Genomic DNA, 97832 nt, shown 5'->3' on the forward strand with positions numbered 1-97832 from the left:
CGGGTGGGATCAATGGGTATCGGTATGTGCCTAATCCGACGGGATGGGTGGATCCGCTGGGGTTGAGTAGGTGTCCGGGTAAATGCCACCCTGCTAAAAGTGCTGACGACCCTGAAAACAGTGCAAAGACAAACGAAGAGCAACCAAAGTTACCCGCACCAGAAAATATTCAGTGGACCGCTCATGGCTACAAACACAGCCCGTCAAAGAGAACACCCTGGAAAGATATTGTAGCCGCAACAAAATCTGGACCAGCTAAGTACAAACCAGGCATTGACATCGAAAAAACAGAAAAAGACGCCTATAGAAACGGCAGCATTACTACTAACGGCAAACCTTGGAAAGTGATGGAATATCCTGATAGTATCGGAGCAAGCGAGGGAAGCCCGAGTCGCTGGATTCGCATAGAGCTAAGTGCAAACACAATTCACGGCCATCCTATTTCAGAACGTGAGTTCAGGAGATTAACTAAGTGATCTCATTAGATTTCTTACACGGCAAAATTACTTATGATGAGTTTTCATCCCTGCAAAACCTTTCCATAGAGCATCAACTCCAAAACTTAAAAGAAGATATGCTTCAGGTTGAATATCCTAGCGGGTTCCTGCTTGACGTAGGCTGGTATCCGTCTTTCGATACAGAAGGGTGCTTTCAAGTAAAAATTATTAAGGATTTTGACTGGGACTTTCCCATCCTGAGCCTGACTTCAAAATCAATTGACAGCACATGCTCACTACTTGATCTCGCGCAAAATAAAATCAATGAAGAATTAAGAAAACAAAATAACCGCTAACTATCTAACACTATGATTCGCACAAACCCGACGAAAATTCTCACAAGCACAAAACAAGAAAAATCCAGACCAAGCAAGACTAACTAACTGATACCCCAAATCTATAAAAAATCAAAAAAAACGCCCCATAAAAAATGTACTTAGTCTGCGCCCCCCCTGAAAGCTATGCTGCTTCCGCTTAAGAAATCCAAAAAAAAAAAAACACCTATTAAATAAATAATCTGTGATTGTAAGTACATACTCACTATCACCCCCATAGCCAACCCCAATTCGCCGCCCCGCCCTACCCCGCCTAAACTCTATTCAAGTTGTTTCAACGGACAGAGGATTCATCACCATGGGCAAACGTCATCCTAATCTCCCCGCCTGGCAATGGCGCCACTACCCGCAGAACCATCAGCACCCGACCAATCTGGCGCTGCATCTGATCGCGGTGCCGCTGTTTATCATCGGGTTTCTGTTGATCGTGTCCGGGGTGTTCAGCCTGAGCGTGGCCAGTTTTGCCGTAGGAGTGGTCGGTATCCTGGCGGGGTTGGCGTTGCAGCGTCATGGGCATAGCCTGGAAGCTCAGGCCAGTGAGCCGTTCAGTGATCGCAAAGATGCGGTGCAACGGTTGGTGGTCGAGCAGTTCGTGACCTTTCCGCGCTTTGTGGTAAGCGGCGGCTGGTGGCGTGCCTGGCGGCAGCGCCAGCGGCATTGAGGATCAGGCGAACACCGCCACGGTCTGGCGGCTGATGGCGATCAGTTCGCCGGTCGGGCCCCACAGTGCGGCAGCGGCATGGCCGTAGCCGTCGCGGGCGTGTTCGATCTTGACGTAGTACTGGCACCAATCAAGGGTCGTGAGCTTCGCCAGCGGCTGGATGAACTCAATGGTCCAGGTCAGGGTGCTGCCGGGCGCCGGCTTCTTGAGGTGCGGTAGCAACGCCGGGGGCCAGGCGTCGACCAATGCCAGAATATGCGCTTCGGTCAGCGGCTCCTCTTTCACATCGCCGCGCAGTCGGACCCATCCGCCCATCTCGCGGGATTTGTTGCCGGTAAACGGCAGGCCGCCAACGCTCCAGCGCATCGCCAGGTGGCGCATGAATTCAGGGGTCACGCCTTTGATGTAGGGCAACTCCTGGCAATCGTCCCAGTGTTTGAACGTCGGCGGTGGCTCGCTGGCTACGTCGATTTCCGACTCGCGGGCGCCGCCGAAACTGGCTTGCACCAGCGTGGCCACTTCACCGTTCTGCACCACGCGCCCCAGCAACTGGCTGACGGCCTTGCCTTCACGCAGTACTTCGACTTGATAACTGGCGGCGACCTCAGGCGCCACCGGGCCAACAAACGTCACCGCCAATGAGCGCAAGGGCCTATCGGTGGGAACTTGGGCGCGCAGGGCTTCGTATTGCAAAGCGGCTACCAGGCCGCCGAAAGTCGCTCGGCCTTGGCCCCAGTCGGCGGGAATCGTCACGTCCAGAGGGTGATGACGGGCAGCGTCGAGCAAATCACTGAAGTGCATGGTGACCTCAAAGCGAGAGACAGAAGGCAGATCTTAACGATCCTGCCTACGCGGTACAGCGCCTATTCCGGCCAAAAACCGGACCGGTCAAAAGCAACGCGCGCTGAGCTTGTCCAACACGCGATCCGACTGGCCCTCGGCTTTGTCCAGGGTGCGCTGCCAAACCGCTACACAGGGCTGCAGGTCTACCTGATGGTCGGCCTGGGCCAACCACTGCAAGCAATCATGCCAGTCGCCAAGCACAGCCTGGGCTTTCTTGAGACGCGGGATGGCATTGGCGGGGAGCTTGTCCAACTGCGGGTACGCCTCGGCGGCGTAGCGCACGCGTTTGATCAACAAGCGCAGGCGATGCCGATCGTGGCCAGGCTCTTTGAGCGCTGCACCGAGCTTATGCCATTGCTTGGCCAAGCGCTTTTCGATACGCGCACGCAAACCCTTGAGCAGCTTTTGGTGTCCGGACGCTCGTATGAAGCGCGGAAAAGCGTCCAGTATCTGTAACAACTGCGCAAGCTCAGGTGATTGAGCCACGTGACGATAGGCATCGGGCTGTGGCCGCAGGCGTCGATCCGCCGCCTCGTGATGACCATGCTGATGCAAATAAGTGGCGAGCACTTCTCGATCACGCAACGGCGTGGTCAATTGGCCGACCGCCCGCGCTGCGTCCTCCAACTGCTCCACGCCGGGTAAACCGCGCAACGGGCGCAGCAGGCTGCGCAGCCGGCGCACGGTAGTGCGCAGGTCATGCAGGGCCTCATCGTCGGTGACGGCAGCGAGCCGAGCCTGGCAGCTCAGTAACCCTACTTCCAGGCCAATGACCTGAGCGACTAACTGATCAACCAACGCTGACATCACTGACTCCCCTGAAAAGGTATGTTTCCTGACGGCTCAAGATGCGCGGTGCGGATCAACGGCCGGCGCGTGATTCACGAATATAGAAGCGTGCTTTTTCGGCCTTGTTGGCACAACCTTCAAACGCTTCGAATTGCTGCTGGGTTTTCGCGCCGGTCAACAGCGACAAGGCTTTGGAATAGCTCACGGTGCCGGCGAAACCTTCGGCCTTGGCCAGGTCCAGTTCTTTCCAGGCGGCATCCAATTGCGACCCGCAGCTGTCGCGGTAGGCGGTTTTCCCGGCACAACCGGCCAGGGCCAGCACGATCACAGGTACACACATCCAGGCTTTCATTGATGACACCTCAAAAGGAAGAAACAGTCGTAGGGAGTAGACGTTGCCCACGGGGAAAAGTGCCTTGTCCACCAAGGGGAAATCACGCCCGCCGATTGCCAGAGCATACCCGAGCGGCGTGACTATTCTGGAAAAATTGCGCAGGTCGGCGCCGAGCATTGAAGCGGCCCCCTCAATAGGTGCATTGTGGGCGTCTGCGTTGGAAAGGACATGGACCATGAAGAAACGTGTTGCCCTGGTGCTGGGCTCCGGCGGAGCCCGTGGCTACGCCCATATCGGCGTCATCGAGGAGATCGAGCGGCGCGGCTATGACATCGCGTGTATCGCCGGATGTTCCATGGGGGCCGTGGTGGGTGGCATCTACGCCGCCGGCAAGCTGGACGAATATCGCCGCTGGATCGAAAGCCTGGATTACCTGGATGTGCTGCGCCTGGTGGATGTGAGTTTTCGCCTGGGGGCGATCCGCGGCGAGAAGGTCTTCGGACAGATTCGCAAGATCGTCGGCGAACTGAATATCGAAGAGCTGCGCATCCCCTACACCGCCGTCGCCACCGATCTCACCAACCAGCAGGAAATCTGGTTCCAGGAAGGTTGCCTGCATCAGGCCATGCGCGCCTCGGCGGCGATTCCCAGCCTGTTCACACCGGTGATGCAAGGCAACCGCATGCTGGTGGACGGTGGCCTGCTCAACCCGTTACCGATCGTACCCGTCGTCTCGAGCCACTGCGACTTGATCATCGCCGTCAACCTCAACGCGACCAACCAGAAGCACTATCAGCTGCCGGTCATTCCTCGCCCGCCGGCGTTCAAGAGTCGTTTCAACAGCCTGGCCAAGTCACTGGGCTCGCACTTGCCCTTTCGCCGCAAACAGGCCGAGCAGTTAATGAAGCTTGAACAGGAAGCGCTGCAGGCCCAGGCAGCGGATATCAATCCGTGGCTGGAGTCGGCCGAACCCGAATCGCAGCAACCGGCCGCCGCGCCGGAAAAACCCGGTGCGCCGAAGTCGGCGACCGGATCTTTCATCATCGATAATGTCGGCCCGGCGTCGCTGCTGGACCTGATCAACCAGAGCTTCGAGGTGATGCAAACGTCGCTGGCCCAGTACAAAATCGCCGGCTATCCGCCGGATGTGCTGATCAACGTGCCCAAGCGGGTGTGCCGTTTTTTTGAGTTCTACAAGGCGCCGGAGTTGATCGCCCTTGGCCGGGAGATTGCCAGCGATACGCTGGATCGGTACGAGAGTGAACAGCCTTGAAGGCGCCGGAGTCAGGCTTGTCCTGGTGAGCACGCTTGTTGTGGTGAGCAGGCTTGCCCTGCGCTGGGCTGCGAAGCGGCCCCACTTCAGACAATGTGGTTTACCCGACAAACCAAGGCGCCTGGATTTGGGGCATACCCTCTACTCAAACGCCGGAAACGTATTTACGCCCCCAGCAACCGATACCCCACCCCGGCCTCGGTCACAATAAACCTCGGCTGCGTCGGGTCATCCGCCAATTTCTGGCGCAGATGGCCCACCACGATGCGCAGATAGTGGCTGTCTTCGGTATGGGTCGGGCCCCAGATGTCCTTGAGCAGTTGTTGCTGGGTAATCACCCGACCGGGGTGGCGCGCCAGTTGCGCCAGCACCGCGTATTCCTTGCGGGTCAGCGCCACTTCGGCGCCGTCCAGCAGCACGCGGCGATAGGCCAGATCGACGGTCAACGGGCCGAAGCACAACGCGGCTTCCTGCGCCTCACCCGCCGGGGCCTGGCGCAACAGTGCACGTATCCGCGCGAGAAATTCCTGGATGCCAAAGGGCTTGGTCACATAGTCATTGGCGCCGCCGTCGAGGGCTTCGACCTTCTGCCCTTCGCTGGCGCGTACCGACAGCACCAGCACCGGCACCGTCGACCATTCACGGAATTCGCGCAGCACTTGCTGACCATCCATATCCGGCAGCCCCAGATCCAGCACCAGCAAGTCCGGCTTGCTCAGCGCCGCCTGGGCCAGGCCTTCGTTGCCGGTACCGGCCTCGATCACTTTGTAGCCCTGGGAGGCCAGGCTGATGCGCAGGAACTTGCGGATCTGCGGTTCGTCATCAATGACCAAAATCGTCGCGGTCTGGCTCATGGTGTTCCATCAAAATCCGGGGAGAAAACAGGGTAGCTCACGGCTCACGCTCCAGGCCAGGCTGGGTGGGCAGCGGCAGGTACAGACTGATGCAGGTGCCGCGCCCGTCGATGCCGTCGCCAACGCGAATATGCCCACCGTGCGCGCCAACCATCCCCTGGCAGATCGCCAGGCCCAGGCCAGTGCCCTGCCCGCCGCGATCACCGCGCGCAGCGGTGTAGAACATATCGAAAATTTTCGTGCGCTCCTCCTCGGGAATCCCCGGCCCTTCGTCAGCCACGGCGAAAAACAGCTGGTTGTCCAAGACCCCGGCCTTCAATTGCAGGCGCCCGTGGGGCGGTGAAAAGCGCGCAGCGTTTTCCAGCACATTGACCAGCGCCTGTTCGATCAACGCCGCGTGCACATACAGCAGCGGCAACTCCGGCGGCACATCGGTGCTCACCTGCAACGGCGCCAGCACCGCGCGCAGACGGCCCAGGGCGCTGCCGACGATATCGCCCGGCGACACCCAATCACGCGCCAATTTGAGCGCGCCGTGGCCCAGGCGCGTCATATCCAACAGGTTCTGGATATAGCGGTCGAGGCGCTCGGCCTCATCGCGGGTGCCCTCAAGCAGTTCGAGACGATCTTCCAGGGGGATGGCCTCGCCCAGCGCCAACAGGCTGTCGATGCTGCCGCGCATGGACGTCAACGGCGTGCGCAAATCGTGGGACACCGAGGCGAGCAAGGCGCTGCGCAGTTGTTCGGTTTCCCCGTGCAGTCGTGCGGACTCCAGCTCCTGCGCCAATTGGGCGCGCGCCAACGCCTGGGCCAGGGGTTGACTCAAGGCCGTGAGCAGGCGACGGCGTTGGCCGCTCAACTCAAGGCCGGGTTTAGCGCTGACGCCCAGCAAACCCAGCGGCCCCTCCTCCCCCGACAGCGGCCACCACCACCAACGCCCGAACGGCAAGGTGCCGGTGCCCATGCCCGCCGGCTGGTCGTGTTGCCAGGCCCAGTCGGCGGCGGCGCGTTCAGCTTCGGTGAACGTCAGCGGGCCGCCGGTCTCCACCGTCCAGCCGCCCTGACCGTCGCGATTGACCAGGCACAAGTCCAGATCGCTCCAGCCCTCCAAGTGATGCGCGGCCGCGCTGATTACCGCCTGGCGGTCGGTGGCGGCGGTGAGTTTGCGTGACAGGTCGAGCAGTTCGCTGGTCTCTTCCTGGGTATCGCGCAAGGCTTGCAGTTGCCGGCGCTGGCGCGCGGCGAGGTTGCCGGTGAGCGCCGCCATGAGCAGGAAGAACAACAGGGTCAGCACGTCTTCTTCACGCTGGATGGCAAATGAGAAGTTCGGCGGAATAAACAGAAAGTCATAGGTCAGGAACGACAACGCCGCGCACACCAGGGACGGTCCCAGGCTGCTGCGTACCGCCACCAGCAACACCGCCGCGAGGAACACCAGCGAAATATTCGGCAGCGGCAACACACTGGACACCGCCCACGCCACGCCAGCGGCCACCAGGGTGGCGACCACCGCCAGGGCGTAATCGAACCACACCAGGCCGCGCACTTCCGGTAGACGTGGCGCAGCCGGGGTATCGTCGCTGTCGAGCACGTTGATTTCCAGGCCCCGGGCATTGCGCAGCAGCCGTGCGGCCAGGCCGCCCCCGAACACCTGGCGATGCCAACGCTTGCGCGACTGCCCCACCAGCAGCAGGCTGGCGCGACGCTCGGCGGCGTGCTGGATCAAGGTCTTGGCCACCTCGCCGGCGCGCAACAGCACCACCTCCCCGCCCAGCCGCTCGGCCAATTGCTGGGCGTTTTGCAGGCGCAGGCGCGATTGTTCGTCCCGTGCGCGACCGTTGTCGATGTGCACCAGGCTCCACGGCAGATGCCGACGCTGCGCCACGCGGCTGGCGTGGCGCACCAGGCGTTCGGCCTGGGCATCGCCATCCACGCCCACCAGCAAACGCCCGCGCACCGCTGGCGCGGCCTGGCCGAGTTGGCGGTAGCCCTGGGCCAGGTCGTCGTCGACGTGGGCCGCGGCGGTCTGCATCGCCAACTCGCGCAGCGCCATCAGATTGGTCTGGGTGAAGAATGCATCGATGGCCGCGCGCGCCTGCTCCGGCACGTAGACCTTGCCGTCGCGCAGGCGCTCGAGCAGTTCGCGGGATGGCAGGTCGATCAGCAGCAGTTCGTCGGCCTCCTGCAACACCCAGTCCGGCAGGGTTTCACGCACCTGCACGCCGGTGATGCCGCGCACCTGGTCGTTGAGGCTTTCCAGGTGCTGGACGTTAACCGTGGTGAACACGTCGATACCGGCGGCCAGCAGTTCCTGGATGTCCTGCCAGCGTTTTTCATGGAGGCTGCCGGGGGCGTTGCTGTGGGCCAGCTCGTCCACCAGCACCAGTTTGGGCCTGGCCGCGAGCAGGCCGTCGAGGTCCATTTCTTCAAGTGTCACGCCACGGTACTCGCGGCGCACCAAGGGTTGCTGCGGCAGGCCACCGAGCAAGGCTTCGGTTTCGGCGCGGCCGTGGGTTTCGACCACACCGGCGATCAATTTCACGCCCTGGCGCAGCTGGGTATGGGCGGCCTGGAGCATTGCGTAGGTCTTGCCCACACCCGGCGCGGCCCCAAGAAAGACTTTGAGCCGGCCACGGCCGTCCCGGGGCAGATCGGCTAACAGGGCGTCGGCGCGGCCGGAGTCGCTCATGCTCGTTGGTTCCTTACGGTGTTTATTGGTTGCGCTTCAGGCCGCCTTCACGGGCAAGCCCGCTCCCACATTTGAAATGCATACTCCTGTGGAAGCGGGCTTGCCCGCGAAGGCGGTTTCACTGCTTACAATTTTTCCAGGGCCATGTTCAATGCCAACACATTCACCACCGGCGGGCCCACCAGCGGGCTTTCGACGTGTTCATCCAGCAACCGCTGCAACGTGGCCACGGGCACGTTCCGCGCCGCCGCCACGCGCGCCAGTTGATAGGTAATCGCCTGCGGTGGCAAGTGTGGATCAAGTCCGCTGCCAGAGGTCGTCAGCGAGGCCAATGGCACCGGCCCCTGGCTGGGCACCAACTGTTTAGTGGCATCGTCGAAGACGCGCGCAGCCAACGCCGGGTTGCTCGGCCCGAGGTTGCTGGCGCTGCTCGACACCGTGGCAAAAGCGCCGGCGGACGGACGCGGGTGGAACCAGCGGTCACCGGTAAATTCCTGGGCGATCAGGCTGGAACCGCGCACTTTGCCGCTGGCGTCGCGCACCAGGCTGCCGTTGGCCTGGTCGGGGAATGCCAGCTGGGCCACGCCGGTGACCACCAACGGGTAAGCGATGCCGGTGATCAGAGTCATCAGAACCAACAGGCTGATGGCTGGGCGAATGATAGGGGTCATGTTCATATCCTCAATCAGTTGAGAAACCCGGTGGTGAGGGCGCCGGGGCCGCTGCCCGAGCAAGCGCCCTCACCACGCAAACAGGCTTGGAGTTACACCAGGTGCAAGGCGGTCAGCAGCATGTCGATGGCCTTGATGCCCACGAACGGCACCAGAATCCCGCCCAGCCCGTAGATCAACAGATTGCGGCGCAGCAAGGCCGCCGCACTCGCCGCCTGCACCCGTACACCGCGCAGTGCCAGCGGGATCAGCACCACGATAATCAGCGCATTGAACACAATCGCCGAGAGGATCGCGCTCTGCGGGCTCTGCAGGTGCATCACGTTGAGCACGCCCAGTTGCGGGTAGATCGAGGCAAACAACGCCGGCAGGATCGCAAAATATTTGGCCACGTCGTTGGCGATGGAAAACGTGGTCAGCGCGCCGCGGGTCACCAGCAGTTCCTTGCCGATCTGCACCACGTCCAGCAACTTGGTGGGGTCGCTGTCGAGGTCGACCATGTTGGCGGCCTCGCGGGCGGCCTGGGTGCCGTCGTTCATGGCCATGCCGACATCCGCCTGAGCCAGCGCCGGGGCGTCGTTGGCGCCGTCGCCGCACATCGCAACCAGGCGACCGTCATTCTGCTCATGGCGAATGCGCGCGAGTTTTTTCTCCGGAGTGGCTTCGGCGAGGACGTCATCCACGCCGGCTTCGGCGGCAATCGCGGCGGCGGTCAGCGGGTTGTCGCCGGTGACCATCACGGTGCGAATCCCCAGCTTGCGCAGCTCGGCGAAACGTTCACGGATACCCGGTTTGACCACGTCCTTGAGGTGAATCGCGCCGAGCAATTTGCCATCGGCACACACCAGCAAAGGCGTGCCGCCGCTCTGGGCGATCTTGTCGATCTCCCGCGACATGGCCGGTTGCAGGTCGCCGCGTTGCTGGCCGATAAACGCCAGCAGCGAATCCACCGCGCCTTTGCGGAACACGCGGCCTTGGTAGTCGACACCGGACAAGCGGGTTTCGGCGCTGAACGGCACGCCGGTCAGTTCATCCGGGGTCGGTTCAGCCTGTGGGTGCAGGGCGCGCAGGTATTCGACGATGGATTTGCCTTCCGCGGTGTCATCCGCCAGGGACGCCAGCAGCGCGCCCTCGGCCAGCTCGCGGCCGCTTACGCCAGGCGCCGCCAGCACGGCCGCGCAACGACGGTTACCGAACGTGATGGTGCCGGTCTTGTCCAGCAGCAGCACATGCACGTCCCCCGCCGCTTCCACGGCGCGGCCGGACTTGGCGATCACGTTCAGACGCACCAGACGGTCCATGCCGGCGATGCCGATGGCCGACAACAAACCGCCAATGGTCGTAGGAATCAGCGTCACCAGCAGTGCGACCAGGAACACCAGAGGCAAGCTGCCATTGGCGAAGTGGGCGAACGGCTGCAGCGTCACCACCACCAGCAGGAAGATCAGGGTCAGGCCGATCAGCAGGATGTCCAGCGCGACTTCGTTGGGAGTTTTCTGGCGTTTGGCGCCTTCCACCAGCGCGATCATGCGGTCCAGTGTGGACTCGCCGGGGTTGGCGGTGATCCGCACCAGCAGCCAGTCGGAAACCAGCCGCGTGTTGCCGGTCACAGCCGAACGGTCGCCGCCGGACTCACGGATCACCGGCGCGGATTCGCCGGTGATCGCCGCTTCATTGACCGCCGCGATGCCTTCGATAACCTCACCGTCACCGGGGATCATCTCCCCGGCGGCAACGCGCACCACATCGCCTTTACGCAAGCTGGTGGCCGGCACGACCTTGAAGCTGCCATCGGCTTCCTTGCGCCGCGCGCTGAGCCCTTCACTGCCGGCCTTGAGGCTGTCGGCGCGAGCCTTGCCACGCCCTTCGGCCAAGGCTTCGGCGAAGTTGGCGAACAGCACGGTGAACCATAGCCACACGGCGATTTGCACGGCGACGAACGTGGGCACCGCCGTGTCCGGCACGAAGCACAGTACCGTAGTGAGGATCGCCGTGAGTTCCACCACCAGCATGACCGGCGAGCGTTGCAGTTGACGCGGATCCAGCTTGACGAAGGACTGCACCAGCGCCGGGCGCCACAGCGCGGAGATGGCGGTTTTGGCCGGCTCCTGGGGTTTGACCGGGGCGGCATTTTTTACAGGTATATTCATTTTCATATCCCTTTTCTAGAAGCCCATGCTCAAGTGTTCAGCGATAGGCCCCAACGCCAGTGTCGGCAGGAAAGTCAGGCCGCCCACCAGCAGAATGGTCACGGTCAACAGGGTCACAAACAGCGGGCCGTGGGTCGGGAAGCTGTTCTGGCCAATCGGTGCGCTCTTCTTCATCGCCAGGCTGCCGGCCAGGGCCAGTACCGGGAGGATGTAACCGAAGCGGCCGATCAACATGCCCAGGCCCAGCATCAGGTTGTGGAACGGCGTGTTGGCACTCAGGCCGCCGAATGCCGAACCGTTGTTGGCGCTGGCGGAGGTGTAGGCATAGAGCAACTGGCTGAAGCCGTGGGGTCCGGGGTTGCTGATGGCGGAGGCCGGGCCCGGCAGGCTGGCGGCGATGGCACCCAGTACCAGCACGCCAACCGGCATCACCAGCAAGGTCACCACCAGCAGTTGTACTTCTTTGGCCTGCAGTTTTTTGCCCAGGTATTCCGGGGTGCGGCCGATCATCAGGCCGGCGAGGAACACCGCAATCAACACGTTGAGCAACATGCCGTACATGCCGGCACCGACGCCGCCGAAGATCACCTCGCCGACCATCATATTGACCAGCGCCACCATGCCGCTGAGGGGGCTGAGACTGTCCTGCATGCCGTTGACCGAGCCGTTGGACGCGGCGGTGGTGGTCACCGACCAAAGCACGGTGCCGGTGGTGCCGAAGCGCGCTTCCTTGCCTTCCAGCGGTGCAGTTTGCTCCACCGCCGGGTTGTTCAGGGTCGGGTTGGGCTGGTACTCGGACCACAGCGAGGTCGCGCCACCGATCAGGAACAGCGCCAGCATGCAGCCGAGGATCGCGCGGCTCTGACGCAGGTCTTTGACGTAGTGACCAAAAGTGAATACCAACGCCACCGGAATCAGGATGATCGACGCCACTTCGAACAGGTTGGCCCAGGCAGTCGGGTCTTCAAACGGATGGGCCGAGTTGACGCCGAAGAAACCACCGCCGTTGGTGCCCAGTTGCTTGATGGCAATCTGGCTGGCCGCCGGGCCCAGGGGGATCACTTGATCCACGCCCTGCATCGTTACGGCATTAACGTAATGGGCGAAGGTCTGCGGTACACCCTGCCACACCAGGAACAGCGCCAGCACCAGGCACAGCGGCAACAGGCCATACAGGGTGGCGCGAGTCATATCGACCCAGAAGTTACCCAGGGTGCGCGCGGATTTGCGGCCGATCCCACGGCAAAGCGCGACCAGCACGGCAAGGCCGGTGGCTGCGCTGACGAAGTTCTGCACGGTCAAGCCGGCCATCTGACTGAGGTAGCTCAGGGACGCCTCACCGCTGTAGGACTGCCAGTTGGTATTGGTCATGAAACTGACCGCCGTATTGAACGCAAGCGTCCATTCCTGGCCCGGCAAATTCTGCGGATTCAGTGGCAGAGAACCTTGGAACAACAGGATCGCGAACAACAGCAAAAAACCCGCGAGGTTGAACGCCAGCAGGGCCAGCATGTATTTCTGCCAGCTTTGCTCCTGCTGCGCGTCCACGCCCGACAGGCGATAACAGGCTTTTTCGACAGGCCCCAGCACGGGGCTCAGCCAGGTGCGCTGGCCTTCCATTACCTTGTAGTAGAACCGCCCCAGAAACGGCGCCGGCACCAGCACCACGGCGAAGAAGGCGATGATCAGCCAATAGTCATAACTGTGCATAGCCTGCTCCTAGTTCCGATCCGCGCGTAACAGCGCAACCAGCAGATAAATGAACAGCGCCACGGCCAATAGCAGTGACACCCCGTCCAGAACGCTCATGGAAGTCTCTCCGTTTAGCGGCGAGTGCCGCGTGTGGGGCAATTGTCGGCAGGAATGGTGTAAAGGAACGAGAGCGAGGGCGTGGGCGGGGCGTAAAGACGGAGTAAAGAGTGGGTTTATGCGGGTGCTGGGGTGGACGCTATCGGGGTTCAAGCCCCCTCCCACATTTGCCCGGGTACATCCTAGGTCAACCTGTGGGAGGGGGCTTGCCCCCGATAGCGCCGGCCCGGCCACCGCCGCACCTGACTGGTGCAACACCACAAAACTTCAAACGCCAAACCATCCCCCACACGACAGTTGCGCCGCTTTACGACACGGTTGCGCAGCATGGCATGGCCGCTGCAACACCTTGAACCATTCCAACCCGTTCAAGGAGCGCCACACGATGAACACACAACTCAAACCCACCTTGGGCACCTTGCATCTCTGGGGCATCGCCGTCGGGCTGGTGATCTCCGGGGAGTACTTCGGCTGGAGCTACGGCTGGGGTGTAGCCGGAACCCTGGGGTTCCTGGTGACCTCATTGATGGTGGCCGCGATGTACACCTGCTTCATCTTCAGCTTCACCGAGCTGACCACCGCGATTCCCCATGCCGGCGGGCCGTTTGCCTACAGCCGTCGAGCCTTCGGTGAGAAAGGCGGCCTGATCGCCGGGTTGGCCACCTTGATCGAATTCGTCTTCGCGCCACCCGCCATCGCCCTGGCCATCGGCGCCTACCTGAACGTGCAGTTCCCGGCCCTGGACCCGAAACACGCAGCCGTCGGCGCCTACATCGTGTTCATGGGTCTGAACATCCTCGGCGTGAAACTCGCCGCCACCTTCGAGTTGGTGGTGTGCGTACTCGCCGTCGCCGAACTGCTGGTGTTCATGGGCGTGGTCGCGCCGGCGTTCAGCTTCAGTAACTTTGCCCTCAACGGCTGGGCCGGCTCCGACACCTTTGGCGCCCCGGCGATTGCCGGCATGTTCGCGGCAATCCCCTTCGCCATCTGGTTCTTCCTTGCCATCGAAGGCGCGGCCATGGCCGCCGAGGAAGCGAAAGATCCCAAGCGCACCATTCCAAAAGCCTACATCAGCGGCATCCTGACCCTGGTGATCCTGGCCATGGGCGTGATGTTCTTCGCCGGTGGCGTGGGCGACTGGCGCGCCCTGTCGAACATCAACGACCCATTGCCACAAGCCATGAAAACCGTCGTGGGCGACAGCTCCGGCTGGTTGCACATGCTGGTGTGGATCGGCCTGTTCGGTCTTGTGGCGAGTTTCCACGGCATCATCCTGGGCTACTCGCGCCAGTTCTTCGCCCTGGCACGCGCCGGTTACCTGCCACCTTTCCTCACCAAGTTGTCGCGCTTTCAGACACCACACCGCGCCATCATTGCCGGCGGCGTGGTCGGTATCGCCGCCATCTACAGCGACGGCCTGATCAACCTGGGCGGCATGACCCTGACCGCGGCAATGATCACCATGGCCGTATTCGGCGCCATCGTTATGTACATCATGAGCATGCTCAGCCTGTTCAAACTGCGTAAGACCGAACCGCTGCTGGAGCGCACGTTCCGCGCACCCGGTTATCCCATCGTGCCGGGCATTGCGCTGGTACTGGCGGTGGTGTGCCTGGTGGCAATGGCCTGGTTCAATGCCTTGATCGGGCTGATCTTCCTGGGCTTTATGCTCGCCGGCTTCATCTACTTCCAACTGACCGCCCAGGACCGCGTCGATGCGCCAGCGGATGCGATGCTGACAGGGCTTTAAGGTTTCTGAGGCGGAACAGGCCTACACTGAACTACTCAGAAAGCCTGTAACTCAAAGCAGTTATTACCGTGGGAAAACTCTCCCACGGCAATCTGCCTCAAGGAGAGCGTTATGCCGTGGTATGCATGGTTGATTTTAGTGGTGGCGATCGGGTCGATCGTCGGTGGCCTGATGATGCTGCGCGACAGCGCCAACAAGGTTGAACTCACCGACGAACAACGCAAGCGCGTGGCCGAGCGAAATGCGCAGGCGGATGCCAAGGATGCGCAGGATCGCTGAACCTTGGGTTATTCCCAAGCCGCCCTGGCGATCTGCAAACCGTGCTGTCCCTTATAGGCAGCACGTTCCGGCTGGCTCCAGCCACTCAGCAACTCGTCCTCCAGCTTGTAAACCTCAACCCCCAACGGCCGACACACCGTCAGCGGGTCCTGCGCATCCGGCCCCCACATCGGCAGCGACAAATCCCCACCCGGACAGGTCGACAGCGCACACAGCAGATCGATCTCGGCAAAGAACTCCAGATAATCGCCCTTCTGCGCGGGGCAGGCTTTCATGAAATACATGTCGTCGTGATTGAGGCCCGTGCATTGGAAAATATTCAGCACATCGTGCACGTCGAACTCCGTCAGGCCGTGGGGTAAAACCGCACGGGTCAGATTCGAGTGGCAGTGGTGGTGGAAGTCTTCGCCGGTGAGCATGCGGTTCACATAGGGGTCGCAGCGCGTACCGAGCAGATCGTGCAGGCGGCCGCCGTGCTCGTCGATACCGTAGTTGGCCAGGCTGTCGTCGGTGATGGTGACCAAGGGCCTTAGAAAGGGCAGGTTCGACCATAAACGGTCGTGAGTGCTGACATGGGCTCCCTGCAACTGACGCGTACGCGCCGCCCATAAACGCTCGCGTGGGTCGTTGGCGTTCCATACGTTGAAGTCGCCGACCTGCGGGCCCACCGGCGTGGTCACACGAAACACATGCCCGGCCGGCACCTTCCACGCCCTGCCCGTGCGGATCGGCACCTCGAACTGTTCGATCAACGTGCGCCGGGTCTTTTGATCACGAATGCGCTCATAGAACGCCGTATCCACCTGCAACGCCGAACCTTTGCTGACCTGGTACGCGGCGGGATAGTCTTTGTACATGGGGCAATCCTCCATCAAGGGTGATCAAAGAGAGCGAGGGAAAGGTGTTCGGAATCGTCCAGGTAGAGGCTCATCGCCTCGCTGGCGGCTGGCTTGTCGTTATTGGTTAGTAACCTGTAAATCTCACGGTCCCGTTCCAGCCAAGGCGCCTGGAAGTCCTGTTCGTCGGGCGCGGCGCAAAACACCAGGCGCAATTGAGCGACTATCTGGGCGAAAAACTCATTGAATAATGGGCTTTGCAGCAGAGCGACGATTTGTTGGTGGAACAATAGGCTATGGGTGGCCACTGATCGCCAATCTTCGCGCTCGTGGGCCAGGGTGGTGGCGTCTATAACGTCTTGCATGCGTTCGGATTGCTCGTGGGTAAGCGCAGCACTTTGGGCAATGGCCTGCAATTCGAGCGTACGGCGCACGACAAATAAATCCCGAACCTCGTCACGCTCGAGTCGCCGGACCATTACGCCTTTGTTGCGCACGTAGCGGGTCAAGCCTTCCTGACCCAAGCGATGCAAGGCTTCGCGAATTGTGTTGCGAGAAGCATTGTAGGACTTGACTAGCTCGGCCTCGACCAAGGCCATACCCGGCAAGAGTCGGCCACCAATGATATCGGCACGTAGTTCCAGACCGATTTGGTCGGCTAGAGACAGAGTTGCTGGCATGAGTACCTCTTGATTGTTGAACAATCTTTTATATAGGGGTAACCAATTTTCATGCCAACGATACGTGTGATAAGAAAGGCCGGTCGGTGACCGGCCTGCGGGGGGCATTAATTAATCGACAACCGATCGCGATTTTTTTCCAGCAACGCCTTGCCGATACCCTTCACCTCCAGCAATTCGTCCACCGCCGTGAACGGACCATTGCTCTCGCGGTAGGCAATGATAGCCTTGGCTTTCGCGGCACCAATGCCGAACAAATCGCGACGCAGAGTTTCGGCATCAGCGGCGTTGAGGTTTACCTTGGCGGATTGCTCAACCTCGGCCATCTGTGCGGTGATAGAAGCCGGGGCCTCGGGTTTGATGGAGGGTGCCGCATTGGTGGCGATGGAAAGGGAAGCAAGAAAAGCGAAAACAAGAGAGGAAACATAAGTGTTTTGCATTGATGACGCTCCATAAAATCGTTAAGAGAAAAGCAGCTTTTCCAAAGCTGCTTTTCAAATTTAGGCGATATTTCGGACTAGTCAAAAATGCATGAGTTACAGAGTGTTAACTACGGTTCTAGGCGACGTTGCTGGTATATCCAGTCAACGATTTCGCCATCGGGAGTGTAACCACTAACGGTGTCACGAAGGAGCTGGCGGACCCGGGTGTAGTCGTCATGATCAACTGCAGAGAGCAACTCAGTCAGCTTTCCTTTGAGTATTTCCCATGGAATGTAGTCTTCATTCGCGCTCATTATCATTGGGTGTCTTGTGGGCACCACATTATCACCGATAAGTAGCTCTTCGTAGAGTTTCTCGCCGGGACGGAGGCCGGTAAATTCGATCGCAATATCACCGTGAGGATTTTTATCCGAACGAACACTCAAGCCAGACAAATGAATCATTTTTTCTGCTAACTCGACAATCTTTACAGGTTCCCCCATATCCAGAACAAATACGTCGCCCCCCATACCCATAGACCCTGCCTGTATCACCAATTGTGCGGCTTCGGGAATTGTCATGAAGTAACGAGTAATCTTTGGATGTGTAACAGTAAGCGGACCGCCAGATTTTATCTGCTTATGAAAGAGTGGAATCACGGAACCCGAGGATCCCAGAACATTTCCAAAACGAACCATCGTGAAGCGCGTTTTATTAATCTCAGAGGTATTTGAATGACTTCTAAAAAGTACGGGAGCCACTTCACGACTTAATGCTTGTAGTGTTAACTCGGAGAGACGTTTCGTACTTCCCATAATATTGGTTGGTCGTACAGCCTTGTCAGTAGAAATAAGAACAAAATTATCAACGCCTGCTTGCAAAGCAGCTTGCGCAGTGTTAAGGGTGCCGACAACGTTATTTAACACACCCTCGGCAATATTATGTTCTACCATAGGAACATGCTTGTATGCAGCGGCATGATACACAGTATTAACCTTCCAGGTTTTCATGACATCGAGCAATTTTGATTGATCGCGCACAGAACCCAGTATTGGAAGTAGCTTTACTGATAACGACTCCCTGGCTATTTGTTGTTCAAGCTCCGACAGTATGCTATATAGATTATATTCACTATGTTCAAACAACAAAAGCGCCGTTGGACGCAACAGTAATATCTGCCTGCACAATTCCGAGCCAATCGAACCACCGGCTCCAGTGACTAAAACGCTCCGTTCTTTAATGCAATGCTCCAGCAGGTCACCTTGGGCTGGCACGGAGTCACGACCAAGAAGGTCGGCAATATCTACTTCTTGGATGTCATCTACTTTTACTCGGCCGCTTGCAAGATCCATGAAACCTGGGACACTTCTGACATGTAGAGGGAAACCTTCGAGATACCCAAGTATTTCACGTCGACGACCACGATTTGAAGAGGGGATGGCCAACAGTATTTCCTGAGCGCCAGTGATATCAATCATCTTCTGTATGTGCTTAGGTTTGTATACCTGCAGCCCAGCTATAACACGATCAGTGATACTGATGTCATCATCAATGAAGGCGACAGGACGCATTAATCGTCCCATTCTTAACGCTGCGACTAGCTGATTACCAGCAGCGCCAGCACCGTAAATTGCTACTTTCGGCAGGCCATCGTCTCGGTTAGTAAAAGGCATATGCTGGGCTGCAGCAAACCAATCGCCCAAAAAGTACTGACGCATGGCCAAGCGCAAGCCGCCAATCATTATCAGACTGAGCCACCAATAATTAAAAATTATTGAGCGTGGCACTACATTCTGGTGATTGCTATACCAATAAACTACTACACCCAAAATTAACGAAGACAGACTAACCGCTTTAATTATAGCGATAAGGGCATCATTACCAAAATAACGCATGACCGCACGGTACATACCGAAACGAACAAATAAGGGAATTGCTATAATTGGCGCGCTAAGAAAAAGCCAGAAATGGGCAGTTACTGGATTGACCATTTCATCAATACCCAGCCGCACCAAAAATGCTAGCCATAGTGCAAACCACACTAGAATCACATCAGTTATTACTTGAATCAATCGTTTTTTTCTACGAGGTAGTCCTTGTAGAAAAATACGAATCTCTTCCATCCCCACGCTAAAACCCTCCGGACCCAAATCTACACCGCTGCTAAACTTAAATTATAAAAATTTAAGACTACATGCTGCTATGTTATGCAAAAATTATACAAGAGCAAAAATAATATGCACTAATTGGATTCGGTAGCGAGCATTAGTACGTCTTCCAATACATTACATGTTTTATTTATCTCCTCATCGGTAAGAGTAGGATGGACCAAAAACATCAAACTGGTCTCTCCCAGTTTCTGAGCAACGCACAGGCGCTCTACTGGACGCCAGCCCGTATTGTCAAACGCTTTCTCAAGGTATACCTCTGAGCAAGAGCCAGAATAACAAGGAACTCCGCGCGAAATAATCTCCTGAATAATACGATCTCGGTTCCAGCCCGCAGCTAGCTTCTCAGATCGTACAAAGATGTAGCACTTATAAGCCGCATGTTCGATATCCGACGGAATCGCTGGGACCCTCAATCCATCCAATTTGGAAGCCCGCTCCCAAATCTGTATGGCATTAGAAAGGCGAGCGGCGTGCCACTCAGGCATTTTTCGCAGTTGGATTCGGCCTAGTACCGCTTGGACTTCAAGCATTCTCCAATTCGTACCAAAACTCTCATGCAGCCAGTTAAAACCAGGAGAGTGTGGCCGTTCGTATACGGCCTCCCAGCTTTTGCCATGATCTTTAAAAGACCACATAGTTGACCACAAGTAACGATCATTGGTGGTAACCATACCGCCCTCACCACCAGTGGTCATAATTTTATCCTGGCAAAACGACCAAGCCCCCACATGTCCTATAGAACCAACAGCGCGACCTTTGTAACGGGCACCATGCGCCTGAGCACAATCTTCGACCACCTTCAGGTTATATTGCTCAGCCAGCTCCATGATTGGGTCCATATCACACGGCCAGCCGGCGAGGTGCACACATATAATCGCTTTTGTTTTGGGCGTAAGAACCGCACGGATCGTTTCTGCAGTAATATTTTGAGTATCCGCATCCACCTCGGCAAAAACAGGTTTAGCTCCTGAATTTACGATACTCGACACCGAGGCAAGAAACGTGCGTGGAGTAACTACGACTTCATGTCCTGGACCGACACCTAATGCTTTAAGCGCCAGATCAAGCGCTACAGTGCCGTTGGTCAGTGCAATTGCGTATTGGGTTCCTGCCCAAGCGGCAAACTCCTTTTCTAGCTCGCGACACTCCTGCCCCGTCCAATAATTGACCCTGTTGGACAAAATTACATCTTTTACCGCGTCAGCCTCCTCCTCAGAGAATGAAGGCCAAACAGAAAATGGAGTATTTAGCACTGACAAATCCGTCTATTCAAAAAATAAAAAATCCGTAAACCGGACGCCTCAAGAACTCTTCACAGGGCGGGCTGGGACGCCTACGACCACAAGGTCATCGTAAATATCTTTAACGACCGCCGACCCAGCGCCCACAGTCACCCGCATACCAATACAGACCATTTGTTTTACGCAAGAGCCTATGCCCACCCAGGAGTAGTCCCCTACGGTTACGTTCCCGGCCAGCCTGGCGCCAGGACATATGTGCACATTAGTGCCCAATACGCAGTCATGGTCAACACTGGACCCTGTATTGATAATCGCACCGGTTCCAATAATTGCACATGCGTTGACACAAGCACCAGCAAACACAACTGATCCCCTGCCAATTTCGGCGTACCTGCTCACCGTCGCACTCGGATGGACGATACTGACAATTTCCGCCCCCGCAGACTCAAGCAAGCTCAACTTTTCGCCCCTTGCCTGGTTATGGCCGATCGCAACGATGACCCCCTGAAACTCATCGAGCCGCTTTAACAAATCAGAAGTCGTGCCGCAGATCTCCCAACCGGCATTCTGCGAACGGTCCGGCCAAGAATCCTCGAAAAAGCTGATATGAGCCCATCCGCAACACTCAGCGGCATCAGCAACAACCTTGCCATGGCCGCCAGCCCCAAGGATCGCAAGCTTCTTCATCAGTTTTTTCCTGTAAATTTAGACATCGTTACTTCGCCTTCGGCCCCGATACCTTCACGTGCAATTACTTTTTTTATCGTTAAGAACAGAATCTTTATATCCAACCAAAGCGATCTGTTTTCCACATACCATACATCCAACTTAAATTTCTCCTGCCAACTCAACGAGTTGCGACCGTTAACTTGCGCCCAGCCAGTTACCCCTGGACGCACCTCATGCCGACGATTTTCCTCAGGACTGTAGAGAGGTAAATATTCTGGCAACAGAGGTCGAGGCCCCACCAAACTCATATCGCCCCTCAGTACGTTCCATAATCCAGGTAGTTCATCTAGACTACTGGCCCTTAAGAAAGAGCCGAATTTAGTCATTCGTTGAGCGTCAGGCAATGGCAAGCCATCATCACCATTGGCATCCAGCATTGTACGGAACTTGAATATTTCGAAACTGGTGCCATTGATACCTGTCCGCGTCTGGTTAAAAAGCACCGGACTGCCAAGCTTTTTCTTGACAAGTACTGCGACTAGGATTAGTGCCGGAGACAAGATCAACAGCATGAGAAAAGCAACGACTATATCAATAACTCTTTTCATCATAAAACCTGTAAAACGACGATTTATCATTTACGGCTGAGCGCCTCGTACTCATCGACCAAGCACTTGGAAACTACCGCCGTATCGAATTTCTCTTCGGCACGGTTTTGTGCGTAAGTGGCCATTTTGAGCCGAAGCGCATCGTCGTCAAGCAAAAGCGATAGTGCGCTCGCGAGGGCCTCTTCATCACGCACGGGAACGAGCAGACCAGATTTTTCGTGTACAACTGCATCGGTTAGACCGTATATCGATGTACCGACTGTAGGCGTGCCCATTGCAGCAGCTTCGATGACTACGGTGCCAAACCCTTCCCGATAGCTGGGCAAACACAGAATATCAGCCATCCGCATGTACTTTTCCGGCTCATTTGAAAAACCTAAAAACTTAACCCTTTGAGATGTTAGCGGGTTAATCGCAGACAGTGCCAACCGCCCATCTTCTTCAAGAGGCCCGACCAAAACGAGATACGTGTCCGCGTTGGTCGCGCATAGAGTATTGAAAGCGCCGACTAACTCCTTAATACCTTTATCGGCAGTTATTCTACCAACGAAGAGTATGACTTTAGATCCAAGGGGTAGACCGATAGAGGACTTAAATTCGAAAATCTCTTCGTCACTATATCGATCTCGTCGAAAACGCTTTAAATCTATTCCCGCAACTGAGCCTTCACCTAATACTGATATTTTCCTTTTTGATACAATACCATTGGCAATTAGGAATTCCATCTGACTATTGCTGTCTGCGTAGCACTTAGTATTCAAAAAACCGATCAGCTTATCGCAATTTTTAAGTAATAGACTTTTAAAACCATTCATCGTTGCCCAAGGTTGACCGGTGAACGTGTGCAACCTTACCTTGTTACCTGCCAGCTTTCCGGCAAGAGCACACAGCAGGCCTGCTTTGGGTGTCGTAGAGTGGATAATGTCAAATTGTTTTCGTCGAAAAATTAAAAACAACGCAATTAAACCGATAAAATCATTAATTAAATCAATTTTTCTGGGAATATTAACAATACTAAAGGTTATATCTTTAATATCGCGTACTTCATTGGAGTGCTCCCCATCACTGGTGATAACATGGACATCAGCACCAGCTTCCGTTAAATAATGAAGTTGCTTTCTCAAATGAGCAACGACAAAAATCGGCACTGTTGCGACTCTAGCTATTTTAAGACTTTTAACGGTCACTTATCCTCTCCCCTGACGTAGCAATGCAATTTCGCTTGGGATACAAACTCCCTTTAAGCCGAGAAACTGATATTATTTGGAAACCACCTCACCAATGTGTACAGGCACCGAACGCTTAGGTACGAAACCTAACTCTGTCTTAAGTTTTTCCGTACTATAAGTTGTTTGACTCACGAGCGAATCAATTCGTTCCTGAGTGACCGGAGCTGACATGATGAAGCGAGTAAAATAGGCCCCCATCCTTACTAGAAACTCCGGAAACCGATATTTTGGATAGGGCACGCCCATAGCATCAGCTAGACCATTGATCAACGCTTCCAATGGACAATCGTTAGAAACATTGTAGATGTTGTTTTTTGCACGCTCGTCAATACCCGCTTTAATCAACACATCTACCACATCGTCAACATGCACATACGTAGAAATTGCGCCTCGTGCACCAACGAAAAAAAACAAGCCACGTTTGATCAAACTCGCTAACTGGCGCAATGATGAATTAGGCATATCGGCTGCAAAGATGTTAGAGGGCCGGATTATACTAAAAGTAAAACTTCCTGTAGCCGCCGATTTAATGATCAATTCATCAGCTTCAGTTTTCGTGTTTTCATAAGGCCCCTTTGGATTTGAAGGTGTCGACTCATCCACAACCCTGCTTCCGCGTGCAGAACCATAGGCTCCTACGCTACTCAACTGAACCAAATGAATTTTCTTAGTAGGTTCGCGCTTTTGCCGGCTGATTGATGCGAGAATCTTTTGCATAGCACCAACGTGCAGATCGTGCATAGCTGACTCATTACGAATCTCACCTGCACAGTTGTAAATAACATCGCAACCTTGGACTAGCCTATCAAAATCCAAGTCTCCAGAGACCAAATCGCCACATATATATTCAATAGAATCATGCGAGTCGTAATTAGATCTTCTACTGAGAATACGAACATCGTGACCTGCGAGGACCAACGAAGCCAACAGCCTAGCGCCGACAAACCCACTCGCGCCAAATATTAATACCTTCACAAAGCAACCTCCAATTACTGAACGTCCACGACCTAGCTCATTCTTCCGCTATTTCTACGAGCTTTTTGTTACGAAAGATTTTGTTCCTATAGGCGCTTTTCAAATCAGCAGCATGAAGATATAACACAATCGAGAATAACGGCATCACTTGCAAACCCTTCGATGTGATAATTAGAAAAAGTGCGATAAGCGAAAGCGCAAACAACCTAATGTCTATTCTGCCAGGAAAATAGCTGTCAAATAACAAGCTTATTAGACAGTGCGAATTCAGTAATATAAAAATTAGCAGCGAACCCAAACCAGAGAAATAGAGTATTCGCAGATAGCCAATATCCGTACCCATATAAAACTCCAGCGCATCTGCACTTCCCGAAAAATATTTACCTGCACCAAACAGATATACGTCAATCGAGCTCGGAAAAATATACATATCAGCCATCCCTGCAACACTATGACTCGATAGCTGCCCGTCATCTAGATAATTTCGAAAAAGCTCCGTAGCCTCATAAAATGGACCTGACGTTACAAAGAGGCCAATGGTCAGCATAAGAAAAAATGAAACAAGCAAAATCATCTTAAAACTAATGCCCCGACGAATAACACCAAAAATAACGTACGCTACTATTGCACTTCTCGCCATAGCCATCGAAATTGGGAGCATAAATATCAGGAAGATGTTCTTAAGAACACTCGAACCAGATATCAAAATATAATAAAAAGCCGCCACGATTAACATCAGCGCGCCGTCAACATGAAAGAGACCAAAGCCAAGCGCACGTAGGCCATATACATACTGGAAAACTTCTGCTGACCTCGGGGATATAAATCCTAATAAGAAGGCATAGACCGATGCATTCAAGACCGACATCACGATTACAAAAAGTTGGAAAAGCAACCATATAAGTAAAGCTTGAGGCTTATCTTTCAACACTCTATAAACGACATATCCAAAAAAGAAGTTTAAAATAATTTTACTAGACAATACAAAATGAAAAAAAAGGTCTTGCAATGTGCCACTACCATACCAACAGGCAAATATGCCACCCAATAACCAGACCGTGAATAATCCAAAAAAAACTAGCATCAGCGAGCCTTTAATGAACATCATTCTGAAAAAACCGAGCAGAAAAAATGGTATCAATAAAATCGCCATAGGCAATTCTGTCCCATATACGCGGGGAAATCCGAGCACCAGCAATAATACCAGCATAGAGGTAGGTAACGACATTTCCCTGTTTCTCATTACGTTAGCCGCCTATCTGTTAAACTATTCATTTTCGCTAGAACAACAAAAAATTATGGAGAATTAAAATACGTCTTAAATTTTCATTATATATTAGAACGGCGACTGATCTTGTAAAACCTATAAAGCTCAACTAAATCAGCTACACGTGGAATCGCCTTTGCCTTTATCAACACTTTCAAAGCATATTTCGTGCTACTTCTTAAGTGCAGTGCATCCAATATCAAGGTCATCAGTGCACGAGCAGCAATTTCCTTCCTAAACTCGGGATACCTGTCTAAGAAATCAAGCTGGCTATTGCTTACAAACCTCCTCATTTGGTCGGTTGGCTTGCCACCGCTGGATAATCCTGCCGAATGTAAGCGGTACATTCCTAGTACATCTTCGAGAACGTAAGCATAACCCCCACCTAAAAGACGTACTGAAACATACCAATCAAATGCATCGATTGTGCATGTATCGTCCCAAAAATATCTTTCAACGCGGTACATTGTGGAGCTGTGGACGGCTACCGAACCGTACAATAATAAGTCGCGAACAAATAACTTACGTTCAATAATGGGCGACCCCACGGCAGGCCGCACATAAGTGGCGCCTACTGAGTTAAAAAATTTAGCTTGGTGCCAGACCAAGTTGCATCCTTCGTTCTGATCGAGATAGTCTGCCTGCCTTTGCAACTTCCCCGCGCACATTAGATCATCCCCATCGATGTGGGCTACATATTGACCGCGCGCACGAGCATGAACAGATGTATAGTTACTTGTAAAACCAACGTTTTTCTCATGATAAACAGGTACAATTAGATTTGGATAGTTTTCCGCAAATTCTGAAATTATTTTTTTTGTGTCATCCGTAGACGCGTCATCTCCTACAATTATTTCAAAATCAAAATCACATACTTGATCCACGATACTCTGCAAGCACGCCCCTATATATTTTTCCTGATTATAGGAAACTACGCATACCGAAACCTTATAACTAGTTACTTTAATTTCATTCATAACATTTTCATCCTCTAGCTAGGACCTTACTGGAAAATATAGATCTGCTATAGGAGGATCCTAATATTGCAGTTGCTAATACGACCAACCCGAAAAAGGTTAAATAGACAAAGCTATTACCATTGTAGTGGAAAACCTTTAGCATGACGTATTCGAATAAGGCACCAATTAATATTGCGGGAAAAATAATGGTGAGAACGTCTCTCATAATCCACTTCAGATGAATGCCTGGCTCAAGTTTATAGTGAACATAAGCAACCCATACAAATAGATAAATGGCGTTCATCGCCACCCAGACAATACCTGCACCTATGGCGCCATATTCTCTTGCCGCCAAGATTATCAGCGGAATCAAAAATAAAAGCAGTCCTAAATTGCCGAACAGGTGATATTTTAAATTACCCTTTGCATACTGGAGATAGTAAGGAAAAGCACCAATTGAAAGAATCCCGTTACCTACGCTGTACAATGAAAGTATTGGAGAAACTTCCTGTGCAAGTTTTGCATCTCCCGTCCATAGGTATACCACCGTCTCAGAACAGAAGAACATTGTGATCGCTGCTGCACCTGAGATGACACTGACTATTTGCGTGGCATCACGATAAACCTTAATCAGATCCGACCTCATATTCTCCATATGTAATTTCGCCATTCTTGGCATGATCGCCAAACTGATAGGTCCACTGATGACCATAATACCGCTAGCCATTAGCACCGCTAGAGTAAAGTGCCCATATTCGGACAACGCTAGCACGTTAGATAAAATTAACTTATCCGACTGGGTTACCAGTATCCAAACCGCAGATGTAAAAGCGATAGAAAGAGAAAATTTTAAGACTGGCTTGATCGGCTCTATAGACCAACCTATTCGCTCAGCTCCCAATATTGGAAGTAGTAAACGGCTTTTATAGAAAAGACCAACCACTTCTATGACCGACACTAATAATTGAAACCAAAAGAAAACAAAGGGTGTCGCGCCATATAACAACATAACAGGTAATACGACGACGAAACGTAGTGTTGCAATGATTACGTTAAAAGCACTCAACCATATTATCTGCTCTGAACCGGATACCACGCCGCGATACAGTCCACCAATCCAGCGAAGTGCGATTGTAATAGCCATAATCTGAAGCGCTGTTTGAATGTCATTTGCACTCAAAGCTACTGGTTTCAACCAACTGGCACTTATTTTTTCAGAGAGGAAAAAAAGTACCCCGCCACCGATGAAAGCCAAGCCGTAAAAAATACAACTAAGCACCCGAAACAATCTGCGAAACTCTACACCGCCGGAAGCGCCCGCCCTATAACGCGCTGTTTCACGGCCTATCGTTGGGGTCAACCCCATGTCCAATAGACTGAACCAAGCTTGAAGCATTGTGAAGAAACCTATCAATCCATAGGCCTCTGCCCCCATATACCGTATGTATAATGGCAGTATTAAAACACCTATCAAGGCCACGTATATTTGACTTACGTAACCTGAAATTATGTTCCCTTTCAAACTCAATTCTATTATTCCCTGACATAACTAAGCACTGGAAAATTTCGTTATTTTTATTTGAAAATTAACTGCAACTATTTTCAATCAAAGATATAACTTTCTCTTGATCATCTTCACTCATATCTGGAAATATTGGCAAGCAGAGGACTTTCAGCGAAACTCTGTTAGCAACCGGAAGATTATCCGCGCGTGAAGATTGCATACCTCGATACATAGGAAACTCACTAATAAGCGGAAAAAAGTAACGGCGAGCATAAATACCGTTATTTTTTAGCATTTCATAAAGAGCATCTCGGCTTAATGGGAATTTATCGTCTATCAAAATAGGAAAATAAGAGTAATTTGCAACTTTCTGATTACTATGACCCACAACCGTAATTCCACTAATTTTACTTAGCCTTTCACGATATTTTTCGTCTACTTTACGCCGCCCGGCGAAGATAGAATCAATATATTTTAACTGTAGAAGTCCAAAAGCAGCATTAATCTCGCTCATCTTGCCATTTATACCTGGCGCCACTACTGTAACCTCATCTACAAAACCAAAATTTTTCAGATGATCAATACGCTGTTTAGTTTTTGCATCAGGACAAATAATCGCTCCACCTTCAAACGTGTTAAAAACTTTAGTTGCATGAAAACTCAATACGCTTAGGTCGCCATGGCGCAGTACGCTTCCGCCTGCATCCGTGACACCGAAAGCATGCGCAGCATCGTAGATAACTTTAATATTATAGTTATCTGCAATTTTTTGTATTGCCTGGACATCACACGGATTTCCGTAACAATGGACTGGCATAATGGCTGTAGTCTGAGGTGTTATCGCTGCTTCGATTTTTTGAGGGTCAATATTCAAGGTGTCCGGATCAATATCTACAAATACTGGCTTTATACCGTTCCACAATAAAGAATGCGCTGTTGCGACGAAAGAGTATGGAGTCGTGATGACCTCCCCACCTATCCGCAGCGATTGCAAGGCCGTGAGCAATGCAATGGTGCCATTATTGAATAACGCGATGTGCTCAACATTCAAATACTCACACAACGCGCGCTCAAGCTGCTGATGCATCGCACCACCATTGGTGAGTATTTTATTCTGCCAAATTTGCTCCAAATAAGGCATAAATTCCGCAAGAGGCGGCAAAAATGGCTGGGTTACATAAACAGGTTTATCGCTCATCCTATATTCCTAACCAAAAATGAAGCCGCCATTCACGGCCAAAATCCAAAACATAAATACTACACTTAGTACCTATGCTTCCCCCCTCCCAGTTTCGCACCGTCCATGAGTGAGAAGCACATTTGCAGAATAATAACATGCCTGCAGTCAGTCCATTAAAAACCGCACCGACGCGCGAAATATGCCAAAACAAGGCCTTTTGCTACCACCTTTCAATTCAGCAGCTCACCAGGTAACTTTTTTGTCACACGACGAAACGCTTACAGCCGGGCGATTGCCAGGATTGCTGGCCGCCAAGGTCTACACTCGTGACGAGCCTTAGTGATTCGAAGTCCTGGCTCTAGAACGCATAGAGGCCTCGGCCATCCAGGTTGAACGCTACCCTACTCTATCTGCGCAGACCGAAACCTCAAATTTTTCGCACGCTGTCTCCGTGATCCCCGGAATAGCAAATCTGGTCTTTAGAGGTGAGAATAGCGCGCTGCCGCACAAAATACTGGCATCCAGTCAGCAACAAACCCAGTATCAAACCGACAGTCAACCCAAGCACGATAATCAATATTTTCCGGGGTTTAATAGGCGATCGCGGTTCGGAAGCCTGCTGATCAATTACAACCAGTTTAAGTGACGTCATATCTTTACCTAAGCCATTCAGCCTCGCCATTTCGGCACGTAATGGCTCTACACCGCTGAGGAACAATTCTTCATTTTTTCGATCATTGAGAATATCCACTTCACGGTTAGTCTCAAGCAGCTTCAGCTCTTTGGCTATTTCAGCCAAACGCCCTTCAGTGAAATCATCTGATTTCCGCTGTTTCATAACAAAGCGCTCAGCTTCCAATGCCTCTGTCCCCATGAAGTACAAAGGAAGCTGCTGACTATTTACTTCTGTATGCATCACATTGTAAGCAGCATTGCCGCTTTCAGAGAAAGAAGATGGCGTACTCGGTTTACGTATACCCAACGTTCTCGCTATGCTTATTGCCTCATTGAGTTGACTCAAACGATTCGTTCTTAGAATTTTCAATTGATTGCGCCGGGCATTTAACTCATCTTGTAGCTGTCCGCGCCTCAGCTGATCAGCTTCAGCTAGCTTAGCAATCCGAATTTCTTTTTCCATCTCATAATTTGAGCGAGCAACTTCATATCTGCCTTTTAATTCATTCAACCGATTATTAACTATCACTTCAAGATCAGCTGCAATCTGCCGACGCTCTATATTGATAGCGTAATCTACCAGGGTATTAAGTATAGTTACGCCATCAACATATTTAGGATAAGTTAACTCTATATTTAAATATGAGTTAAGCGTATTTCCTTTTTTTATATCTGGCCCCTGAATTCTGATGGAATCCCTATTGAACTCTTCAAAGCTTTGCTCAAGCGTACGCCCGGGCTGAACAAAAGGCTCAAATAGATTTTGGTTAGCCCGAAAAAAAGCCAAACGTGTTTCATAAGATTCTAGGGCAGCTCCAACCTTAATCAGTGCATTTTCAGGAGAAAGCTGATAGATATTTGAACGATTAAGCGCATCTAATTCATTGATAGCCGCCGGACGCAGCACGCTATTCACACGATATTCGGGCTTTGAGAAAAATGCATAACTTGCCGAGAGTAGACCGGCACTTGCAACGGCAATAAAAATTGTGGTCTTTTTTTGCCATATGAAGCGTACCAGTGCAAATAGATCGACTTCATCAGACAAGTGAGCCGAGGGGACGCGAAAACTGCTAGTCACAACAAAAACCTGCCTTCAAAGAGAAACTGCGGGCTCGTTATGCAGACAAAATTGTGTTTTTTACTCTAATTAGATGACCGCCAAAACCCAGCGTCTCTGCCAAATTTTGAGCGCACAAAATGCCCGTTATCGAGAACAGATTTCATTTTGCCATCTCGCTAACATATTACAAGGCTTGACATATCTGTAAGGCGCTTCCTATGCGCCTAGGGACAACCCTTACGAGACACGTGCGACGTTAGCGTAATAAAGATGAAACGGCGGCGCTCAATGATATGGCGAGAAAACCGGCGTAGAGGGGAGACATCATCTTCATGCTGTCTGAAATTCCAGAATGAACAGATGAAAAAAAATCCGACAGACGGTAAGAACGTTTCTATTCGCTTCCAGCGGCGCTGACCGCGCCAGCTAGGATTGAGCGCTCTGAATCGGCTTACGTCGCCGACTACGCATCATCATGCCCAACAGCGGCCCTATCAGCATGCCGACGATCAGTGCCAGCACGACGAATACTGATACGGGAAACTGCCCGCTCGTCTGGCCCAGTAACGACAGCGATACACTCTGTTGGTTTTCAAGCACGAAGGCCAAAACCACAAAAGCTACAAGCAACACCGCAACCACCAGTGCAACGCGCTTAACCCCACGCATAACCTTCTCCTACCCCAAAAACACTCAGACGCCCTCTTCCTCTTCCTCGTTCACCCGGTCGCGCAATTCCTTGCCCGGCTTGAAGTGGGGAACGAACTTTCCGTCGAGGCTGACGGATTGGCCGGTCTTTGGGTTGCGGCCTACGCGTGGTGCGCGGTAGTGCAGGGAGAAACTGCCGAAGCCGCGAATTTCGATGCGATCTCCGGTGGCAAGGCATTGGGACATTTGCTCAAGCATGGTCTTGATAGCCAGCTCCACATCCTTGGATGAGAGCAGCCCTTGATGGGTGACAATTCGTTCGATCAACTCCGACTTCGTCATATTTTTCCCTTCTTTTTCAAGCAGCTAGGAAAAGCGCTTCAAAGGTTTTAGCATGACTTGATGAATTTGAACAGCCCGTGCATAAACTTATATACGACTGAATAAACACTGACGAACAGAGCTCCTTAGGCTATTTGCAGATTACGAGCATCTTGCGTGTGACGGCTCCTGCCGGGTTCCATCCGAACAAGTAGTCGCCCTCTTCATCCGTGGCGTCGCTGGAGCGCGTGATGACCTTGTAGCCCTGCATCTTGCACTCGCGTGCAGCGCGCTTCTCGCACTTCTCCCACTTGTTGCCTAAGCCCGAGCAGTCGATCTCTACACCGCTGACGCCGCGCTTCACATAAGTTTTTGCACTGGTGCTTGCGCACCCTGCCAGCATTACCAGGGCGAGCACTACGATAAGCCTGTTCATCCGAATCCTTATTGAAACAACAGCGTTGGTGAAGTCTTTCTGAAGACTATAGTCACTTCCGACACTGAGCTGAACGCGTTGGTTCTAAGTTGTTGATTCAACAAATTTCAGGCACAAAAAAGGGCGACCGAAGTCGCCCTTTTCCTACAGCTTTTACAGAACTTAGTTCTGCTTAGCCATCGCTTCGCGCAGCAGGGAGGCCATGGTGGTCTCGCCAGTTGCAGCTGCCGGAGCTTCTTTCAGGCTCTGGATAGCTTCTTTCTCTTCAACTTCGTCTTTCGACTTGATGGAGAGTTGGATTACGCGGCTCTTGCGGTCAACGCTGATGATCTTGGCTTCTACTTCCTGGCCTTCTTTCAGTACGTTGCGCGCGTCTTCAACGCGGTCACGGCTGATTTCGGAGGCTTTCAGAGTCGCTTCGATATCGTCGGCCAGAGTGATGATGGCGCCTTTAGCGTCAACTTCTTTCACAGTGCCCTTAACGATTGCGCCTTTGTCGTTCTCTTGAACGTACTCGGAGAACGGATCGCTTTCCAGTTGCTTGATACCCAGGGAGATGCGCTCGCGCTCTGGGTCAACCGACAGGATAACGGTGTCCAGCTCGTCGCCCTTCTTGAAACGACGAACAGCTTCTTCGCCCACTTCGTTCCAGGAGATGTCGGACAGGTGAACCAGGCCGTCGATGCCGCCGTCCAGACCAATGAAGATACCGAAATCGGTGATCGACTTGATGGTGCCGGAGATTTTATCGCCCTTGTTGAACTGGCCAGAGAAATCTTCCCATGGGTTAGATTTGCACTGCTTGATGCCCAGGGAGATACGACGACGCTCTTCGTCGATGTCCAGAACCATAACTTCCACTTCGTCGCCGACTTGTACGACTTTCGAAGGGTGGATGTTCTTGTTGGTCCAGTCCATTTCGGAAACGTGTACCAGGCCTTCCACGCCTTCTTCCAGCTCAGCGAAGCAGCCGTAGTCGGTCAGGTTGGTAACACGTGCGGTCACGCGAGTGCCTTCTGGGTAACGTGCTTTGATAGCAACCCATGGATCTTCGCCCAGCTGCTTCAAGCCCAGGGAAACGCGGTTGCGCTCACGATCGTACTTCAGAACCTTGACATCGATCTCGTCGCCAACGTTGACGATTTCGGAAGGATGCTTGATACGCTTCCAAGCCATGTCGGTAATGTGCAGCAGGCCATCGACGCCACCCAGATCGACAAATGCGCCGTAATCGGTGAGGTTTTTGACGATACCTTTGACTTGTTGGCCTTCCTGCAGGGATTCCAGCAGAGCTTCACGCTCGGCGGAGTTCTCTGCTTCCAGGACGCTGCGACGGGAAACGACAACGTTGTTGCGCTTCTGGTCGAGCTTGATGACCTTGAATTCGAGTTCTTTGCCTTCCAGGTGCGTGGTGTCGCGCACTGGACGAACGTCGACCAAAGAACCTGGCAGGAACGCACGGATGCCGTTAACGTCGACAGTGAAGCCGCCTTTAACCTTACCGTTGATAACGCCCTTGACCACTTCTTCAGCTGCGAAGGCTGCTTCGAGAACAATCCAGCATTCAGCGCGCTTGGCTTTTTCACGGGACAGCTTGGTTTCACCGAAACCGTCTTCAACCGAGTCCAGAGCAACGTGAACTTCGTCACCAACATTGATTGTCAGATCACCAGCATCGTTGTAGAACTGTTCCAGCGGGATCAGAGCTTCAGACTTCAGACCAGCGTGAACGGTTACCCAGCGAGCTTGGTAATCGATATCAACGATAACACCGGTGATGATGGAGCCTGCCTGAAGGTTCAGGGTTTTTAGGCTTTCTTCAAAGAGTTCCGCAAAGCTTTCGCTCATTTTAATTCCTGTTGATAAGGGCGAAGAATACGCCCATCTCCACACCCCAGACGGTGTGGGTCAGTTTCAATTAAAAGAAGCACCACAGGACTATGACTGGTCCCCTGCAGCCTTCTTGGTCACCCGGCGATGTCGCGAATGGCGATCTCGCTCATGATGCGTTCCAGCACCTGATCGATGGACAACTCCGTGGAATCCAGCTGGATGGCATCAGCCGCCGGTTTGAGCGGGGCTACTGCGCGCTGGGTATCACGCTCATCGCGTGCACGGATCTCATCTAGCAGACTCGACAGACTAACACCATCGACTTTTCCCTTCAACTGCAAGTAGCGGCGGCGCGCCCGTTCCTCGGCGCTGGCCGTCAGGAAAATCTTCAGCGGCGCGTCGGGAAACACCACGGTGCCCATGTCGCGGCCGTCGGCCACCAGCCCCGGCGCTTCCTGGAAAGCCCGCTGACGCTGCAGCAACGCGTCACGCACCGCCGGCAGCGCGGCAACCTGGGAGGCCAAGGAGCCTACCTGTTCGTTACGCAGGTCGTCCGTCACATCATCGCCTTCGAGGATGATGCGCTGGGGGTGGCCTTCCGTCGCCCCGACGAACTGCACATCAAGGTGCGCCGCCAGCAGTTTCAGGGATTCCTCGTTGGTCAAATCGACGCCATGATTGCGCGCAGCAAATGCCAGCAGACGATACAGCGCGCCGGAATCCAACAGGCCCCAGCCGAGGCGCTTGGCCAGGATGCCGGCGATCGTGCCTTTACCCGAACCGCTTGGCCCGTCGATGGTTATCACCGGTGCTTTGATATTCACAATTGAGCCTCTTGGGCAACACGGATGCCGACTTGGGCACACAGTGTAAGAAAATTCGGAAAAGACGTAGCAACATTGGCGCAGTCATGGATACGAATCGGCGCCGCCGCCCTTAGAGCAGCCACACTGAAGGCCATCGCGATGCGGTGGTCGCCATGGGCATGAACCTCACCACCGGCCATCGGGCCACCGTCAATGATAAGCCCATCCGGGGTGGCTTCACACTTCACACCCAGCGCCGCCAGACCGTCGGCCATGACCTGGATGCGATCGGACTCCTTCACACGCAGCTCCTGGGCACCGCGCAACACAGTGCGCCCCGCAGCACACGCAGCCGCGATAAATAACACCGGAAACTCATCGATCGCCAACGGCACCAAAGCCTCGGGAATCTCGATACCTTTCAACGCCGCGGCGCGTACCCGCAGATCGGCAACCGGCTCCGCACCTACTTCGCGCAGGTTTTCCACGCGGATATCCGCGCCCATCAACCGCAGGATATCGATCACCCCAGTCCGCGTCGGATTGATACCAACGTGCTCCAGCACCAACTCCGAACCCTCGGCAATCGAAGCAGCCACCAGAAAGAACGCCGCCGAGGAGATATCCCCCGGCACTTCAATCGAGGTCGCCGCCAACGCATGGCCGGACTCGACCGACGCCGTCGCGCCCTCCACCGTCACCGGATAACCAAAACCACGCAGCATGCGTTCGGTATGATCGCGGGTCGGCGCGGGCTCAGTCACCGCAGTCCTGCCGTCGGCATACAGACCGGCCAGCAGCAGGCTGGATTTAACCTGGGCACTGGCCATCGGCAGCGTGTAGGTCAAGCCCTTCAATGGCTGGCCGCCACGGATGGTCAACGGCGGGCGACCTTGCGGGCCGGTCTCGATCAGCGCGCCCATCGCCCGCAGCGGCTCGGCCACGCGGTTCATCGGGCGCTTGGACAGCGACGCATCGCCGGTCAACACGCTGTCGAAGCGTTGCGCGGCCAGCAACCCGCAGAGCAGCCGCATGGACGTACCAGAGTTACCCAGATAAATCGGCCCGGGTGCAGGCTTCAAGCCATGCAGGCCCACACCATGGATGGTCACGCGACCATGGTGCGGCCCCTCGATCACCACCCCCATGTCGCGAAACGCCTGCAAGGTCGCCAGGGCATCTTCGCCCTCCAGGAAACCTTCGATCTCGGTTACGCCCTCGGCCAACGAGCCCAGCATGATCGACCGATGGGAGATCGACTTGTCGCCCGGCACCCGGATGCGACCGTTCAAGCGGCCACCCGGGTTGGCGAGAAACGTCAGCGCTTGGGCGTCCACAGCGGTTTCCATATAGGCCCGGCGAGCCAGGATCTTGCTGAAATGTTCACGCGCCACCCGCGCACGGGTGAACACCCCCAATAATTGACGGCCGTCCCCGGCATCCACCGCGTCGCGTAGGGCGTCGAGGTCGCTGCGGAAGGTGTCGAGCGTGCGCAACACCGCCTCGCGATTAGCCAGGAAGATGTCGTGCCACATCACCGGGTCGCTGCCGGCAATGCGCGTGAAATCGCGGAAACCACCGGCGGCATAACGAAAAATCTCAAGGTTCTCGTTGCGCTTGGCCAGCGAATCCACCAGACCAAACGCGAGCAGGTGCGGCAGATGACTGGTCGCCGCCAGCACTTCGTCGTGGCGTTCGACCTGCATATGCTCGACATCCGCCCCCAGCTCGCGCCACAAACGATCCACCATTGCCAGAGCCGCCGGATCGGTTTGCTCAAGCGGCGTGAGGATGACTTTGTGGCGGCGGAACAACTGCGCATTCGACGCCTCGACCCCGCTCTGCTCGGAGCCGGCAATCGGATGCCCAGGCACAAAGCGCGCCGGCATGCCGCCAAAGGCCAGTTGCGCCGCGCGCACCACGTTGCCCTTGGCACTGCCGACATCGGTAAGAATCGCTTGCCCAAGGTCCATCCGCGCCAGCACCGCGAGTAACTTCTCCATGGCCAGGATCGGTACGGCCAGCTGAATCACATCGGCCCCCTGGCACGCCAGCGCCAGGTCGGCTTCGCAGCGATCCACTACGCCCAGCTCAACCGCCAACTGGCGCGATTGCGGGTCCAGATCGACGCCTACCACCTCGCCGCATAGCCCGCTTTCACGCAGGCCCTTGGCGAATGAACCCCCGATCAACCCCAGGCCGACCACCACCAGGCGACCGATCATAGGCACAACAGGTTGCAATGCAGTGACATCAACCACGAGCCAGAACCTTGGCCAGCGCCTCCAGGAAGCGGCTGTTTTCAGCCGGCAGACCGATGGTGACTCGCAGGTGGTTCGGCATGCCGTAATTGGCCACCGGGCGCACGATCACGCCTTCGCGCAGCAACCCCTGGAATACCGGCGCGGCTACCTGGCCGAGGTCGACGCAAATGAAATTGCCCTTGGACGGGATCCAACCCAGGCCCAACTCACGGAAACCGTCCTGCAACTGCTGCATACCACGCTCGTTGAGGCGACGGCTTTCCTCCAGGTAGTCGGCATCCTTGACCGCCGCACAGGCCGCGGCCAGGGCCAGGCTGTTGACGTTGAACGGTTGGCGCACCCGGTTAAGCACATCGGCGACCACCGCGCTCGACAAGCCATAGCCCACCCGCAGCGACGCCAGGCCATAGGCCTTGGAAAACGTACGCGACACCAGCAGGTTCGGATACGCGGCGAGGAAATCCAGGCCATCCGGCAGGTCGCTGCCTTCGGCGTACTCGATGTAGGCCTCGTCCAGCACCACCAGCACATGCTCGGGCACGTCCTGCAGGAAGTCATTCAAGGCCTCGGCACCAAACCAGGTGCCGGTCGGGTTGTTTGGATTCGCGATGAAGACCACGCGGGTCTGCGCATCGATAGCCGCCAGCATGGCCGGCAGGTCATGCCCCCACTCCTTGGCCGCAATCACCCGCGCCTCGGCGCCGACAGCCTGGGTCACGATCGGGTAGACCGCAAATGCATGCTCGCTGAACACTGCGTTCAAGCCGGGCGCCAGGTAAGCGCGGCCGACCAACTCCAGAATGTCATTGGAGCCATTGCCCAGGGTCACCTGGTTCAGCTCCACCCGGCATTGTTCCGCCAACAGGGACTTGAGCGCGAAGCCGTTGCCATCCGGATAGCGGGTCAGCTCGGCCAGTTCTTCACGAATCGCCGCCAGTACCTTCGGGCTCGGGCCCAGGGGGTTCTCGTTACTGGCCAGCTTGACGATGCTCGCCGGGTCCAGATTCAACTCACGCGCCAGCTCGTCCACCGGCTTGCCCGGAACGTAAGGCGACAGTTGTTGCACGCCCGGCTGCGCCAGGGCGAGGAAGTTGCCACTCATGTTAACGCCTCACAAAACCGCTTTCGGGTAAGAGCCCAGCACCTTGAGTGCCACGGCTTCCTGACTGATTTTCTCGAGCACGCCCTTGACCAGCGGGTCGCGGTGATGGCCGACGAAATCGATAAAGAACACGTAGGTCCATTTACCGCTGCGCGAAGGTCGAGTCTCGATACGCGTCAGGTCGATCCCATTGTCATGGAACGGCACCAGCAGCTCATGCAGCGCGCCAGGCTTGTTGCTCATGGAAACGATGATCGAGGTCTTGTCGTCGCCGGTCGGCGGCACTTCCTGGTTACCGATCATCAAAAAGCGCGTGGAGTTGTCCGGGCGGTCCTCGATTTTTTCGGCCAGGCGCGTCAGGCCATACAGGCCCGCCGCCATGTCACCGGCGATCGCCGCCGAGTTCCACTCGCCCTTGACCCGCTTGGCCGCCTCGGCGTTGCTGGACACCGCCACACGCTCGACATTCGGGTAGTGGGCGTCCAGCCACTTGCGGCACTGAGCCAGGGACTGGGCATGGGAATAGATGCGGCTGATGCTGTCGGTCTTGGTGTTCTCGCCCACCAGCAGGTGATGGTGGATACGCAGCTCGACTTCGCCGCAGATCACCATGTCGTGCTCGAGGAAGCTGTCCAGCGTGTGGTTGACCGCGCCTTCGGTGGAATTTTCCACCGGCACCACGCCGAAATTCACCGCACCGGCCGCCACTTCACGGAACACTTCGTCGATCGCCGCCATTGGCTTGCTGATCACTGCGTGGCCGAAGTGCTTCATGGCCGCCGCCTGGGTGAAGGTGCCCTCGGGACCGAGGTAGGCCACTTTCAGCGGCTGCTCCAGGGCCAGGCACGAGGACATGATTTCACGGAACAACCGCGCCATCTCTTCGTTACCCAGCGGCCCTTTGTTGCGCTCCATCACACGCTTGAGCACCTGGGCTTCGCGCTCCGGCCGGTAGAACACCGGCACTTCGCCTTCCGCCAGGGACGCCATCTTCACCCGCGCCACTTCCTGGGCGCACCGCGCGCGCTCACTGATCAGCTCCAGGACTTTCTCGTCCAGGCTGTCAATGCGCACGCGCAGGGCCTTGAGTTCTTGTTCAGACATTAGCCGTGTTCCTTTTCGAACTCTGCCATGTAGGCCACCAGCGCGTTGATCGCGTTGATGTCGACAGCGTTGTAGATGGAGGCGCGCATGCCGCCCACCGAACGGTGACCCTTGAGGTTGAGCAGACCGCGCTCGTCCGCGCCGGCCAGGAACGGCTTGTCCAGGCGATCGTCGGCCAGGCGGAATGGCACGTTCATCCACGAGCGATCGGTTTTGTTGATCGGATTGCTGTAGAGGCCACTGGCGTCGATGAAGTCGTACAGGGTGCGCTTCTTCACTTCATTAAGCTTGCCCATGGCCGCCACGCCGCCCTGCTCCTTGAGCCACTCGAACACCAGGCCGGAGAGGTACCAGGCGAAGGCCGGCGGGGTGTTGTACATCGAGCCGTTATCGGCCGCGACCTTGTAGTTAAGCATGGTCGGGCAGACCGACCGGGCGCGGCCCAGCAGGTCTTCGCGGATAATGTTGACCAGAATGCCGCTCGGGCCGATGTTCTTCTGGGCCCCGGCGTAGATCATGCCGTAGCGCGACACGTCGATGGGACGCGAGAGAATGTCCGAGGACATGTCGCACACCAGCGGAACGTCACCCACTTGCGGTACCCAGTCGAATTCAAGGCCGCCGATGGTTTCGTTCGCGACGTAGTGCACGTACGCCGCGTCTTTCGACAGCTTCCACTCGTTCTGGCCGGGAATGGCGAAATAATCGTAAGGCTTGGCGGTGCCCGCCACATTGACGTGGCCGTAGCGCGAGGCCTCCTCAATCGCTTTCTGCCCCCAGATGCCGGTGTCGATGTAGTCCGCAGTGCCGTCTTCCGGCAGCAGGTTCAGCGGGATCTGGGCGAATTGCTGGCTGGCACCGCCTTGCAGGAACAGCACTTTGTAGTTGGATGGAATGTCGAGCAAGTCGCGCAGATCCTGCTCGGCCTTGGTGGCGATGGACACGAACTCATCGCTGCGATGGCTCATTTCCATCACGGAGAGGCCTTTTCCATGCCAGTCGAGGAGTTCACCCTGCGCGCGCTGCAGGACTGCTTCAGGAAGCGCCGCGGGACCGGCACAGAAGTTATAGGCTCTCTTGCTCACATCCAATCTCACTCTGATCTGGTGGGGCTGCAATCATGTTCGGTAACAACCTTTCTCCGGAGCGAACCCTTGTGGGAGCTGGCTTGCCTGCGATAAGGGCACCTCGGTAGCGCAGTGGTACCGCGGCGCCACCAGCGCAGGCGAGCCAGCTCCCACATTGACCGCGTCCAGCCAAAGGACGTGTTATTTCATAAGGGACAAACAACAAGGGGGCGAATCTTCATCCGCCCCCTATGTGTCCGCTTATTCCTGCGGTTCTTCTTCGTCTGCGGCAGCGTCGAGGGTTGGCTCGTCGACGGTGTCATCGCCCGTTGCGATCACCTCGCCTTCGAACTCCTCACCTTCCAGCTCTTCGCCTTCGACTTCCGATGGTTCCTGGACGCGTTCCAGGCCTACCAGTTTTTCGTCCTTGGCCAGCTTGATCAAGGTAACGCCCTGGGTATTACGGCCCAGGCTCGACACTTCGGCCACGCGGGTACGGACCAGGGTGCCCTGGTCGGAAATCAGCATGATTTCCTCGCCGTCGAGCACCTGCACCGCGCCGACCAGACGGCCGTTGCGATCGTTGCTGACCATGGCGATCACGCCCTGGCCGCCACGCTTGTACTCCGGGAACTCGCTGATGGCGGTGCGCTTGCCATAACCACGCTCGGAAGCGGTGAGGATCTGGCTGCCTTCTTCCGGGATCAGCATCGAAATCAGCTTCTGCCCTTCCGGCAGACGCATGCCGCGCACACCGCGAGCGGTACGGCCCATGGCGCGAACGTCGGATTCCTTGAAGCGAGTGACCTTGCCGCCGTCGGAGAACAGCATGACTTCACGTTCGCCATCGGTGATGGCGGCCGAGATCAGCACGTCGCCTTCGTCCAGCTCCAGGGCGATCAGGCCCACGCTGCGCTGACGGCTGAAGGATTCCAGCGGGGTCTTCTTCACAGTGCCCTTGGCGGTGGCCATGAAGATGAAGTGACCTTCGGTGTATTCCTCGACCGGCAGCATGGTGGTGATGTACTCATCACTGTCCAGCGGCAGCAGGTTGACCAATGGGCGACCACGGGCGGCACGGGAGGCCTCCGGGATCTCGTAGGTCTTGAGCCAGTACACCTTGCCCTTGCTGGAGAACAGCAGCAGCGTGGTGTGGCTGTTGGCGACCAACAGGTGAGCGATGTAGTCCTCGTCCTTCACGCCGGTAGCCGATTTACCTTTACCGCCACGACGCTGGGCCTGGTAGGCCGCCAACGGTTGGGTCTTGGCATAGCCGCCGTGGGAGATGGTCACCACGCGCTCTTCTTCCGGGATCATGTCACCCAGGGTCAGGTCGAGGCGCGCATCGAGGATCTCGGTGCGGCGCACGTCGCCGTATTCGGCGCGGATCACTTCCAGTTCTTCGCGGATCACTTCCATCAGGCGCACGGCGCTGCTGAGGATGCGGATCAACTCGCCGATCTGGTTGAGGATTTCCTGGTACTCGGCCAGCAGCTTCTCGTGTTCCAGACCGGTGAGGCGATGCAGACGCAGCTCCAGGATCGCCTGGGCCTGTTCCGGCGAGAGGAAGTACTTGCCTTCGCGCAGACCGTATTGCGGGTCCAGGGTCTCCGGACGGCAGGAATCAGCACCGGCACGTTCAACCATCGCGACAACCGCGCTGGATTCCCAGGGCGTGCTGATCAGCGCTTCCTTGGCTTCCGACGGGGTTGGCGAGGCTTTGATCAGGGCGATCACCGGGTCGATGTTCGACAGCGCAACCGCCTGGCCTTCCAGGATGTGGCCGCGCTCGCGGGCCTTGCGCAGTTCAAACACGGTACGGCGGGTGACCACTTCGCGACGGTGACGCACGAAGGCTTCCAGCAGATCCTTGAGGTTCAGGATGCGCGGGCGACCGTCGATCAGGGCCACCACGTTGATACCAAACACGCTCTGCAGCTGGGTCTGGGCGTAGAGGTTGTTGAGGATCACCTCCGGCACTTCGCCGCGACGCAGCTCGATCACGACGCGCATACCGTCCTTGTCGGACTCGTCGCGCAGCTCGGTGATGCCTTCGAGCTTCTTCTCCTTGACCAGCTCGGCGATCTTCTCGATCAGGCGCGCCTTGTTCAACTGGTATGGGAGTTCGGTAATGACGATCTGCTGGCGGCCACCGACCTTGTCGATGTCTTCGATGATCGAGCGGGCGCGCATGTAAATGCGCCCGCGACCGGTGCGGTAGGCTTCGATGATACCGGCGCGGCCGTTGATGATCGCGGCGGTCGGGAAGTCCGGGCCGGGGATGTATTGCATCAGCTCATCGACGGTCAGCTCAGGGTTGTCGATGAGGGCCAGGCAACCGTCGATGACTTCACCGAGGTTGTGCGGCGGGATGTTGGTGGCCATGCCCACGGCGATACCGCTGGAGCCGTTGACCAGCAGGTTGGGGATCTTGGTGGGCATGACGGCCGGGATCATTTCGGTGCCGTCGTAGTTCGGCACCCAGTCCACGGTTTCTTTATGCAGGTCGGCCAGCAGCTCGTGCGCCAGCTTGGTCATGCGCACTTCGGTGTATCGCATGGCCGCGGCGTTGTCGCCGTCGACCGAACCGAAGTTGCCCTGGCCGTCTACCAGCAGGTAGCGCAGGGAAAACGGCTGGGCCATACGTACGATGGTGTCGTACACCGCAGTGTCGCCGTGAGGGTGATACTTACCGATCACGTCACCGACAACACGGGCAGATTTCTTGTACGGCTTGTTCCAGTCGTTACCCAGCTCGCTCATCGCGAACAGCACACGCCGGTGCACGGGCTTCAAGCCATCGCGCGCATCAGGCAGTGCTCGACCGACAATCACGCTCATCGCGTAGTCGAGGTAGGACTGTTTCAGCTCGTCTTCGATATTGACCGGGAGGATTTCTTTGGCCAGTTCGCCCATGAGAAGCCTGATTCCTTTTTCGGGTGAAACTTCGTCACATCCATTCGGGACGAACGAAGCTCGCCGCTGCCGGCAGAGTGCTGGCAACGACTTACGACAAATCAACGAGTTATGACACGGATCTGCACGTTATAGGTCACCCCTCGGGGTGGCCTTGGAAACCGCCGGATGTTATCACAATCGCCGCCACGCACCTATCCCCTTGATGGGCATGGAGCATAGTAAGTTGACGGATGACAGGCTTGAGGGCGACGAGAGGGGCTCAGAGGTGGGGTGGTGGTGTTTTTCGAGGGCGGATCCGAGGGTTTTATTGACTTTCAGGGCCAATCGGGGGCAAGCCCCCTCCCACACTTGAAGAGTGAACACCGTCAAATGTGGGAGGGGGCTTGCCCCCGATGACCATTTCAGCCCCCACACAAACTTCAGTGCAGCCGCTTACGGCACATCAACTTGGCCAATTTCGCGGTATCCGGCCGCTCGACGATGCCTTTTTCGGTCACGATCACATCGATCAGGTCGGCTGGGGTCACGTCGAACACCGGGTTGTAGGCCCCCACATCCAGGCGCTGCCCCGCCACCTCCAGCAACTCGCCAGCATCGCGCTGCTCCAGCGCAACGTCATCGCCGGTAGCCATCATCAGGTCCAGGGTTGAACTCGGCGCCACCACCATGAAACGCACGCCGTGGTGCATGGCGCAGACCGCCAGTTGATAGGTGCCGATCTTGCCGATCACATCACCGTTGGCGGCGATGCAGTCGGCACCCACGATCACCCAGGTCACCCCTTTGGTCTTGAGGATATGCGCGCCGGCCGAGTCGGCATTCACCAGTACCGGGATGCCTTCGCCAGCCAACTCCCAGGCGCTCAGGCGCGAGCCTTGCAGCCACGGGCGCGTTTCATTGACATAAACCTGCTCGACCATGCCTTCCAGGAAGGCACCGCGGATCACTCCCAACGCCGTGCCGACCCCGCCGGTAGCCAGCGCGCCCGCGTTGCCGTGGGTCAGAATGGCCTGGGCATTGCCCTGGTGCCTGCGGATCAGTTCGACGCCCAATTGCGCCATGGTGAGGTTGGCCTCGCGGTCACTCTCGTGAATCGCGACGGCCTCGGCTTCCAGCGCAACCAGCGGATCGGCGTGCGGCTTGAGACGGTCGAGGCGCTCGCGCATGCACTTGAGGGCCCAGAACAGGTTCGACGCGGTTGGACGGGTATCGGCGAGCAGTGCGTAGTCTTCTTCCCAACCGGCCTGCCAGTCACCGCCCTCGGCGATGCGTGCCCGAGCGGCGAGCACCAGGCCATAGGCGGCGCTGATACCGATGGCTGCCGCGCCACGCACGACCATCGCGCGAATGGCCTGCGCCACTTCATCCACCGTGGCGCAGGCTATCCAACTCTCCCGGGACGGCAAGGCACGTTGGTCGAGCAGGTGCAGCGTGCCGTCGCGCCAATCGATGGCCTTCACTTTCTCCGCTGCCAACAGTCGATCGCGCATCCCTTACTCCGCACTCATGAACAAAAGCCGCCGATTATAGCGATCCGCCAGCCAGGACGCTCGGGTATACTTCGCGCTTCTTTTATAGCTGCCCAGGAAGAAGCCCGCGATGACCGCCACTGCCGCCCCGCTCGACATCTTGCTGCTGCCGACCTGGCTGGTGCCTGTGGAGCCGGCCGGCGTGGTACTCAAGGAACATGGCCTGGGGATTCGCGACGGGCGCATTGCCTTTATCGGCCCGCGGGCGGCGGCACTGAAGCTGCAGGCCACCGAGGTGCGCGAGCTGCCGGGCATGCTGCTCAGCCCCGGCTTGATCAATGCCCACGGGCACGCGGCGATGAGCCTGTTTCGCGGCCTGGCCGACGACCTGCCGCTGATGACCTGGCTGGAAAAACACATCTGGCCCGCCGAGGCCAAGTGGGTTGACGAGGCCTTCGTACGCGACGGCACCGACCTGGCGATCGCCGAACAGCTCAAAGGCGGCATCAGCTGTTTCTCCGACATGTACTTCTACCCCAAGGTCGCCAGCGACTGCGTGCACAACAGCGGCATGCGCGCACAGATCGCGATTCCGATCCTCGACTTCCCGATCCCCGGCGCCGGCAGCGCCGATGAAGCGATCCGCCAGGGCATCGAGCTGTTCGGCGACCTCAAGCACCACCCGCGCATCAAGATCACCTTCGGCCCCCATGCGCCCTACACCGTCTGCGACGCCAACCTGGAGAAAATCCGGGTCATCGCCGAAGAACTCGACGCCGCCATCCATATGCATGTCCACGAAACCGCCTTCGAGGTGCAGCAAGCCGTCGAAAAGACCGGCGAGCGACCGTTGGCACGTCTGGGTCGCCTGGGGCTGCTGGGGCCGCGCTTCCAGGCCGTTCATATGACCCAAATCAGCGAGGACGACCTGGTTTTGCTGGTAGAAAGCAATACCAGCGTGATTCATTGCCCCGAGTCGAACCTGAAACTGGCCAGTGGCTTCTGCCCGGTGGAACGTCTGTGGCAGGCTGGCGTTAATGTGGCCCTGGGCACCGACGGCGCCGCCAGCAACAACGACTTGGACTTGCTCGGCGAAACCCGCACCGCCGCGATGCTGGCCAAGGCCGTCGCCGGTTCGGCCACCGCTCTGGATGCGCATCGCGCGCTGCGCATGGCTACGCTCAATGGTGCGCGCGCCATGGGCCTGGAAAATGAGATCGGCTCGCTGGAAGTGGGCAAGGCGGCGGACATCGTCGCCTTCGATCTGTCGGGGCTGGCGCAACAACCGATCTACGATCCGGTCTCACAGCTTATATATGCCACCGGACGTGACAGCGTGAAACACCTTTGGGTCGCCGGCAAGCAGTTGCTCGACGACCGGCAATTGACCCGCATGGATGAGCAACAGTTGACCGCCACGGCCATCGCCTGGGGCCGGCGCATCAGCGGGCAGCACGAATAACGACGGTGTTGAACCCGCGCGTTCAGCACCGACCAACCGATTTATCAGATTCAGAGGATGCACCATGAGCAACGTCGATCACGCCGAAATCGCCAAATTCGAAGCCCTGGCCCACCGCTGGTGGGACCGCGAAAGCGAGTTCAAACCGCTGCACGACATCAACCCGCTGCGAGTCAACTGGATTGACGAACGCGTCAATCTGGCCGGCAAGAAGGTGCTGGACGTCGGCTGCGGCGGCGGCATCCTCAGCGAAGCCATGGCCCAGCGCGGCGCCACGGTGATGGGCATCGACATGGGCGAAGCGCCACTGGCCGTGGCCCAGCTGCACCAGTTGGAGTCCGGCGTGAGCGTTGAATACCGCCAGATCACCGCCGAAGCCCTGGCCGAGGAAATGCCCGGGCAGTTCGACGTGGTCACGTGCCTGGAGATGCTCGAACACGTGCCGGACCCGTCCTCGGTGATCCGCGCGTGCTTCCGTATGGTCAAGCCGGGCGGCCAGGTGTTTTTCTCCACCATCAACCGCAACCCCAAGGCGTACCTGTTCGCGATCATCGGCGCCGAGTACATCATGAAGCTGTTGCCGCGCGGCACCCACGACTTCAAGAAATTCATCCGCCCTTCCGAGCTGGGGGCCTGGAGCCGCCAGGCCGGGCTGACCGTCAAGGACATCATCGGCCTGACCTACAACCCGCTGACCAAGCACTACAAGCTGGCCAACGACGTCGACGTCAATTACATGATCCAGACCCTGCGCGAGGAGTAAGCCTGTGAAGCTGCGAGCGGTTCTCTTCGATATGGACGGCACCCTGCTGGACACGGCGCCGGACTTTATCGCCATCTGCCAGGCCATGCGCGCCGATCGGGGCCTGGCGCCGATCAACGACCAGCACATTCGCGACGAAATCTCCGGCGGTGCGCGGGCGATGGTCGCGGTGACGTTCTCGATGGACCCGGAGTCGCCGGGTTTCGAGGAGCTGCGCCAGGAATTCCTTGAGCGCTACCTCAAGGGCTGCGCGGTCCATAGCAAGCTGTTCGACGGTATGAGCGAGCTGCTGGCGGACATCGAGAAGGCCAACCTGATCTGGGGCGTGGTCACCAACAAGCCGGTGCGCTTTGCCGAGCCGATCATGCAGCAACTGGGCCTGGCCGAGCGTTCTGCGCTGCTGATCTGCCCGGACCATGTAAAGAACAGCAAACCGGACCCGGAGCCGCTGATCCTGGCGTGCAAGATGCTCGACCTCGACCCGGCCAGCGTGCTGTTCGTGGGCGACGACCTGCGCGATATCGAATCCGGCCGCGACGCCGGCACGCGCACGGCGGCGGTCACCTATGGCTATATCCACCCGGACGACAACCCACATCATTGGGGCGCGGATGTGGTGGTGGATCACCCACTGGAACTGCGCAAGGTGCTGGATAACGCACTATGCAGTTGCTGATGGCTCACCGATCCAGCTGACCTATGAAGCTCCCCCTCCCACAGGGTATCTCCACCGGTCTCAAGTTTTGTGCTGAAACATGTTGAATTCTGTCGAGGCTATTTATGTTTGATTACTCCGCACGTCCAGAACTGCTCAAAGGCCGGGTCATCCTGGTGACCGGCGCCGGTCGCGGGATTGGCGCGGCAGCGGCGAAAACCTATGCCGCCCACGGCGCCACCGTGCTGTTGCTGGGCAAGACCGAAGCCAACCTGGCCCAGGTGTATGACGAAATCGAAGCCGCCGGCCACCCGCAACCGGTGGTGATCCCGTTCAACCTGGAAACCGCCCTGCCCCATCAATACGATGAGTTGGCGGCGATGATCGAGAAAGAATTCGGCCACCTCGACGGCCTGCTGCACAACGCCTCGATCATCGGCCCCCGCACGCCGATCGAGCAGTTGTCCGGCGAGAACTTCATGCGTGTGATGCATGTGAACGTCAATGCGATGTTTATGCTGACCAGCACCTTGCTCCCATTGCTCAAACTGTCCCAGGATGCGTCAGTGGTGTTCACCTCCAGCAGCGTCGGGCGCAAAGGCCGCGCGTACTGGGGCGCGTATGGCGTGTCCAAGTTTGCCACTGAAGGCCTGATGCAGACCCTGGCCGACGAACTGGAGGATGTGGCGGCGGTACGCGCCAACAGCGTCAACCCAGGCGGCACCCGCACCAGCATGCGTGCCCAGGCCTATCCAGGGGAAAACCCGATGGAAAGGCCGGCACCGGAAGAGATCATGCCGGTGTACCTGTACTTGATGGGGCCGGACAGTGCCGGCGTGAATGGGCAGGCATTCGATGCCCAGTAACAACTGACACAACTGGAACAAAATGTGGGAGGGGCAAGCCCCCTCCCACACTTGTATTGCGCGGTTGCCGAATGCTTAGTTTTTCACGACTTCTTCCAGGGTGAAACGGCCCAGCGGGTTTTGCAGGAAGTTGCTCACATTCTTGCGTGAGATATTGATGTAAGGGCTGTAGTACAGGTCGATCCAGTTCACATCCTGCTTGGCCAGTTTCTGCAGTTCCACGTACATCTGCTCACGCTTGGCCGGGTCGGCTTCGATGCGGGCTGCGGCGACCAGGTCCTTGACCTTGTCGTTCTTGTAGCGGGTCATATAGTTCTGGTTGGTGTCGTGGCCCAGCACGAAGGTGGTCTTCTGGTCCGGGTCGAGGATGTCGTTGGTCCAGTACATCACCGAAATGTCGTATTCACCGTCCACCAGCATCTGCCAGCTCTGGGTCGGGTCGACCTTCTGCAGGTTGGCGGTCACGCCGACCTTGGCCAACTGGTCCTTGATAATCACCGCGATCTGCTCATCGGCTTCGTTGCCGGCATTGACCACATAGTTGAGTTTCAAGTCCTTGGCGCCGGCCTGTTCCAGCAGCTTTTTGGCGGCGGTGGGGTCATACGGGCGCTGCAGGTTATTGGGGTAGTGGTACAGCGAGCCTTTCGGGATGTAGGAATAAGCCACGGTGCCCTGGCCGTACGTGACGGTTTTGACCAGCGATTGCTTATCGATGGCCATGTCCAGCGCCTGGCGCACTTCGGGTTTGGCCAACAGGCTGTGGGCATGGTTGATCAACAAGTGATCTTCACGGGTGGACGGGTCGGCGTGGACCACCACGTTTTTGTCTTTCTTCAACTCTTCAACTCGAGAAAACGGCACGAAGATCGCGGTATCGAGTTCGTCGTTCTGCACCATGCGCATACGGGTGTTGTCGTCGGTCACCGAGACCCACTCCACACCGTCCAGGCTTACCTTTTGAGCCTGCCAGAAGTTCGGGTTCTTCTTGAGGATCACCCGATCGCCCTTGCGCCACTCTTCTACCGTAAACGCACCGGACGTCACCGGGTTTTCCGAGTAGGCGTCTTCGCCCATGGAGGTCATGGCTTTTTCGGACAGGATCGACACCGTCGGCGAAGCAAGTTGGGAGAGGAAGGCCACCGCCGGGGTCTTGAGCGTGACCACCAGGGTTTTCGGGTCGGCGGCCGTGGCCGTGTTGATCAGGCTGAACGGGTCAGCCCACAGCGAAGCCTTGTTGTCGCGGATGCGCAACAGGCTGAAAGCGGCGTCGGCGGCGGTGATCGGCGAGCCATCGGAGAATTTCGCGTCACGCAGCTTGAAGGTATAGGTCAGGCCGTCCTTGGATATCTCCCAGCTTTCAGCCAGGCCCGGTTCCATCTTGGTGCCCAGGTTGTCTACGCGCACCAGGGTGTCGTAGACGTTGGCAAACACCCAGGTATCGCGGTTCTGCGCGCTTTTGATCGGGTCGAACGTGGTGCTGTCTTCACGGCAACCGATGGTGAGTACACCGGCGGCCTGGGCGAAACCGGCGGTCAGCGACCAGGCGGTCAGCGTGGCGGCGGCGAGTAACTTCAAGTGGCGGGATTGCATGTCATAACTCCTTGTTCATGAATGGCAGAGGGTTAAAGCAAAGGCGTTTCAAGCACGCAACTGTACCGGTGCTCGTGCAGGTGGTGGGTAGGCGGCAACGCTACGGAACACATTGCCCGCGCATGCCGGCAACGCGGGTGGAAGGCACAGCCGGTCGGTAAATTCAGCGGGCTTGGCGGCTCGCCCGGCAGGGGTTCGGCCGGCAATGGCCGCTGCGGGTCGATCTGCGGGATCGCCTCGATCAAGGCTGCCGTGTACGGATGGCGCGGCGACGTGAACACCGCTTCCACCGGGCCTTCCTCGACGATCTTGCCCAGGTACATCACCGCCACGCGGTCGCACAGGCGCCGCACGATGGCCAGGTCATGGGCGATAAACAGGATCGCCAGGTTCATGCGCTGTTGCAGTTTCAGCAGCAGATTGATGATCTGGCCCTGAATCGATACATCCAGCGCCGCCACGCATTCATCGGCGACGATCAGGCGCGGCTCTACCGCCAGGGCCCGGGCAATGCCGACGCGCTGGCACTGGCCACCACTGAGGGCACTGGGTTTGCGCGTGGCCAGCTCAGGGCGCAGGCCCACCAGATCGAGCAGTTCGTTGACCCGGGCGGGAATGTGGTCCGAGCCGACTTTGCGCTGCACGCGCAAGACTTCGGCGATGGTTTCGCCGATGGTATGGCGCGGATTCAACGCGGCGTACGGGTCCTGAAAAATCATTGCCGTTTCATGGCGCAGGCGCGCGATGTCGATGGCGCTGCCTTGGGCCATGTCGACGCCATCGAACAGCACCTGCCCGGTACTGATCGGGTTCAGATGCAGAATCGCCCGCCCGAGGGTGCTTTTGCCGCTGCCGGACTCGCCCACCAACCCAAGGGTTTGGCCTGCTGCGAGGTTCAGCGATACACCGTTCACCGCCCTCACCCACTGTTTGTTCAGGCCGAACAAGCCACTGCCGGACGCGGCAAAACGTACCTCCAGGTCCTTGATCTGCAACAGGCTCATGGGCGCACTCCCAACGGATAGTGACAAGCCACCCGCGCGCCTTCAGGCAAGCGCTCGGTGCACAACGCGCCAACCTGCGGGCAACGCGGGTTGAAGCGGCAGCCGGCGGGTAATGCATCAAGCAATGGCGGCTGGCCGGGGATGGTGCGCAGCAAGGCGTGGCCGCTGCTGTGGGCCGGCTGGCAGTCGATCAGGCCGGCGGTGTACGGATGCTGCGGATGCGCCAGCACCTCGTGCTTGCTCGCATGCTCGCACAGACGCCCGGCATACATCACCGCGATGGAATCGCAGGTCTGCGCCACCACGCCAAGGTCGTGAGTGATCATGATGATCGACAGGCCGCGCTGGTCGCGCAGGTCCAGCAGCAGGCGCAGGATTTGTGCCTGCACGGTCACGTCCAGGGCGGTGGTCGGCTCGTCGGCGATCAGTACCTTGGGGTTGCAGCCCAGCGCCACGGCGATCATCGCGCGCTGGCGCATGCCGCCGGAAAACTCGTGGGGATAGTTGTCGGCGCGCGCTTGAGGGTCGGGAATGCCGACCTGGCGCAGCACCTCGACGGCCTGCAGACGCGCATCCTTTTTCGATGCGCCTTGATGCAGGCGAATGCCCTCGGCGATCTGCTCGCCGATGCGCATCAAGGGGTCCAGGTGGCTGCTGGGGTTCTGGAAAATCATCCCCAGTTGCCCGCCACGCACCGCACGCATGCCGGCGGCGTCGAGGCTGAGCAGGTCCTGGCCGGCCAGGCGCACCGCGCCACCCTGCACACGCAGGTTGGGCGATGGCAGCAGGCGAATCAGGCCACGGCAGGCCATGGTCTTGCCCGAGCCGCTTTCGCCCACCAGGCCGAGGATCTCGCCTTCGGCCAGGTCGAACGACACACGGTCCACCAGGGTCACGTCACGCCCGGCATTGTGGGCGATCACGCTCAGGTCGCGCACTTGCAACAGGCTCATGTGCGGTCTCCGAGTACTTGCGCCACGCCATCGGCCAGCAGGCTGAAGCCCATGGCCAGCGTGACGATGGCCAGGCCGGGAAAGGTGCAGATCCACCAGGCCGTGGTGATAAACGCCTGGCCCTCGGCGACCATGGTGCCCCACTCGGCGGTCGGCGGTTGCACGCCCAGGCCCAGGTAGCTCACGGCCGCGCCATTGAGCAGCACCAACACCGCATCGGACATGGAAAACACAATCGAGCCGAACATTGCATTGGGCAGCAGGTGTCGAAACAGGATGCGCCCGTGGCCGAAGCCCAGGCTCTTGGCGGCCAGGGCGAAGTCGCTTTCCTTGAGCACCAGGATCTGCGAGCGGATCAGCCGCGCATACGACACCCAGCCCACCAGCGCCATGGCGATATAGAAACTCTTCAAGCCTGGGCCGAGGATGGCCATGATCGCCAGCATCAGCACCAGAAACGGGAACGCCAGGATTACGTCGATCACGCGCATGCACACGCTGTCGAAACGCCCGCCGATATAGCCTGAGACCGCGCCGATAAACGTGCCGATGATAAACGGGAAGATTACCCCGACCACCGCCAGTTGCAGGTCGATGCGCGCCCCCCAGATCACCCTCGAAAGGATGTCTCGGCCGTAGTTATCCGTGCCGAATGGATGGGCAAGGCTGGGGGCCAGCAGGCTCAGGTCGGTGTTCTGCGCAATCGGGTCATACGGCGCGATCCACGGCGCGAACAAGGCCAGGCCGAGCCACGCCAGCAGGATCAGCAGCCCCCACGCCGCCGTGAGCCGGCCGTTGCGTAAACCGAGTCGCAGGCGCAGGCGCCAGGGCGCAACCAAGGGTCGAGTGCTCATTGCATCTTCACTCGCGGGTCGAGCGCCACCGTCACCACATCGGCGATGAAGTTGACCAGCACCGTGGCGCACGCCAACACCATCGCCACGCCCTGCACCACCATGTAGTCGCGGGTAAAGATGCCGCGCACCAGCAACTGACCAATGCCGGGGATAGCAAACAGGCTTTCGATGACCACCGTGCCGCTGATCAACCAGCCGATATTCACCGCCAGCAGGTTGACCGCCGGGACCAGGGAGTTGGGCAATACGTGCCGGCGAAACACCTCGGCTTCCGACAGCCCGCGCGCACGGGCGGCGGTGACGTGATCGGCCTGCAGTTCCATCAGCATGCTCGCGCGCAGGTTACGTACCAGTACCGCCGACAGCGCCAGGGCGATGGTCAGGCACGGCAGCACCATGTGGTGCGCCTTGTCCAGCCAGGTGCGGCCATACCCGGACACCGGGAACAGGCCCCATTGCACGCTGAGCAGCAGGATCAGCATCAAGCCCAGCCAGAACGCCGGCATGCCCAGGCCGACGGTGGTGAAGACACGGACCAGGTTATCCGCCCAGCCGCCTTTGTGGCGCGCGGCCAGTGTGGCCAGGGGCAGCGCGATCAGCAGCGCCAGCAACACGCTGCCGAGCACCAACATCAGGGTCGGCTCGATACGGGTGACGATCAGCTTCAGTGCATCGACCTTGTACAACAGCGATTGACCCAGGTCGCCCTTGAGCAGGTTTTTCAGGAAGTAGAAGTACTGCAGCCACAGCGGCTGGTCGAGACCGTATTGGGCGCGGATTTTCAACAGTGCATCGGGCGTACTGCGCGATCCCAGCAGCGCCCGCGCCGGGTCGCCGGGGATCGATCGCACCAGCACGAACGTAATCACACTGATGCCGAACAGTACCGGCAGCAGTTGCAACGGTCGGAACAGGACGAAACGGTAACGCGCCAGGTTCATGCGTCAGCCTCGGTGGCGAGCGAGAAAGTCCAGCAGCACCGGAAAATACGCCTGGGGTTCTTCATAGAACGGCATATGGCTGCTGTTGGGAAACACATGCAATTCGGCGTGCCGGGCAGCCATTTTCATGCGCATGGCGCACGCCGGCGTCAGTTCATCGTGCTGGCCGGTGGTAATCAGCATCGGCATCTTGAAATCGGCCATCTCGGCGATACGGTTCCAATCCTTGAGGTTGCCGACGTAGAGAAACTCATTGGGACCCTGCATGGTTTCGTAAGGGCCCATGTTCCAGTCGCCAAGGGAACGCTTGACCGGCTCGGGCCATTCGTCCAGGCGGCACACGTGGCGATAATTGAGCAAGGTGATCGCGGCCTGGTACTGCGGGTGGTCGAGGGTGCCCATGGCTTCGTGGCGTTGCATCATGGCCACGGTTTCGCTGCCCAGCGCGCCACGCAGGCGCTCCAGTTCCTGGGAAAGGTGCGGAATATCGCCGACGGTGTTTGCCAGGATCAGGCTTTTGAGCGCGTCGGGATAATGAATGGCGTACTCGATGCCCAGCCACCCGCCCCAGGAATGCCCTAGCAGGTGCACACGGCCCAGGCCCAGGGCTTGGCGCACGGTTTCGACTTCTTCGACATAACGGCCGATTTCCCACAGGGAAACATCGGTCGGTCTGGCTGATGCCCCCGTGCCGAGCTGGTCGAATGCGACCACTCGCAGGTTATGCTCCTTGAGCCAGCCATGGGCGTCGCGCAAATAGTCACACGGCAGGCCAGGGCCACCGTTGAGGCATAGAAGCACCTCATCGCCTTGGCCAAAGCTGTAGACCACGAGTGTGTGGCCGTCGACTTGCACGTTGTACCGCTGGTCGGGGGCAATTTCACGCCACATGCATACATTCCTTGTGTTGTATCGGCCTGGCGGGCAGCGGCCGTTTATCAGGCCAACACTACCGAGGATGCCGCGCGTCCATAACCTAGTATTTCTTATAGGTTTGGCCTGGCAGTCCTTCGCCGGGGCGTGGCATTCTACTTGCCGCAAGTCGAGATTCAAATGAAATCGGGAGCAGAACGGATGCTGGCCAAGCTTACTGCCTTCAACGACCGTCTGATGCCGGGCAGGAGCCTGGAAGAACAGATGGACAACACTTTCGTCCTCGCCCGGCAATTGGGCTTCGACGCGCTGGTGTACGACTACACCCCGGTGCCGATGGACCCCAATGGCGCCCTGATCACCCCGTCGGTGCTCGAACTGCGCAACACCCCATCGGACTGGCACGCCTTATGGTGCAGCGAAGGGTTCTACCAGATCGACCCGGTGCAGCATCTTGCGCTGGCCACGGTGTCACCGTTCGTATGGTCCTACGACGTCAAGGTCGATACCCCGCTGAAAAAAGTCATCGATCCGTGCCACGCACCGGTCTCCTCCTACCTTCACGACCAGCAGCTCACCTGCGGCGTCAGCGTGCCGATCCACCTGCCACGGGGCGGCTTCGCCTCGTTGACCGGCCTGCGCACCGGCAAGAGCCGCAGCGTGCTGCGGGACGCACACCACACGCTCGCGGATTTCAGCCTGATCACCCACGCGTTGCAGGAAGCGGCCTATCCGTTGTTCGGCAAAGAGCTGCGCAGCTACCCGCATATCCGCCTGACCAAACGCGAACGCGAGTGCCTCAAATGGGCCGCCGAAGGGCTGACTGCGGCTGAAATCGCCACCCAGTTGAGCCGTTCACTGGCTGTGGTGACCCTGCACCTGGCCTCGGCGATGCACAAACTGGGGGCCAAAAACCGCGTGCAGGCGGTGGTGCGCGCCACCCATTACCGCCTGCTGGAAGACTGATCCACCAGTAAAACCTAGCTGTTTTGCTAGTTACCTAAATTTTCCCGGCGGCTTATCGTGACCCTGATCCTTTTTTTCAAGAGCAGGGTACGAAATGGAATTCATCGAAAAAATCCGCGAAGGGTATGCGGCGTTCGGCGCCTATCAGACCTGGTACCGCGTCACCGGCGACCTGAACAGCGGCCGCACCCCGCTGGTGATTATCCACGGTGGCCCCGGCTGCACCCATGATTATGTCGACGCCTTCAAGGACGTCGCGGCCAGCGGCCATGCCGTAATCCATTACGATCAATTGGGCAACGGCCGTTCCACCCACTTGCCCGGCAAAGACCCGTCCTTCTGGACCGTCGAACTGTTCCTCGCCGAGCTGGACAACCTGCTGGACCACCTGCAGATCAGCGATAACTACGCGATCCTCGGCCAATCCTGGGGTGGCATGCTCGGCAGCGAACACGCGATCCGCCAGCCCAAGGGCCTGCGGGCGTTTATCCCGGCCAACTCGCCGACCTGCATGCGCACCTGGGTCAGCGAAGCCAATCGCTTGCGCAAGCTGCTGCCCGAAGGCGTGCATGAAACCCTGCTCAAGCACGAAGCCGCCGGTACCTACCAGGACCCGGAATACCTCGCCACTTCGCGGATTTTCTATGACCACCACGTGTGCCGGGTCAACCCGTGGCCGGAAGAGGTCGCGCGCACCTTTGCTCAGGTCGATTCAGACCCGACGGTGTATCACGCCATGAGCGGGCCTACCGAGTTCCACGTGATCGGCAGCCTGAAGGATTGGAAATCGATTGGCCGTCTGTCGAAGATCAACGTGCCGACCCTGGTGATCTCCGGCCGCCACGACGAGGCCACGCCGCTGGTGGTCAAGCCGTTCCTGGATGAGATCGCCGATGTGCGCTGGGCGCTGTTTGAGGACTCCAGCCACATGCCCCATGTGGAAGAACGCCAGGCGTGCATGGGGACCGTGGTGAAGTTTTTGGATGAGGCGTGCGCGGTGCCGCGCGCGGCACTCAAGGCCGGTTGAGTTCAGTGTGGGAGGAAGCACGCGCCCTCCCACTCCTTCAGACCTCGGAGGTCTCAGGCTTTGATGCCTGCCGTGCCGGCTCGGCCGTCACCGGGATCTCTTTGCCCTCGGCATCGAACAACTTGCCGCCCCTGAAGTAATCCCCATCACGCAGCGCCGCCACATCGTGGAAGCACAGGCTGCGTTCGGTCCCCGCGACGAACACCGACTGCTGGTCCGAGTTGCCCGCGGTGAAATGGTTGAACGCCAGGTTCAGCAGAATCGCCATGATCGCCGACGAACTGATCCCCGAATGGAAAATGGTCGCGAACCAGCTGGGGAAGTGGTCATAGAAGCTTGGCGCGGCGATGGGGATCATGCCGAAACCGATGGAGGTGGCGACGATGATCAGGTTCATATTGTTGCGGTAATCCACCTTGGACAAGGTGCGAATTCCACTGGCCGCCACCGTGCCGAACAGTACGATCCCGGCGCCGCCCAGCACCGACGTGGGCACTGCGGCAATCACCCGGCCCATGAACGGCAGCAAGCCGAGAATGACCAGGAACAGCCCGCCGGTGGCCACCACAAAGCGGCTTTTCACCCCGGTGACCGCCACCAGGCCGACGTTCTGGGCGAAGGCACTCTGGGTGAACGAACCAAAGATCGGCGCGAACATGCTCGACAGCATATCGGCGCGCAGGCCGTTGCCCAGGCGCTTGGAGTCCACCCTGGTGTCGATGATTTCACCCACGGCGAGGATATCCGCCGAGGTTTCCACCAAGGTCACCATCACCACGATACACATCGAAATAATCGCAGCGATGTGAAAGGTTGGCATGCCGAAATGAAACGGCGTGGGGAAGCCGAACATTGGCCCTTGGGTCACGCTGGAGAAGTCGGCCATGCCCAGCAGCACCGCGATCAGCGTGCCGATCACCATCGCCAGCAGGATCGATAGGCGCGAAATGGTCGCGCTGCCGATTTTGCTCAGCAGCAGCACCAGCACCAGCGTCAACGCCGCCAACCCGATATTGGGCATGCTGCCGAAATCCGCCGCGCGGCTGTTGCCGCCCATGGCCCAGCGCGCCGCGACGGGCATCAGGGTCAGGCCGATAGTGGTGATGACGATACCGGTGACCAGCGGCGGGAAGAACTTGGTGATCCGCGAGAACACCGGGGTGATCAACAGGCCGATCAATGACGCGGCCATTACCGCTCCGAGAATCGCCGGTAAACCACCGGCACCGTCGCTGCCGACAATCGCCACCATGGTGGCCACACCGGCAAACGACACGCCCTGCACCAACGGCAGCTGGCAGCCGAAAAACGGCAGGCCGAGGGTTTGCAACAAGGTCGCCAGGCCGCCCGCGAACAGCGACGCGGCGATCAACAGGCCGATATCCGCCGGCGATAACCCGGCCGCCTGGCCGACGATCAACGGTACGGCAACGATGCCGCCGTACATGGTGAGCACATGCTGCAGGCCGTAAGCCATGTTGGCCGCGACGCCAAGATTCTCATCTTCCGGCCGCTGCGGTGACGCCTTCGGGGTAGTCATGGTGAGGGGTTCTCTGTTTTTGTTGTGCGGCCACTGTATGCAATCTTTGGACTGGATGTCCATAGAGTTGTATACAATCAACCAGACAAGATACCCTCCGCCGGCGTTACAAAAACCATTCGGCCGTGATGAGCCGCAACGCCAAGGACACTAAAACAATGAAAAAGGCACTACAGGGCGCTACCGTCGCACTCACTCTGCTGGGCGGCGGGGAGGCTGTCGCGGTGGAATGGATGAACAACAGCGTAGGGTTTCGCTACGGCCAGCAGTTCACCAATCCGAACAACCCCGATGAATTCAGCAAGCGCATCTACAGCTTCACCCACGCCAGTGGCTACCGATACGGCAGCAATTTCCTCAACCTGGATGTATTCCTGTCCGACAGCCGCGACCCACGAAAGGGCACCGATCACGGGGGCAGCGAGGTGTACGCGGTGTACCGGCACCAGCTGTATGCCTCGCGGGTATTCGACAGGCCGCCGGGCACGGGTGCGGTCAAGGATTACGCCTTGACCCTGGGCTTCGACGCCAACCGAAATAACAACTTCGCCTCCGCGAAGAAACGCGCGCTGGTGCTCGGCCCGACCGTGAAATTCAATACTGTCGGCGTGTTGGACCTGAGCCTGCTGTATTACAAGGAGCGCAACCACACTGGCATTCCCGGCGCCCAGGAATCCGACCACACCTTCGACGACACCTACATGCTTAACCTGACGTGGATGCGCCCATTCGAGATCGCCAACCACGGGGCGAAATTCCAAGGGTTCATCAATTACGTCGGGGCTAAAGGCGAGGACTACCACGGCCGCGACACCGCTGCCGAAGCGCTGATGCGCACCGCGTTGATGGTGGCCGTGCGACCGGGCAAGAGCGTCAAACCGAACCTGTACCTGGGGGTAGGTTACGAGTACTGGCATAACAAATTCGGCGTCGACGGCGGCCGCGGCAGCCGCACCTCCACGCCGACCGTGAATATGGAAATCACCTTTTAATCACGGGTGCTGCTGTGAGTCGGACACACCGCATTCGCAGCCATTAGGGCCGCTGCGCAGCCCAGCGCAGGACAAGCCTGCTCACCACAGCGAAGCAGCACCCCCGCAGTTGTGGTGAGCGGGCTTGCCCCGCGCTGGGGCGCGAAGCGGCCCTGTCTCCAGACACTGCGGTGTGCCAGGCTTAAACAGTTTGCAGACTTTGGGGCAGCCGCTACGCAGGTGTTCTTTCAGTTCAGCTCTGTCATCAGCTCGGCACGATTGGTCTTCAGCCGGGCCAGCCAATATCCCAACACTGCCAGCGGCGCGGTTGCCAGCATCACGATCACGGTGATCATTAGCGGATGTTCGAGCATCGATGACACCAGCAGGCTGCTCACAAAACACAACCCCAACTGCAGGGTGTTTTGCAGCGCTGCGGCCTTGCCGGAATTTTCCGCGAAGGGCATCAGCGCGTTCGCCACCACGATGGGGTAACTGGCACCGTTGCACAGCGCCATCAGGCAGAACGGAATCAACAGGGTAGTGAGCGTCGGCACGGTCAACGTGGCGACCAGGTACAGCGCCCCCATGCTCACGCAGTAGGCAAGCAGCAGCCACGGCAGCAAGGTTTTACCCTGCAGATGCTGCAAGGCGCTGCGGCAACTGTAACCACCTATCAGGAATGCCAGGGTCGGCACCACATAGCTCAAGCCAATATCATTGGGGCTGTAACCCATACCGCCGAGAATGAACGGGGACGCTGTAAGCCAGGCAAAAAAACTGGCCGAGCACGCGGCGAAAATCATTACGTTGCCGCTGAATACCCGCGACTTGAGCAACTGCCCATACCCCAGGCGCGCCGGTGCCTGTGTCAGTCGTTTCGGCGCACTGCGCAGGAATAAGGTGGGTAACAGCAGCGCCAGCGACACAGCCAGCAACACGCCGAAGATCGCCTGCCAGCCTACGTGATTCAACACCAGCGCGCCCAACAGTGGCGCCAGGGCCGGCGACAGCGACATCAACGGCATGATGCTGGCGAACACGCGATGGGCCTTGTCGGCCGGGTAGCGATCAATCACGAGCGCCTGCCAGCTCACGGCGGCGGAACACACGCCGATCGCCTGGATAAAGCGCAGCGCCAACAGTTGCGCAGCACTGTCGACCCAAAACATGCCGGCGCAGCCCAGCACAAACAGGCTCAGGCCCGCTAGCAGAATCGGCTTGCGCCCCAGGCGGTCGGACAACGGCCCCCACACCAACTGCCCCAGCGCAAACCCGGCGAGGAAGACGCTCAAGCTGGCGCCGACCGCGCCCGCGCTGATCTGCAAGTGTTCGCCCATGGCGCCGAACGCCGGCAAGTACATGTCCATGGCGAGATAACCGAGCATGCTCAGGCCCGCCAGATACCAGGTAAAACCAAACGAATTTTTCATTGAAGCCTTGTTGACCTTGCCATCAAACTATTTGCTGACTGGCGCCCATTATGAAGCTGACAGTTTCCATGTGAAGCGATAATAATTGGCCTAATCTATCAATAATTTTGAAGGCACCGATCATGTGGTCCGAATATTCCCTGGATGTGGTAGACGCCGTGGCGCGCCACGGCAGCTTCAGCGCCGCCGCACAGGAATTGCACCGTGTGCCGTCGGCCATCAGCTATACGGTGCGTCAGCTGGAAGAATGGTTGGCGGTGCCGCTGTTCGTGCGGCGTCACCGCGACGTGGAACTGACCCCCGCCGGCCGCCTGTTTATCGACGAAGCCCGGGGCGTGATGAAGAAAATGCTCGGCACGCGACGCTTGTGCCAGCAAGTGGCCAATGGCTGGAGCGGCCAGTTGAAGGTGGCGGTGGACTCCATCGTCAAACCCCAGCGCTGCCGGCAATTGGTGCTGGATTTCTATCGACGGTTCCCCGAGGTGGAATTACTGCTGGAGTACGAGGTGTACAACGGTGTGTGGGATGCCCTGGCCGACGAGCGCACCGACATTGTGATCGGCGCCACCAGCGCGGTGCCGGTGGCCAGCCACTTTACCTTTCGCGATATGGGGTTGTTGAACTGGCTGTGCGTGGTCAGCGCGCGGCATCCGCTGGCGAGCGTTGAAGGCCTGCTCAGCGACGACCAATTGCGCCCCTTCGCCTCGCTGTGCATGACCGACACCTCGCGTAACCTGCCCAAGCGCGACACCTGGACCCTGGACAACCAACGGCGCCTGGTGGTGCCTAACTGGGCGTCAGCCATCGATTGCCTGCGCGATGGGTTGTGCGTCGGCATGGCGCCGGCACATAAGGTAGCGCCCTGGATCGAACGCGGCGAGCTGGTGGCGCTGCACCTGACCCGCCCCTTCCCCGCCAGCCCGTCCTGCGTGGCCTGGGCGCAGAACAAGCTGTCCCCGGCCATGGCGTGGTTACTCGAATACCTGGGCGACACCGAAACCCTCAACCAAGAATGGCTCAATGGCCCTGATCCAATAAGCGGCTGATGGCCCGCACGATCATCTCGACTTCCTTGCCGTCCAGGGTCAACGGCGGCAGCAGGCGGATGATTTTGCCGCGCGTCACATTGATCAGCAGCGCATGCTCCTGGGCGGCGCGCTGGGCCAGGTCGCGATACGGGCTGACCAGTTCGATGCCGATCATCAAGCCCTGCCCGCGAATCGCCAGCACCTGGGGGTGTTCCGCCAGTTCCACGCGCAGCCGCGCCAGCAAGCGTTCGCCCTGTTGCGCGGCGTTGTGCAGCAAGCCCTGCTCTTCGATGATGTCCAGCACCGTGCAGCCAACCCGGCAAGCCAGCGGGTTACCGCCAAACGTGCTGCCATGACTGCCCGGCGTGAACAGGCGCGCCACACCGGCCCGTGCCAGGCAGGCGCCGATCGGCACGCCGTTGCCGAGGCCTTTGGCCAGGGTCATGACGTCCGGCACGATGCCTTCATGCTGGAACGCGAACCACGCACCGGTGCGACCGATGCCGGTCTGGATTTCATCGAGCATCATCAGCCAGCCGTGGGCTGTGCAGTGATCGCGCAAGCCACGCAGATAGCCGGGCGGCGCCGGCAATACACCACTTTCACCCTGGATCGGCTCCAGCAACACGGCCGCAATCTGCGCGCCATGGGTGCGGGTGATCGCTTCGATGGCGGCCAGGTCACCGAACCGGACCTTGAGAAAATTCCCCGGTAAGCGCTGAAACCCGAGGCGCACCGACGGTCCGTCGCTGGCCGCCATGGTGCCCAGGGTGCGCCCGTGAAAGGCGTTCTCCATCACCACAATCAACGGTTCTTCAATGCCCTTTTTCCAGCCATGCAAGCGCGCCAGCTTGAGGGCGGTTTCGTTGGCCTCGGCGCCGGAGTTGTTGAAAAATCCGCAATCCAGGCCGGACAGCTGCGCCAGGCGCCGGGCCAGGCGTTGTTGCCAGTCAATGCTGTAGAGGTTGGAGGTGTGCAACAACAGACCGGCCTGCTCGCTGATGGCCGCCACCAGGCGCGGGTGGGAATGCCCGACATTGGTCACCGCCACACCCGCCACCGCATCGAGGTACTCGCGACCCTGCTGGTCCCACAGACGCGTGCCCAGGCCACGGGCGAAGCTCAGGGCCAAGGGTTGGTAGGTGGTCATCAGGCAGGCGGCGGTCATGGTGCGGGCTCCAAGTCATCAGGTTGATGGTCTCAGTATCGTTAGCCACCTGAGCTGGATAAACTGCGCATCTCTGCAATGACTTTAAACCAGGGCTTGATAATGGATCTGTTCCAGGCAATGTCGGTGTACGTAAAAGTGGTGGAGACCGGCAGTTTGACGGCGGCGGCCCACGCCTGCGGCCTGTCGACCACGATGGTCGGTAACCACCTGCGCGCCCTGGAACAGCGCCTGGGAGTCAGTCTGCTCAAGCGCACCACGCGCAAGCAGAGTCTCACGGAGTTCGGCGGCCAGTATTACCAACGCTGTCTGGAGGTGTTGGGGCTAGTGGCCGACTCCGAACAACTGGCCGAACAAGCCCACAGTGACGTGCCTAGAGGCACCTTGCGCATCACCGCCCCACCCGCCTTCGGCACCGAGCGCCTGGCGCCGGCGTTGAGCGAATTCTCCCAACGTTATCCGCAGATCAAGCTCTATGTGGTGCTCAGCAACCAACGCATGGACTTGGTCGACAGTGGCTTCGACGTGGCGATCCGCTTGGGCGAGTTGGAACCGTCGAGCCTGATCGCCCGGCCCATGCAGGACTACACCATCACCCTCTGCGCTTCGCCGAGCTACCTGGCGCGACGCGGCACGCCGACCAGGCCCGAAGACCTGCAACAACACGACTGCCTGGCATTCGCCTATCCGTCCACCGACGACTGGCGCAACGCCGACAAGCTCTGGCGTATGACGGGAGCGGACGGCGAAGTGGAAATCCCGGTGTCGGGATCGTTGACCATCAATAGCTCACAAGCCCTGCGCCAAGCGGCGGTGCAAGGCATGGGCATCGTGATGCTGCCCGATGCGCTGGTCCAGCCCGATCTGCACAGCGGCAAACTTGTGGCGTTGCTGACCGACTATCAATTGCCCAGCCGCCCCATGCACGTGCTGTACGGCCAGGATCGTTATCGCCTGCCCAAGTTGCGAGCGTTTGTCGATTTTGTGATGGAGAAATGGGCGCGCTAGAAGCTCACGCCCAATTCACGCAATCGTGCCGATGTCTGCTCGGCCGATACATGATGAATGTCCTGCCAACCCAGAGCGCTGGCGGCATCGGCTTGTCGGCCACGTCATCTCGTAAAAGGCCGTGATCGAGTCTCTAGGGTGGGGGTGTTGATCGATCAGGATTTGCATGGCTTCGGCCAGCGGCCGCCCCGCATCTTGTTCGGTATTCCAGGCCTGGGTGCAGATGTTATCCAGGAACCACTGCCGTTCTTGATCGTCGGCAATCAGTTTGCGGTAGAGGTGATGCGGGCTCCAATCGAAGAGAACACCGCCGAAATCAAAAACTACTGCACGAATCGTCATCAGATCCTCCGTTGGCTTGGCTTGATAGCGGGAGGAGTCTGGCAGATTTGAAGAGAGGGAAAGGCGCGCTGAAGCGCAAGAAACCTCTGAAACGCACACAAATCAAAGTGGGAGGGACTTGCCCCCGACGGCGGTAGCTCAGCTACAGCTGAGCTGTCTGACGCGACGCCATCGGGGGCAAGCCCCCTTCTACATTTTTAACCGCGCTTTAGGCTTGGATCAGACCGTTGATCTTCACCGTCGGATTTACATCAGCCTCGTAGTCCACGCCATCGACTTCAAAGCCGAACAAGCGCAGGAATTCCGCTTTGTAACCGGCAAAATCGCTGATCTCGTTGACGTTCTCGTCGGTGACCTGGTTCCACAGGGCCGCCACGGCGTCCTGAACCTTCGGCTCCAGCTCGGCCAGGTCGGCGCGCAGGCGGCCGTCGGTGTCGAGCTTCGGCTCTTTGCCGTACAGGCTGTCCTTGAACAAACCGTAGACCTGCTCGATGCACCCTTCGTGAGTGCCCTGCTCTTTCATCACTTTGAACAGCAGCGACAGGTACAGCGGCATGATCGGGATCGCCGAGCTGGCCTGGGTGACCACGGCCTTGAGCACCGACACACGGGCGTCGCCCTTCAGTGCGGCGAGGTTGTCGCGCAGGGTCAGGACTTTCTTGTCCAGGTCTTTCTTGGCTTCACCGATCGAGCCGTTCCAGTAGATGTCCTGGGTCAGCTTTTCGCCAAGGTAGGTAAAGGCGGTGGTCTTGGCGCCTTCGGCCAGTACATCGGCGTCACGCAGCGCGTCGATCCACAGCTGCCAGTCTTCGCCACCCATGACTTTCACGGTGCCGGCGATTTCTTCTTGGGTCGCCGGCTCCAAGGTGGTGTCGACCACAACCCCTTTGTCGGTGTTGATACCGCGCAGGGTCACGGCCTTGCCGATCGGCTTGAGCGTGGAGTTGTAGACTTCACCGGTCTTGGGGTCGGTACGGCGTGGCGCGGCCAGGCTGTAGACCACCAGGTCGATCTTGCCCAGGTCTTTTTTGATGGTTTCGATGGTCAGGCGCTTGATCTCGTCGGAGAACGCGTCGCCGTTGATGCTCTTGGCATACAGGCCTTTTTCGACCGCAAACTTCTCGAACGCAGCGCTGTTGTACCAGCCGGCGGAGCTCAGCTTGCCTTCTTCGCCTTCTTTCTCAAAAAACACGCCCAGGGTGTCGGCGCCGCAGCCAAACGCAGCGCTGATGCGCGCGGCCAGGCCGTAACCGGTGGAAGCGCCGAGTACCAGCACCTTCTTCGGGCCGCCTTCGATGGCGCCATGCTGGGTCACGTAATCGATCTGTTCCTTGACGTTCGCTTCACAGCCAACAGGGTGAGCGGTCACACAGATAAAGCCACGAACCCGCGGTTTGATGATCATAAAGTTTCTGCCTCTTCCAAGGTGCCGAGGGCCAGTGGTGGCCATTCAGCTTCAATCGTACCGGTCTATGACGTCCGAAAAACCGAAGCGTCACGATAGTCGTAAATCTCGCGTTTACAAAATTCGGTGCACACACCCCGGCAACCGTTAAAAACTGTGAGTGGCCTGCACACTTTTTCGCACTATTTAAACTGCCGACACGGGGTCAAACGCCTTATTATGACGTAGTTGTTTCAACATGTTTCAAACCCACCACTCGCAGCCACCGGTCCGGACCTGTCGAATGGCGTCCTTGTGGAGCTGAGTTCATGAACAAGCCTGCTGTGCGTAAAAAAGCCATCTCGCTGGCCTGGGTGCTCGCGGGCCTGCTGTTTATCGATGTATTCCCCGAGACCACGCTGGTGTTTCTGTGCCTGGTGCTGCTGTGCGGCCTTTACGATTTTTTGCGCAACGGCCTGTACGATGCGTCCACCATCAAAAAGTACTTTATCGGCAGCGGCCGCAACACCTGGCTGTTGGCGCCGTTCAATACCCTGTTCGACCTGCTGAGCTCGCGCAATCGCCACATCTATACGATGCGTGACCTGCCACCCGCCTGGCGTGAAGAGCTGCAACGGGTCATTGATGAGGCCATGGCCCACAAGGACGAAATCATCGGTTACCTCGACGAACGCATGGCCGAGAAAAAGCGAGGCATGTTGTTTTTCCAATGGTACGGGCGGCCGATCGAGACCCACCTGGACATCCCGGCCCTGCGCAAAAAACTGCCGTTCGTAAAAACCATCGGGGTGTCGGTGTTCAACGAAAACCGCTCCACGTCCTTTCACTTCGGCCCACTGCGCATGATGTTCCGCGTGCTTTACAACATGGCGCCGGCGCCCCATCACGACGGCGTGTATATCCAGGTGGGCGAGCACAAACACTACTGGCACGACGACCCGTTATTTATCTTCGATGACACGCTGATGCACGCGTCTTTCAATAAGAACGATGCCAAGCGCTACTGCCTGTTCATCGATATCGTGCGGCCGACCCCAGTGCCATCGGTGCTCAATGCCGTGATCGCCGGGTTTGCCGCGCTGGTCTTTACCCTGCGTCGGGTTTTCTACAAAAACTGGAAGCTGATCGAGTGAGTTCTGCGGCATGATGGTGTTGAGCGGTGTTTGCGCTGGGCCGTGTGCCTGAGTTAAAAAACCGTCTCGTGCGCCCCTCATCGGCGCCCACCTTTCCCAAGCCATCGCGCCTCAGCGGCTGCGGTGGCTGTGCTTTCAAGGAATCAGAATGCCCCAACGTCAAGTCATCAACGCCTCCGTCAGCCCCAAGGGCAGCCTCGAAACCCTCTCCCAACGCGAAGTGCAGCAACTGAGCGAAGCCGGCACCGGCAGCATCTATACCCTGTTCCGCCAATGCGCCCTGGCGATCCTCAACACCGGCGCGCACATCGACAACGCCAAGACCATCCTCGACGCCTACAAAGACTTTGAAGTGCGCATCCACCAACAGGACCGCGGTGTGCGCCTGGAATTGCTCAACGCGCCGGCCGACGCCTTCGTCGATGGCGAGATGATCGCCAGCACCCGCGAAATGCTGTTCAGTGCCCTGCGCGACATCGTCTACACCGAGAACGAGCTGGACAGCCAGCGCATCGACCTGAGCAACTCCCAGGGCATCACCGACTACGTGTTCCACCTGCTGCGCAACGCGCGCACGCTGCGCCCTGGTGTGGAACCGAAGATCGTGGTGTGCTGGGGCGGACACTCGATCAATACCGAAGAATACAAATACACCAAGAAAGTCGGGCATGAACTGGGCCTGCGCAGTCTGGATGTATGCACCGGCTGCGGCCCGGGGGTGATGAAAGGTCCGATGAAAGGCGCGACCATTTCCCACGCCAAGCAACGTATCACCGGCGGGCGCTACCTGGGCCTGACCGAGCCGGGCATCATCGCCGCCGAAGCGCCGAACCCGATTGTCAACGAGCTGGTGATCCTGCCGGACATCGAAAAACGCCTGGAAGCCTTTGTGCGCGTGGGCCACGGCATCATCATCTTCCCCGGCGGCGCCGGCACGGCCGAAGAGTTCCTGTACCTGCTGGGCATCCTGATGCACCCGGATAACCGCGACGTGCCGTTCCCGGTGATCCTCACCGGACCGCAGCAGGCCGCACCGTACCTGCAGCAACTGCACGCCTTTGTCGGCGCCACTTTGGGCGAAGCGGCGCAGGCGCATTATCAGATCATCATCGACGACCCGGCCGAAGTGGCCCGCCAGATGACCGCCGGCCTCAAGGCGGTGAAGCAGTTCCGCCGCGAGCGCAACGACGCCTTCCACTTCAACTGGTTGCTCAAGATCGACGAAGGCTTCCAGCGCCCGTTCGATCCGACGCACGAGAACATGGCCAGCCTGCAACTGAGCCACACCCTGCCGCCCCACGAACTGGCGGCCAACCTGCGCCGGGCGTTCTCGGGGATCGTGGCGGGTAACGTGAAGGACAAGGGCATCCGCCTGATCGAAGAAAATGGCCCATATGAGATCCATGGCGATCCAGCGATCATGAAACCGCTGGATGAACTGTTGAAAGCGTTCGTCGCGCAGCACCGCATGAAATTGCCGGGCGGCGCGGCGTATGTGCCGTGCTACCGCGTGGTGCGGTAGGCAGCCGGCATGCGTTCATAGTTTGTATTGCTTTGGCGCCAGGCCAGGTGTGCGAGAAATAGAAGTTCGGGCTAGGTTTTTTACTTACCCACTTTTACATGAGCAGAACGACCTATGGACCAACGGACCTTGTCCTCCATCGTTCCTTACCTTAGGGTAAGGAACACCCCGATGGAGATATTTGCTATGGCCACCGCCACCCTCACCTCTAAAGGACAAATCACCATCCCCGTGCAGGTCCGCACCGCCCTAGGCCTGGAAACCGGCGACCGCGTGGAATTCGTCGAAATGGAAGACGGCAGGTTTTCCATTGTTGCGTCAAGCAAGAGCGTCCGCGACCTCAAGGGGTTGATCCCGACGCCAGCCAACGCGGTCTCGCTCGACGAGATGAACCAGGCCATTGCCGCGCAGGGAGCGAGCGCTCGATGATCGGGTTGGATACCAACGTCCTGGTGCGCTACATCACCCAGGACGACCCGGTTCAATCCGCCCAGGCATCCGAATTGATCGAATCCCTCACTACGGTGTCTCCAGGGTTTGTCAGCCTGGTGTCGGTAGTGGAACTGGTGTGGGTCCTGCAGAGCTGCTACGCCTGCGCCAAGCGTGACGTGGTCAGCGTGCTGGAAACCCTGCTGCGCACCCGCGAGTTGACCCTGGAACATGCCGAAGTCATCTGGCAGGCGCTACGCAAGTTCAGCGCCGGCAAGGCCGATTTCGCCGACTGCCTGATTGAGCGGTGCGCCCATGGAGCCGGCTGTGAATACACTGCGACCTTTGACGCTGATGCCGCCAAGGCAGCCGGCATGAAGCGCCTGGGCTGAGCCGGGCTCAACGCACCCAGCCACCAATCTGCCAGTGAAAGCCATCACTGCGCTGCACCCAATGCGGATGCACATAGCGATAGCCTTCGCGCACTGGCTCCCAGTGGCCATGGACCGCCACGTAGCGACCGCCCTCCCAACGCCAATAACCGCGAGACCAGATATAGCCATAACGTGCCGGCGGTTCGACTTCGACCACTTGCACCGGCGGCGGCTGCGGCGCCACCACCTCGACATATTCCCGTTGCACCGGTCGGCGCTCATGCACCACACGCTCTTGCACACACCCGGACGCAGCCACGACCACCGCCGCCAATGCCGCATAACGTAGCAACATACAAACCCCTCGGGCGTTAGCGCCCAACACCTGCCGCTGTCAAAAATCCCCCCGTTGCCGCAACCATGCTCCTGCGTGGCCATGGACAATTTGTAACAGGCGGTATCTGTCAGCTTGCTGAAGCTGAGGGCATCACGATGTGCAGGCGACGGCCGGTCGCTTGAGTCGAACCAGAATCAGACCGGCGACAACCACCGCAATGCCGGCATAGGTGGAGGCGAGAATCGCATCGCCAAACATCAACGCCGCCCACACCAAGGTCACTGGCGGCTCCAGGTAAACCAGCACTGCCACGTGGGTCGCGGTCATGAACCGCAGCAGCATCCAAAGACTCAAGTAGGCAATGAAGGTCGAGAACACCGTCAGCCAGACAATCGAGATCAGTACCTCAGGCTCATGGGGAATGCTCAGGGTGTCGGTATACAACACCGCAGCGGTAAACCCGATCAGCGTCAATAGCGATTGGATAAACAGCGGCAAGACCAGGTCCGTGCTGTGTTGTTGCGCCGAACGGCGCTCATACAGGGTTGCCAGGGTTAGCCCCAACGCCGACACCAGCGGCAACAGATACATGACCAGGCCGACACTTTGCCCGCTGCTGCCGTATTGCCCCGAGATGACGATCGACACGCCGACAAACCCGATCAGCAACCCCAACCACTGCCATCCACCACTGCGCTCCCCAGCGTTCCCCGTTGACAGCGCCGCCGTCATCAACGGCTGCAAGGCCGCGATAATGGCCGCGATCCCCGGCGGCAACCCGTTCTGGATCGCCACGTAAACGCAACTCAAGTAGAGGAATTGCGAGAGAAACCCGATTACCGCGTGATGGCGTATCTGCGCCCAGGAAACCTTGAGCAACCGCACATTCAAAAACACGCCCAGGCACAGCGAGACCAACAGAAATCGCCAGAACAGCAGGTTGAAGGCACCGGCAGTCTGTGCGCCTAACTTGGCGCCGATAAAGCCGGAACTCCAGGACAGGACAAACACCGCCTGCAGGAGTACCAGCTTCACACAACCCATGCGGGGCGCGCTCACGGCGATACGCTCAACGGATCGAGATCGGCGAAGGTAATCGGCTCGATGCCCAGTCGCTGATACTGCTCGTGGGCCGACCGCGCCAGGTCGCGTTGAAGCCGGAACCACGGGCATATCGTTCTCAACACCCCGTCGTCCGAAGCCAGGTGCCAGAACTTGTTCACATCCTCCTGGCTATAAGGGCAATGAAACGACAGCACCAACGACATACGACGACCGCGCGTAAGCGGACGCACCCCATGGAACACACGGCTGCCGTACATATACACCGCGTCGCCGCTGGATTTGACCGAGCAACTGCGCACACGCTGATCCAGCTCCTCGACATCGAACCGTTCAGCGGTGCCATCGAAGTAGACGAACTCGCCGCCGTCATATTCATCGGCCTCAGACAGCAGAATATTCAGCACGAAACTGGTGCCGTCGGTGTGCCACATGCCGATCTGCGCTTTGTCGTGGTGTGCCTGAGGCGGATAGAAATAATTGACCTGGGAACGCGCCCGCGCAAAGGGATGGGGCACCAACGGAACCCCGGCAATGCGCGATACCGCCAGCAAAAAGGCGCGACTGTTCATCATCTCGCGTATCAGTGTGGACGACTCGGTGACGCTGCGGGTGCGGTTCGAAATGATCCAGGCACTGGTGCTGGAACCCGCCTCCAACTGATAACAGGCACGTCGCAGTTGGAGGATGCCCTGCTCGCTGAACAGCCCGGATACCTGGGCCAAGGCCGTCAACTGTTGAGGCGTGGAAACCGCCAAGGGCGAGTCCACATAACCCAAGTCCGCAAGGGTGCGGCTCCCGATGAGACTGGGCCCATCCGTTCGCAAATAACTGTCGCGCCAAGGTTGCAACGTATCAAGCAATGCGCCCGGATGTTTACAACGGGATGTGGGGGCCAATGACGCCTGCAAGGCGGATCTGATGCGCGCGAAGCCTTGGGCAAATACCGGTAGCTCACTTTGTCTTTTCATGGTGATTGCCTCACTCAATTGACGGCCGCGTGATCCGCGCAATATTCCGACAGCTGAAACAGCACGCTGCCGTCACCGCTGCAGTACTCGCCGGTTTTCTGGAAGCCGAGCTTGCTGCCGATCAGGTCGGAGAATCGATACATACAGTCGTGCCGGTAAAAGCGCTGGATGTGTTCGTCCCCCTGGGCAGTTGACAGTTGCATCTGCGACAGCACGTAGGCACTCGCGCCACCGATCCGCAGCAGGATCTGTCCGATGGTGTCGGGCAGCTCATTGATATCCATAAGCGCTCCCTTTCTTATTGTTCTCATGCCTCAACCGCATACGCGTAGCTGTTTGACCCAAAGCCTAGGGAGCGCGCATGATTTTGTATATTTGAATAATCCGCACCACTAATCCTCAAAAGAGGAATCATGAGCAAACAACTCAACATTGACCTGCTGCGCACTTTTCATGCGGTGGCGCGTTTCCGACGCTTCAATGAGGCCGCGCAGCATGTGCACCGCAGCGCCTCGACGGTCACCACGCAGGTCCAGAAGCTCGAAGCGTTGATCGGCCAGCGCTTGTTCATTCGCAGCAACCAAGGCGTGGAGCTGACGATGTATGGCAAGAAGCTGCTCAGCGAAACCACTGACTTCCTCAAGAGCCATGACCGACTGCTGGCCTCGCTGACTCCGCAGCGCATGCAAGGGAAGATTCGCCTGGGTTTGCCGGACTCTTACGCGCCCGCCTTTATGCGCGACTTCCTGCCTCGACTGATCGCCGATAACCCGCTGCTCGAACTGGAAGTGGAAGCCCGCTCCAGTGGCGAATTGTTCACCATGTTCAGCCGTGAACAGATCGATCTGGCGTTGATTGTCAGCGCCCAGCCGCTGGAACAAGGGGAATTGTTAGGGTCGATACAGCCGGTGTGGGTGGCGTCCGAAAATTTCAAGACACCCGAACAGGCGCCGCTGCCGATCGCCGTGCAATTGAACGGTTGCCCCTACCGCGCCTCCGCCATGCGGGTGCTCAAGGACAACGGAACCTACTACCGGGTGCTACTGGAAAGCGCGAGCTCCACGGCAGTGGAGGCGGCCATCAGCTGTGGCCTGGCCGTGGGCATGATCGAAGAAAGTCGCATCACCGCCGGGCTGACTAAAAACATTCCAGGGGTGCAACTGCCCGAATTGCCACGCCACCATCTCTACTTGCTGTCCGATAGCGCGAACTACTTGGCGCTCGATCTGCATGAGCAGTTAAAGCAGGGCTTCACCCTCTGACAGATGCCCACAAAAAAGCCCGCTGACCGTTACCGGTTCAGCGGGCTTTGTTGTGTCTTACAGCATTTTTTACAGCGCCAGGTCAGACGCCGGCTTGCCTGGCTGGGCCGCAGGCTTGGCAGCCTCGGTAGCCGTTGGTGCCGTCCGCTGTGGGATTGCAGGCGGTGGAGTCAGTTGCAGGATACCGGCGGTGTAGGCCCATTCCTTGGCAACCGCTTCCGGGCTGTCATTCAGCTTAGTGCCGTAGCTCGGCACGATCTGGTGCAGTTTTTCCTGCCAGGCCGGGGTGGCGACCTTGTCCTTGAAGACTTTCTGCAGCACGGTCAGCATGATCGGAGCCGCGGTGGACGCGCCCGGCGATGCACCCAACAGGCCGGCGATGGTGTTGTCGGCGGAGCTGACCACTTCAGTGCCGAGTTTGAGGACGCCGCCCTGCTCTTCATCACGCTTGATGATCTGCACGCGCTGACCGGCCTGCCACAGGCGCCAATCTTCTTTCTTGGCGTTCGGGAAATACTCTTTCAGGGCGTTGTAACGGTCGTCATCCGACAGCATCAGTTGGCCAGCAAGGTACTCGACCAGCGGGTATTCACGAATACCGACTTTGGTCATGGGCCAGATGTTGTGGGTGGTGGTGCTGGTCAGCAGGTCCAGGTACGAGCCTTCCTTGAGGAACTTGGTGGAGAAGGTCGCGAATGGGCCAAACAGGATCACGCGCTTGCCATCGAGCACGCGGGTGTCCAGGTGCGGCACCGACATCGGCGGCGCGCCGACCGAAGCCTTACCGTAGGCCTTGGCCAGGTGCTGCTCGGCGATGGTCGGGTTATCCGTCACCAGGAACGAGCCGCCCACCGGGAAGCCTGCGTATTCCTTGGCTTCAGGAATGCCCGACTTTTGCAGCAGGTGCAGTGCACCGCCACCGGCGCCGATGAACACGAACTTGGCGTCGGTTTCAGTCTGGGTGCCGTCCTTCAGGTTTTTGTAGCTGACGCGCCACGAACCGTCGTCGTTTTTGGTGATGTCCTGCACTTCGCTCGACAGTTTCAGGTCGAACTTCGGTGTGGTTTGCAGGTGCGCGACGAACTGGCGCGTGATCTCGCCGAAGTTCACGTCGGTGCCGATCGGGCTCCAGGTGGCCGCGATTTTCTGGTTGGGGTCACGCCCTTCCATCATCAGCGGCACCCACTTGGCGATCTGCGCCGGGTCTTCGGAGTACTGCATGCCGGCGAACAGCGGGCTCGCCTGCAGGGCTTCGTAGCGCTTTTTCAGGAACTTGATGTTGTCATCGCCCCACACGAAGCTCATGTGCGGTGTGGAGTTGATGAACGAACGCGGGTTCTTCAGCACGCCCTGCTGGACCTGCCAGGACCAGAACTGACGGGAGATCTGGAACGCTTCGTTGATCTCGACCGCTTTGGGGATTTCAACGTTACCGTTCTTGTCTTCCGGGGTGTAGTTCAGCTCAGCCAGGGCCGAGTGACCGGTACCGGCGTTGTTCCAGCCGTTGGAGCTTTCTTCGGCGACGCCGTCGAGACGCTCGACCATTTCCATCGACCAATCCGGTTCCAGCTCGTTGAGCCATACGCCGAGGGTAGCACTCATGATGCCGCCGCCGATCAGCAGCACATCGACTTTCTTTGCCTCTTGCGCTTGCGCGGTCGTGATCCCCATCGACAACGCCAGCCCCAGCAGGGCAGTGTTTACTTTCTTAAACATCCGTAGCACCTATGATAAAACGCCATCCGCCCCACTGCTCCCAAGCCTGGGCACCCCTCCATCACGCTGCGCCAGGCAACGCACCGCGGGGTGTGCACAGTCACTTCAGGGCCGCAGGGTGGGCACACAAGGCCGATGGATCGACCTCACTGTTATGTCCCTTCTGCGCTGACTTCTTATCATTATTGGCTTCAGCTGCCTGGCGACAGCCGCCCACCGCAACGTATACAGGTGTACGTTTGGGGAGCAGGCCAGACCAGGACGGCGCGCAGAATATCACGGCAAAAGGCCTTTATGCGCTGTTTGGCCAATTGACAGCTCCAAAACGAGGGTTTTCACGCGCCTGATCGGCCTCAGTGTCAAGCCTGGCGGGCGCGACGTGGGGTCACAGGCTGGCCACTGTGATGGAACTCTGACCAAAACGACTGTTCTAGACACCTTCGCCGTTGCTTGCGTAGCATCGGCGGCGCCTCCACGTACCCCCTTTACTAAGAGCGATCCATGTCAATCCACCCAACACCCGGGCACGTACTGCCCGCGCGCAGCGCCGCCAAAATGGAAGCGGCCATGGCCGTGGGCGCCTTCGCGATCGGCACCGGCGAATTCGCCATCATGGGCCTGATGCCGGACATCGCCCAGAACCTGGGCCTGAGCGAACCCCAGGTCGGCCACGCCATCAGCGCCTACGCGTTGGGCGTGATGGTCGGCGCGCCGCTGCTGGCCATCCTTGGCGCCAAGCTGCTGCGCAAACACATGTTGCTGCTGCTGATGGGCCTGTACGCCCTGGGCAACCTGGCCACCGCCTTTACCCCGACCTTCGGCTCGCTGGTGGCCTTTCGCTTTATCAGCGGCCTGCCCCACGGCGCCTACTTCGGCATCGCCGCCGTGGTGGCCTCCAGCATGGTGCCCAGCGACAAACGCGCCGGCGCCGTGGCGCGGGTGATGCTGGGCCTTACGCTGGCCATGCTGCTGGGCAACCCCATCGCCACCTTCCTCGGCCAACACCTGGGCTGGCGCTCGGCGTTCGTACTGGTCAGCGCCATCGCCCTGTGCACCATTGCCCTGGTCTGGCAATTCGTGCCCCATCGCCACGACGAACAACGCAGCGACCCGCGCAAGGAACTGCGCGCCTTCACTAAACCCCAGGTTTGGATGGCTCTGGCTATCGGCGCGATCGGGTTTGCCGGGATGTTCTGCGTGTTCAGCTACCTGGCGCCGACCATGCTGGAAGTGACCAAAGTGTCGCCACAGTGGATCCCCTTCGGCCTGGCCGCATTCGGCGTGGGCGGGATCATCGGGAATATTGCCGGCGGCAAGCTGTTTGACCGCCTGCAGTTTCGCGCGGTGGGCTGGATCATGGTGTGGTCGATGGCCGTACTGATTTTCTTCACCTTCGCCGCCAGCTCGCTGTGGAGCGTACTGCTGGGCATCGGCCTGGTCGGCACCATGATCGCCATGGCCGCGCCGCTGCAGATCCGCCTGATGGACATCGCCCACGAAGCCCCAAGCCTCGCGGCGGCATCCAACCACGCCGCGTTCAACCTGGCGAACGCGCTGGGGCCGTGGTTCGGCGGCATGGCAATTAGCGCCGGGTACGGCTGGACCAGCACCGGCTACATCGGCGCCGCTACCGCACTGGTCGGCCTGGGCATCTACCTGATCGCCCGGCGCATGCCAGGCGGCCACTGACGCCACCCGCTCCACTGGAGATCAAACTGATTTCGGTTCCCGGTGGGTTGGAGGCACGGCGGTCCTCGCTTAAGCGGATCGTAGACCCCGCGGGCAAAGGTGATGATGAAACTTTGGCGAGTGACAGGATGGGTTCAGGTTGCCGCCTTGGGGTAAGGCGGCGGACGGGACGGTCAGGCGGTTGGCTTACCGCTGGCAGGTGCGACCTGGTCCTGGGCGCGGTCGACTAAAAGCTCGCTTAGCTCGATCAGTTGCTGGATGCCCAACACGATGGCGCGGTGGGGTTCTTCGACGTCGAAGGCCAGGGTTGCGGCCATTTGGCTGGCGGACGCCAGATTTTCGGCGGCGTTGGCCAGGAGGGTTTCGGTGTCGATGTTGGGGGTAACGGTGAAGAGGTTGGTGGTGGGTTGGTGGAGGGGCGAGGCGTCTTCATCTGGCGGCAGGTAGTGATGAATGGCCCGCTGGGCCGCTGCTTGAAGCTTGGCGTTTTGGGATGAAGCGCTTGATGCATGAGGCGGGTTAGGTGTGACTTTGTACATGGCGAAGCTCCTTAACTATTCAGGAACTACCAGTCTCACTTCCACATGAGAGGTGGCAGCTGTACGCAGGTGTGGAAGACCAGGGCTAAGGACCCGGTGCACCGAAGTGCCCCGCGCACAGCCGCCGAAACACATGATACAGGCGTAAAAAAACGCCGGTAGGTGTTTGTGACGATTGCGTCTTAGCTTGGTACGGACTTCCACATCCGACCGCTGGATTGGCAGCGGCTGGGGGAGGTTAGCTAGGGAGGGTCTGAGGGGCAAGCCGAGAAAAGCGTGGGATATTTCTTAAAAGGCCTGTCCCCGTACACGCTCTTTGATGTCGCTCCAATTCCAACACCCCCTGCAAACGTCAATATCTGACGCTATGTGGATGAGAGTGCGCACGCGTGAACCTAAATGTAGCGGCTCACGTTTGAAAACACGCGGGCTAGCGTTCAGCAGAATTTCTGGCTCATATTAGCTGCACCAGTCAAATGTCCCGGCTCAGATTAAAGGCAAGCAGACTTGCATTCGATGGAGCTGGCTTGCATTCCATTGAGGCGGGCTCACGCTGTTTGCATCACTCCGACAGTCCTGTTTTGTCTCATTAGGTTCTAGACGTTCGTCGTGACGCATCTCGAAAGGGCATTCAGATCCTTGTAATACGAAAATAACGTCTAATGCCCATGGCCCATTTGGGTATACCAAACAGCACAAACATCAATAGCATCCAGAATACGGAGAGGGATAACCTTTTAAAGTACAAGTATAAAAAACCCAGCTTGAGCCGGGTTTTTTGCAAACCTAAATATCACTCAACGTATACTTATTTTCAACCATGAAGGCCGGCGCATTCCAGTTTGGACCTTTCCTTATTCCTCCATCAACATGTTCAACCACCCCTTCGAGCTCCATATTTTCAATAAGCTTCAAAAGCTCTAGGTTATTTGAAATATTCGCCCACCCATTCCTGCTGTAGAGTCGGTCTAGCATTGGATACGAAATTGGTTTGTTTCTTACAATAAAAAGAACTACATCCCTCGGCTCTTCAGCGACTACCACATCATTAATGTTACTCATTTTACTCTCCATATACTTGTTTAATTTCTGCAGCGATGGCTTCCGGCGTATAGAACAAATCGTCAGCATCTCTCAGTTTATAGTCTTCCAAGGTTGCAGTATGGGCATTATTCCAAACATTTCCTTCTACTCCATCAGCGACCCCGATCGCCCTGTAACGTTCCAACTCTCGCATTTCATGGGTGTAAAATCGTTTATCAACATCCGTAATAGATATGTGACCACTTAGGATCTTTTCTAGCCGATCAATCATGATCTTATTAGCATCAGAAGGTACGAATCGTGACGTATGCAGTTTAACCAGATCAATACCTTCCTGAGTCACCGTTGCCGTTGCCCAATCAAGATCTTGTGTTGGACCTCCGGCTTTATCAGGATTGTACACCCGCCCGCTGTGTATACCTTTAGTAGTGGCGCCTTCGTACGGACTACTAAATACCGCGTAAATCGGCGGCAACCCCGAATCTGCGGGGTAAACATAAATAGCGTCTCGGATGCCCAATTGGCTGGCGATCGGAAACGGCACGGCTTTGACCTCAATTGGAGTCAGAGTGATGCCGGTGTATACCGGAGTTTCCACCGGCTGTGCCGGAGTTGCCGTTGAGCTATTTCCTGGTAATGCAATCGGGAATGCCAGAGTGATCGGCGGTGTATCGGTTGTAGTAAACGTATAGGCGTTGGCCACAGGATCAAGCACCAATGCCCTTACCGAAATAGTGGGGGCTAGTCCCCCAGTAACCTGTGTGGCGACTACGGAATACTTCGATTGATCACCATAAAGCCGATATGGCACATCAACCGTCCCAGCAGCCGCCGCTACCTCGAGAAGATTATCAGGCAGGCTAGGCGCCAGTTCCTTAGCGGGCAGGTCCAGCATTGTCGCGGGCAGCTCCCCGTTGCCAAGGGACTCTGAATACGTCAAAGCTCCAATACCGACCGCCGTTGCCGCACTCACAACTGTACCCAGCGCTACCTTAGCCGCTTTAATCGCCGCCTCCAACGTAACGCCTGAACCTGCCGTGACGGCAATAGAGCCTGCTGCCGCAGTCAGTTGCGTAGCGCCAGCTCCGGGCAGCCTGAACGTGTGAGCAGCTTTAAGTGCTGCGGCTTCAGCGGCTACCCTAGCAGCCTCTGCTGCGGCCGCTTCAGCTGCTACCCTTGCAGCCTCTGCTGCAGCCGCCTCATCGGCAATACGTTTTGCCTCGGCGTCTGCGCGTGCTTGATTAGCCTGCGCTTGAAGGTTCTGCTTCAAGGCATTCAAATAATCGATCTCGCGGTTGCTGTATTTCGCAGCATACGCAGCCTCAAGTGAGGCGTACCATTCTTTATAGTTCTTATCCGGAGGGTAATTTGTCTTGCTCCCGCTGATTGCATCTTTAATAAATTGCATAGTCGGGAAACGAAAGAAGTCTCCGTAGTAGTACTTATCAGCAATCACTTTTTGAGCAGCGGAAACCTGTGCTTTTTGAGCGATCAGCGTATCTACCGAACGAATATGCTGTTCGATTTTATCGACTTCGCTCGCCGGGCCACCTTCATTTTGTTCTATTGCAGCAATACTTTTTGAAATAGTTTCTGGCATAGATTGTAGATTCGTCGCAAAGCTCGCCTCCTGATCATTAACATTCTTGGAAATCATAGGGGGATATGTGTTAAGTACATAAGTACGCGTTGCAGCGTTAATGAGCTGTCCGGTGTGACTATGTGAGAAATCACTGTCACCACCACCTCCTCCGAATGTCTGAGGTTCATATTTATTAATATCGTTGATTACAATTGGTGGTAAATAAATCGTATCGTCATTAGCCATAGTGAATTTCCTTTTCGCTATTCAGTTCAAAAGTCTCATATCTCAGTAAAATGAACGGCGAGTTATCCCATCACCTTACTACGATCTGACGAACGGCTTCGGCTCTCAAATTTTCTGTTTTTGAGAACTCAAAGAACAAAAATCCCCGTCTTGTGCACTCTTCATCATGTCGCACACACACTGTATGTACATACAGGTCGAAAGGCAACAAAAAATGCATTTGTGCATAATTTCAGATGCGAGCCGCCGCGATTAACCCCGCTGAGGCCCAATTCTGTAGTGGATGTCTGTCGCTCCGATCCTGCGGCGTCATCCACTTGTAAGCATCTGAGGCTGTGTGAGTGAAATGTGAGCGTAAAGGTTGTGAGGACTGCGTACTGCATCACGCAGTTCCGAAAGCGCTAGGCGTTGGAGCCAGAACACAGGTTGAATGGCTTGAAAGGCACTCAAGAACCTTGAAGACGAAGCTAGCGATATTGCCCTCGAAAATCCCACGGCGGCCGGCGACGTCTCCGATTCTGTTTTCAAAAGCATCGACAAACTCGCCCAGTTTCCTTCTATGGGCCGCAAAGGACAGGTTAAACGGACTCGGGAGTGGGCAGTGCCAATGGGGGTATCGATTCCATAAGTGTTGAACAGCACGGAACACCCTCTCCGACACCCACCATCCATCCCTGATAAACTGCGCCCCATTCGCCACGTTGACTCAGACCCCCAATGCCCCTACAAGCCGCCCCCCTCTCCCGCCGCTTCTCCGTCGCACCCATGATGGATTGGAGCGACTGATTCCACGGGCCTTGTAATACGTGCCTTGTAGCGCACCGCAGAAAACCCCGTACCACTTTTTTACCACTCACCTCCTGAAAGATTACTGCCGGTTTGTAGGTCGAGGCCACTTCGTTTGCAGGCCGTGAGACCTAAGCTGGTACGATGGTGGCATGGAAGCCACTCACGCTAGGATGCCCATGAAGCCCCTCATTCTCTTCATCTCAGCGCTTTCCTCAACTGCAGCTGCTGCGACGCTCGAAGACCAGGTCAAGGCCCACAAAACGGTCGAACAGCTATACCGAGAAGCCGTCCAGGACATCACTGACAACGTGCTGGTGAAGTACCGCGATAGCCTTCAGATCGATGATCCAGTGCTCGAAATCCTGTCGAGCACATCAAAGACTGTCGATATCAAGGTCACCTACACATGGCATGTCCCAGAGTCCGTGCTCGAAGAGATGCGTGACACGCTGGGCAAGTACTTTCTTACGACGCTGTACGAGTCCAAGATCACCGTGGGCACCCACAACTGCAATGGGCATATGGGCAGCAACTACTGCAACATCAGAGACAAGCTTGGTCAGTTTTTGGGGTCAAAGTCGGTAGGCACGGAAGTAAGCCTGCTGGGCGTCAAGGACATCTTCTCGTACAACAGTCGCGGCATTGAATATCCGCAGTCCAGGCGCTATAGCAGCGTATTCACAGTGGACAAGGCAAGGGTCAAAGGCGATCCCAAGCCGTCATTTGCAAGCCATGTCTACAACATCAGCGGCTGCACTCCGTTCGTCCCCGAGTGCAACATCAAAGGCATCTATCGCAAGTAAAAGCTCGGTAGAAGCCCAGAGCCGCAGTCCCTACCGTCGGCATTGCTTTCCGTACGACAATTCCGAATTCTGCCGGCTCCCCTGTGTGGGTGAGAGAGCGGGCGCGTGAACGTAAAGGTCTTGAGTACTGCGCATTGCAGCATGCAGCTTCAAAAGTGCCCCGCCCTAGGCACATCTTGCGTTTTCATGTTGACCCACGGGAAATAGGTTAGGAGGGTTAGTTTTTTGCTGGGTGCCCTGAAAGCCTTGTCTGCTATGGCTTTTCGAAGGATTGGCAAGGTTAGCTTTTGGGTTATGTCTGGTTATTTCCTAACCTTTATTAGTGTTAAATATTCAATATATTAATTCCTTTAAAAACAGGCAGTTAGGAATTACTAACCTTTAACCTAACCCAACCTAACCCATCAAAGTTAGGTCTCAAGCCCAACAAACACGGGCCTTCCAAGCCCAACGCCCCCCTTCAAAAAAAAACTAACCTTTTTCCCGAGGCACCTACTGATTTCAGCCGCTCGTGCGTGCTTATAAGCGTTGCGTAAAATATCCACCCTCGCAGGGTTCCGCAGGTTTCTGCCCCCTCCAAAACACCAAGCAGGCGCCCAGCCTGAGCCGCCGAGAGTGGTCCGCAGGCGTGCAGAAAAAACGACCCATTTAGCCCGCAGGCGAGGTGGGGGGACGACGGCGCGCGCCAGGTGCAGCCCCTGCTACCCACGGCGTGTAGCACGTCGCTGCCCCGGTGTTCCGTCAGCGCCGTCTCTCCCTACAGCTCGTCGCCTCAAATCGCATCAATGACAGACCTCGTTTACTGTATGTGCATACAGTAAAAATAAGCAGTCACTCTCATGTCCCCTACAGAACTCAAAAAGGAATGGCTCGCCAAATGGCGAAGAATCCTCGACGACAACGCGTCCCGGATGGATAACCCCGAGGCTTATCGAATGATGTGCCGGTGGGAGACTCGTGACATGTTGGAGGCAGGGGTCATTGATGAGATGGAGCAATTTGAGATGGATGAGCTGGCCGACGCGGCTTACTGGCATGCGGTTGAAGAGCTGGTCACCACACCTGCGGGGTACACGTATGGCGGCTACTATGACGTCATTCGACAAGCGACATCGGAGTGCGTCGGGTACATCCGAAGCAACACCTATTACTCATCCATCGGTCCAGGTGCTGATGGGTTTGATGGAAAGGTATTTCGCGATAAGACTGACTTGCGTTTGGTGTTTCGGAGCGACAACCAGGCTTGGGCGATAAATGGGCTGGTGCTTACCGCGCCATCTGGTGAGCTGTACGATTTGGTACAGACCGCGCAGTTTATCTATGGGAAGGTCTACCCAATCATCTGCGATGCCGATACCTATCGTGCACTGGTAGATTGCGCACAGGTCGCCTTGGAAAGCCGCGATTTTGAGAGCTATCGAAAGGCCCGCCCCCTACTCCTCTCTGCCCAGTTCACCAAGTGCGGTGCCTGCCTGGACCGATTCGGACAGCGCGAAGATTGCAGCAACTGCGCTGGTAACGGCTTTGTCAGTACAGCTGGCACTCAGCCGACGTCGCCCGCATAACCAGCAACGGCCTCCTCGACCAGCTCTCGCCATTCACCGCAATCAATCACCTTGCGCTCAAGCATATTGTCAGCAAGGGCCAGGCGCGTTTCATAACGATATTCTGGTGAGCCGGCTTCAAATTCCGAATCGTTCAGCAGTGCATGCCACGCTTCCATCTCGTTGACCTGCTGTATATCGGTTGTCATGACGAATCTCCGGTACCGGTGTCTACAGTGTAGAGATCGGCCCGCGCGCGGCTGTTCATCAGGCCCGACGAGCGGAGACAGTCATGTGCGGACGCCTTTCACAGTACAGCGGCATTCATGACTTCGTCGCGGCCCTCAGCATGCCGAACGCCATGGTCAACTCGGTCGGCGAACTGCCCCTGGAGCGATACAACGTCGCCCCCACCACACAGGTCGCCCTGCTCCATGTACAAGGCGAATTGCTGCTGGCTGATCCGGTGCGCTGGGGATGGCGACCGCACTGGGCCAAGGACCGCGCCGCACCTATCAACGCCCGTGTCGAGAAGGTGGCCCACGGCCCTTTCTTCCGGGCGATTTGGCCGCATAGGGCAATCACACCGATCAATAACTGGTTTGAATGGGTCGATGAAGGCGGGCCGAAGAAGCAGCCTTACCTGATCCGCCGTCGCGACGGGGCGCCGATCTACTGCGCGGCTATCGGCCAGCTACCCAACGCTGACGAAGGCCCAGGTGAGCATGATGGCTTTGTGATCATCACCGCCGACAGTGCCGGCGGCATGGTGGACATCCATGACCGGCGGCCCGTGGTGTTGACCCCGGACCTGGCCCGTGAATGGCTGGACCCGGCAACGCCCAAAGAGCGTGCCGAGCAGATGGTGCTGCATCAAGGCGAGCCGGCCGAGGCGTTTGAATGGTTCAAGGTCGACGTCGCTGTGGGCAACGTTAAGAACAAAGGCGCGGGCTTGATTCAGCCGGTGGGCTAAAACAGCCCACCGAAGGCGTTTGGCTCCCAGTTCATGATCACCAGCTCCCCGCTCACCTCGGCCTTGCCTTGCCGTTGATTCGCCGTGCTATAGCGGATATCCACCGTTTCGAAGTGAAACCCCTCAAACACCCGCCGGATATCGGGATGGTCGTTGATGCTGACCATCACTTTGCCTTTGCAGCGCCGCATGAACTCAGCCATGCGCTCGTAGTTTTCGAAAGGGAAATCGACACCATAGCCAGCGGTCTGCCAGTAAGGCGGGTCCATGTAATGGAAGGTATGCGGCCGGTCGTAACGTTCGGCACATTCCAGCCACCCCAGGTTTTCGACGTACGTGCCGGACAAACGCTGCCAGGCTGCGGACAGGTTCTCCTCGATCCGCAGCAGGTTGACGGCAGGCCCTGTGGTGGCGGTGCCGAATGTCTGCCCGCTGACCTTCCCCGCAAAAGCATGGTGCTGCAGATAGAAAAAACGCGCTGCCCTCTGGATGTCAGTGAGCGTCTCGGGCCTGGTCATCTTTTGCCATTCGAACACCTGGCGTGAGCTGAGCGCCCATTTGAATTGGCGCACGAACTCTTCCAGGTGGTTCTGCACAACGCGGTAAAGCGTCACCAGGTCTCCATTGATGTCGTTCAGGACTTCAACCGGTGCGGCCTGGGGACGCATGAAGTACAGCGCGGCGCCGCCAGCGAAGACTTCGACGTAGCATTCATGCGGCGGAAACAATGGAATTAGGCGATCTGCCAGGCGGCGCTTGCCGCCCATCCACGGGATAATCGGTGTGCTCATAAGTGATCCTTGTTTTGACAATTGGATTCGCTTAGGCTTCGCACCCCCTGCGCAGTGGGGCGAGGCCTTGGTTGGAGCACTCGGCGTGTTCGAGTGATTCAGCGTCGAGCGGGTGTTAGCGCACCAGCTCGTCGCCTCGTTTACTGCGCGGGGGTACTACTTTCCCCCCGTTGGAAGCTCAAATTCTTTGAAGCTGACAACCTCTTCACCCAGCCACTCGTTTACCTGGGCCAGCCTGGCCTGCAACGGTTCCAGCTCGTTGACCGCCCAAACTTCAGCAGCCTCCCGCAACGACCCGAAGCCGCCCGCGTTCTGCGGCACGATGCCCATCAGTTGGGGTGGAATGCGCAACGCCGCGAGCAGATCGTCGCGGCTGATGTTCTTGATTGAGCTGAATTCATCCTTCGCGGCCACTTCGCTCACCGGGATGAGCTGAATGCCATCCTTCTTGCCGGCAGGCGCGTACACGAACAGGTTGCGAAAGTTACCTGGCCCTTTCGAGTTCTTCAGCGCGGTGCGCAGTGAGTCGATGTCCTCTTCCTTCTGCGCCGCGTCGGTCATATACAGGATGAACCCGGCGTGACTGCCGTTGTTGTAGTACTTGCGGCGGAACAGCGTGGCGCTCTCGTTGAGCAACGCGCTCTGCAGAGCTGCCAGCCACTCGGGCAAACCGTAAATTTCCTGATTGATGTCAGCCTCACGCAGATGGCAGATCGAACCCGGTACGAACTCGTGTTCGTCTTTCCAACCGCGCACTTGGTAATAGGTCTCCATGTCCACGCCACGGCGCATGTACTTCGCCAGCGGCGGCAACAGGCCCATGGCGTTGCGGAGCATGTTGTTGCGCTTTTCCAGATAACAGTTGCCGCACCAGAGCCAGTCCAGGGCGAACTGCTCAAACGCCTGACGGGACAGCAGCCGGTGAGGCACGAATGTCCGGGCAAGCATGTTGCGCTTGAAGTTGAGACCGGACTGTAGGTACACGCTGGCGCGCGTCGTTTTGGCCAGGCCGTCCATCGACATAGGTGTCTCGAACCAACGACCATTGGCCCAGCACTCCAGATAGTCGAGGATCTCCCTGCTATCGAGCACAGGCGCCGGATCACCGAAGGTGAACGCCTCAACCGGACCGGATTCGGGCGGGAGCACGTCCCCTGCAATGGTTGGCAGAACGGTGGTCAGTTGGGTTTCGCGCTTACGTCTGCTCATCAGTAGGACTCCATAAATCCGGTATTGGCCGTGGTCTGCCCTTCAAGAGGCTCGTTATGCAGGGCGTGGAAGGTCGCCCACGCCAAGTCGGCATGACCTGTCTCGTCGGTACGACCGGCCGTGTAAGTGAACTGGCGCCCGGAGGCGGTGACTGTTTTACGGATAGCCATCAACGACTGCGCCATGTCCGTCCAACCAGCATCGAACTCCAGACGGCCGTTCTTGATGACGTCGTAAGCCTTCAACACCAGGCGCGTTTTGACCTCGGGCGAGTAGCTGAACGTCGTAATGTTCGGGAAGAACTGTTTCACCAGCTGCGCCACGCCGGACCCCATGCCCGTGATGTCGATACCGATGTAGGTCACCCAGTAACGCCTGGTCACCTGGCGGATCGATTCCGCCTGCGCAGCGAAGTCCATTCCCCGGAATTGGTGTCTCTCCAGCACGCGGAACTTGCCACCGGGAACTGTGGGTGGAGCAATTACCACCAGCGCAGCGCTGTCGCCGCTCTCGGCAGGGTCATAGCCAACCCAGACCTGACGGTCCCCAAACGGGCGCGCGGCAAACGGTTTGTAGTCCTCGGCCCACAGATCCCAGCTGTCGACCATGCAAGGCTGCAGCATCGCAAGCGGAAAAATGCTGGCCCCGTCGTCGATGAACTGGCACATCAGCAGGTTCTGGAAAGCCTCGGCGTCGTACTCCTGGCGCAGCTCGTCGAGGTCGAACAGATCGCAGCCACGGTCCTCCGCGTCGAGGATGGTGACGATCTGCCGCCATACCCGGTCCTCACACAGCCGCCCCTGCTGCAGGGCGTCATGGGAGACGTCGATTTTTACCCGTTGCGCCGCCGGTTTGCCCTTGTTGAACCGCTCGCCCGTCCAGAACGTATAGGCCTCGTGCGCCATGCTGGAAGGCGTCGAAAAGTAGGTCCGGCGGTACTGCTTCTGCATCGCCATGCCGCTGGCGACTTTATTGAGTTCCTTGAACTTGAACGTCCAGAAGAATTCGTCGAAGTAGAAGTTGCCGTGGTAACCCTGCGCGGTCCGAGCGTTGGTACCCAGGAAGTGCAGCTCCGCACCATTCCCCAGAATGATCGGGTCGCCCGTCAGCTCGACACCCACCACCTCGCGGGCAAAGGCTTGGATGTAGGCCTTGAAGATATGCGCCTGGTTTTTCGAGGCCGACAGGAATATCTGGTTGCGACCAGTCGTCAGCGCATCGATCAGCGCTTCACGAGCGAAGTAGTAAGTCGCGCCGATCTGCCGTGACTTGAGGATCGCCCGTGTTCGCTGGCTACCCGCTTTGTACCAATCCAGCTGATAACCGAAACAGCCGTCAATGAACGCCTCAGTCAGCTTTTCGATGTGTTCTTCGTCGAACTCGTTGCGCTTCGGCGCTTTCTTCGGCCCGTCGTTGCGCCTGGCCAGGTTCGGATTCAGCTCGGTTTCGGTACCGCCGTCGTTGAAGCGCTGAATGCGGGCTTGCCGCTCCAGTTGACGGTGCAACAGGTCAATTTCCTTGTAGTCGGACCCTGATTTGGGGTCTTTCAGAATCAGCTGTACCAGGCGCGCTTCGGTCGCGGCCTGGATACGCTCCAGCGGTGTCGCGCGGTCCCATTCGTCCCGGGCCTTCCAGCTGTGCAGCGTTTTTTCCTTCTCCCCGATCAACTCAGCGATCTCGCACACGCGGTAGCCCTGCCAATACAGGTGCTTGGCGTGGCGGCGGTGATCGGTAGGTAGTTCGACGATGGCATTCATGGCGCAGATGCTGCCGCCCGCGCGCGAACAGTTCCCGCTCCGCCCCTTGTAGATCAACGATCTACAACAGCGCCTCGTTGCCCGTCGCGCCCGCGCTCAACAACATGCCCTCATCGCCAAGGCAGACTGCCACCGCACTGAGGGATTCACGCATGGCCGGCAAAACCGACAACCCAGCCAAGAAACAACGCTCCAAGTTCTTCCGCGTCGCCGTTGAAGGCGCCACTACCGATGGTCGCCAGATCGAACGCCAATGGCTGGTCGACGCAGCCGAAACCTACAGCCAGAACACCTATGGTGCGCGAGTTTGGATCGAGCACATGCGCAGCATGCTGCCCGACAGCCCTTTTCGGGCTTACGGCGACGTGGTCGCGCTGAAGACTGAAGAAGTCGAAATCGCCGGTGCCAAGAAACTGGCCTTGTTCGCCCAAATCGAGCCAACCGCCGACCTGGTCGCCATGAACAAGGCGCGGCAGAAGTTGTACACCAGCATCGAGATTCGGCCGAAGTTCGCAGACACCGGGCGCGCCTATCTGGACGGCATCGCGGTCACCGACACCCCTGCCAGCCTGGGGACCGAGATGCTGACCTTCAGCGCTCAGCACCCCGACATGAATCCGCTGACCAGTCGCAAACGCGATCCCGGCAACCTCTTCTCTGAAGTCGTCGAGATTGAACTTGAATTCGAAGAAGTTGAGGACGAAAGCGGCAAAGTCGCAGGCTTGTTCAGCCGCGTTCTCGATCTTCTCGGCAAGAGCAAGGACAAGGAAGGCAAGGACGCCGCTCTATTCACTGAACTCGGCGAGGCCGTTGAAGCCATGGCCGAGCATGTCGCCGGTCAGGGTGAAGCCTTTACCGCCGAAAAAACCGCCCGCGAAAAGCTGCAGACCGCTCACGAAAAGCTGTCTGCCGACTTCACGGCGTTGGTTCAACAGCTCGAAAAAACCCCGGACACCACCGGCCAGAAACCGCAGTACTCCGTTCGCCCGCCGGCTACGGGCGGTGACGGCGCACTCGTCACCGACTGCTGATCCATCTCACGGACAACACCCAGCCAAGGAACATCGGAGAACACCATGCGTAACGATACCCGCGTCCTTTTCAACGCCTACTTGCAACAGCTTGCCCAACTGCACGGCGTGAGCGACGTCACCACCAAATTTACAGCCGCTCCATCAGTCGCCCAGACGTTGGAAACCCGTATGCAGGAGTCGAGCGCGTTTCTCAGCTCGATCAACGTGTATGGCGTGTCCGAACAATCGGGTGAAAAAATCGGCATTGGCATCGACGGCACAATCGCCGGCACCACCGATACCACTCAGCAAGACCGCGAGCCGCGTGACCCTACCGGCCTGGACAACCGTGGGTACACCTGCACCCAAACCAACTTTGATACCGGCCTGCGTTACCAGAAGCTGGACCAATGGGCCAAGTTCAAAGACTTCCAAGCCCGTATCCGCGACGCCATCATCAGGGCTCAAGCGCTCAACCGGATCATGATCGGTTGGAACGGCACCAGCCGTGCCGCGACGTCCAAACCGGACATCAACAAGCTGCTGCAGGATGTGAACGTCGGCTGGCTGCAGAAAATGCGCGTAGAAAACTCCGCTCGCGTTTTGAACGAAGTGGTCGACGGCAGCGGCAAGATCCAGATCGGTGCGGGCAAGGACTTCGAGAACATCGACGCCCTGGTCATCAGCATGGTCAACGAGTTCATTGAGCCTTGGTACCAGGAAGACACTGACCTGGTGGTGATCTGCGGACGCCAGCTGCTGGCCGACAAGTACTTCCCGATCATCAACAAGACCCAGGCACCAACTGAGATGCTCGCGGCCGATATCGTCACCAGCCAGAAGCGCATCGGTAACTTGCCAGCCGTGCGAGTGCCTCACTTCCCGGCCAACGGGCTGCTGGTGACGCGCCTGGACAACCTGTCGATCTACTGGCAGGAAGGCACCCGCCGCCGCACCGTGGTGGATAACGCCAAGCGCGACCGTATCGAGAACTACGAGTCGGTCAACGAAGCCTACGTGATTGAAGACCTTGGCTGCGCAGCCATGGCCGAAAACATCACCCTGAGCTGAGGCGCGCAACCATGACCAATCCTTGCCGCCGTCACTTCCAGCGCGTCACAGCAGCCGTTGCAGCGGCTGCCGTGGCCGGCCCAGCTATGACCATGGAAGGTTCCACCGTTTACGAACTGCACTTGGCGAAGCTTCAACAGGACTACTTGCGCCTGAAACAGGTGCAGTCCACCGAGGGCAAAGCAGAGCTGAAAAAACAACTGCTGCCCGAATACATCCCATACGTCGAAGGCGTTCTGGCAGGCGGCAAAGGCGCGCAGGACCAGGTTCTGACCACTTTGATGGTTTGGCGAATGGATGCCGGCGACTTTGCCGGCGCCCTGGACATTGCCGAGTACGTCATCCAGCACGCCTTGCTGATGCCTGACCGCTTCGAACGCACTACCGGCACCATCATTGCCGAAGAAATTGCCGAAGTTGCCCTGAAGGCGCAGAAGGCCGGTGGCACGTTCGACGTGGATCTGCTGCTGCGCACCGAGCAAATTGCGGGTGAAGAAGACATGCCCGACCAAGCCAAAGCCAAGCTGCATCTGGCCCTGGGCAAGGCTTTCGCGGAGATGGTTTCCGACGACGACACGTCGGAAAGCAAGGTGGCCGCCCTGTCTCACCTGGAGTCCTCGAAAAAATATCTGTCCCGTGCCATCGAGCTGAACACCAACTGCGGCGGCAAGAAGGATTTGGAGCGCGTCGAGCGTCTCCTCAAAAAATACGCTGCTCCTGCAGCTAACTGAGCGTCCCCACGCACCCCGCCGGCTCGGGGCGGATCGGCCAGGCCGCTCCTCCTGAACGTGAAGCCCCGACCACCGGCGTCCTATTTTTGAGTGCAGTCTCATGAGCGCATTTGTAGCGAGCGGCACCGTCGCCAGCGGCCACATCAACACCGACCCGTTCTGGCCGTCGATTGACCTGGACAACCTGCGCGCCACCCTGCGCATCGACGCCAGTGTTACCCCGGCTCGCCTGGAAACCGCCGTGATCGCTGCCGCCATTAACCTCAATCGCGAGTTAAGCGACTGGCGAGCCACTCAACAGTCCGCCGGCTACGCCACGCTGGCCGACGTCCCCGGTGACCGCATCAAAGACATATCGGTAAAGGCCCACCTCTACCGTCGCGCCATCGAAGCCGGCACCGGTGCGGAAGTGTGCGAGCGATACCGCGACTACAGCGCCACCAACGCCGGCAACACCAAGGCCGAAGAGGTTGCCCCCACCATCGACGACTACCGGCGCGACCTGCGCTGGGCAATTCGTGATTTTCTCGGGAAAAACCGTACCACCGTGGAGCTGATCTGATGCCCGTCGCCCTTCGCGCCAACCAAAACGAAACCGTCGACGCGCTGTGTTGGCGGTACTACGGCCGAACCGCTGGGGTTACCGAAGCGGTGCTGCAGGCGAACCCCGGCCTGGCCGACCACGGCCCGGTGCTGCCGCAAGGCCTCCTAATCAACATGCCAGAAGCCCAAACCAACGCGCCCCAACGGCAGATGGTGAACCTATGGGACTGACCCACCGCAACCAAGGAACCCCACACCATGGCTGATCCAACTTCCAGCGTTGTGTCCGGCCTGCTGATCGGCCTGGGCCTGGCGAGCGTCACGCCGGTCATCGACGACGGGGCGCTATTCGGCGCCATTCTCGGCGCCTGGCTGGTCACCAGCACCAAGCGCGATCTCAAGGTCTGGCAGCGCCTGGGCTCCCTGTTCCTGTCAGCAGGGGTGGGCTATCTGTTCGCCCCCATGGCCTTGCAAGCAATCCCGTTCATCACCAGCGGCGGTAGCGCTTTCCTCTGTGCCCTGGTGGTCATCCCGATCAGCATCAAGCTGATGGTGTGGGTGGAAAAGGCGGATATCTGGGACATCTGGCGTCGCATCCGAGGGGGCACCTGACATGCCGAACATCGAACTGGCCGTGCAGTTGATCACGGCAATCGCCTACCTGCTGAGCGCACTGCGCCTGGCCTGCTACACGCGAGGCGATGCGCGGTACCGGCGCAGCATTTCGCTGTTGGCAAGCCTGTTCGGCGCCGTGTTGTGCATCTGCGGTCTGGAAATCCTGCTGGACCGCCAGCCCACAAGCCTCGGCCAGGCCGCGTCCATCGTGCTGCTCTGCATCCTGATTTTCCGTTCACGCGGCAACGTCGCCGCCCTGTTGAGGCCCAGCGCATGACCACCACCCTTCGCCACGGCGACCGCTCGCAAGCGGTACTTATCCTGCAAAAAAATCTCAACAGGAACGGCGCCAAACTGGCACCAGACGGCCACTACGGTGACACCACCGAGGCGGCAGTCCGCGCCTACCAAACGAAAGTGGGCCTGGTGGCCGACGGCGTTGCGGGAGACAAAACCCAAGCCAGCCTGGCCGGTGGCGACTGTGCCCAGCTGTTGCGCAATAACGACCTGGTAGCCGCTGCCCAGCGCCTGGATGTGCCACTGGCGAGCATTTACGCGGTCAACGAAGTGGAATCGAAAGGCAAGGGCTTCCTCGAAAACGGCAAGCCGGTGATCCTGTTCGAACGGCACGTCATGTACCGACAACTCGCGAAGGTGCGACGCGCGGGCGACGATCCGGCGGAGATCAAGCGCCATGCCGATGAGCTGGCCGCGACCAATCCCGCCCTGGTGAACCCTAAGGCCGGTGGCTACATCGGCGGTACCGCCGAACACCAGCGCCTGGCCATGGCCCGGCTGATCGACGACACGGCCGCACTTGAGTCGGCATCCTGGGGCGCCTTCCAGATCATGGGCTATCACTGGGAGCGCCTTGGCTACGGCAGCGTGCAGGACTTCGTGGCGGCGATGAGTGCCGGCGAATCGCAGCAGTTCGACGCGTTCACCCGCTTCATCGAAACCGACCCCGTTCTGCACAAGGCGCTGAAAGCCCGCAAATGGGCCGAGTTTGCCCGGCTCTACAACGGCCCGGACTACTTACGCAATCTCTACGACACCAAGCTCCAGCGCGCCTATGAACGACACGCCAGCTGCGAGTGCGGGCAAGGGGTGGCGGCATGATCGACTTCGAAGCGGTGCAGAAATTACGGGTACAGGACGGCGATCTGCTGGTGGTGCCGGAATCGACCGAACAGGAAGACATGGTAAGGCTGGCCGAGTGCATCCAGTTGATGAACAACGCGAGGGCGGTAATCGTGCGCGGCCCGATCAAGCAGCTCAACACCGCAGCCATGAACAAACTCGGCTGGTACCGCGCGTGAGCACGTTGCGCCAGGCTCTGTATGGCATAGCCCTGCTCGGCGCCCTGGCGCTGTTCATATGGGTCCAGCAACAGCGCATTGATGTCGCTGAAGGCCAAGTCGCGCGAGCGTATGACGCCGCGAAAACAGCCCGCGAAGATGCAAACCGCAATCTCCGGACCGCAAACACCCTCGCCGATACCCTGCAGCAGGAACGCGAAAGCCAATCCGCTTTGCGCGCCCAGCAAGACCAACTGCGCCAGGCCTTGGCAAAGCGCGCGCAAACCATAGAGGCACTGAAACGTGAAAATGACGAACTACGCGACTGGGCTGCTCAGCCTCTGCCTGACGCTGCTCGCCGGCTGCGCGAGCGCCCCGTCCTCACCGGCGCCGCAGCTTACCGTGACTGGATGTCCGGCCGTGGTGCCCTGCCAACTGCCGGCGACCAGCCCGCTCGTTAACGGTGATCAACTGACCGACCAGGACCGCGTCGAAGCTGCCTGGGCCGAGTGCGCCGCCCAGGTCGACATGATCTATCAACATCAGCAGGCAGCTAAATGAACAAGCCTGAGAGCCTGCGTGCCCACCTGCTGGCCACCGTTGCCGAGTTCCAGCACAACCCGGACCTACTGCTGATCTTCATCGACAACGGCAAGGTCCGCTGCACTGCCGCTGCAAGCCTTTCTTTTGAATACAGCTACGACCTGCAAATCATTATGACGGGCTTCGCGGGGCACCCCGACAGCGTGATGCTGCCGGTGCTGGGGTGGATCAGCATCAACCAACCAGAGCTGCTGGAAAACTATGAAAGGTCGCAGAACGGCATTCAGTTCGAGGCGGATATTCTCGACAAGGACAAGGTAGACCTCAGCCTGACGCTGCATCTGACCGAGCGAGTGGTGGTGGGCAAGGACGCTCAAGGCAATACCACCGTGAAGCATGCCGGCGAGCCGCAACGTGTAGCGGGTTACCTTGATCCGAATTGGGTGCCGGGCTCCCAGGGCAATGCCGGCGAATGGGTAGTAACTGATGGACAGTAAGCTGCAGGCTCTGGAGAGCTGGGCGGCCGGTTTGCTGGAGCAACTGCAGCCAGCAGCCCGTAACCAGCTCGCTCGGTCCATAGGTCAGGAACTGCGGCGCAGCCAACAAAAACGCGTGCTGCTGCAGGAAAACCCGGACGGCAGCAAGTTCGCGCCACGGAAGAAGCGCGACTTGCGTGGCAAGCAAGGCCGCGTCCGGCGAAAAGTTGAGATGTTCAGAAAACTGCGTACCGCAACCTACATGAAAGCAAGAGGCGACAGCAATGCCGTGACCGTGGGTTTCACCGGACGGATCTCGCGCATCGCCAGGGTTCATCAATTCGGATTAAAGGACCGTGCGGAGCGTGATGCGCCCGAAGTGCGCTACGAACAGCGTGAGGTATTAGGTTTTACCGCCAGAGACTTGGATCAAATTCGAGACTCTGTGCTTGAGCACTTCATCTATTCAACGTAGCTGACATAGCTCGATACCATTTACTTTGATGTCGAGGAGCGAGTAAAAGGATATGCAAAATATTGCTGATTAAGAGCCAGCCTTCTACAAGGAGAAATAACGGACATGGATCAAACGTTCAAAGCTCACTGCCCGCGGTGCAATGGCGTTAGAGTCTGTTTCGTTCACGGCCAACTGGATCGACCTTGGGACTGGTCAGACGGAATGCATGAGCAATGGGGACATACTGTTTACCGGTTGGCTGAGTGCTGCGGTTGCGAAGAGGTCTTCTTCCACCAGTCGAGCTGGCACTCGGAGGATTACGACTATGTCTATGACAAAGAATCAAAGCAAGACGTTATGTGTCACCCGACTACAAACATAACCTTCCCTGCGCCAGAAAAGGAAACTGAGAAGCCCGACTGGGTTTGGGACATCGCGACAATCGACCCTCAGCTATTTTCCATTCTTAATGAAATGTATCAGGCGTATGAAAACTCTTCATTTATTCTCGCTTCAGTTGGTCTAAGAACAGCATTTGATCGCAGTACAGAAATTCTAAAAATTGACCCCTCACTTTCCTTGGAAGCAAAGGTAAAACATCTTTTTAATGAAGGGTTTATCGGTGAAACAGAGTCGAAGAATTTGGAGGTGGTTACCGATGCGGGAAGTGCAGCAGCGCATCGCGCTTGGTCTCCAAACCGTGATGAATTCAAGACGCTACTGACAACTCTGGAACAGTTCATTCACCGAACAGTGATTAGTGGTAAAGCTGCCCAATCCATAGCGGACAGAATCCCTCCTCGGCCGGTTCGACCTCCAAAAACAAAACCACCGATTAATAACACCTAATTTCAGTTTGTAACTCCCCCCGATACAACTCTTCAGAGCTGCAGTCGTGCTCGCGTGGCGCCAACATCGGCGCCATGAACGACTTAGCCTCCCTCTCCCGCCTGCTCGAAAACCTCATCCGCTTCGGCGTCATCTCCGCCGTGCAGATGGAGCCCCCGCGCGTGCAGGTCACCACCGGAACACTGACCACAGCCTGGCTACCCTGGCTGGCGTTGCGCGCCGGGACTGACCGCGAGTGGGACCCGCCCACCCTCGGCGAACAGGTGATGCTGTTCAGTCCGTCAGGCCAGCTCGCCAACGGCATCGTCGTAACAGGCGTGTTCAGCGACCACATCCCGGCCAATGGCAATCGCCCCGGCCTGCACCGCCGTACCTACGCGGACGGCACGGTGATTGAGTACGACAGCGTGGCTCACCACTTGAATGCCACGCTGGTCGATGGCGGCTCCACCAATCTGATCAGCAAAGGCGGCATCAACCTGGTGGGCGACATCACGCACCAGGGCGACTACATCCAAACTGGGAATCAGACCATCACCGGTCGCGTTGACGTGTCGATTGACGTGATCGCGGCCGGGGTCAGCTTGGTCAAACATCTGCACACCGGCGTCAAACAAGGCGGTGACCAGTCCGGGGCGCCGATCCCATCATGAACAGACAAACCGGCGGCGCCATCGGCGAGCGCGAGCACATCAGTCAGTCGGTCACCGACATTCTCAGTACCCGTATTGGCACCCGCGTTATGCGCCGCGAATACGGCAGCCTGTTGCCAGAGCTGGTGGACCACCCTTTCAACGACGTCACGCGCCTGCGCGTCTACGCCGCCGCTGTCATGGCGTTGATGCGTTGGGAAACCCGCATCAGCCTGAGCCGCGTGCAGTTCGTAGGAGCCAACATGCAGGGGCAGGCTTCGATCGATCTGGAAGGCTCGGTGGTGGACACCAATGAACCGCTGAGCCTCAGCGTGCCGCTGCAGCTGGGAGGCAGTGTATGAATAGCTTTGCCGCCATCGACCTCAGCCAACTGCCCGCGCCGCAGATCGTCGAGCAGGTCGACTTCGAAAAGATCCTGGCCGAGCGCAAAGCGTACATGATCAGCCTCTGGCCCCCTGAGGAGCAGACCCAAATCGCGACACGCCTGGAGATTGAATCGGAGCCGTTGACCAAGTTGCTGCAGGAAAACGCTTACCGCGAAACGGTCTGGCGCCAGAGGGTCAACGAAGCCTCACTCGCTAACCTGCTCGCGACCGCGCGTGGCACTGATCTGGAACAGCTGGCCGCCAACTTCAACGTCAAACGCTTGGTCATTCAAGAAGGCAAAGCCAACGCTGTACCGCCCATCCCTAAGTTGATGGAAGGCGACGACAGCTTGCGCGAGCGCGCGCAGATGGCTTGGGAGGGGCTCAGCACCGCCGGTCCGCGCAACAGCTACATCTTTCATGCTCGTGCGGCTGATGGGCGCGTAGCCGACGCCACAGCCGAAAGCCCCTCACCCGCCGTCGCCGTGGTCACGGTGCAATCGTTCTTGGGGGACGGCACGGCGCCGCCCGAGCTACTTGCCATCGTCAGCAGGTACCTAAGCGACGACGACCGCCGGCCAGTGGCCGACCGTCTGACCGTCCAGGGTGCGCAGATCATCAATTACCAGGTCAAGGCCAAGCTTTACCTGCTGTCGAGCGGACCGGAGTCGGAACCAATTTTGGCTGCAGCAGAGCAGCGGCTGTTGGCGTACGTTCATCAACGGCGTCGCCTGGGCATGGAAGTTTCCGAATCAGCCCTACACGCCGCGCTGCATGTCGAAGGTGTGCGCAAGGTCGAGCTGGAAGGCTGGGTAGATATCGTCGCAACGAAGGCCCAAGCCCCGTTCTGCACTGACATCAAATTGACTCGAGGCGCGGAGTGATGGCTGAGCAGCACTTGCTACCGGTCAATGCCACGCCGCTGGAGCGCCAAGCCGCTCAGGCACTCGCGCAGATTCAGCGCGTGCCTATCCCACTGCGACAACTGTGTAACCCGGATACCTGCCCAGTGGAGCTGCTGCCTTACCTGGCCTGGGCCTTCTCGGTCGACCGCTGGGATGGCAAGTGGACCGAAACTGCAAAGCGCGCCGCGATTCGCTCGTCCCACTACATCCACTCTCGCAAAGGCACCATCGGCGCGTTGCGTCGCATTGTGGAGCCGCTCGGCTACCTGATCGAAGTGCTGGAGTGGTGGCAAACCACGCCGAACGGCGTGCCGGGCACGTTTGCCATCAAGGTCGGCGTTCTGGAAACCGGCATTACGGAGGAGATGTATCAGGAGCTGACCTGGCTCATCGACGACGCCAGGCCCGTGACACGCCATCTGACCGGCCTGGCCATCAGCCTCGAAACCACCGGCGCCATCAACCTTTTCGCCAGCACTTACGACGGCGATGAAATCGACATCTATCCGCCAGTCCTCCGCGACATCGCTACTACGGGCGTTATCGGTGCCCCTGGTCGCGAACACACCATCGACACGCTCGACATCTATCCGCCAGTGCCTGGGGTCATCAACCTCACGTGCTACATCGGCGCCGCTGGCCGGGAACACTCCATTGACACACTGGACATCTACCCATGATCGATCCCAACTCTCAGTTCTTTGCGATCCTCACCGCTGTCGGTGAAGCCAAACAGGCCAATGCGGACGCGCTGGGCATCCCCTGGAAACTCACCGAGATGGGCGTGGGTGATGCAAACGGCACCGACCCAATCCCCGACCGGAACCAGAAGAAGCTGATCAACGAACGCCGCCGCCGGCCATTGAACAAGCTGTCGATAGACACGGCCAACGCCAACATCCTCATTGCCGAGCAGATCATCCCGGCTGACGAGGGCGGGTGGTGGATTCGGGAGATTGGACTGTACGACGGTGACGGCGACCTGGTCGCCGTGGCGAACTGCGCGCCCAGCTACAAGCCGCTGATGTCCCAGGGCTCCGGCCGGACGCAAGTGGTGCGTATGAACTTCATCGTTTCCAGCGCGGCCAACGTGGTGCTGATGATCGATCCGGCGGTGGTGCTCGCCACGCGCAAGTTCGTCACGGACTCGATCACTGATGCGATCAATCAGCAGGACGTGAAACAGTCCGTGCTGGTGGCCACCACCGCTCCTATCGTTCTGGCGGGAGCGCAGACCATCGACGGCGTCGCTGTGCCGGTGGGCTCGCGGGTGTTGGTGAAAGATCAGGCCCAGGGTAAAGACAACG

Annotated in this window: 98 protein-coding genes and 3 pseudogenes; 44 read left to right on the forward strand and 57 right to left on the reverse strand. The window is 58.0% G+C overall.

Annotation, left to right across the window (positions count from 1 at the left end; genetic code table 11):
- The 3 genes and pseudogenes from QRN10_RS21840 to QRN10_RS21850 all read left to right on the forward strand — a co-directional run.
- A pseudogene (locus tag QRN10_RS21840) lies at positions 1-476 on the forward strand (type IV secretion protein Rhs); the annotation flags it as partial.
- Positions 473-793 (forward strand): hypothetical protein, encoded by a 321-nt coding sequence (locus QRN10_RS21845; RefSeq protein ID WP_253511456.1) that lies wholly within the window; start codon positions 473-475, stop codon positions 791-793. The pseudogene QRN10_RS21840 and the gene QRN10_RS21845, both read left to right, overlap by 4 nt.
- 337 nt (positions 794-1130) lie before the next feature.
- Positions 1131-1493 carry a DUF962 domain-containing protein gene (locus QRN10_RS21850; RefSeq protein WP_181078284.1) on the forward strand — a complete coding sequence of 121 codons (363 nt, stop codon included), beginning with the start codon at positions 1131-1133 and terminating at the stop codon, positions 1491-1493.
- 3 nt (positions 1494-1496) lie between these two features.
- On the opposite strand, the gene QRN10_RS21855 is transcribed toward QRN10_RS21850, so the two are convergent.
- The 3 genes from QRN10_RS21855 to QRN10_RS21865 form a co-directional block, all read right to left on the reverse strand.
- Positions 1497-2294, reverse strand: a complete 798-nt coding sequence (locus QRN10_RS21855; protein ID WP_253511454.1) for an acyl-CoA thioesterase — start codon at positions 2292-2294, stop codon at positions 1497-1499.
- 87 nt (positions 2295-2381) lie between these two features.
- Positions 2382-3143, reverse strand: a complete 762-nt coding sequence (locus QRN10_RS21860) for a CHAD domain-containing protein (RefSeq protein ID WP_266248594.1) — start codon at positions 3141-3143, stop codon at positions 2382-2384.
- 55 nt (positions 3144-3198) lie between these two features.
- Positions 3199-3477: a hypothetical protein gene (locus QRN10_RS21865; protein ID WP_034096561.1), complete on the reverse strand. Its 279-nt coding sequence runs from the start codon at positions 3475-3477 to the stop codon at positions 3199-3201.
- A gap of 217 nt (positions 3478-3694) precedes the next feature.
- Between QRN10_RS21865 and QRN10_RS21870 the strand changes: the two genes are divergently transcribed.
- Positions 3695-4732, forward strand: a complete 1038-nt coding sequence (locus tag QRN10_RS21870) for a patatin-like phospholipase family protein (protein ID WP_253511447.1) — start codon at positions 3695-3697, stop codon at positions 4730-4732.
- A gap of 164 nt (positions 4733-4896) precedes the next feature.
- Here QRN10_RS21870 and QRN10_RS21875 read toward each other — a convergent pair whose 3' ends face one another.
- The 6 genes from QRN10_RS21875 to kdpF form a co-directional block, all read right to left on the reverse strand.
- Complete coding sequence (locus QRN10_RS21875; protein WP_181078277.1) at positions 4897-5586, reverse strand: response regulator; 690 nt, start codon at positions 5584-5586, stop codon at positions 4897-4899.
- Between the two features lie 37 nt (positions 5587-5623).
- Complete coding sequence (locus QRN10_RS21880; protein ID WP_285429127.1) at positions 5624-8275, reverse strand: DUF4118 domain-containing protein; 2652 nt, start codon at positions 8273-8275, stop codon at positions 5624-5626.
- A gap of 125 nt (positions 8276-8400) precedes the next feature.
- Entirely contained in the window at positions 8401-8946 is a 546-nt protein-coding gene (kdpC, locus tag QRN10_RS21885) for a potassium-transporting ATPase subunit KdpC (RefSeq protein WP_285429128.1), read from the reverse strand.
- 92 nt (positions 8947-9038) lie between these two features.
- Positions 9039-11102 carry a potassium-transporting ATPase subunit KdpB gene (kdpB, locus tag QRN10_RS21890; RefSeq protein WP_285429129.1) on the reverse strand — a complete coding sequence of 688 codons (2064 nt, stop codon included), beginning with the start codon at positions 11100-11102 and terminating at the stop codon, positions 9039-9041.
- A gap of 9 nt (positions 11103-11111) precedes the next feature.
- Positions 11112-12806, reverse strand: a complete 1695-nt coding sequence (kdpA, locus tag QRN10_RS21895; protein ID WP_285429130.1) for a potassium-transporting ATPase subunit KdpA — start codon at positions 12804-12806, stop codon at positions 11112-11114.
- 9 nt (positions 12807-12815) lie between these two features.
- Positions 12816-12905: a K(+)-transporting ATPase subunit F gene (gene kdpF, locus QRN10_RS21900; protein WP_003218754.1), complete on the reverse strand. Its 90-nt coding sequence runs from the start codon at positions 12903-12905 to the stop codon at positions 12816-12818.
- A gap of 385 nt (positions 12906-13290) precedes the next feature.
- Between kdpF and eat the strand changes: the two genes are divergently transcribed.
- Complete coding sequence (gene eat / locus QRN10_RS21905) at positions 13291-14655, forward strand: ethanolamine permease (RefSeq protein WP_285429131.1); 1365 nt, start codon at positions 13291-13293, stop codon at positions 14653-14655.
- A 111-nt stretch (positions 14656-14766) separates the two neighbouring features.
- Entirely contained in the window at positions 14767-14934 is a 168-nt protein-coding gene (locus tag QRN10_RS21910) for a DUF2897 family protein (protein WP_012722955.1), read from the forward strand.
- A gap of 8 nt (positions 14935-14942) precedes the next feature.
- Here QRN10_RS21910 and QRN10_RS21915 read toward each other — a convergent pair whose 3' ends face one another.
- From QRN10_RS21915 to mtnA, 25 genes are all read right to left on the reverse strand, one after another.
- Positions 14943-15791: an urea carboxylase-associated family protein gene (locus QRN10_RS21915; protein WP_285429132.1), complete on the reverse strand. Its 849-nt coding sequence runs from the start codon at positions 15789-15791 to the stop codon at positions 14943-14945.
- A 14-nt stretch (positions 15792-15805) separates the two neighbouring features.
- Complete coding sequence (locus QRN10_RS21920; RefSeq protein WP_285429133.1) at positions 15806-16450, reverse strand: GntR family transcriptional regulator; 645 nt, start codon at positions 16448-16450, stop codon at positions 15806-15808.
- 107 nt (positions 16451-16557) lie between these two features.
- Positions 16558-16890 carry a ComEA family DNA-binding protein gene (locus QRN10_RS21925; protein WP_034096551.1) on the reverse strand — a complete coding sequence of 111 codons (333 nt, stop codon included), beginning with the start codon at positions 16888-16890 and terminating at the stop codon, positions 16558-16560.
- A 110-nt stretch (positions 16891-17000) separates the two neighbouring features.
- On the reverse strand, positions 17001-18995 hold the full coding sequence (locus QRN10_RS21930) for a polysaccharide biosynthesis protein (protein WP_285429134.1): 1995 nt from the start codon (positions 18993-18995) through the stop codon (positions 17001-17003).
- 119 nt (positions 18996-19114) lie between these two features.
- Positions 19115-20296, reverse strand: coding sequence for a DegT/DnrJ/EryC1/StrS family aminotransferase (locus QRN10_RS21935; RefSeq protein ID WP_285429135.1), 1182 nt, complete (start codon positions 20294-20296; stop codon positions 19115-19117).
- A gap of 48 nt (positions 20297-20344) precedes the next feature.
- Positions 20345-20971 carry an acetyltransferase gene (locus QRN10_RS21940; RefSeq protein WP_253511423.1) on the reverse strand — a complete coding sequence of 209 codons (627 nt, stop codon included), beginning with the start codon at positions 20969-20971 and terminating at the stop codon, positions 20345-20347.
- Positions 20971-21564 carry a sugar transferase gene (locus QRN10_RS21945; RefSeq protein WP_181078298.1) on the reverse strand — a complete coding sequence of 198 codons (594 nt, stop codon included), beginning with the start codon at positions 21562-21564 and terminating at the stop codon, positions 20971-20973. The genes QRN10_RS21940 and QRN10_RS21945 overlap by 1 nt, the downstream gene beginning before the upstream one ends.
- 23 nt (positions 21565-21587) lie before the next feature.
- A complete protein-coding gene (locus tag QRN10_RS21950; RefSeq protein ID WP_285429136.1) occupies positions 21588-22748 on the reverse strand; it encodes a glycosyltransferase in 1161 nt (386 codons plus the stop codon).
- A 72-nt stretch (positions 22749-22820) separates the two neighbouring features.
- Positions 22821-23765 carry an NAD-dependent epimerase/dehydratase family protein gene (locus QRN10_RS21955; protein ID WP_181078252.1) on the reverse strand — a complete coding sequence of 315 codons (945 nt, stop codon included), beginning with the start codon at positions 23763-23765 and terminating at the stop codon, positions 22821-22823.
- Between the two features lie 37 nt (positions 23766-23802).
- A complete protein-coding gene (locus QRN10_RS21960) occupies positions 23803-24993 on the reverse strand; it encodes a hypothetical protein (RefSeq protein ID WP_285429137.1) in 1191 nt (396 codons plus the stop codon).
- 101 nt (positions 24994-25094) lie between these two features.
- Entirely contained in the window at positions 25095-26009 is a 915-nt protein-coding gene (locus QRN10_RS21965) for a glycosyltransferase family 2 protein (protein WP_285429138.1), read from the reverse strand.
- A 7-nt stretch (positions 26010-26016) separates the two neighbouring features.
- On the reverse strand, positions 26017-27519 hold the full coding sequence (locus QRN10_RS21970) for an oligosaccharide flippase family protein (RefSeq protein ID WP_285429139.1): 1503 nt from the start codon (positions 27517-27519) through the stop codon (positions 26017-26019).
- Positions 27520-27577: 58 nt separating this feature from the next.
- On the reverse strand, positions 27578-28693 hold the full coding sequence (locus QRN10_RS21975) for a DegT/DnrJ/EryC1/StrS family aminotransferase (RefSeq protein ID WP_181078244.1): 1116 nt from the start codon (positions 28691-28693) through the stop codon (positions 27578-27580).
- Positions 28694-29102: 409 nt separating this feature from the next.
- On the reverse strand, positions 29103-30431 hold the full coding sequence (locus tag QRN10_RS21980; RefSeq protein WP_181078242.1) for a Wzz/FepE/Etk N-terminal domain-containing protein: 1329 nt from the start codon (positions 30429-30431) through the stop codon (positions 29103-29105).
- A 408-nt stretch (positions 30432-30839) separates the two neighbouring features.
- Positions 30840-31082: a LapA family protein gene (locus QRN10_RS21985; protein ID WP_253511416.1), complete on the reverse strand. Its 243-nt coding sequence runs from the start codon at positions 31080-31082 to the stop codon at positions 30840-30842.
- Between the two features lie 24 nt (positions 31083-31106).
- Complete coding sequence (gene ihfB / locus QRN10_RS21990) at positions 31107-31403, reverse strand: integration host factor subunit beta (RefSeq protein WP_003189779.1); 297 nt, start codon at positions 31401-31403, stop codon at positions 31107-31109.
- 130 nt (positions 31404-31533) lie between these two features.
- Positions 31534-31818: a hypothetical protein gene (locus QRN10_RS21995; protein WP_181078239.1), complete on the reverse strand. Its 285-nt coding sequence runs from the start codon at positions 31816-31818 to the stop codon at positions 31534-31536.
- A 162-nt stretch (positions 31819-31980) separates the two neighbouring features.
- Positions 31981-33666, reverse strand: a complete 1686-nt coding sequence (rpsA, locus tag QRN10_RS22000; protein ID WP_124361860.1) for a 30S ribosomal protein S1 — start codon at positions 33664-33666, stop codon at positions 31981-31983.
- A gap of 119 nt (positions 33667-33785) precedes the next feature.
- Positions 33786-34475: a (d)CMP kinase gene (gene cmk, locus QRN10_RS22005; protein WP_181078237.1), complete on the reverse strand. Its 690-nt coding sequence runs from the start codon at positions 34473-34475 to the stop codon at positions 33786-33788.
- A complete protein-coding gene (locus tag QRN10_RS22010; protein ID WP_285429168.1) occupies positions 34472-36682 on the reverse strand; it encodes a bifunctional prephenate dehydrogenase/3-phosphoshikimate 1-carboxyvinyltransferase in 2211 nt (736 codons plus the stop codon). Before QRN10_RS22010 ends, cmk begins: the two co-directional genes overlap by 4 nt.
- A gap of 28 nt (positions 36683-36710) precedes the next feature.
- On the reverse strand, positions 36711-37823 hold the full coding sequence (hisC, locus tag QRN10_RS22015; RefSeq protein WP_285429140.1) for a histidinol-phosphate transaminase: 1113 nt from the start codon (positions 37821-37823) through the stop codon (positions 36711-36713).
- A 9-nt stretch (positions 37824-37832) separates the two neighbouring features.
- On the reverse strand, positions 37833-38927 hold the full coding sequence (pheA, locus tag QRN10_RS22020; protein ID WP_034096534.1) for a prephenate dehydratase: 1095 nt from the start codon (positions 38925-38927) through the stop codon (positions 37833-37835).
- Entirely contained in the window at positions 38927-40012 is a 1086-nt protein-coding gene (gene serC / locus QRN10_RS22025) for a 3-phosphoserine/phosphohydroxythreonine transaminase (protein WP_181078233.1), read from the reverse strand. Before serC ends, pheA begins: the two co-directional genes overlap by 1 nt.
- A gap of 243 nt (positions 40013-40255) precedes the next feature.
- Positions 40256-42910 carry a DNA gyrase subunit A gene (gyrA, locus tag QRN10_RS22030; RefSeq protein ID WP_181078231.1) on the reverse strand — a complete coding sequence of 885 codons (2655 nt, stop codon included), beginning with the start codon at positions 42908-42910 and terminating at the stop codon, positions 40256-40258.
- A 422-nt stretch (positions 42911-43332) separates the two neighbouring features.
- Positions 43333-44403 (reverse strand): S-methyl-5-thioribose-1-phosphate isomerase, encoded by a 1071-nt coding sequence (gene mtnA / locus QRN10_RS22035; protein WP_266248551.1) that lies wholly within the window; start codon positions 44401-44403, stop codon positions 43333-43335.
- Positions 44404-44512: 109 nt separating this feature from the next.
- Here mtnA and QRN10_RS22040 point away from each other — a divergent pair, with 109 nt between their 5' ends.
- The 4 genes from QRN10_RS22040 to QRN10_RS22055 all read left to right on the forward strand — a co-directional run bounded on the left by QRN10_RS22040 (position 44513) and on the right by QRN10_RS22055 (position 48128).
- A complete protein-coding gene (locus QRN10_RS22040) occupies positions 44513-45844 on the forward strand; it encodes a TRZ/ATZ family hydrolase (RefSeq protein ID WP_181078227.1) in 1332 nt (443 codons plus the stop codon).
- A gap of 64 nt (positions 45845-45908) precedes the next feature.
- Positions 45909-46607 carry a bifunctional 2-polyprenyl-6-hydroxyphenol methylase/3-demethylubiquinol 3-O-methyltransferase UbiG gene (gene ubiG / locus QRN10_RS22045; RefSeq protein ID WP_181078225.1) on the forward strand — a complete coding sequence of 233 codons (699 nt, stop codon included), beginning with the start codon at positions 45909-45911 and terminating at the stop codon, positions 46605-46607.
- A gap of 4 nt (positions 46608-46611) precedes the next feature.
- Positions 46612-47283 carry an N-acetylmuramic acid 6-phosphate phosphatase MupP gene (gene mupP, locus QRN10_RS22050; protein ID WP_181078223.1) on the forward strand — a complete coding sequence of 224 codons (672 nt, stop codon included), beginning with the start codon at positions 46612-46614 and terminating at the stop codon, positions 47281-47283.
- 104 nt (positions 47284-47387) lie between these two features.
- A complete protein-coding gene (locus tag QRN10_RS22055; protein ID WP_181078221.1) occupies positions 47388-48128 on the forward strand; it encodes a YciK family oxidoreductase in 741 nt (246 codons plus the stop codon).
- Positions 48129-48203: 75 nt separating this feature from the next.
- Here the strand turns inward: QRN10_RS22055 and QRN10_RS22060 are convergent, their stop codons facing one another.
- From QRN10_RS22060 to QRN10_RS22085, 6 genes are read right to left on the reverse strand one after another with little or no spacing between them, the layout of a single operon-like run.
- On the reverse strand, positions 48204-49718 hold the full coding sequence (locus QRN10_RS22060; protein ID WP_285429141.1) for an ABC transporter substrate-binding protein: 1515 nt from the start codon (positions 49716-49718) through the stop codon (positions 48204-48206).
- 32 nt (positions 49719-49750) lie between these two features.
- Positions 49751-50722, reverse strand: a complete 972-nt coding sequence (locus QRN10_RS22065; protein ID WP_285429142.1) for an ABC transporter ATP-binding protein — start codon at positions 50720-50722, stop codon at positions 49751-49753.
- On the reverse strand, positions 50719-51675 hold the full coding sequence (locus tag QRN10_RS22070) for an ABC transporter ATP-binding protein (RefSeq protein WP_285429143.1): 957 nt from the start codon (positions 51673-51675) through the stop codon (positions 50719-50721). Before QRN10_RS22070 ends, QRN10_RS22065 begins: the two co-directional genes overlap by 4 nt.
- The gene (locus QRN10_RS22075) at positions 51672-52529 is read right to left on the reverse strand and encodes an ABC transporter permease (protein ID WP_253511399.1); all 858 of its coding nucleotides are present in this window, start codon (positions 52527-52529) and stop codon (positions 51672-51674) included. Before QRN10_RS22075 ends, QRN10_RS22070 begins: the two co-directional genes overlap by 4 nt.
- On the reverse strand, positions 52526-53473 hold the full coding sequence (locus tag QRN10_RS22080) for an ABC transporter permease (RefSeq protein WP_181078211.1): 948 nt from the start codon (positions 53471-53473) through the stop codon (positions 52526-52528). Before QRN10_RS22080 ends, QRN10_RS22075 begins: the two co-directional genes overlap by 4 nt.
- 3 nt (positions 53474-53476) lie before the next feature.
- Positions 53477-54364, reverse strand: coding sequence for a proline iminopeptidase-family hydrolase (locus tag QRN10_RS22085; protein ID WP_253511396.1), 888 nt, complete (start codon positions 54362-54364; stop codon positions 53477-53479).
- A gap of 183 nt (positions 54365-54547) precedes the next feature.
- Here QRN10_RS22085 and QRN10_RS22090 point away from each other — a divergent pair, with 183 nt between their 5' ends.
- Together QRN10_RS22090 and QRN10_RS22095 are read left to right on the forward strand one after the other, a co-directional pair.
- Positions 54548-55312 carry a LuxR family transcriptional regulator gene (locus QRN10_RS22090; RefSeq protein WP_253511393.1) on the forward strand — a complete coding sequence of 255 codons (765 nt, stop codon included), beginning with the start codon at positions 54548-54550 and terminating at the stop codon, positions 55310-55312.
- Between the two features lie 94 nt (positions 55313-55406).
- Entirely contained in the window at positions 55407-56339 is a 933-nt protein-coding gene (locus tag QRN10_RS22095) for a proline iminopeptidase-family hydrolase (RefSeq protein ID WP_253511390.1), read from the forward strand.
- A 37-nt stretch (positions 56340-56376) separates the two neighbouring features.
- Here the strand turns inward: QRN10_RS22095 and QRN10_RS22100 are convergent, their stop codons facing one another.
- The gene (locus QRN10_RS22100; protein WP_285429144.1) at positions 56377-57879 is read right to left on the reverse strand and encodes a nucleobase:cation symporter-2 family protein; all 1503 of its coding nucleotides are present in this window, start codon (positions 57877-57879) and stop codon (positions 56377-56379) included.
- A gap of 158 nt (positions 57880-58037) precedes the next feature.
- Here QRN10_RS22100 and QRN10_RS22105 point away from each other — a divergent pair, with 158 nt between their 5' ends.
- Positions 58038-58871, forward strand: a complete 834-nt coding sequence (locus tag QRN10_RS22105) for a nucleoside-binding protein (protein ID WP_285429145.1) — start codon at positions 58038-58040, stop codon at positions 58869-58871.
- A gap of 227 nt (positions 58872-59098) precedes the next feature.
- Here QRN10_RS22105 and punC read toward each other — a convergent pair whose 3' ends face one another.
- Positions 59099-60283, reverse strand: coding sequence for a purine nucleoside transporter PunC (gene punC / locus QRN10_RS22110; protein WP_285429146.1), 1185 nt, complete (start codon positions 60281-60283; stop codon positions 59099-59101).
- A gap of 122 nt (positions 60284-60405) precedes the next feature.
- Between punC and punR the strand changes: the two genes are divergently transcribed.
- Positions 60406-61329: a DNA-binding transcriptional activator PunR gene (gene punR / locus QRN10_RS22115; protein WP_181078198.1), complete on the forward strand. Its 924-nt coding sequence runs from the start codon at positions 60406-60408 to the stop codon at positions 61327-61329.
- Here punR and QRN10_RS22120 read toward each other — a convergent pair.
- On the reverse strand, positions 61301-62479 hold the full coding sequence (locus QRN10_RS22120) for an aspartate aminotransferase family protein (protein ID WP_181078196.1): 1179 nt from the start codon (positions 62477-62479) through the stop codon (positions 61301-61303). The genes punR and QRN10_RS22120 overlap by 29 nt on opposite strands.
- A 102-nt stretch (positions 62480-62581) precedes the next feature.
- Between QRN10_RS22120 and QRN10_RS22125 the strand changes: the two genes are divergently transcribed.
- The gene (locus tag QRN10_RS22125) at positions 62582-63487 is read left to right on the forward strand and encodes a LysR family transcriptional regulator (protein WP_266248529.1); all 906 of its coding nucleotides are present in this window, start codon (positions 62582-62584) and stop codon (positions 63485-63487) included.
- A 108-nt stretch (positions 63488-63595) separates the two neighbouring features.
- Here the strand turns inward: QRN10_RS22125 and QRN10_RS22130 are convergent.
- Positions 63596-63829: pseudogene (locus QRN10_RS22130) on the reverse strand (HAD family hydrolase); the annotation flags it as partial.
- 208 nt (positions 63830-64037) lie between these two features.
- A complete protein-coding gene (gene fabV, locus QRN10_RS22135) occupies positions 64038-65234 on the reverse strand; it encodes an enoyl-ACP reductase FabV (RefSeq protein ID WP_181078192.1) in 1197 nt (398 codons plus the stop codon).
- A 308-nt stretch (positions 65235-65542) separates the two neighbouring features.
- Between fabV and QRN10_RS22140 the strand changes: the two genes are divergently transcribed.
- The 4 genes from QRN10_RS22140 (at position 65543) to QRN10_RS22155 (ending at position 68710) form a co-directional block, all read left to right on the forward strand.
- Positions 65543-66367, forward strand: coding sequence for an aspartyl/asparaginyl beta-hydroxylase domain-containing protein (locus QRN10_RS22140; protein WP_181078191.1), 825 nt, complete (start codon positions 65543-65545; stop codon positions 66365-66367).
- 148 nt (positions 66368-66515) lie between these two features.
- Positions 66516-67889: a nucleotide 5'-monophosphate nucleosidase PpnN gene (gene ppnN, locus QRN10_RS22145; protein ID WP_181078189.1), complete on the forward strand. Its 1374-nt coding sequence runs from the start codon at positions 66516-66518 to the stop codon at positions 67887-67889.
- A gap of 171 nt (positions 67890-68060) precedes the next feature.
- Positions 68061-68318, forward strand: coding sequence for an AbrB/MazE/SpoVT family DNA-binding domain-containing protein (locus QRN10_RS22150; protein ID WP_181078187.1), 258 nt, complete (start codon positions 68061-68063; stop codon positions 68316-68318).
- Positions 68315-68710: a type II toxin-antitoxin system VapC family toxin gene (locus tag QRN10_RS22155; RefSeq protein ID WP_181078185.1), complete on the forward strand. Its 396-nt coding sequence runs from the start codon at positions 68315-68317 to the stop codon at positions 68708-68710. The genes QRN10_RS22150 and QRN10_RS22155 overlap by 4 nt, the downstream gene beginning before the upstream one ends.
- A 7-nt stretch (positions 68711-68717) precedes the next feature.
- Here QRN10_RS22155 and QRN10_RS22160 read toward each other — a convergent pair whose 3' ends face one another.
- From QRN10_RS22160 to QRN10_RS22175, 4 genes are all read right to left on the reverse strand, one after another.
- Positions 68718-69047 (reverse strand): YXWGXW repeat-containing protein, encoded by a 330-nt coding sequence (locus QRN10_RS22160; protein ID WP_034096507.1) that lies wholly within the window; start codon positions 69045-69047, stop codon positions 68718-68720.
- A 132-nt stretch (positions 69048-69179) separates the two neighbouring features.
- Positions 69180-70073, reverse strand: coding sequence for a DMT family transporter (locus QRN10_RS22165; protein WP_285429169.1), 894 nt, complete (start codon positions 70071-70073; stop codon positions 69180-69182).
- A gap of 11 nt (positions 70074-70084) precedes the next feature.
- Entirely contained in the window at positions 70085-70861 is a 777-nt protein-coding gene (locus QRN10_RS22170; protein ID WP_285429147.1) for a 2OG-Fe(II) oxygenase family protein, read from the reverse strand.
- Between the two features lie 215 nt (positions 70862-71076).
- The gene (locus tag QRN10_RS22175; RefSeq protein ID WP_285429148.1) at positions 71077-71346 is read right to left on the reverse strand and encodes a hypothetical protein; all 270 of its coding nucleotides are present in this window, start codon (positions 71344-71346) and stop codon (positions 71077-71079) included.
- Between the two features lie 129 nt (positions 71347-71475).
- Here QRN10_RS22175 and QRN10_RS22180 point away from each other — a divergent pair, with 129 nt between their 5' ends.
- Positions 71476-72324 carry a LysR family transcriptional regulator gene (locus QRN10_RS22180; protein ID WP_253511360.1) on the forward strand — a complete coding sequence of 283 codons (849 nt, stop codon included), beginning with the start codon at positions 71476-71478 and terminating at the stop codon, positions 72322-72324.
- Between the two features lie 69 nt (positions 72325-72393).
- On the opposite strand, the gene mqo is transcribed toward QRN10_RS22180, so the two are convergent.
- Positions 72394-74040 (reverse strand): malate dehydrogenase (quinone), encoded by a 1647-nt coding sequence (gene mqo, locus QRN10_RS22185; RefSeq protein WP_285429149.1) that lies wholly within the window; start codon positions 74038-74040, stop codon positions 72394-72396.
- 501 nt (positions 74041-74541) lie between these two features.
- Here mqo and QRN10_RS22190 point away from each other — a divergent pair.
- The gene (locus QRN10_RS22190) at positions 74542-75729 is read left to right on the forward strand and encodes an MFS transporter (protein ID WP_181078176.1); all 1188 of its coding nucleotides are present in this window, start codon (positions 74542-74544) and stop codon (positions 75727-75729) included.
- A 173-nt stretch (positions 75730-75902) separates the two neighbouring features.
- On the opposite strand, the gene QRN10_RS22195 is transcribed toward QRN10_RS22190, so the two are convergent.
- The 3 genes from QRN10_RS22195 to QRN10_RS22205 form a co-directional block, all read right to left on the reverse strand.
- On the reverse strand, positions 75903-76268 hold the full coding sequence (locus tag QRN10_RS22195; protein WP_266248513.1) for a DUF6124 family protein: 366 nt from the start codon (positions 76266-76268) through the stop codon (positions 75903-75905).
- A 786-nt stretch (positions 76269-77054) separates the two neighbouring features.
- Entirely contained in the window at positions 77055-77330 is a 276-nt protein-coding gene (locus QRN10_RS22200; RefSeq protein ID WP_181078173.1) for a hypothetical protein, read from the reverse strand.
- A gap of 1 nt (position 77331) precedes the next feature.
- Positions 77332-79140, reverse strand: a complete 1809-nt coding sequence (locus tag QRN10_RS22205) for an S-type pyocin domain-containing protein (RefSeq protein WP_285429150.1) — start codon at positions 79138-79140, stop codon at positions 77332-77334.
- Between the two features lie 475 nt (positions 79141-79615).
- Here QRN10_RS22205 and QRN10_RS22210 point away from each other — a divergent pair, with 475 nt between their 5' ends.
- From QRN10_RS22210 to QRN10_RS22220, 3 genes are all read left to right on the forward strand, one after another.
- On the forward strand, positions 79616-79768 hold the full coding sequence (locus QRN10_RS22210; RefSeq protein WP_285429170.1) for a type II toxin-antitoxin system RelE/ParE family toxin: 153 nt from the start codon (positions 79616-79618) through the stop codon (positions 79766-79768).
- Positions 79769-80105: 337 nt separating this feature from the next.
- Complete coding sequence (locus QRN10_RS22215) at positions 80106-80732, forward strand: hypothetical protein (protein ID WP_285429151.1); 627 nt, start codon at positions 80106-80108, stop codon at positions 80730-80732.
- An 839-nt stretch (positions 80733-81571) separates the two neighbouring features.
- Positions 81572-82297 (forward strand): hypothetical protein, encoded by a 726-nt coding sequence (locus QRN10_RS22220; protein WP_285429152.1) that lies wholly within the window; start codon positions 81572-81574, stop codon positions 82295-82297.
- On the opposite strand, the gene QRN10_RS22225 is transcribed toward QRN10_RS22220, so the two are convergent.
- The gene (locus QRN10_RS22225) at positions 82276-82485 is read right to left on the reverse strand and encodes a hypothetical protein (protein WP_181079540.1); all 210 of its coding nucleotides are present in this window, start codon (positions 82483-82485) and stop codon (positions 82276-82278) included. The genes QRN10_RS22220 and QRN10_RS22225 overlap by 22 nt on opposite strands.
- An 83-nt stretch (positions 82486-82568) precedes the next feature.
- On the opposite strand from QRN10_RS22225, the gene QRN10_RS22230 reads away from it, so the two are divergent.
- Positions 82569-83249 (forward strand): SOS response-associated peptidase family protein, encoded by a 681-nt coding sequence (locus QRN10_RS22230; RefSeq protein ID WP_285429153.1) that lies wholly within the window; start codon positions 82569-82571, stop codon positions 83247-83249.
- On the opposite strand, the gene QRN10_RS22235 is transcribed toward QRN10_RS22230, so the two are convergent.
- The 3 genes from QRN10_RS22235 to QRN10_RS22245 form a co-directional block, all read right to left on the reverse strand.
- Positions 83246-84040 carry a DNA adenine methylase gene (locus tag QRN10_RS22235; protein WP_285429154.1) on the reverse strand — a complete coding sequence of 265 codons (795 nt, stop codon included), beginning with the start codon at positions 84038-84040 and terminating at the stop codon, positions 83246-83248. The two genes, QRN10_RS22230 and QRN10_RS22235, sit on opposite strands and share 4 nt — an antisense overlap.
- 156 nt (positions 84041-84196) lie before the next feature.
- Positions 84197-85249 carry a phage portal protein gene (locus QRN10_RS22240; RefSeq protein ID WP_198712346.1) on the reverse strand — a complete coding sequence of 351 codons (1053 nt, stop codon included), beginning with the start codon at positions 85247-85249 and terminating at the stop codon, positions 84197-84199.
- Positions 85249-87006, reverse strand: a complete 1758-nt coding sequence (locus tag QRN10_RS22245; protein WP_285429155.1) for a terminase ATPase subunit family protein — start codon at positions 87004-87006, stop codon at positions 85249-85251. The genes QRN10_RS22240 and QRN10_RS22245 overlap by 1 nt, the downstream gene beginning before the upstream one ends.
- Positions 87007-87158: 152 nt before the next feature.
- On the opposite strand from QRN10_RS22245, the gene QRN10_RS22250 reads away from it, so the two are divergent.
- The 19 genes and pseudogenes from QRN10_RS22250 to QRN10_RS22340 form a co-directional block, all read left to right on the forward strand.
- Positions 87159-88037, forward strand: a complete 879-nt coding sequence (locus QRN10_RS22250; RefSeq protein ID WP_040269143.1) for a GPO family capsid scaffolding protein — start codon at positions 87159-87161, stop codon at positions 88035-88037.
- Between the two features lie 45 nt (positions 88038-88082).
- Positions 88083-89090, forward strand: coding sequence for a phage major capsid protein, P2 family (locus tag QRN10_RS22255; protein ID WP_285429156.1), 1008 nt, complete (start codon positions 88083-88085; stop codon positions 89088-89090).
- An 11-nt stretch (positions 89091-89101) separates the two neighbouring features.
- Complete coding sequence (gene gpM, locus QRN10_RS22260; protein ID WP_285429157.1) at positions 89102-89821, forward strand: phage terminase small subunit; 720 nt, start codon at positions 89102-89104, stop codon at positions 89819-89821.
- Positions 89822-89921: 100 nt separating this feature from the next.
- Positions 89922-90383 carry a head completion/stabilization protein gene (locus QRN10_RS22265; RefSeq protein WP_285429158.1) on the forward strand — a complete coding sequence of 154 codons (462 nt, stop codon included), beginning with the start codon at positions 89922-89924 and terminating at the stop codon, positions 90381-90383.
- A complete protein-coding gene (locus tag QRN10_RS22270; RefSeq protein WP_040269147.1) occupies positions 90383-90595 on the forward strand; it encodes a tail protein X in 213 nt (70 codons plus the stop codon). The genes QRN10_RS22265 and QRN10_RS22270 overlap by 1 nt, the downstream gene beginning before the upstream one ends.
- A 27-nt stretch (positions 90596-90622) precedes the next feature.
- Positions 90623-90976: a putative holin gene (locus tag QRN10_RS22275; protein WP_019818195.1), complete on the forward strand. Its 354-nt coding sequence runs from the start codon at positions 90623-90625 to the stop codon at positions 90974-90976.
- A gap of 1 nt (position 90977) precedes the next feature.
- A complete protein-coding gene (locus QRN10_RS22280) occupies positions 90978-91256 on the forward strand; it encodes a phage holin family protein (RefSeq protein ID WP_198712351.1) in 279 nt (92 codons plus the stop codon).
- Positions 91253-92098 carry an N-acetylmuramidase domain-containing protein gene (locus QRN10_RS22285; RefSeq protein WP_285429159.1) on the forward strand — a complete coding sequence of 282 codons (846 nt, stop codon included), beginning with the start codon at positions 91253-91255 and terminating at the stop codon, positions 92096-92098. The genes QRN10_RS22280 and QRN10_RS22285 overlap by 4 nt, the downstream gene beginning before the upstream one ends.
- On the forward strand, positions 92095-92298 hold the full coding sequence (locus QRN10_RS22290) for a hypothetical protein (protein WP_040269153.1): 204 nt from the start codon (positions 92095-92097) through the stop codon (positions 92296-92298). Before QRN10_RS22285 ends, QRN10_RS22290 begins: the two co-directional genes overlap by 4 nt.
- Positions 92295-92738, forward strand: a complete 444-nt coding sequence (lysB, locus tag QRN10_RS22295) for an Rz-like lysis system protein LysB (RefSeq protein WP_285429160.1) — start codon at positions 92295-92297, stop codon at positions 92736-92738. Before QRN10_RS22290 ends, lysB begins: the two co-directional genes overlap by 4 nt.
- Positions 92653-92838 (forward strand): annotated as a pseudogene (lysC, locus tag QRN10_RS22300) (Rz1-like lysis system protein LysC); the annotation flags it as partial. The gene lysB and the pseudogene lysC, both read left to right, overlap by 86 nt.
- A complete protein-coding gene (locus tag QRN10_RS22305) occupies positions 92835-93317 on the forward strand; it encodes a phage tail protein (RefSeq protein ID WP_285429161.1) in 483 nt (160 codons plus the stop codon). The pseudogene lysC and the gene QRN10_RS22305, both read left to right, overlap by 4 nt.
- A complete protein-coding gene (locus tag QRN10_RS22310; protein ID WP_285429162.1) occupies positions 93307-93771 on the forward strand; it encodes a phage virion morphogenesis protein in 465 nt (154 codons plus the stop codon). The genes QRN10_RS22305 and QRN10_RS22310 overlap by 11 nt, the downstream gene beginning before the upstream one ends.
- 105 nt (positions 93772-93876) lie before the next feature.
- Positions 93877-94602 carry a DUF4145 domain-containing protein gene (locus tag QRN10_RS22315; protein WP_285429163.1) on the forward strand — a complete coding sequence of 242 codons (726 nt, stop codon included), beginning with the start codon at positions 93877-93879 and terminating at the stop codon, positions 94600-94602.
- 74 nt (positions 94603-94676) lie between these two features.
- The gene (locus QRN10_RS22320) at positions 94677-95255 is read left to right on the forward strand and encodes a phage baseplate assembly protein V (protein ID WP_285429164.1); all 579 of its coding nucleotides are present in this window, start codon (positions 94677-94679) and stop codon (positions 95253-95255) included.
- Positions 95252-95596, forward strand: coding sequence for a GPW/gp25 family protein (locus tag QRN10_RS22325; protein ID WP_040269160.1), 345 nt, complete (start codon positions 95252-95254; stop codon positions 95594-95596). Before QRN10_RS22320 ends, QRN10_RS22325 begins: the two co-directional genes overlap by 4 nt.
- A complete protein-coding gene (locus QRN10_RS22330; RefSeq protein ID WP_285429165.1) occupies positions 95593-96504 on the forward strand; it encodes a baseplate assembly protein in 912 nt (303 codons plus the stop codon). Before QRN10_RS22325 ends, QRN10_RS22330 begins: the two co-directional genes overlap by 4 nt.
- Positions 96504-97205: a phage tail protein I gene (locus QRN10_RS22335; protein ID WP_285429166.1), complete on the forward strand. Its 702-nt coding sequence runs from the start codon at positions 96504-96506 to the stop codon at positions 97203-97205. Before QRN10_RS22330 ends, QRN10_RS22335 begins: the two co-directional genes overlap by 1 nt.
- The coding region (locus QRN10_RS22340) for a phage tail protein (protein WP_285429167.1) at positions 97202-97832 on the forward strand (631 nt) is incomplete at its 3' end. The genes QRN10_RS22335 and QRN10_RS22340, both read left to right, overlap by 4 nt.

The sequence above is a fragment of the Pseudomonas sp. lyk4-R2A-8 genome, assembly GCF_030209095.1.
GTDB classification, from domain to species: domain Bacteria; phylum Pseudomonadota; class Gammaproteobacteria; order Pseudomonadales; family Pseudomonadaceae; genus Aquipseudomonas; species Aquipseudomonas quebecensis.

Excerpts from the sequence above, each read along its gene's own strand:
- QRN10_RS21850 (WP_181078284.1), top strand. The coding sequence starts at position 1,131 with ATGGGCAAACGTCATCCTAATCTCCCCGCCTGGCAATGGCGCCACTAC.
- QRN10_RS21855 (WP_253511454.1), bottom strand. The coding sequence starts at position 2,294 with ATGCACTTCAGTGATTTGCTCGACGCTGCCCGTCATCACCCTCTGGAC.
- QRN10_RS21860 (WP_266248594.1), bottom strand. The coding sequence starts at position 3,143 with ATGTCAGCGTTGGTTGATCAGTTAGTCGCTCAGGTCATTGGCCTGGAA.
- QRN10_RS21865 (WP_034096561.1), bottom strand. The coding sequence starts at position 3,477 with ATGAAAGCCTGGATGTGTGTACCTGTGATCGTGCTGGCCCTGGCCGGT.
- QRN10_RS21870 (WP_253511447.1), top strand. The coding sequence starts at position 3,695 with ATGAAGAAACGTGTTGCCCTGGTGCTGGGCTCCGGCGGAGCCCGTGGC.
- QRN10_RS21875 (WP_181078277.1), bottom strand. The coding sequence starts at position 5,586 with ATGAGCCAGACCGCGACGATTTTGGTCATTGATGACGAACCGCAGATC.
- QRN10_RS21880 (WP_285429127.1), bottom strand. The coding sequence starts at position 8,275 with ATGAGCGACTCCGGCCGCGCCGACGCCCTGTTAGCCGATCTGCCCCGG.
- kdpC (WP_285429128.1), bottom strand. The coding sequence starts at position 8,946 with ATGACCCCTATCATTCGCCCAGCCATCAGCCTGTTGGTTCTGATGACT.
- kdpB (WP_285429129.1), bottom strand. The coding sequence starts at position 11,102 with ATGAAAATGAATATACCTGTAAAAAATGCCGCCCCGGTCAAACCCCAG.
- kdpA (WP_285429130.1), bottom strand. The coding sequence starts at position 12,806 with ATGCACAGTTATGACTATTGGCTGATCATCGCCTTCTTCGCCGTGGTG.
- kdpF (WP_003218754.1), bottom strand. The coding sequence starts at position 12,905 with ATGAGCGTTCTGGACGGGGTGTCACTGCTATTGGCCGTGGCGCTGTTC.
- eat (WP_285429131.1), top strand. The coding sequence starts at position 13,291 with ATGAACACACAACTCAAACCCACCTTGGGCACCTTGCATCTCTGGGGC.
- QRN10_RS21910 (WP_012722955.1), top strand. The coding sequence starts at position 14,767 with ATGCCGTGGTATGCATGGTTGATTTTAGTGGTGGCGATCGGGTCGATC.
- QRN10_RS21915 (WP_285429132.1), bottom strand. The coding sequence starts at position 15,791 with ATGTACAAAGACTATCCCGCCGCGTACCAGGTCAGCAAAGGTTCGGCG.
- QRN10_RS21920 (WP_285429133.1), bottom strand. The coding sequence starts at position 16,450 with ATGCCAGCAACTCTGTCTCTAGCCGACCAAATCGGTCTGGAACTACGT.
- QRN10_RS21925 (WP_034096551.1), bottom strand. The coding sequence starts at position 16,890 with ATGCAAAACACTTATGTTTCCTCTCTTGTTTTCGCTTTTCTTGCTTCC.
- QRN10_RS21930 (WP_285429134.1), bottom strand. The coding sequence starts at position 18,995 with ATGGAAGAGATTCGTATTTTTCTACAAGGACTACCTCGTAGAAAAAAA.
- QRN10_RS21940 (WP_253511423.1), bottom strand. The coding sequence starts at position 20,971 with ATGAAGAAGCTTGCGATCCTTGGGGCTGGCGGCCATGGCAAGGTTGTT.
- QRN10_RS21945 (WP_181078298.1), bottom strand. The coding sequence starts at position 21,564 with ATGATGAAAAGAGTTATTGATATAGTCGTTGCTTTTCTCATGCTGTTG.
- QRN10_RS21960 (WP_285429137.1), bottom strand. The coding sequence starts at position 24,993 with ATGTCGTTACCTACCTCTATGCTGGTATTATTGCTGGTGCTCGGATTT.
- QRN10_RS21965 (WP_285429138.1), bottom strand. The coding sequence starts at position 26,009 with ATGAATGAAATTAAAGTAACTAGTTATAAGGTTTCGGTATGCGTAGTT.
- QRN10_RS21975 (WP_181078244.1), bottom strand. The coding sequence starts at position 28,693 with ATGAGCGATAAACCTGTTTATGTAACCCAGCCATTTTTGCCGCCTCTT.
- QRN10_RS21985 (WP_253511416.1), bottom strand. The coding sequence starts at position 31,082 with ATGCGTGGGGTTAAGCGCGTTGCACTGGTGGTTGCGGTGTTGCTTGTA.
- ihfB (WP_003189779.1), bottom strand. The coding sequence starts at position 31,403 with ATGACGAAGTCGGAGTTGATCGAACGAATTGTCACCCATCAAGGGCTG.
- QRN10_RS21995 (WP_181078239.1), bottom strand. The coding sequence starts at position 31,818 with ATGAACAGGCTTATCGTAGTGCTCGCCCTGGTAATGCTGGCAGGGTGC.
- rpsA (WP_124361860.1), bottom strand. The coding sequence starts at position 33,666 with ATGAGCGAAAGCTTTGCGGAACTCTTTGAAGAAAGCCTAAAAACCCTG.
- QRN10_RS22010 (WP_285429168.1), bottom strand. The coding sequence starts at position 36,682 with ATGATCGGTCGCCTGGTGGTGGTCGGCCTGGGGTTGATCGGGGGTTCA.
- hisC (WP_285429140.1), bottom strand. The coding sequence starts at position 37,823 with ATGAGTGGCAACTTCCTCGCCCTGGCGCAGCCGGGCGTGCAACAACTG.
- pheA (WP_034096534.1), bottom strand. The coding sequence starts at position 38,927 with ATGTCTGAACAAGAACTCAAGGCCCTGCGCGTGCGCATTGACAGCCTG.
- gyrA (WP_181078231.1), bottom strand. The coding sequence starts at position 42,910 with ATGGGCGAACTGGCCAAAGAAATCCTCCCGGTCAATATCGAAGACGAG.
- mtnA (WP_266248551.1), bottom strand. The coding sequence starts at position 44,403 with ATGCGCGATCGACTGTTGGCAGCGGAGAAAGTGAAGGCCATCGATTGG.
- QRN10_RS22040 (WP_181078227.1), top strand. The coding sequence starts at position 44,513 with ATGACCGCCACTGCCGCCCCGCTCGACATCTTGCTGCTGCCGACCTGG.
- ubiG (WP_181078225.1), top strand. The coding sequence starts at position 45,909 with ATGAGCAACGTCGATCACGCCGAAATCGCCAAATTCGAAGCCCTGGCC.
- QRN10_RS22055 (WP_181078221.1), top strand. The coding sequence starts at position 47,388 with ATGTTTGATTACTCCGCACGTCCAGAACTGCTCAAAGGCCGGGTCATC.
- QRN10_RS22060 (WP_285429141.1), bottom strand. The coding sequence starts at position 49,718 with ATGCAATCCCGCCACTTGAAGTTACTCGCCGCCGCCACGCTGACCGCC.
- QRN10_RS22065 (WP_285429142.1), bottom strand. The coding sequence starts at position 50,722 with ATGAGCCTGTTGCAGATCAAGGACCTGGAGGTACGTTTTGCCGCGTCC.
- QRN10_RS22070 (WP_285429143.1), bottom strand. The coding sequence starts at position 51,675 with ATGAGCCTGTTGCAAGTGCGCGACCTGAGCGTGATCGCCCACAATGCC.
- QRN10_RS22075 (WP_253511399.1), bottom strand. The coding sequence starts at position 52,529 with ATGAGCACTCGACCCTTGGTTGCGCCCTGGCGCCTGCGCCTGCGACTC.
- QRN10_RS22080 (WP_181078211.1), bottom strand. The coding sequence starts at position 53,473 with ATGAACCTGGCGCGTTACCGTTTCGTCCTGTTCCGACCGTTGCAACTG.
- QRN10_RS22085 (WP_253511396.1), bottom strand. The coding sequence starts at position 54,364 with ATGTGGCGTGAAATTGCCCCCGACCAGCGGTACAACGTGCAAGTCGAC.
- QRN10_RS22090 (WP_253511393.1), top strand. The coding sequence starts at position 54,548 with ATGCTGGCCAAGCTTACTGCCTTCAACGACCGTCTGATGCCGGGCAGG.
- QRN10_RS22095 (WP_253511390.1), top strand. The coding sequence starts at position 55,407 with ATGGAATTCATCGAAAAAATCCGCGAAGGGTATGCGGCGTTCGGCGCC.
- QRN10_RS22100 (WP_285429144.1), bottom strand. The coding sequence starts at position 57,879 with ATGACTACCCCGAAGGCGTCACCGCAGCGGCCGGAAGATGAGAATCTT.
- QRN10_RS22105 (WP_285429145.1), top strand. The coding sequence starts at position 58,038 with ATGAAAAAGGCACTACAGGGCGCTACCGTCGCACTCACTCTGCTGGGC.
- punC (WP_285429146.1), bottom strand. The coding sequence starts at position 60,283 with ATGAAAAATTCGTTTGGTTTTACCTGGTATCTGGCGGGCCTGAGCATG.
- punR (WP_181078198.1), top strand. The coding sequence starts at position 60,406 with ATGTGGTCCGAATATTCCCTGGATGTGGTAGACGCCGTGGCGCGCCAC.
- QRN10_RS22120 (WP_181078196.1), bottom strand. The coding sequence starts at position 62,479 with ATGACCGCCGCCTGCCTGATGACCACCTACCAACCCTTGGCCCTGAGC.
- QRN10_RS22125 (WP_266248529.1), top strand. The coding sequence starts at position 62,582 with ATGGATCTGTTCCAGGCAATGTCGGTGTACGTAAAAGTGGTGGAGACC.
- fabV (WP_181078192.1), bottom strand. The coding sequence starts at position 65,234 with ATGATCATCAAACCGCGGGTTCGTGGCTTTATCTGTGTGACCGCTCAC.
- QRN10_RS22140 (WP_181078191.1), top strand. The coding sequence starts at position 65,543 with ATGAACAAGCCTGCTGTGCGTAAAAAAGCCATCTCGCTGGCCTGGGTG.
- ppnN (WP_181078189.1), top strand. The coding sequence starts at position 66,516 with ATGCCCCAACGTCAAGTCATCAACGCCTCCGTCAGCCCCAAGGGCAGC.
- QRN10_RS22150 (WP_181078187.1), top strand. The coding sequence starts at position 68,061 with ATGGAGATATTTGCTATGGCCACCGCCACCCTCACCTCTAAAGGACAA.
- QRN10_RS22155 (WP_181078185.1), top strand. The coding sequence starts at position 68,315 with ATGATCGGGTTGGATACCAACGTCCTGGTGCGCTACATCACCCAGGAC.
- QRN10_RS22160 (WP_034096507.1), bottom strand. The coding sequence starts at position 69,047 with ATGTTGCTACGTTATGCGGCATTGGCGGCGGTGGTCGTGGCTGCGTCC.
- QRN10_RS22165 (WP_285429169.1), bottom strand. The coding sequence starts at position 70,073 with ATGGGTTGTGTGAAGCTGGTACTCCTGCAGGCGGTGTTTGTCCTGTCC.
- QRN10_RS22175 (WP_285429148.1), bottom strand. The coding sequence starts at position 71,346 with ATGGATATCAATGAGCTGCCCGACACCATCGGACAGATCCTGCTGCGG.
- QRN10_RS22180 (WP_253511360.1), top strand. The coding sequence starts at position 71,476 with ATGAGCAAACAACTCAACATTGACCTGCTGCGCACTTTTCATGCGGTG.
- mqo (WP_285429149.1), bottom strand. The coding sequence starts at position 74,040 with ATGTTTAAGAAAGTAAACACTGCCCTGCTGGGGCTGGCGTTGTCGATG.
- QRN10_RS22190 (WP_181078176.1), top strand. The coding sequence starts at position 74,542 with ATGTCAATCCACCCAACACCCGGGCACGTACTGCCCGCGCGCAGCGCC.
- QRN10_RS22195 (WP_266248513.1), bottom strand. The coding sequence starts at position 76,268 with ATGTACAAAGTCACACCTAACCCGCCTCATGCATCAAGCGCTTCATCC.
- QRN10_RS22200 (WP_181078173.1), bottom strand. The coding sequence starts at position 77,330 with ATGAGTAACATTAATGATGTGGTAGTCGCTGAAGAGCCGAGGGATGTA.
- QRN10_RS22205 (WP_285429150.1), bottom strand. The coding sequence starts at position 79,140 with ATGGCTAATGACGATACGATTTATTTACCACCAATTGTAATCAACGAT.
- QRN10_RS22215 (WP_285429151.1), top strand. The coding sequence starts at position 80,106 with ATGAAGCCCCTCATTCTCTTCATCTCAGCGCTTTCCTCAACTGCAGCT.
- QRN10_RS22220 (WP_285429152.1), top strand. The coding sequence starts at position 81,572 with ATGTCCCCTACAGAACTCAAAAAGGAATGGCTCGCCAAATGGCGAAGA.
- QRN10_RS22225 (WP_181079540.1), bottom strand. The coding sequence starts at position 82,485 with ATGACAACCGATATACAGCAGGTCAACGAGATGGAAGCGTGGCATGCA.
- QRN10_RS22230 (WP_285429153.1), top strand. The coding sequence starts at position 82,569 with ATGTGCGGACGCCTTTCACAGTACAGCGGCATTCATGACTTCGTCGCG.
- QRN10_RS22235 (WP_285429154.1), bottom strand. The coding sequence starts at position 84,040 with ATGAGCACACCGATTATCCCGTGGATGGGCGGCAAGCGCCGCCTGGCA.
- QRN10_RS22240 (WP_198712346.1), bottom strand. The coding sequence starts at position 85,249 with ATGAGCAGACGTAAGCGCGAAACCCAACTGACCACCGTTCTGCCAACC.
- QRN10_RS22245 (WP_285429155.1), bottom strand. The coding sequence starts at position 87,006 with ATGAATGCCATCGTCGAACTACCTACCGATCACCGCCGCCACGCCAAG.
- QRN10_RS22250 (WP_040269143.1), top strand. The coding sequence starts at position 87,159 with ATGGCCGGCAAAACCGACAACCCAGCCAAGAAACAACGCTCCAAGTTC.
- QRN10_RS22255 (WP_285429156.1), top strand. The coding sequence starts at position 88,083 with ATGCGTAACGATACCCGCGTCCTTTTCAACGCCTACTTGCAACAGCTT.
- gpM (WP_285429157.1), top strand. The coding sequence starts at position 89,102 with ATGACCAATCCTTGCCGCCGTCACTTCCAGCGCGTCACAGCAGCCGTT.
- QRN10_RS22265 (WP_285429158.1), top strand. The coding sequence starts at position 89,922 with ATGAGCGCATTTGTAGCGAGCGGCACCGTCGCCAGCGGCCACATCAAC.
- QRN10_RS22270 (WP_040269147.1), top strand. The coding sequence starts at position 90,383 with ATGCCCGTCGCCCTTCGCGCCAACCAAAACGAAACCGTCGACGCGCTG.
- QRN10_RS22275 (WP_019818195.1), top strand. The coding sequence starts at position 90,623 with ATGGCTGATCCAACTTCCAGCGTTGTGTCCGGCCTGCTGATCGGCCTG.
- QRN10_RS22280 (WP_198712351.1), top strand. The coding sequence starts at position 90,978 with ATGCCGAACATCGAACTGGCCGTGCAGTTGATCACGGCAATCGCCTAC.
- QRN10_RS22285 (WP_285429159.1), top strand. The coding sequence starts at position 91,253 with ATGACCACCACCCTTCGCCACGGCGACCGCTCGCAAGCGGTACTTATC.
- QRN10_RS22290 (WP_040269153.1), top strand. The coding sequence starts at position 92,095 with ATGATCGACTTCGAAGCGGTGCAGAAATTACGGGTACAGGACGGCGAT.
- QRN10_RS22305 (WP_285429161.1), top strand. The coding sequence starts at position 92,835 with ATGAACAAGCCTGAGAGCCTGCGTGCCCACCTGCTGGCCACCGTTGCC.
- QRN10_RS22310 (WP_285429162.1), top strand. The coding sequence starts at position 93,307 with ATGGACAGTAAGCTGCAGGCTCTGGAGAGCTGGGCGGCCGGTTTGCTG.
- QRN10_RS22315 (WP_285429163.1), top strand. The coding sequence starts at position 93,877 with ATGGATCAAACGTTCAAAGCTCACTGCCCGCGGTGCAATGGCGTTAGA.
- QRN10_RS22320 (WP_285429164.1), top strand. The coding sequence starts at position 94,677 with ATGAACGACTTAGCCTCCCTCTCCCGCCTGCTCGAAAACCTCATCCGC.
- QRN10_RS22325 (WP_040269160.1), top strand. The coding sequence starts at position 95,252 with ATGAACAGACAAACCGGCGGCGCCATCGGCGAGCGCGAGCACATCAGT.
- QRN10_RS22330 (WP_285429165.1), top strand. The coding sequence starts at position 95,593 with ATGAATAGCTTTGCCGCCATCGACCTCAGCCAACTGCCCGCGCCGCAG.
- QRN10_RS22335 (WP_285429166.1), top strand. The coding sequence starts at position 96,504 with ATGGCTGAGCAGCACTTGCTACCGGTCAATGCCACGCCGCTGGAGCGC.